General features: G+C 43.1%; 84 protein-coding genes and 2 pseudogenes (1 of these 86 running past the window's edge). 52 read left to right on the forward strand and 34 right to left on the reverse strand.

Annotated features, from left to right (window positions below):
* On the forward strand, positions 1-170 hold the 3' end of the coding sequence (locus tag FTU00_RS01920) for a CHAP domain-containing protein (RefSeq protein ID WP_179992412.1). It extends 376 nt beyond the left edge of the window; the window shows 170 of its 546 coding nt (coding positions 377-546); its start codon lies off the left edge, out of view; it ends in the stop codon at positions 168-170.
* 49 nt (positions 171-219) lie between these two features.
* Here the strand turns inward: FTU00_RS01920 and FTU00_RS01925 are convergent, their stop codons facing one another.
* The 3 genes from FTU00_RS01925 to lgt all read right to left on the reverse strand — a co-directional run bounded on the left by FTU00_RS01925 (position 220) and on the right by lgt (position 1893).
* Positions 220-606 (reverse strand): hypothetical protein, encoded by a 387-nt coding sequence (locus tag FTU00_RS01925; protein WP_180178969.1) that lies wholly within the window; start codon positions 604-606, stop codon positions 220-222.
* Positions 599-991: a hypothetical protein gene (locus FTU00_RS01930; RefSeq protein ID WP_034169880.1), complete on the reverse strand. Its 393-nt coding sequence runs from the start codon at positions 989-991 to the stop codon at positions 599-601. The genes FTU00_RS01925 and FTU00_RS01930 overlap by 8 nt, the downstream gene beginning before the upstream one ends.
* Positions 992-1080: 89 nt before the next feature.
* The gene (gene lgt / locus FTU00_RS01935) at positions 1081-1893 is read right to left on the reverse strand and encodes a prolipoprotein diacylglyceryl transferase (protein ID WP_180033533.1); all 813 of its coding nucleotides are present in this window, start codon (positions 1891-1893) and stop codon (positions 1081-1083) included.
* 93 nt (positions 1894-1986) lie between these two features.
* On the opposite strand from lgt, the gene FTU00_RS01940 reads away from it, so the two are divergent.
* Together FTU00_RS01940 and FTU00_RS01945 are read left to right on the forward strand one after the other, a co-directional pair.
* Entirely contained in the window at positions 1987-2769 is a 783-nt protein-coding gene (locus FTU00_RS01940) for an NRDE family protein (protein WP_166136282.1), read from the forward strand.
* A 113-nt stretch (positions 2770-2882) separates the two neighbouring features.
* Positions 2883-3764 (forward strand): permease, encoded by an 882-nt coding sequence (locus FTU00_RS01945; protein ID WP_180178970.1) that lies wholly within the window; start codon positions 2883-2885, stop codon positions 3762-3764.
* A gap of 166 nt (positions 3765-3930) precedes the next feature.
* Here the strand turns inward: FTU00_RS01945 and rdgB are convergent, their stop codons facing one another.
* The 10 genes from rdgB to FTU00_RS01995 form a co-directional block, all read right to left on the reverse strand.
* Positions 3931-4557 carry an RdgB/HAM1 family non-canonical purine NTP pyrophosphatase gene (rdgB, locus tag FTU00_RS01950; protein ID WP_179992405.1) on the reverse strand — a complete coding sequence of 209 codons (627 nt, stop codon included), beginning with the start codon at positions 4555-4557 and terminating at the stop codon, positions 3931-3933.
* 103 nt (positions 4558-4660) lie between these two features.
* Positions 4661-5251: a tetratricopeptide repeat protein gene (locus tag FTU00_RS01955; protein WP_166136288.1), complete on the reverse strand. Its 591-nt coding sequence runs from the start codon at positions 5249-5251 to the stop codon at positions 4661-4663.
* The gene (metW, locus tag FTU00_RS01960) at positions 5248-5841 is read right to left on the reverse strand and encodes a methionine biosynthesis protein MetW (RefSeq protein ID WP_004781976.1); all 594 of its coding nucleotides are present in this window, start codon (positions 5839-5841) and stop codon (positions 5248-5250) included. The genes FTU00_RS01955 and metW overlap by 4 nt, the downstream gene beginning before the upstream one ends.
* Positions 5841-7001, reverse strand: coding sequence for a homoserine O-acetyltransferase (locus FTU00_RS01965; protein WP_034704397.1), 1161 nt, complete (start codon positions 6999-7001; stop codon positions 5841-5843). The genes metW and FTU00_RS01965 overlap by 1 nt, the downstream gene beginning before the upstream one ends.
* Before the next feature lie 112 nt (positions 7002-7113).
* Entirely contained in the window at positions 7114-8811 is a 1698-nt protein-coding gene (leuA, locus tag FTU00_RS01970) for a 2-isopropylmalate synthase (protein ID WP_034704399.1), read from the reverse strand.
* Positions 8812-9275: 464 nt separating this feature from the next.
* Positions 9276-11594, reverse strand: a complete 2319-nt coding sequence (locus tag FTU00_RS01975; protein WP_180178971.1) for a TonB-dependent siderophore receptor — start codon at positions 11592-11594, stop codon at positions 9276-9278.
* Between the two features lie 316 nt (positions 11595-11910).
* Entirely contained in the window at positions 11911-13017 is a 1107-nt protein-coding gene (locus tag FTU00_RS01980) for an alpha-hydroxy acid oxidase (protein ID WP_180054006.1), read from the reverse strand.
* Positions 13017-13700 carry a Fe2+-dependent dioxygenase gene (locus FTU00_RS01985; protein WP_034704407.1) on the reverse strand — a complete coding sequence of 228 codons (684 nt, stop codon included), beginning with the start codon at positions 13698-13700 and terminating at the stop codon, positions 13017-13019. The genes FTU00_RS01980 and FTU00_RS01985 overlap by 1 nt, the downstream gene beginning before the upstream one ends.
* A 79-nt stretch (positions 13701-13779) precedes the next feature.
* On the reverse strand, positions 13780-16035 hold the full coding sequence (locus tag FTU00_RS01990) for a catecholate siderophore receptor Fiu (RefSeq protein ID WP_179992401.1): 2256 nt from the start codon (positions 16033-16035) through the stop codon (positions 13780-13782).
* A gap of 412 nt (positions 16036-16447) precedes the next feature.
* Positions 16448-18685 carry a TonB-dependent siderophore receptor gene (locus FTU00_RS01995; RefSeq protein WP_180104543.1) on the reverse strand — a complete coding sequence of 746 codons (2238 nt, stop codon included), beginning with the start codon at positions 18683-18685 and terminating at the stop codon, positions 16448-16450.
* A 502-nt stretch (positions 18686-19187) separates the two neighbouring features.
* Between FTU00_RS01995 and tig the strand changes: the two genes are divergently transcribed.
* The 4 genes from tig to FTU00_RS02015 all read left to right on the forward strand — a co-directional run bounded on the left by tig (position 19188) and on the right by FTU00_RS02015 (position 23539).
* Positions 19188-20519 carry a trigger factor gene (tig, locus tag FTU00_RS02000; RefSeq protein ID WP_004781984.1) on the forward strand — a complete coding sequence of 444 codons (1332 nt, stop codon included), beginning with the start codon at positions 19188-19190 and terminating at the stop codon, positions 20517-20519.
* A gap of 190 nt (positions 20520-20709) precedes the next feature.
* Positions 20710-21315, forward strand: a complete 606-nt coding sequence (gene clpP / locus FTU00_RS02005; RefSeq protein ID WP_004781985.1) for an ATP-dependent Clp endopeptidase proteolytic subunit ClpP — start codon at positions 20710-20712, stop codon at positions 21313-21315.
* Between the two features lie 29 nt (positions 21316-21344).
* Positions 21345-22655, forward strand: coding sequence for an ATP-dependent protease ATP-binding subunit ClpX (clpX, locus tag FTU00_RS02010; protein WP_180178972.1), 1311 nt, complete (start codon positions 21345-21347; stop codon positions 22653-22655).
* A gap of 167 nt (positions 22656-22822) precedes the next feature.
* On the forward strand, positions 22823-23539 hold the full coding sequence (locus FTU00_RS02015) for a DUF2846 domain-containing protein (RefSeq protein ID WP_004781989.1): 717 nt from the start codon (positions 22823-22825) through the stop codon (positions 23537-23539).
* Between the two features lie 60 nt (positions 23540-23599).
* Here FTU00_RS02015 and FTU00_RS02020 read toward each other — a convergent pair whose 3' ends face one another.
* Entirely contained in the window at positions 23600-25126 is a 1527-nt protein-coding gene (locus FTU00_RS02020; protein WP_005232211.1) for a fumarate hydratase, read from the reverse strand.
* 729 nt (positions 25127-25855) lie between these two features.
* Here FTU00_RS02020 and FTU00_RS02025 point away from each other — a divergent pair.
* Positions 25856-26095 carry a DUF2171 domain-containing protein gene (locus FTU00_RS02025; protein ID WP_166136309.1) on the forward strand — a complete coding sequence of 80 codons (240 nt, stop codon included), beginning with the start codon at positions 25856-25858 and terminating at the stop codon, positions 26093-26095.
* 306 nt (positions 26096-26401) lie between these two features.
* On the opposite strand, the gene pta is transcribed toward FTU00_RS02025, so the two are convergent.
* The 3 genes from pta to FTU00_RS02040 form a co-directional block, all read right to left on the reverse strand.
* The gene (pta, locus tag FTU00_RS02030) at positions 26402-28540 is read right to left on the reverse strand and encodes a phosphate acetyltransferase (protein WP_180025108.1); all 2139 of its coding nucleotides are present in this window, start codon (positions 28538-28540) and stop codon (positions 26402-26404) included.
* A 53-nt stretch (positions 28541-28593) separates the two neighbouring features.
* Positions 28594-29817, reverse strand: a complete 1224-nt coding sequence (locus FTU00_RS02035; RefSeq protein WP_180178973.1) for an acetate kinase — start codon at positions 29815-29817, stop codon at positions 28594-28596.
* Positions 29818-30223: 406 nt separating this feature from the next.
* The gene (locus FTU00_RS02040; protein WP_180178974.1) at positions 30224-31489 is read right to left on the reverse strand and encodes a glutamate-5-semialdehyde dehydrogenase; all 1266 of its coding nucleotides are present in this window, start codon (positions 31487-31489) and stop codon (positions 30224-30226) included.
* 324 nt (positions 31490-31813) lie between these two features.
* On the opposite strand from FTU00_RS02040, the gene FTU00_RS02045 reads away from it, so the two are divergent.
* Positions 31814-33151 (forward strand): alpha/beta fold hydrolase, encoded by a 1338-nt coding sequence (locus FTU00_RS02045; protein WP_180178975.1) that lies wholly within the window; start codon positions 31814-31816, stop codon positions 33149-33151.
* 28 nt (positions 33152-33179) lie between these two features.
* Here FTU00_RS02045 and FTU00_RS02050 read toward each other — a convergent pair whose 3' ends face one another.
* Together FTU00_RS02050 and nagZ are read right to left on the reverse strand one after the other, a co-directional pair.
* Positions 33180-34043, reverse strand: a complete 864-nt coding sequence (locus FTU00_RS02050) for a class I SAM-dependent methyltransferase (RefSeq protein ID WP_180178976.1) — start codon at positions 34041-34043, stop codon at positions 33180-33182.
* 123 nt (positions 34044-34166) lie between these two features.
* Positions 34167-35189 carry a beta-N-acetylhexosaminidase gene (gene nagZ, locus FTU00_RS02055; protein WP_180178977.1) on the reverse strand — a complete coding sequence of 341 codons (1023 nt, stop codon included), beginning with the start codon at positions 35187-35189 and terminating at the stop codon, positions 34167-34169.
* A 199-nt stretch (positions 35190-35388) separates the two neighbouring features.
* Between nagZ and FTU00_RS02060 the strand changes: the two genes are divergently transcribed.
* The 8 genes from FTU00_RS02060 (at position 35389) to FTU00_RS02095 (ending at position 46218) form a co-directional block, all read left to right on the forward strand.
* A complete protein-coding gene (locus FTU00_RS02060; RefSeq protein ID WP_166136328.1) occupies positions 35389-37578 on the forward strand; it encodes a carboxy terminal-processing peptidase in 2190 nt (729 codons plus the stop codon).
* Positions 37579-38004: 426 nt separating this feature from the next.
* Entirely contained in the window at positions 38005-40062 is a 2058-nt protein-coding gene (locus FTU00_RS02065) for an EAL domain-containing protein (RefSeq protein WP_159124225.1), read from the forward strand.
* A gap of 287 nt (positions 40063-40349) precedes the next feature.
* Positions 40350-41942 carry a peptide chain release factor 3 gene (locus FTU00_RS02070; RefSeq protein WP_180010879.1) on the forward strand — a complete coding sequence of 531 codons (1593 nt, stop codon included), beginning with the start codon at positions 40350-40352 and terminating at the stop codon, positions 41940-41942.
* Positions 41943-42037: 95 nt separating this feature from the next.
* The gene (locus FTU00_RS02075; protein ID WP_180031500.1) at positions 42038-42865 is read left to right on the forward strand and encodes a hypothetical protein; all 828 of its coding nucleotides are present in this window, start codon (positions 42038-42040) and stop codon (positions 42863-42865) included.
* 49 nt (positions 42866-42914) lie between these two features.
* Positions 42915-43877, forward strand: a complete 963-nt coding sequence (locus FTU00_RS02080; protein WP_180017199.1) for an RsiV family protein — start codon at positions 42915-42917, stop codon at positions 43875-43877.
* A complete protein-coding gene (locus FTU00_RS02085; protein WP_180017238.1) occupies positions 43874-44695 on the forward strand; it encodes a TatD family hydrolase in 822 nt (273 codons plus the stop codon). Before FTU00_RS02080 ends, FTU00_RS02085 begins: the two co-directional genes overlap by 4 nt.
* A 128-nt stretch (positions 44696-44823) precedes the next feature.
* Positions 44824-45630 carry an enoyl-ACP reductase gene (locus FTU00_RS02090; protein ID WP_004782067.1) on the forward strand — a complete coding sequence of 269 codons (807 nt, stop codon included), beginning with the start codon at positions 44824-44826 and terminating at the stop codon, positions 45628-45630.
* Positions 45631-45819: 189 nt separating this feature from the next.
* Positions 45820-46218, forward strand: a complete 399-nt coding sequence (locus tag FTU00_RS02095) for a cytochrome b562 (RefSeq protein ID WP_180138106.1) — start codon at positions 45820-45822, stop codon at positions 46216-46218.
* A 51-nt stretch (positions 46219-46269) separates the two neighbouring features.
* Here the strand turns inward: FTU00_RS02095 and secB are convergent, their stop codons facing one another.
* From secB to rsgA, 4 genes are all read right to left on the reverse strand, one after another.
* The gene (secB, locus tag FTU00_RS02100) at positions 46270-46728 is read right to left on the reverse strand and encodes a protein-export chaperone SecB (protein WP_004782070.1); all 459 of its coding nucleotides are present in this window, start codon (positions 46726-46728) and stop codon (positions 46270-46272) included.
* A 35-nt stretch (positions 46729-46763) separates the two neighbouring features.
* Entirely contained in the window at positions 46764-47018 is a 255-nt protein-coding gene (gene grxC, locus FTU00_RS02105) for a glutaredoxin 3 (RefSeq protein ID WP_004782071.1), read from the reverse strand.
* Between the two features lie 21 nt (positions 47019-47039).
* Positions 47040-47447 carry a rhodanese-like domain-containing protein gene (locus FTU00_RS02110; RefSeq protein WP_005232169.1) on the reverse strand — a complete coding sequence of 136 codons (408 nt, stop codon included), beginning with the start codon at positions 47445-47447 and terminating at the stop codon, positions 47040-47042.
* 93 nt (positions 47448-47540) lie between these two features.
* Positions 47541-48599, reverse strand: a complete 1059-nt coding sequence (gene rsgA / locus FTU00_RS02115) for a small ribosomal subunit biogenesis GTPase RsgA (RefSeq protein WP_180178978.1) — start codon at positions 48597-48599, stop codon at positions 47541-47543.
* A 124-nt stretch (positions 48600-48723) separates the two neighbouring features.
* Between rsgA and orn the strand changes: the two genes are divergently transcribed.
* Positions 48724-49278 carry an oligoribonuclease gene (orn, locus tag FTU00_RS02120; RefSeq protein ID WP_004782074.1) on the forward strand — a complete coding sequence of 185 codons (555 nt, stop codon included), beginning with the start codon at positions 48724-48726 and terminating at the stop codon, positions 49276-49278.
* Positions 49279-49313: 35 nt separating this feature from the next.
* Here the strand turns inward: orn and FTU00_RS02125 are convergent, their stop codons facing one another.
* Positions 49314-49562: a hypothetical protein gene (locus FTU00_RS02125; protein ID WP_180178979.1), complete on the reverse strand. Its 249-nt coding sequence runs from the start codon at positions 49560-49562 to the stop codon at positions 49314-49316.
* Positions 49563-49760: 198 nt separating this feature from the next.
* Here FTU00_RS02125 and FTU00_RS02130 point away from each other — a divergent pair, with 198 nt between their 5' ends.
* Complete coding sequence (locus FTU00_RS02130; RefSeq protein WP_004782076.1) at positions 49761-50531, forward strand: ThiF family adenylyltransferase; 771 nt, start codon at positions 49761-49763, stop codon at positions 50529-50531.
* A gap of 102 nt (positions 50532-50633) precedes the next feature.
* Positions 50634-52448, forward strand: coding sequence for a tetratricopeptide repeat protein (locus tag FTU00_RS02135; protein ID WP_180178980.1), 1815 nt, complete (start codon positions 50634-50636; stop codon positions 52446-52448).
* Between the two features lie 54 nt (positions 52449-52502).
* On the opposite strand, the gene FTU00_RS02140 is transcribed toward FTU00_RS02135, so the two are convergent.
* From FTU00_RS02140 to FTU00_RS02150, 3 genes are read right to left on the reverse strand one after another with little or no spacing between them, the layout of a single operon-like run.
* Positions 52503-53915, reverse strand: a complete 1413-nt coding sequence (locus FTU00_RS02140; protein WP_180178981.1) for an efflux transporter outer membrane subunit — start codon at positions 53913-53915, stop codon at positions 52503-52505.
* A 10-nt stretch (positions 53916-53925) separates the two neighbouring features.
* Positions 53926-55902, reverse strand: a complete 1977-nt coding sequence (locus FTU00_RS02145) for a MacB family efflux pump subunit (RefSeq protein ID WP_180017189.1) — start codon at positions 55900-55902, stop codon at positions 53926-53928.
* Positions 55903-55904: 2 nt separating this feature from the next.
* Positions 55905-57278, reverse strand: coding sequence for a MacA family efflux pump subunit (locus tag FTU00_RS02150; protein ID WP_166136352.1), 1374 nt, complete (start codon positions 57276-57278; stop codon positions 55905-55907).
* Between the two features lie 602 nt (positions 57279-57880).
* On the opposite strand from FTU00_RS02150, the pseudogene FTU00_RS02155 reads away from it, so the two are divergent.
* A pseudogene (locus FTU00_RS02155) lies at positions 57881-58330 on the forward strand (bacteriohemerythrin).
* Here FTU00_RS02155 and holA read toward each other — a convergent pair.
* From holA to FTU00_RS02175, 4 genes are all read right to left on the reverse strand, one after another.
* Positions 58327-59325, reverse strand: coding sequence for a DNA polymerase III subunit delta (gene holA / locus FTU00_RS02160; protein WP_180178982.1), 999 nt, complete (start codon positions 59323-59325; stop codon positions 58327-58329). The pseudogene FTU00_RS02155 and the gene holA sit on opposite strands and share 4 nt — an antisense overlap.
* Before the next feature lie 9 nt (positions 59326-59334).
* Positions 59335-59868 (reverse strand): hypothetical protein, encoded by a 534-nt coding sequence (locus FTU00_RS02165; protein ID WP_004782084.1) that lies wholly within the window; start codon positions 59866-59868, stop codon positions 59335-59337.
* A gap of 201 nt (positions 59869-60069) precedes the next feature.
* Entirely contained in the window at positions 60070-62691 is a 2622-nt protein-coding gene (gene leuS / locus FTU00_RS02170; RefSeq protein WP_180178983.1) for a leucine--tRNA ligase, read from the reverse strand.
* Between the two features lie 121 nt (positions 62692-62812).
* The gene (locus FTU00_RS02175) at positions 62813-63163 is read right to left on the reverse strand and encodes a DUF4124 domain-containing protein (RefSeq protein ID WP_180178984.1); all 351 of its coding nucleotides are present in this window, start codon (positions 63161-63163) and stop codon (positions 62813-62815) included.
* A 681-nt stretch (positions 63164-63844) separates the two neighbouring features.
* Here FTU00_RS02175 and FTU00_RS02180 point away from each other — a divergent pair.
* From FTU00_RS02180 to der, 14 genes are all read left to right on the forward strand, one after another.
* Complete coding sequence (locus FTU00_RS02180) at positions 63845-65572, forward strand: acetolactate synthase 3 large subunit (RefSeq protein ID WP_004782089.1); 1728 nt, start codon at positions 63845-63847, stop codon at positions 65570-65572.
* Positions 65569-66060 carry an acetolactate synthase small subunit gene (ilvN, locus tag FTU00_RS02185; protein WP_004782091.1) on the forward strand — a complete coding sequence of 164 codons (492 nt, stop codon included), beginning with the start codon at positions 65569-65571 and terminating at the stop codon, positions 66058-66060. Before FTU00_RS02180 ends, ilvN begins: the two co-directional genes overlap by 4 nt.
* Before the next feature lie 106 nt (positions 66061-66166).
* On the forward strand, positions 66167-67183 hold the full coding sequence (gene ilvC / locus FTU00_RS02190; RefSeq protein WP_005232140.1) for a ketol-acid reductoisomerase: 1017 nt from the start codon (positions 66167-66169) through the stop codon (positions 67181-67183).
* Positions 67184-68345: 1162 nt separating this feature from the next.
* Complete coding sequence (locus FTU00_RS02195; protein ID WP_004782094.1) at positions 68346-68897, forward strand: phosphatase PAP2 family protein; 552 nt, start codon at positions 68346-68348, stop codon at positions 68895-68897.
* An 88-nt stretch (positions 68898-68985) separates the two neighbouring features.
* Positions 68986-69186: a Fe-S cluster assembly protein IscX gene (iscX, locus tag FTU00_RS02200; RefSeq protein ID WP_005232138.1), complete on the forward strand. Its 201-nt coding sequence runs from the start codon at positions 68986-68988 to the stop codon at positions 69184-69186.
* A gap of 110 nt (positions 69187-69296) precedes the next feature.
* Positions 69297-69728: a nucleoside-diphosphate kinase gene (gene ndk / locus FTU00_RS02205; RefSeq protein ID WP_004782097.1), complete on the forward strand. Its 432-nt coding sequence runs from the start codon at positions 69297-69299 to the stop codon at positions 69726-69728.
* Between the two features lie 121 nt (positions 69729-69849).
* The gene (rlmN, locus tag FTU00_RS02210; RefSeq protein ID WP_180178985.1) at positions 69850-71085 is read left to right on the forward strand and encodes a 23S rRNA (adenine(2503)-C(2))-methyltransferase RlmN; all 1236 of its coding nucleotides are present in this window, start codon (positions 69850-69852) and stop codon (positions 71083-71085) included.
* 41 nt (positions 71086-71126) lie between these two features.
* Entirely contained in the window at positions 71127-71900 is a 774-nt protein-coding gene (gene pilW, locus FTU00_RS02215) for a type IV pilus biogenesis/stability protein PilW (protein WP_373686152.1), read from the forward strand.
* A complete protein-coding gene (locus FTU00_RS02220; protein WP_180178987.1) occupies positions 71891-72676 on the forward strand; it encodes a helix-turn-helix domain-containing protein in 786 nt (261 codons plus the stop codon). Before pilW ends, FTU00_RS02220 begins: the two co-directional genes overlap by 10 nt.
* A gap of 23 nt (positions 72677-72699) precedes the next feature.
* Positions 72700-73821, forward strand: coding sequence for a flavodoxin-dependent (E)-4-hydroxy-3-methylbut-2-enyl-diphosphate synthase (gene ispG, locus FTU00_RS02225; protein ID WP_004782104.1), 1122 nt, complete (start codon positions 72700-72702; stop codon positions 73819-73821).
* A gap of 3 nt (positions 73822-73824) precedes the next feature.
* Positions 73825-75120, forward strand: a complete 1296-nt coding sequence (gene hisS, locus FTU00_RS02230) for a histidine--tRNA ligase (protein WP_179992373.1) — start codon at positions 73825-73827, stop codon at positions 75118-75120.
* Positions 75121-75150: 30 nt separating this feature from the next.
* Positions 75151-75849, forward strand: a complete 699-nt coding sequence (locus FTU00_RS02235; protein WP_005232125.1) for a tetratricopeptide repeat protein — start codon at positions 75151-75153, stop codon at positions 75847-75849.
* Complete coding sequence (gene bamB / locus FTU00_RS02240; protein WP_180002361.1) at positions 75846-76994, forward strand: outer membrane protein assembly factor BamB; 1149 nt, start codon at positions 75846-75848, stop codon at positions 76992-76994. Before FTU00_RS02235 ends, bamB begins: the two co-directional genes overlap by 4 nt.
* A 176-nt stretch (positions 76995-77170) precedes the next feature.
* Positions 77171-78583, forward strand: a complete 1413-nt coding sequence (der, locus tag FTU00_RS02245) for a ribosome biogenesis GTPase Der (protein ID WP_004782108.1) — start codon at positions 77171-77173, stop codon at positions 78581-78583.
* Between the two features lie 56 nt (positions 78584-78639).
* Here der and FTU00_RS02250 read toward each other — a convergent pair whose 3' ends face one another.
* Positions 78640-79209 (reverse strand): hypothetical protein, encoded by a 570-nt coding sequence (locus tag FTU00_RS02250; protein WP_159124108.1) that lies wholly within the window; start codon positions 79207-79209, stop codon positions 78640-78642.
* A gap of 262 nt (positions 79210-79471) precedes the next feature.
* Between FTU00_RS02250 and FTU00_RS02255 the strand changes: the two genes are divergently transcribed.
* Entirely contained in the window at positions 79472-80092 is a 621-nt protein-coding gene (locus FTU00_RS02255) for a 4'-phosphopantetheinyl transferase superfamily protein (RefSeq protein ID WP_373686153.1), read from the forward strand.
* A gap of 25 nt (positions 80093-80117) precedes the next feature.
* On the opposite strand, the gene FTU00_RS02260 is transcribed toward FTU00_RS02255, so the two are convergent.
* Positions 80118-80888 carry an SDR family oxidoreductase gene (locus FTU00_RS02260; RefSeq protein ID WP_180178989.1) on the reverse strand — a complete coding sequence of 257 codons (771 nt, stop codon included), beginning with the start codon at positions 80886-80888 and terminating at the stop codon, positions 80118-80120.
* Between the two features lie 89 nt (positions 80889-80977).
* On the opposite strand from FTU00_RS02260, the gene mazG reads away from it, so the two are divergent.
* The 16 genes from mazG (at position 80978) to FTU00_RS02340 (ending at position 97115) form a co-directional block, all read left to right on the forward strand.
* Positions 80978-81790 carry a nucleoside triphosphate pyrophosphohydrolase gene (gene mazG, locus FTU00_RS02265; RefSeq protein WP_180178990.1) on the forward strand — a complete coding sequence of 271 codons (813 nt, stop codon included), beginning with the start codon at positions 80978-80980 and terminating at the stop codon, positions 81788-81790.
* Positions 81750-82178: a ComEA family DNA-binding protein gene (locus FTU00_RS02270; protein ID WP_180178991.1), complete on the forward strand. Its 429-nt coding sequence runs from the start codon at positions 81750-81752 to the stop codon at positions 82176-82178. The genes mazG and FTU00_RS02270 overlap by 41 nt, the downstream gene beginning before the upstream one ends.
* Positions 82179-82314: 136 nt before the next feature.
* A complete protein-coding gene (gene pcnB / locus FTU00_RS02275; protein WP_180178992.1) occupies positions 82315-83790 on the forward strand; it encodes a polynucleotide adenylyltransferase PcnB in 1476 nt (491 codons plus the stop codon).
* Entirely contained in the window at positions 83787-84272 is a 486-nt protein-coding gene (gene folK / locus FTU00_RS02280; RefSeq protein ID WP_179992366.1) for a 2-amino-4-hydroxy-6-hydroxymethyldihydropteridine diphosphokinase, read from the forward strand. Before pcnB ends, folK begins: the two co-directional genes overlap by 4 nt.
* A 52-nt stretch (positions 84273-84324) precedes the next feature.
* Positions 84325-85134, forward strand: coding sequence for a 3-methyl-2-oxobutanoate hydroxymethyltransferase (panB, locus tag FTU00_RS02285; protein WP_004782128.1), 810 nt, complete (start codon positions 84325-84327; stop codon positions 85132-85134).
* Position 85135: 1 nt separating this feature from the next.
* Complete coding sequence (gene panC / locus FTU00_RS02290; protein WP_034703490.1) at positions 85136-85984, forward strand: pantoate--beta-alanine ligase; 849 nt, start codon at positions 85136-85138, stop codon at positions 85982-85984.
* 18 nt (positions 85985-86002) lie between these two features.
* The gene (gene rapZ, locus FTU00_RS02295; RefSeq protein ID WP_180178993.1) at positions 86003-86854 is read left to right on the forward strand and encodes an RNase adapter RapZ; all 852 of its coding nucleotides are present in this window, start codon (positions 86003-86005) and stop codon (positions 86852-86854) included.
* Positions 86851-87120, forward strand: a complete 270-nt coding sequence (locus tag FTU00_RS02300; protein WP_180025134.1) for an HPr family phosphocarrier protein — start codon at positions 86851-86853, stop codon at positions 87118-87120. The genes rapZ and FTU00_RS02300 overlap by 4 nt, the downstream gene beginning before the upstream one ends.
* A 2-nt stretch (positions 87121-87122) precedes the next feature.
* Positions 87123-87656: a ribosome biogenesis factor YjgA gene (gene yjgA / locus FTU00_RS02305; protein ID WP_005232100.1), complete on the forward strand. Its 534-nt coding sequence runs from the start codon at positions 87123-87125 to the stop codon at positions 87654-87656.
* Positions 87657-88304: 648 nt separating this feature from the next.
* Positions 88305-89573, forward strand: a complete 1269-nt coding sequence (locus tag FTU00_RS02310) for a sensor histidine kinase KdpD (protein ID WP_180178994.1) — start codon at positions 88305-88307, stop codon at positions 89571-89573.
* 86 nt (positions 89574-89659) lie between these two features.
* On the forward strand, positions 89660-92410 hold the full coding sequence (glnE, locus tag FTU00_RS02315; protein ID WP_180179004.1) for a bifunctional [glutamate--ammonia ligase]-adenylyl-L-tyrosine phosphorylase/[glutamate--ammonia-ligase] adenylyltransferase: 2751 nt from the start codon (positions 89660-89662) through the stop codon (positions 92408-92410).
* 24 nt (positions 92411-92434) lie between these two features.
* Positions 92435-93361, forward strand: coding sequence for a branched-chain amino acid transaminase (locus tag FTU00_RS02320; protein WP_180002350.1), 927 nt, complete (start codon positions 92435-92437; stop codon positions 93359-93361).
* A gap of 394 nt (positions 93362-93755) precedes the next feature.
* Positions 93756-94526 carry a glycosyltransferase gene (locus FTU00_RS02325; protein ID WP_180178995.1) on the forward strand — a complete coding sequence of 257 codons (771 nt, stop codon included), beginning with the start codon at positions 93756-93758 and terminating at the stop codon, positions 94524-94526.
* A gap of 41 nt (positions 94527-94567) precedes the next feature.
* Positions 94568-95542 carry a Stealth CR1 domain-containing protein gene (locus FTU00_RS02330; protein WP_166139023.1) on the forward strand — a complete coding sequence of 325 codons (975 nt, stop codon included), beginning with the start codon at positions 94568-94570 and terminating at the stop codon, positions 95540-95542.
* 9 nt (positions 95543-95551) lie between these two features.
* Positions 95552-96325, forward strand: coding sequence for a glycosyltransferase family 25 protein (locus FTU00_RS02335; protein WP_180002347.1), 774 nt, complete (start codon positions 95552-95554; stop codon positions 96323-96325).
* Between the two features lies 1 nt (position 96326).
* Positions 96327-97115, forward strand: a complete 789-nt coding sequence (locus FTU00_RS02340; RefSeq protein ID WP_180002346.1) for a glycosyltransferase family 25 protein — start codon at positions 96327-96329, stop codon at positions 97113-97115.
* A 37-nt stretch (positions 97116-97152) separates the two neighbouring features.
* On the opposite strand, the pseudogene FTU00_RS02345 reads toward FTU00_RS02340, so the two are convergent.
* Positions 97153-97260: pseudogene (locus tag FTU00_RS02345) on the reverse strand (IS5/IS1182 family transposase); the annotation flags it as partial.

The following is a 97260-nucleotide window of genomic DNA, read 5'->3' on the forward strand; positions in this document are numbered from 1 at the left end:
CGAAAAAAGGTGATATCTACATTATCGACCGGACTTCACAGCATCAGTATGGTCATATTGCAGCGTATTCTGGTTCTGCTTGGGTTTCTGATTTTAAACAGAATGGCTATGCGGTCTATCGTAATTCCGATGTGAAATACACATATTACCGTCTGGATTCATATCTTTAAATCAGACGCTGAAAATTTCAGAACTTAAAAATGAAAGTCGCGAAATGGTTCAATCTTCGAAGCGTTTCGCACGTTTATTATAAATCGACACGATAAACAGTCCAATCGCCACAAAACCCAAGCATTGTAGACCTAGCGCTACAGTTTTCCAGATCTCATCCGTTTTGGGTAAATAACCGATCAGGCTAATTACTGCCACAATCGGAATCGCCATCGTTAAAGCACGAAAACCTTCGGCATAAGGATTTTCAGGAGAAAGCTTTAATCTGAATTCACGCAAGACGTGTATCAGCATTCCAATCGCCAGACTGATTCCAACAAATATCGGACCCAGTTTCGCTACAGTCGATGCTATGTAAATTACGATACATACCGCAATAATAATGATGAGCTTGAGCTGACGGTTGCAGCGTTCGGAGTACCAGAACTCAAGCATGTGGGGAACCTGAATCCGACTTGTTCTGATTAAGCAAAGACAGAGGCGAAAACAGGCAGATCGTCAAAGCCATAAAGGCAATTCCCTGAGCGCCCGGTAGCAGAATTTCACCCTGTTTCATGTTCATAAAAATCAGGCTGATTAATAAGGCAATCGGAATCCAGGTCAGGACACGATAGAACAGGCCAGTCGGATTTTTTGCTGCGAAATGAATTTTGCAGTAACGACAAATCAGAAAAATAATTCCGGTACCGGCAAACATCAGGATGGCATCTAAAGGCAAAGGTTCCATCCAGTACAGACCTACGGCAATTGCAGCAATCACAACAAAGAACAGCAGTTTTTTCAGGAGCGACACCTGCGGATTGAACCAGAACTCAAGCATGATGATGTATGAACAGAAAAGATAAAAAGCACTTTAGCATATTTTAAATATAAAAAAGCGAGGCAGATGCCTCGCAATATTTAGGAAAATTATCCGTTATTTTTCTGTGGACCCCAGTCATAAACTTTCTTCTGATAGGCATACCAAAGCATCCACAGACCAACCAGGATCATTGGCAGGCTCAGGAATTGTCCTTTACTCATCCAACCAATAAATAGCTGACCATTATCCGGTTCACGGAAGAACTCGACGATAAAACGGGCTAGACCATAGCCGGTCAGGAATACCGCAGAAACTGCCATACGTGGACGTGGCTTGCTACTAAACCACCACAGTACGATAAACAGAATCAAGCCTTCACAGAGCGCCTGATACAGTTGTGAGGGATGACGTACCAGCTGCAGCGGATCGGTTGGGAAAATCATGCCCAAGGCAAAATTTGGATCAGTGACTTGACGACCATAGAGTTCACCACCAATAAAGTTACCAATTCGGCCAAACATCAGGCCTGTCGGAACGCAGGGCGCAATAAAGTCCAGTGTCTGGAACCAGGCCATCTTATATTTCTTGCACCACCATAACATGGCCAGGATTACGCCGAGGAAACCGCCGTGGAAACTCATGCCACCGGTCCAGATCTGGAACAGCCAGAGTGGGTTTTCCAAAAACTGAGAAAAACCGTAGAATAAAACGTAACCGACCCGGCCACCGATAATCACACCCAAAGCCCCAAAGAAAATCAGATCCGAGACCATATCTGGTGTCCAGCCGCGTTGTTTAGCGCGATAAGTCGCCAGTCCCCAGGCAAATAAAAAAGCCAAGAGATACATCAGTCCATACCAGTGGACTTGCAAAGGCCCGAGCGAAATTGCAACGGGATCTATGTTTGGATAGGTGAGCATTCCTGTTCCTTGTGATTCTGTTTTGCACAGATTTTAGCTGAAAGCGAAGAAAATTGTTGTACATTCAATGTGTAAAGATCGAGAGCATCAATTATGTGTATTGTGGCACTGGCTTGGCGAGTTCTGGATGAAACGCCTTTATGTCTGATTTCAAATCGTGATGAGTTCTATCAACGTCCAACACAGGCATTATATGAATGGGAGAACAGTCCGATTATTGCCGGGCAGGATCTGCAGTCTGGTGGTACCTGGATGGGTATAACTGCTTCAGGACGATGGGCAGTGATTACCAATTTCAGGGATGGTAATGACAAGAATAACTACCCAACTTCACGTGGACATATCATTCAGCATTTTCTGGAATCTGAATTGAAACCTATCCGGTTTGCTCAAGAGTTGGAAAAACGTCAATGTGATTATGCGGGCTTTAACCTGTTTGTCGGTGATCGTGATCAAGCCGTCTATATGAGTAATCGTGGTGAGGCGCCACAAGTACTGGCACATGGGGTATATGTAGTCTCAAATGGCCTGATGAGCGAAGACTGGCAAAAGACCAGGCATTTGCGCAAGCGCTTTACTCAGGAGCTTCTGCCGATGCTTCAACAGAACAGCATTCCACAAGCAGACATTTATCATGCTGCCTGGGATATTCTGGAAGATGAACGTAAAGTGATTCCGGCACTATTGCCCAAAACCGGAATTAACGAGGAGATGGAAGAACTCCTATCATCTACATTTATTCAGAGTCCGGTCTACGGCACACGTTGTTCCAATTTTCTAAGATTGCATCAGCAGCATTGGCAATGGCTGGAAAAGTCCCAGCAGGGAGATAGTGCAGGACAGATCGTAGAAAAAGTCATTCAGATCATTGTATAAATAATAGTATTCATGATGATCTTGATAAAAAGCTTAGTTTAAACAGTGAACTCTGAATGTAGATAGGTGTGCTAGGATAAAGCCCATCTATCTACGCAATTTTCAGCTCTCCTATGGCACTGCTCCTTCCGCTTATTTCATTTCTGATTGGATTCTGGGGCGTCCATTATTTAAAGTCGATCCGTCCATTTATGGCGGCCTTGCTGGCACGTCTTTTGATTCCCTTGATTGTCATTTACAACATGGTGTTTTATAAGCCGGGCAGTCTTTGGTTGATCGGTTTTAGTATCTTTAGCTCGCTGTTTCTGTTTGGCCTGTTCTTTCTTTTCTCCAAAAATAAATTGCGGGCATTATGTTTTAGTTATTTAAATGGGGTCTGGCTTGGCTTTCCTTTTGCCTTAGCTGTATTTGGTCCGGATGCCTTAAATACTATTGTTGCTCTTTATATTGGCGGTTCTTTATTTGGCAATGTCAGTGCAGTAGTGGCAGTCAGTGCTGAAAAACAGGCTCCTCAATTCATTATTAAAAATATGTTGAAATCCCCGCCAGTGATTGCGCTTTCTATTGCAGCGATTTTGTCCTTCTGGGATTTTACTACCTATGAAGCGCATCCGCTGATTCAATGGGGCTATGCCACGAACAAGTTTCTAGTGACTTTTGCCGGTATGTGTATTCTGGGAATGTGGTTGAGTAAAGTCAGGATTCAACTGAGTGATTTAAAACGTAGTTTGATCTTGATCAGCGGTCGTTTTGTGCTGGCTCTAGGTCTGGCAGCAGGGGCTTATTTCTTATTACCGATTCCACATCAAGCCCTGATCTATGCTGTGATGATGATGTATTTCCTGCTTCCACCCGCCGCGAATATTGTGGCGCTGGAAACCCATTATCAGGGCACAGGTTATTCAGCGAAATATATTGCCTCAGGAACGATTGCGAGTGCAATTTTGATTGGGGTGTATGGGATGGTGGTACATGCGGTGGTGCCGGGTTTATAAATCTAAAAGTTCTCTCTCCCTCTGGGAGAGAGTTAGAGAGGATGTAAAAGCTTTAGAAGGATGATTTTCCCTCTCCTTTAAGGAGAGGGTTAGGGAGAGGTGTATTTTAAAAAATCCCTCACCCCAGCCCTCTCCCAACGGGAGAGGGAGCAATGAGAGATGAAACTTACTTTTCCAAACTCGCCTTAAACAGTTTCATCGCCTGACCACGATGGCTGATTTTATTTTTTTCTTCCTTGCTCATTTCCGCACTCGCAATACCCAGTTCAGGTAACCAGAACAGCGGATCATAGCCAAAGCCATTTTCACCACGGGCTGCTTCCAAGATCTCACCTTTCCAGATGCCCTGGAAGATTTGTGGTAATGGGTCTTCGGCATGTTGAACCAAGGCCAGTACACACACAAACATGCCTTCAATCGGTTCACCGTCTTTACGCAGTGGTTTCAGGTCAGCCAGTAATTTTTCGTTGTTCGCTGCATCATCACCATGTTCACCCGCATAACGTGCAGAGTAAATTCCAGGTGCACCGCCCAGAACTGGTACACAAATCCCTGAATCATCAGCAATCGCAGGTTTGCCAGAAATACGTGAGGCATGACGTGCCTTGATAATGGCATTTTCAACAAAGCTCAAACCATCTTCAATTGCGTCTTCAATATTCAGCTTACCTTGAGGAATAACTTCAACCGGAAGTTTGAGTTCTGCAAACATCTTTTCAAATTCTGCAATCTTGCCTTTATTATTACTTGCCAGTACCAGTGTGCCTTGGGATAACCAGTCAGTTGAAGCCATATCAATTACTCATCTTTCAAATTACATATATGTAGTGTAGCAACTTGCTGCAGTTTTTAGGCCATAAAAAAAGCACCCGAAGGCGCTCTTTTGCAGATCCAGCTTATTGTGCCTGAATCCAACGGTCTGCACGATCACGTGCTTGACGGATCTGTTCCTGGGTCAAGTTGGCTGCCAATGCAGTTTTTTTGCCTTCAGATAAAGTAATCACTTTATTGTCCAGCATGCCGTCACGGGTAGAGAGTTCATACCACTGATAAGCACCCATATAGTTTTTCTTTTTCTCTTCCATCATCGCCAGGTTAAAGCTGGCACGATTATCACCGCGGCTGGCTGCTTTTTCAAAGTACTGGCGAGCCAGTGTTTCATCTTTCTTGGTGCCAATACCATCTGCCAGCATACGGCCTACATTCAATTGAGCCACTGCCAGACCTTGATCTGCTGCTGCTTTATACCAGGCAAAAGCCTGACGTTCATCTTTCTGAATGTCTTTACCATACTGGTATTTTGTTGCTAAATAAAATTGTGCACCAGGCTGACCTGCTTTAGCCGCTTTAGTCAGACTATGAATGTCCATTACTGAATATTGCGCTGCTTGGCTGGCCACAGAAGGCGTTGGTGCAACGTAATCGGCATGGGCCTGCATGCCAAAAAGTCCAGCCAGTAGCGTCGTACTTAATAATAATTTTTTCATAGAGCGCTCACTCGATAAATTGCGACTTCACCAAACAGATTTGGGAGATGTTTGCTCAGCAAACTATCTTCTTGATTCCCATTCACAGCGAGTCGATTAATAATTTTTATGTTGTTTTCCGCGCATAATGCTTCAAAGTCACGGAAGGTACATAGGTGAATGTTCGGGGTGTTATACCACATATAGGGTAAGGCTTCCGAAACCGGCATTTTCCCTTTTAATGCCAAGAAAGAACGAGTCTTCCAGTGCGCAAAGTTTGGAAAGGTAATAATGGCCTGTTTCCCTACACGCACCATGTCACGCAATAATACGTCTGGTGCATCTACAGCTTGCAAAGCCTGTGCCATCACCACATAGTCAAAAGACTGGTCAGCAAAACGGCTTAAACCGAGGTTTAAGTCCTGCTGGATGATATTTAACCCGCGACTGATCGCAATTGCAATCTTTTCTTGATCAATTTCTAATCCATATGCACGAATATTGTGCTTTTTGCTCATATGGGCCAGCAGTTCGCCATCACCACAACCGAGGTCGAGGATACGTGAACCGGGCTTGATCCATTTCTCAGCAAGTTGTTGGTCAATACGCATTACACAGCCTCCTTCGGTGTTGATCGCAGATGTTCTTCACCGCCCAGGAAGGCGCGCAAGGATTTTACATACAGGGGAATCGGGAACAGGAAGGAGTCATGGCCTTGTTCAGCATCAATATCGACATAGCTGACAGGCTTATGATTGGTAATGAGGGCATCCACGATTTCAACAGAACGTGAAGGCGAGAAACGCCAATCGGTCGTGAAAGAAACTACCAGGAACTTACATTTGGTTTGTGCCATCGCTTTGACCAATGACTGCTGATATTCACGTGAAGGATCAAAGTAGTCCAGTGCCTTGGTCATGATCAGGTAAGTGTTGGCATCAAAGTTACGGCTAAACTGTTCACCCTGATAACGTAGATAGCTTTCGACCTGGAATTCTACATCGAAGCCATACATGAATTTGCCAGATTTTAAATCACGGCCAAATTTCTGCTTCATGGCTTCTTCAGACAGATAGGTAATATGACCGACCATACGTGCCAGAATCAGGCCACGTTTTGGATAGCTGTCATTTTCCAGATAACGGCCATGATGGAAGTCTGGATCAGACAGAATGGACTGACGCGCGACTTCGTTAAAGGCAATATTTTGTGCAGACAGTTTCGGTGCACTAGCAATAATCACGCATTTTTGCAGACGGTCCGGATAATCTACGGACCATTGCAAGGCCTGCATGCCCCCGAGTGAGCCGCCAATGATGGAATACCATACATCGATTCCCAGACGGTCAGACAGCATTGCCTGAGTTTTCACCCAGTCACGCACAGTGACCAGCGGAAAGTCTGGACCGTATGGACGGTTATCATTTTCGGGATTAGGAGAGGTAGGACCAGTAGAACCATTACAACCGCCGATATTATTCAGCGCCACCACAAAGAATTTATTGGTATCGATTGCCTTGCCCGGGCCAATACAGGCATCCCACCAGCCTGGTTTTTTGTCATCTTCATGATGATAACCGGCAGCATGGTGATGGCCAGACAGGGCATGGCAGATCAAAATGGCATTGGACTTATCGGCATTCAGTTCGCCATAAGTTTCTACCATCAGTTCAAAACGTGGGAGGATGCGACCGCATTCAAGCTCTAACGGCTGTTCGAATTGGAACTTTTGTGGGACAACAAGGCCCACTGAGTCAGCTGGAAAAGACACGGGAATGATTCGCCTTAAATCTTTAGTATGAATAAATAAAAGGATACCATTTGCAGGTATCCTTCTAAAGTCTTTTTAATGCTATGAATTATTGCTAATTCAAATACCGGATTTAGACGGCAGCAGCAATCACCTGTTCAGTGCTTAACACATCCTGATCGATCAGACGGTTGGTACATGCAATAATTGCTTCAATCGAAGAGGTCACGATGTTGTCATGCACGCCCGCACCAAAGGCAGATTTACCTGTGCCTTTTACTTGAAGTTCAACCAATGCCAAGGCTTTGGCATGTGCACCTGAACTGATGCTACGTTCTTCATAGTTCAAGACATCAATCGGCAATTGTAATGCATCCAAGATCGCAGAGATCGGACCGTTACCTTCACCACGCAAGTGCTGAGTTTCACCATTGACTTCAATATCCAACTCAATCACCTGATTGCCATTTTCATCTGACAATTTGTAGTTTTTGGCAGAGTAATGAGCATCTTTCGCGGCAACATACGTCTCTTTGAACAAGCTCCAGATCGCTTGTGCGGAAATCTCAGTACCATCTTCATCGGTTTTTTGCTGTACGATTTGCGAGAATTCGATCTGTAAACGACGTGGCAAGGTCACGTTGTAGTTCGATTCTAACAAGTAAGCGATACCACCTTTACCAGACTGTGAGTTCACGCGAATGACAGCGTCATAGTCACGGCCCAAGTCTTTCGGATCGATCGGCAAGTACGGCATATCCCAGATTTCTTCGTTTTTCTGGAATTCGAAACCTTTTTTGATGGCATCCTGGTGTGAACCAGAGAATGCTGTGAACACCAAGTCACCCGCATATGGATGACGTGGGTGGACTGGCAAGCCCGTACATTCTTCAACAGTCGCAATGATTTCGTTGATATTCGAGAAATCCAAGTTTGGTGCAACACCCTGGGTATACATGTTCAAGGCAATTGCCGCTACGTCCACGTTACCGGTACGCTCACCATTACCGAATACACAACCTTCAACACGGTCAGCACCGGCCATAATTGCTAATTCAGACGCTGCGATCCCACAGCCACGGTCATTATGGCAGTGAACTGAAATGATCACGCCGTCACGACGCTCGATGTTACGGTGCATCCATTCCACCTGATCGGCATATACGTTTGGTGTAGAGACTTCGACAGTGGCTGGCAAGTTCAAGATCACTTTGTTTTCTGGAGATGCTTCCCAGATTTCAGTCACAGCGTCGCAGACATCTTTGGCAACTTCTAATTCAGTTGCAGAGAAACATTCAGGACTGTACTGGAAGACAAATTCAGTTTCAGGCTGTTTTGCTGCGTATTCTTTCACTTTTTGCGCTGCATTTATCGCTAACTGTTTTGCACCTTCAACGTCTACGTTCAACACTTTTTGACGGAAGGTTGGAGAGTTAGAGTTGTAGATATGCACGATTGCGCGTTTCGCACCTTGTAAAGATTCAAAAGTACGTGCAATTAAATGGTCACGTGCCTGAACCAATACTTCGATGTAGACGTCATCCGGAATATGACCTTCTTCAATCAATTTACGAGTGAAGTCGAAATCAATTTGAGAGGCAGACGGGAAGCCGATTTCAATATGTTTGAAACCGATTTTTACCAACATCTGGAACATTTTGAACTTCTGCTCGATGTTCATTGGCTCGAAGATCGCCTGGTTACCATCACGCAGGTCAGTACTCATCCAGATTGGCGCTTTAGTAATTTCATTATTTGGCCATTGACGGTCTGGTAAGTCCACACGTTGATACATGCGACGGTATTTTTTACTTGGATCAGCCAACATCATGAGAGAGCTCCTTAGGTAGCCTGGCATACTCGCTTGGTGTAGCAGTTGCTCGGTCTACAGCATAGATTTTGTCTATATATTCGTTTACAGGCAGGTGAGGATAAATTAGATCAATCCTGTATTTTTTAAGTTTTGATCATCAGGATCAACCAGACACCTGCATGGTGAACCTATAATTAAATTTTAGTCCAGAAAACGTGAAAAGTTTTTGCTTTTTCTATGGATTTTAGTCGTATCTTAAAAAAGATTTTCTTATAAAGTTATTAATTGGAGAAATATTTCTATAATCTATTTTAATCTTGTTGGATTTTCCTGTAATTAAGCGATAAGGCTAAAATATTTCTTTATATAATAGCTTTGTTGGAAGTTCTTAAGCAATGCGTACATGAAATCTTTCATATCGAAAAATAAAGGCTAGTTTGATGAATCCAGACTAGCCCTTAATATCATGAAGATTGCTCAGATCAGTATTTAAAATGCAGGCCTAAAACGGCACTAATGCCTTCTGCTTCAGTGGCATAGTGGGAAGAATAGGCTTTGCTAAAATAACGCGTATCGGACAGGTTATTGATATTCAGCTGTAAATCTACATTGGAGTTCACCTGATAACGTGCCATGGCATCGTAACGCACATAACCGGGAACAAATTTGGTATTGGCGGCATTGCCATAGACTTTATCCATTGCCACAGCACCGGCACCCAATGTCAGTTGAGGCATGACCTGATAGGTCATCCATAGAGTTGCACTGTTTTCTGCTACGTTCTGAACCTGATTGCCATTGTTTGTGCTTGGAACATAAACCGGTTCGGCCGTGGTTCCAATATTTTCAAAGCCACCATCAATCAGTTCACTATCCAAATAGGTATAGCCTGCGGAAATTGCCCATTTCTCAGTAATATTTCCATTGATACCCAGCTCAATCCCATCGACACGGGTCTCACCGATATTACGGGTACTGCCATCAGCATCGGTGGAGCGGGTATTGGTTTTTTCAGTACGGAAAATGGCTGCCGTCAGATTCAGTTTATCTTCCAGAAGATCCCATTTAGTTCCCAGTTCCATGGTGCGGACTTTTTCAGCTTTTAGATTTTCAATAGCTGCGCTAATACTTTCAGAGCCATCACCACCATCGATACCGACCGGATTCGAGGAAGTGGCATAGCTGATATAAATACTGCCATTTTCTCTTGGCTTAAAGACCAGACCCGCCTGATAATTAAAAAAGTCTTCTTCATTTTCGAGGGTCAGCTGATCACCTGGAACGGCGGTAATCGGTGTATTGTTTGCACCTGTCACCGCATTATTGAATCGTCCATAGGTCAAGGTTTGCTGAGTTTTGTAATCATCCCAACGTATACCCAGATCCAGAATCCATTGCGGATGCAATTCGATACTGTCCAGTAAGTAGATCGATTTTGATTTGGTCTCGATATCATAACGGTCCGCACCATCTGTATTAAGTGTCCCCGTCCACGCACCCCGGTCTGGATTGTCTACAGAAGTACACCAGCCTAAGGCCACATTGGCAGGAGTACCACAGGCCGCAAAAGAGCTTCCAGTAGCATTCAGACCATTAATAATATATTGGGTACGTTCGGTATCCTGATCTGAATATTCTGCACCCAGGTTAAAGCTGTGTTGAATAGCACCAGTATCAAATTTGCCTGTTAAAGCCAGTAGGTCAGTAAAGGTATCGGTATTTGCGATACGTGAATTGGCCCGTGCCCAGACATTGCCATTCAAAATGAAGTTCCCGCGTGAATCATCGGGGTTGGTCCAGAGGTAGTCATTTTTAGAGCGGTTAAAGACCGCCGTATTACTCAGGGTTAGATTGTCATTCAAATCATGTTCTAATTTTAAAGTACCAATCTGGTTTTCCTGTTTCTGGAAATCACGATCTTTCCAGCCATAGTATTGACCAGCTTTGACATCAATTGGTTTCCCATTACCATTTAAAGCGACATTGGCATTGGTGGCTCCAAATGGATTATTATAGGGAACGCCGGAGTCTGGAATATCATCAGTTTTCAAATAGTAATAACTTAAAGTTCCACGCGTTGCGCTGTCCAGGCCAAAACTGAAGCTGGGTGCAATACCAGCACGTTTATATTCAGCACCGTCATGTTGACCCGCTTTTTCATTCTGGTGGCCCATGACCGCGATACGAGCCGCCATGCCATTGCCGAAGTCCTTGTTAGCATCCAGAGTGATACGTGCATACATATCTGTACCACCCGCAACAGAGCCTTCCAGTGCATCTCCCTTTTTCGCTACTTTGGAGATCATATTAATACTGCCACCCGTAGTGCCCGCACCGCCCATGGCAGAAGCAGAACCTTTGGTAACTTCGACCTGCTCAATGGCAAACATTTCCCGGTTTTGTGAAGTCGAATTTCGCACGCCATCGACGTACATCGAACTTTCCGAGTTATAGCCTCGAATAAAAGGCCGGTCCCCATTCGGATTGCCGCCTTCACCTGCGCCTAAAGTAATACCTGGTACGGTACGCAAAGCATCAGCCAGCGTAGTGACCTGCGTATCTTCAATCAGTTGTTGGGGAATCACGACCACAGATTTTGGCGTGTCCAGGAGTGGCGCAACAAACTTGCTATTGGCTGACTGATCGACTTTTAGACCCGGCACGGGTTCAGCTTGTACTTCCTGATGAATGGTCTCAAGCTGCACCACATTTTCCTGTGCAATCGTGTGTGCAGATGCAAAAGAAAGGGAAGAAACGATGGCTGAAGAAACTATTTTTTTACGAGATTTTATATAACTCATAATCATTCTTTTTTATTTTTAAGTTTGGATTCGCAAATAATAATTATTATTGTTATCGTTGCTATCCTTCTTGCATTGATATTGGCAATGAACAAAATTTAATCAATTTAAAAAATAGATAGACTAGAGTGCGAACTGAGAATTAAAACCATGTTTTTAATATAGATTGATTAAATATGGATCTTATTTGGTTTTTATTGATAATAGCTATTGATAGATAAAGCTATGTTGAATTGCCTTTAAAGACGCTTCAAGGAGTTAAGGGTAAGATATTTAACTAATTTATTTTTCATTTTTATTTTCAATTAAATCCTAATTAATCAATTCCCCTAAATAGACAGCTCGGTTGAATATCTGCCACGGTCGCTGTTCCCATTAAGGCCATGGTAATCTCAAATTCTTCTTTCAGGATTTTGATCACATGCGCTACGCCCAAAGCTCCGGCAGTCGCCAGACCATAAATATAAGGACGGCCAATCAGGACAGCAGAAGCACCTAAGGCAATAGCCTTGAATACATCCGATCCACGACGGATGCCACCATCATAGAGCAGAGGAAAATCTGCTGGCACCACCTTTTTAATCAGTTGCAAGGCAATGAGAGGAGAAATGCAGGTATCCAGCACACGACCGCCATGATTGGAAATAATCAGACCTTTTACCCCATGCTGAATCGCCTGCTGGGCATCCTGAGGATGTACGATTCCTTTTAGAATCACGGGTAAATGGGTTTGCTGTACGATCCAGACTATGTCTTCCCAAGTTGGGGCAATTTTCATTAGTCCGTTAAAGACAGGATGATCACCTTCCTTTAATTCTGGTAGGGGAATATGGGTAGGTGTATGCGGATGTTGCATGCCTTCCGGTAAATGGAAAAAAGCACGACGTTCACGATCGCGGATGCCAGTATGCGGTGAATCTACCGTAATCACTAGCGCCGTATAATTATGCGCTTCAGCCATTTTGATCAAAGCTAAAGATTTTTCCCGATCCCCTTGCCAATACAGCTGAAACCATTTGCGTGGATTGTCCTGTTTCAATGCGCGCATATCGGTATTGGTAAACGTACTGAGAATCATATTGCTGCCCATCACTTCTGCGGCGAGGGCAGAAGCGGCTTCGGCTTCAGGATGAAACTGCTGCTGATGTCCAATCGGTGCCAAAAAAATCGGATGCGGAAATTTCTGTCCGAACATTTCAAGTTCAGTACTGCCTTGGGTCAGATCTTTCAGCATACGTGGCAGAAGCTGAATATCCTGAAACTGCTGTAAATTATCCTGGACACTGATTTCATCCATGGAGCCACCTTGCAGATAGTTCCAGACCATACTGGAGAGATGTTTTTCTGCTTCGACCTCATAATCGGCGATGGTTTGTAGGTAGGCCGGGATCTGGGTTAATGGCGCCATTGGTTCACGTGACATTATAAATCACCCCATTGACGAATCAGGTTGTGATAATGATGGGTCAGTTGTAGGACTTCTTCAGTATCGCCAATCTGCTGGCGTAGTTTGATAATGGTCATGTCCAGATCAAACAACATACTGCGTTTAGCATCTTCACGGATCATACTTTGAATCCAGGTTACGGCAGCAATACGTTTGCCTTGAGTTACTGGTTCAACCCGATGCAGGCTGGTCGATGGATAAACAATCACATCACCCGCATCCAGCTTGACTTCATGGCAGCCATACTGGTCTTCAACGACCAGCTCACCACCTTCATATTCATCGATTTCAGATAAGAATAAAGTTAGTGACACATCGGTACGAATGGCCTGTCCGAGTAGAGGAGAGTAATGAATGGCATTATCGACATGATTGCCATAGGTACCAGAATCCTGATAGCAGTTAAACAGGGGCGGCAGGATATGTTTCGGTAGGGCAGCAGAGGTAATTAAATGATGACTTTTAAGCGCTTGTAAAATGATAGGGCTAATCTGCTGATACAGGACAGAAGAAGAATCCAGCTGCAGGTTCTTTTTGATTTTCTGTGCCTGACTCCCGGCGCTGAGTTGCCCATTCATCCAGTGTTCTGAACGATCTAGTTGTTGTCTCAGTTCGGCAACTTGTGCTTTGCTTAATACTGCCGGGATATGTAACATCATTTTAAAAGCATTCCTGCAATTGAAAATATCGTGCATTCAAGAGAATACACGATATTGATAGATAGAGATAAAAGCTGAATTAAAATTTATAGTTCAGGGTTAAAGCTGCTGAACGTGGTTGGCCTAAGATCACACGGCCACCTCCATTATTCAGCGTGCTGATGTACTCTTTATCTGCCAGATTATAAACATTCAGGTTTAAGGAAGTTTGGTCATTAAAGGTATAACCGGCCATAGCATCAAATACCACATAGCTTGGAATACTTGGCATATTCGCTGCTGCAGTACTATCGGTAATCACACGTTTTTGCTCATCCACATAACGTGCGCCCAAGCCCAGTTTTAAACCAGCAATGTTATAGGTCGTCCATAAAGAAGCGGTCCATTCAGGTGACCAACGTACACTATTGGTCTGGGTCACTACACCCGTGTTGGAGTTGACACTGAACTGGTCTTTTTGCTCGGTTTTCATATGGGCAACACCTGCTGAAATATTCCAGGCATCAGTAATTTTACCGACAGCACCCAATTCGATTCCTTTAACTGTAGTTTTACCTTCCTGAACAGACTCGCGGGTAATTGGATCTTGGGTAAACTGGTTTTCATTTTCGGTGTAGTATGCCGCAGCATTTAAAGCCAGATCACCCTCTAGCAGATCCCATTTGGTGCCAATTTCATAATGATGAGTTTCTTGAGGGTCTGCGGCTGAGCTGTTTATTCCTGTGGATGAAAGGCTAAAGTTACTGCTACCCGGCGGTGTCAGGGATTTGGCATAAGATGCATAGACACTGCTGTAGGCGGTTGGCTTATATAAACCACCGAGCTTCCAGCTGAATAAAGTGTCATGGGCTTTTAAATCTGTTTTGGTTTCAGTCACTGCTAGTGTCGTACTGTCGGTTGAGTAACCCAGCGCATCGTAATTAGTATCGTAATAATCGACACGGACGCCACCATTAAGTTGAAAACGTTCGCCAAACTTGAGCGTATCGAAAAGATAAGCAGCCGCCGTTTGGGTTTCACCATCCGAATAAGCGCCCGTATACACAGGATCAGGCAGATTCTGGTGACGGTCAGGATGATATAGATTCGCGGGTGGTGTGGTGTTGCTTGGCTGTCCCGGCATTTGTGTGGCCAGTGTTCTGGAATGTTGCTGCTCTTTTAATAGTTCTACACCAGCGACCAGATCATGCTCCACTGAACCGGTTTTGACATTCCAGTTCACCGTGCTCTGATTAGCCAGAATTTTATTTTCCTGATCGACACCCTGGCGTGAACGGCTTACTGTCCAGTCTTGAGGATTGGTAGAGTCATTTCTTGAAAGGCTATTAATCCCCGTCAAAGTACGCTGCATATGGGTATTACCCAGACGGGTAATATTGGTAAATTTCAGATTTTCAGCCCAGTCACTTTCGATTTTTGCTGTATACATGTCAGCATCAACATCTTCATGGTCATCGGTATGGCCATAATAATTTTCACGGTCTACTTTAGGTGCACTGGCAATCAGTGGGTCAGCATTCCAGAAACCTTTCATGCCAATCGTTGGAATACCGCCATCCGGAATGTTACGTTGGCGGATATGCTGGGAATAAAGATACAGGCGAGTATCACTATCCAGACCAAAGGCGATAGAAGGGGCAACAGCCCAGCCTTGATTCTGGATAAAGTCGCGGCCTTCTACACCGCCATCTTGACCCATTGCATTTAAACGGACAGCAACGCTGTCATTGATCGCCTGATTAATGTCAGTGGCAAGACGCGTATGTTCAGCCGTATTGTAGGTGGCAGAGACTTCACGACTGTTTTCCAAATGAGGCAATTTGCTGACCAGATTCACATAACCAGACGCCGTACCACGCCCACCTTCGGCACCCGCAGGGCCTTTTACGACTTCCACCTGTTCCAGGTTAAACACATCACGACTTACAGCGCCGAGGTCACGAATGCCATCCAGATAGGTGGAGCTTTGAGTTGAAAAGCCGCGCATCTGGAAGGCATCGCCAGCACTGGTATTCCCATTCTCACCGAGTTGTAGGGTAATTCCTGGCGTATTACGTAAGGCTTCAACCAGGGTGGTTGCACCTTGTTCTTTTAATAAGTTTTTGTTGATAATCGAAACAGTCTGAGGCGTATCTACTAAAGCTTGGCTAGATTTAGCAGAACTCAATTGATCTACTTTATATTCATTTGCAGTTTTATTCTTAACTGTAATTTCTGGAAGCTGAATAACGCCTTCATTGGTGATGTTATCTGCATGAGTGATCAGTGGCAAAGTTGCAGCAAGTGCGACCAATGAAGTCTTGTAATGATGTTTTCGGCTTTTGATATGCGCCATGTGACAGAATTCCTGAATTGAATAATATTTCCCTTACCACCTTGATATGCTCGAGTTCATCAAATAGCAGCAATTATGGAGTTATTGTTATGGCCTTTAACAATTTTGCGAATTGTAGTGATAATAATTATCATTAACAATATTTAATTAAATCATTCTTATGAATTTATGGATGAAATTACTGTTTAATATTCAAACTTTAATCTGGGATTTCTATTAAGAAAAATTTCAAAATAAACTTATTTTTCAGTTTTTTACCTAAGATTAAAAAATGTAATTATTTTCTATTTAAAGCTTTTTATCAAAAGGTTTATAAATACAACTAAATCTAGATTTAAAGTTTTATATCTTTCAGAAAATAAAAATAGCCTCACGAATGAGGCTATTTTTTGATGAGGGAAGAAGCTAAAACTTAGTATTTAAAGTTCAGAGAAAGAACTGCGTTACGGCCTTCTGCTTCAGTTGCATAGTGAGATGCATAAGCTTTAGTGAAATAACGTTCATCAGATAAGTTATTTACATTTAACTGCAGGTCAACATTTTGATTTACGTTATAACGTGCCATGGCATCATAGCGTACATAACCTGGAACATATTTAGTATTCGCTAGGTCACCATACACTTTGTCCATCGCAACTGCACCCGCACCGATTGTTAACGCAGGGGTTAGATCATAAGTCGTCCAAAGTGTGGCTGAGTTTTTCGCAACGTTAGGCATTTTATTTCCATTGTATGGACTATCTTCATTTGTACATACAGTTGGTCGACCGCTACATTTTTTTCCATTATCAACAGCTTCACTGTCTAGGTATGTATAGCCCGCAGAGACTGCCCATTTATCAGTAAGATTACCGTTTAAACCAAGCTCAAAGCCATCTACCTTACTTTCACCAACGTTAGCATAAGTAGTCGGTGTTAACTGAACTCGAGCATTCTGTTTTTCAGTACGGAAAATTGCAGCAGTCAAATTCAATTTGTCATTAAATAGATCCCATTTCGTACCAATTTCAAATGTGCGGCTTTCTTCAGGATCGAGATTGCTATAATTTTCTGCAATACCTTCTGAACCATCACCTGAGTCAACACCTACAGGGTTGGCTGAAGTAGCGAAGCTTGTGTAAATAGATCCATTTTCACGCGGTTTAAAAGTAAGACCTGCCTGGTAAGTGAAGAAATCAGCGTCACTTGAAATGGTTTCACCTGAAGCATTGGTTTTTTGCTTGGTATCAAAGTCATCCCAACGCAATCCTAAGTCCAATAACCATTGCGGATTGAGTTCAATGTTATCCAGTAAATAAATAGAAGCTGTTTCTGTGGTAGTGGTCGTGGTAGCTCTGTTGGCTGTACGAGCACCTAACCATTGATCACGTGAGTTTGGATTGGTTAAAGAAGTACACCATGCATCATTATTTGCACAATCACTGTTAAATCCACCTGTCGTGCTATCAGGGTAGCCAGGGTAGGTGGTTGAATAGTTACCTTTATCAGATTCTTGTTTAGAGTATTCAACACCTGTATTAAAGCTATGCTTTAGAGCACCGGTATTAAACTTACCTGCTAAAGAAAGTTGATCGCTAAAGGTTTCTGTATCTGTAATCCGTGAGTTAATACGACGCCATACTTTATCATTGAGTACGTTACCTTTTGAGTCATCAGGCTGCGTCCATAGATAATCATTTTTTGACTTGCTATAAATAGCAGTATTACTCAAAGTCAAATCATCAGTCAGATCATGTTCTAATTTAAGTGTACCAATCTGATTTTCTTGTTTCTGGAAATCACGATTTAATAAACCATAGTAGATGCCTTGTTTAACATCGATAGGTTTACCGACAGTCGCTTTTTTATCTTTGTCATAATTATATGGAACACCAGCATCAGGCGTATCATCAGATTTTAAGTAGTAATAGCTTAAAGTCCCACGAGTAGGAGTATCCAGGCCAAAACTGATACTTGGTGCAATACCTACACGTTTATATTCAGCGCCGTCTTTCTGACCTGCTTTTTCATTTTGATGACCCATCATAGCAATACGCGCTGCAATGCCATTACCGAAATCTTTGTTGCCATCTAAAGTGATGCGCTGGTAATTATCGGTACCTTGTGCAATGGAACCTTCTAAAGAATCACCAGCTTTAGCAACCTTAGAGATCATGTTGATGCTACCGCCAGTCGTACCGGCACCGCCCATTGCAGAAGAAGAGCCTTTGGTCACTTCAACCTGTTCGACCGCAAACATTTCACGGTTTTGTGAAGTCGCGCTACGAACTCCATCTACATACATTGAGCTTTCAGAGTTATAACCACGAATAAATGGACGATCGCCATTCGGGTTGCCACCTTCACCCGCACCCAAAGTAATACCAGGTACAGTACGTAAAGCATCAGAAAGTGTAGTGACTTGAGTGTCTTCAATCAGTTGCTTAGAAATGACTGATACAGATTTAGGTGTATCCAGTAAAGGTGCAACAAATTTCTTATTTGCGGAATTATCTACTTTTAAACTTGGTGTCTGTTCAGCTTTAACTTCTTGATGAATAGTTTCGAGCTTGACCACATTTTCATCAGCCACAGCATTTACGGTTACAATCGAGAGGGAAGAGGCAATCGCCGATGAAACGAGTTTTTTACGTGATTTGATAAACGACATGTGGGAACCCGAAAAAAGCATAAAATTTATGTATGCGAATAATAATAATTCTTATTTAAATTAAGAATTACTTGACGATAGGAAATGACGATTTTAAGGATTGTATTAATTGGTTTGATCAATGTGATAGTGTATCAAAATGTTTCTAAGTTAATGTATTTAAAATAGATCTGATTAATAGATTATTATCGTTACTTTTATTGAGATTATTAGAGTTTAAAAATTTTGAAGAAAAGATAAAGAAAAGTTTACTAAAAGTCCTATAAAAATCCATAAATGCCGATGAATGAGATGATCCGTCCAGTTTGAGTAATCAATATATCTACTCTTATTTGAGGGAAGGGATATTTAATCAAAGAAAAATGAATTTGACTGAATAAATTTGATTATTACAGCATCAATAAAGACGATTCAAGTATTGTGTTTTGTATATCTGCAAATGTTGTCATATAATGTGGCACATTTTTATAAACCTGTTATTACCAAATATATAGAGGAAGCCATGCAAGTAACTTCTGAAGCGGTTTCGGGCGTTGCCCGTCGTTTAAATGTTTCTGTACCGACGAGCCGTATTAATGAGCAATTTGAAGCTCGTTTAAAACGCACTGCTAAAACTGCGAAGATCAACGGCTTCCGTCCAGGTAAAGTACCTGTAAACGTAGTTCGTCGTGAATACGGCGCTGGTATCTACCAAGAAGTTGTCAACGACATCATTCGCGACACAGTTTTCGAAGCAATCCAACAAGAAAAAATCAACGCTGTTGGTATGCCAAACATCGAAAAAACTGAAATGAAAGATGATGCTTTAGTTTATGAAGCGACTGTTGAAGTTTATCCAGAAGTTGAAGTGAAATTCGAAGGTCTGGAAGTTGAACGTAAAGCGTCTGAAGTAAATGATAAAGACGTTGAGAAGATGATTGAAAATCTTCAAAAACAACGCGCTTCTTGGGCTGAAACTAAAGGCATGGCTAAAAAAGACATGCAAGTAACTTTCGACTTCGAAGGTACTGTTGATGGCGAAAAATTTGAAGGCGGCGCTGCGCAAGACTTTAAACTTGTTTTAGGTTCTGGTCGTATGATCCCTGGCTTCGAAGATGGCATCATCGGTATGAAGAAAGGCGAAGAGAAAGTGATCGATGTTACTTTCCCTGAAGATTACCAAGCTGAAAACCTTGCTGGTAAACAAGCTCAATTCAAAATCAATGTGAAACTTGTTGAAAAACAAAAACTTCCAGAAATTGATGCTGAATTCCTGAAAATCTTCGGTATTTCTGAAGAAGATGGCGTTGAAAAACTGAAAGCTGACGTTCGTAAAAACATGGAACGTGAAGTGAAAAACGGCCTGCGTAACCAGGTTAAAGGCGCAACTTTCGATGCACTTGTAGCTGCAAACGAAGTTGAACTTCCATCTGCAATGGTTGCTCAAGAAATTGACCGTCAACGTCAACAAATGATCCAGCAGTTCACTCAACAGTTCGGTGCTCAAGGCGCGAAAGCATTTGATTCAAGCATGCTTCCAGATGACCTGTTCAAAGAACAAGCTGAGAAATCAGTTAAACTTGGCGTATTGGTAAGCCGCATTCTTGCTGATGCGAAAATCGAAGTAGATCAAGCGCGCGTTGAAGCTTATATCGAAGACATGGCTTCTTCTTACGAAGATCCAAACGAAGTGATTGAATACTTCAAAAATGACAAGCAACAACGTGCTCAAATCGAAGCAGTTGTACTTGAAGATCAAGTTGTTGATCACATTCTGTCATCTGCTAAAGTGACTGATGCGACTGTAAGCTATGAAGACTTATTGAAAGAGCAACAAGCTCGTCAACAAGGCTAATTCAAGCTTTCCATAAAAAGGCGCTTCGTGCGCCTTTTTTCATATTAGTAATTTCTTGACATATCTGATTTTCACAAAACTAATGCAAAAAATATGATGGAATTATTCGCGATTATTTTGCAATTTCATTGATTATCCCTCATATTGTGATTATGGATTAAGTCACAAAAATTTAGGAATAAATAAACCTATGTATGTTCCAACGATTGAAAACGCTTTAGTGCCAATGGTGGTAGAACAATCCTCTCGTGGTGAGCGTTCTTTTGATATTTATTCACGCCTTTTACGTGAGCGGGTAATTTTTCTGACAGGTGAAGTTGAAGACAATATGGCCAACCTGATCGTTGCGCAAATGTTGTTTTTAGAAGCTGAGAACCCAGATAAAGATATTCATTTATATATCAACTCACCGGGTGGTTCGGTGACTGCTGGCATGGCGATCTACGATACCATGCAGTTTATTAAACCGGATGTTGTGACTTACTGTATGGGTCAGGCAGCATCAATGGGTGCATTCCTGCTCAATGCAGGAACTAAAGGCAAACGTTACTGCCTTGAAAATGCACGTGTCATGATTCACCAGCCTTTGGGTGGTTTCAAAGGCCAGGCATCAGATATTGAAATTCACGCACGTGAAATTCTGTTCATTAAAGAACGTTTAAACCGTTTAATGGCTGAACATAGCGGTCAGGACTATGAAAAAGTGGCACGCGATACAGACCGTGACAACTTCATGACTGCTCAGCAAGCGAAAGAATACGGTCTTGTGGATGAAGTTCTAACGAAACGTCCATAAGTTTTAGAGATTGAGATATTGGAGTAAATATGTCCGAACATCCTCAAGGACAAAAGCATTGTTCATTTTGCGGTAAAACGCAGTCTGAAGTCGGAAAGCTGATTGCAGGCGAGGACGCATACATTTGTAATGAATGTGTGGACGTATGCTTAGATTTGGTTCAAACCAGTCAACAGGTCGAAACCAATGACTGGGCGAACCGTCCTTTACCGAAACCGCATGAAATCCGTGCGGCGCTCGATCAATATGTGATTGGTCAGGACGTAGCGAAAAAGACATTATCTGTGGCCGTATACAACCATTACAAACGTCTGAAAGTACAGACCAATGGTAAGAAAGCAGATGATTCCGTTGAAATTGCCAAAAGTAATATCCTGCTGGTCGGTCCGACCGGTTCAGGTAAAACCTTGCTGGCACAAACCCTTGCCCGTCTTCTGGACGTTCCATTTGCCATGGCAGATGCAACAACCCTAACTGAAGCGGGTTATGTGGGTGAAGATGTTGAAAACATTGTACAAAAGCTTTTGCAAAAAGCTGATTACGATGTCGAAAAAGCGCAAAAGGGCATTATCTATATCGATGAAATCGACAAGATTACCCGTAAATCTGAAAACCCATCCATTACTCGTGATGTATCAGGTGAAGGCGTACAGCAAGCCTTGCTGAAAATGATCGAAGGTACGGTTGCTTCAATTCCACCACAAGGTGGTCGTAAGCATCCGCAGCAGGAATTCATTCAGGTTGATACCTCGAATATCCTGTTCATCTGTGGCGGTGCATTCTCAGGTCTTGAGAAAATCGTACAGCAGCGTCAGGAGAAAGGTGGTATTGGCTTTACTGCAGAAGTCCGTAATAAAGACGAAAGCAAAAAGTTGTCTGAATTGTTCCGTCAGGTCGAAGCGACTGACTTAGTGAAATTTGGTCTGATTCCAGAATTCATTGGTCGTTTACCCGTGATTGCGACTTTGGATGAGCTCGATGAAGAAGCTTTAATGCAGATTCTGACTGAGCCGAAGAATGCATTAACTCGTCAATATAAACATTTGTTTGAGATGGAAAATGTGGACTTGGTCTTTGAAGATTCAGCACTACGTGCCGTTGCGAAAAAAGCACTGGAACGTAATACTGGTGCGCGTGGCCTGCGTTCGATTCTGGAAAATTCATTGCTAGAAACCATGTATGACCTGCCGAGTCGTAGCGATGTAGGCACCGTGGTGGTGAATGAAGCTGTCATTAATGGTGAAGCTGCACCAGAATTTCGTGCTGAACGTCAACCACATGATGAGCCAGAAACAGCGGCAAAAGTTGATTTAAAGGTGGTGAATAGCAAATCTGCTTGATTGCTATTCGTCAGAAACGTGCGAAAACCCCGTGTTTTCGCACGTTTTTTATTTCCAAAAGATAAAAGCAGATGCTAATCTCAACATCTAGGCGTGGACGCCGAAAGCTATAAAAATATATCGCAAAGCACTTGCATACAAGAATAAAGACGCAGTGAGGGATAAGCATGCGTGGAGTCGCAATGGTGCTCATCGGCAGTTTGGCGCTGATGGGTTGTCACGGTAAAAAAGCCGTAGTTGAGCCTACACAGCCACTCAGCACTTTAAAAAATATTGATCTTGAAAAAAAACCAGGCTTCGTCGAACAGCATCGGGTGGGGATGTTTACAATTGGCGGCTGGGTCAACCAGAAACAGGGCAATCATTTTCAGGCAGTTAAACCTCAGCATGAGGATGCAGCAATTGTTTATTTATACCGCCCGGATTCCAAATGGAACCGTCAGGAAATTGTCGCTGCCAGCCTATTTATCAATCAGCATCGTATTCCGAGTTTATTGCATAATCATCATTACTGGATTGAGTTACCTGCAGGCACTTATCGCTTGAGTACCAGCCGTCCTTTAGGTGCTTTGCACTTCCAGAAACCTAAATATCTGGACTTTACCGTAGAAGCGGGTCAATCCTATTTTATTAAGTATGATGAAGAAAATCTAAGCACCCGTCGTAGTGTTCCGGGACCTCTGATGCTGATGCCGAGCAGTGTGGGCCTCAATGAAATTGCTTTTACCCAGTTAAAATCGGACAGTTTTAACTTTTTTGCACAGGATCAGGAAACTGGGAAAATCCGCAAGAAAGCCCAGAAAATTAAGGCAACTGAATATGATCCATCTACAGATGTACAGTTAACCACACCGTTTAAACTCTGGGATCCAAGAACCTGGTAATTAATTTTAAAATTCCAATAAAAAAGCACCCATTAAGGGTGCTTTTTTATATAGCTTAAATTAACCCGCAGCAGCGTCAACTACTGGAATTTTGCCAATTTTCGCTTGCCAGATTTTTGGAGCAGTCGCGTGTACAGATGTACCATTTACGTCAACTGCTACAGATACAGGCATATCTTTCACTACAAACTTGTAGATCGCTTCCATGCCCAAATCAGCAAATGCAACCACTTCAGCTTCACGGATTGCTTTAGATACGAGGTATGCAGCACCACCTACAGCCATGAGGTAAGTCGCTTTGTTGTCTTTAATTGCTTCAACAGCAGCAGGACCACGGTCCGCTTTACCAATCATGCCGTAAAGACCAGTTGCTTCTAATACCTGGCGAGTGAATTTATCCATACGAGTTGCAGTTGTTGGACCTGCAGGACCTACAACTTCATCACCTACTGGATCAACAGGACCTACGTAGTAGATAAATTTGCCTTTCAGATCAACAGGAAGTTCTTCACCGTTGTTCAGCATATCTACCATACGTTTGTGTGCAGCATCACGGCCAGTATAGATTGTACCGTTTAGAAGCAGCGTATCACCTGGTTTCCAAGAGTTCATTTCTTCTTGAGTGATGTTGTCTAGGTCAACACGTTTAGAAGATGAAGAATCCCAAGTGACTGATGGGTAGTCTTCAAGGCTTGGTGCTTGAATATGCGCAACGCCTGAACCATCAAGTGTGAAGTGTGCGTGACGGGTTGCAGCACAGTTCGGGATCATGCCGACTGGTTTGCCCGCAGCGTGACAAGGGTAATCTTTGATCTTGATGTCTAGAACAGTGGTTAAACCACCAAGACCTTGAGCACCAATGCCCAATGCGTTTACTTTCTCGAAGATTTCGATACGAAGTTCTTCAAGTTTGTTTTGTGGGCCACGACGAAGCAATTCGTCCATGTTGATCTCTTCCATCAATGCTTCTTTTGCAAGCATCATGGCTTTTTCAGCAGTACCACCAATACCGATACCCAGCATACCAGGAGGACACCAGCCTGCACCCATAGTTGGAACAGTTTTTAATACCCAGTCTACGATTGAATCGGATGGGTTCAACATTGCCAGTTTAGATTTGTTTTCTGAACCGCCACCCTTAGCAGCAACAGTGATGTCTACTTTGTTACCTGGAACAAGTTTGTGATAGATCACAGCAGGCGTGTTGTCTTTGGTGTTCTTACGGCCAAAAGCAGGGTCAGCCAGTACAGATGCACGAAGTACGTTAGAGTTTTCAAGATAACCTTGACGTACACCTTCGTTGATCGCATCGTCCAGGCTCATGGTTAAATCAAATTTAACGTCCATGCCCACTTCAACAAATACGTTGACGATACCAGTATCCTGGCAGATAGGGCGGTGGCCTTCTGCACACATGCGTGAGTTAATTAAGATTTGCGCGATCGCATCTTTCGCAGCTTTGTTCTCTTCACGGTCGTACGCACGGCTCATCGCTTGGATGAAGTCTTGTGGATGATAGTAAGAAATGAACTGAAGCGCATCTTTAACCGATGTGATCAAGTCATCTTGCTTGATAATAGTTGTCATACAAATATCTCTTGAGCGGGCTGTTAGCTAGCGGGCTAAATTATAAGACAAATGAATCCGGTTGTGGGCGTTTTGCAGGGACATTGGCCAAAAGTTTATAGTTTAAGCAATAAGGAAAATTACTTTGGCTGAAAGATTGGTTAAAAATGACAGGTTTTTGTCATATTTACTGTCATATTTCAGCTTAAAATTTATTGGAATATAATTAAATATATTCTAAATATATGATTTTTATTAATTAATTAAAATTATGAAAATTTCATCATTGTCATATAACTGTCATAAAACTTTTACATAATGCGCTTATCAAATGAATGATGAGTTTTCTTTATGACCCTGACTAGTGTATTGATGGTAATTGCTTTTAGTCTTTATATCGCTGCTACTTGGTTCTACGGCCAGAAAGAAGATCAAGCTTAAGCTTTATCTTCTTTTTTACATTTTAAGAGCTAAAAAATTAGCCTATCTTCAAATCTTCAAATCTTCAAATCTTCAAATCTTCAAATCTTCAAATCTTCAAATCTTCAAATCTTCAAATCTTCAAATTACCTTAATAAAAAAACAATATTTCAATCATCTTGGCCTTGCCACAACACGCCTGTGACACAGTTATTTTTCTTCATTACATTATTAACCCAGAAAAACCCAAAGCCTGAAAACCCTTACACACAGCCAATTTTTTAGGGCTTAGACTGAGGTCTCTCAACTTCTATAAATAGGGCAATTGGAATGAGTAACTTTAATACAAATGACATCAAAGAACATGCTTCAGTAATTGCTTCAGATGGTACTCAAGTTGGTAAAGTGGATCATTTAGAAGGTCAGGACAAGATTAAATTGACAAGAAGTGATGACGAGAATAATGAGCATCATCTGATTCCGGTCAGCTGGGTAAGCGAAGTGAAAGATGACAGCGTGATCTTGAATAAAACAGCAGAAGATGTGCACAAAGAATGGACCACGGTATAAGCATGATCGTTGCCTGACTTGTTCTGGTTTGGCTTAAATAGTCAAACTGGATGCAAGCTTAAATAGGCACTCTGATCTGTTAAAGTGGTAAATGCCAGCCTGTTCGGCTGGCATTTCTTTTGTGTCATCAATCTGTTTATTTTAGTTTTATTTACTCATAGAGCAGATTAAGAACCTGCATAATTTTTTGAGCTAGATAATCTGTAGATGATAGAACGCCTAATGATTACTGAGAAAACTTATAAATAGATCAATAAAAAAACCACCCGATCTTTTGACCGGATGGTTGTGGAGTGTTAAAGAAAATTAACTAGCTTGCTGATCTGCCTGAATCGCAGTTAAGGCTATAGTAAATACAATGTCATCGACCAGCGCACCACGTGACAGGTCATTCACCGGCTTGTTCAAGCCTTGCAGCATCGGACCGACACTCACGACATTTGCCGCACGTTGTACCGCTTTATAAGTGGTGTTACCAGTATTTAGATCAGGGAAGATAAACACATTGGCACGACCAGCGACTTGTGAATCTGGTGCTTTCTGACGCCCTACACTTTCAACTGAAGCGGCATCGTATTGCAGTGGACCATCAATCAACAGATCAGGACGACGCTGTTTCGCAATCTCAGTCGCTTTCGCCACTTTTTCTACGTCTGCACCTGTGCCTGAAGTCCCGGTAGAGTAAGAAATCATGGCAATACGTGGATCAATGCCAAAGGCTTTTGCAGAGTCAGCAGACTGAATTGCAATTTCAGCCAGTTGTTCAGCATCCGGATCTGGATTAATCGCACAGTCACCATAAACATAGACCTCATCTGGCAGCAGCATAAAGAATACTGAGGAAACCAGTGAATATTCAGGCGCTGTCTTGATCAACTGGAAAGCAGGACGAACGGTATTGGCAGTCGTATGTACTGCACCAGAAACCAGACCATCCACTTGATCAAGTGCCAGCATCATGGTGCCGAGTACGACAGTATCCTGTAGCTGTTCACGCGCCTGCAATTCATTGATTTTGCCTTTACGCAGTTCAACCATTTTTTCCACATAATTCTCGCGAATCAGGTCTGGATCAATAATTTCAAGATCGTGCGGTAATTCAATATTGCGTGCTTTAGCAACTTCAACCACTTCTTCCGGTTTTGCCAGCAAGATACAGTGCGCAATCCCACGAGATTGACAGATCGCAGCCGCCTGAATGGTACGTGGCTCATCACCTTCCGGAAGCACAATACGTTTTTTCGCAGTAATCGATTTTTGTACCAGTTCATGACGGAATGCAGAAGGAGACAGACGTGGCTTATAAGAACCATTGATTAGCTGTGCAATCCATTCTTCATTTAAATGACTGGACACAAAACGAGTGACCTGTTCAGCACGTTCAGTATCATCACATGGAATTTCATTGCTTAAATTGGCCAGACTTTGGGCAGTTTCAAAAGTGCTAAGTGGCGTATGCAGAATAGGCAGACCATGTTTAATCGCTGTCTGGCAGAACTCCAGTACAGCCGAATTTGGCTCATAATGTTCAGTCAGTACCAGACCTGCCAATGGAATGCCATTGCTGCTCGCCAAGCTACTTGCCAGCAAGACATCAATACGGTCTGATGCACTAATAATCAGTTCGCCAGCTACAAATTTATGCAATTCATGTTCAATGTTGGACGCAATTAAACTGCTGTGTAAGACACGGCGCTGTTTTGCTTCACCCAAGTTCACCCAGTCTGCTGAAATATGCGCTGCCAGGTCAGAAATACGTGGCACACTTAAAGTATTACTGAATGGAACCAGACCAATGACTGGAAGCTTTTCAGACCCAATATGGGCATGAGTTTTCTGAATAGCTGCTATAAATTTGTTGGTATCACTAATCAGGCGTAAACCAGGATCAATAGTCACCGGGATATGGGCAGAATCTTCAGGTAAGCCTTTGGTGCGCATAAATAATACGCCAGCCATACGGGTAGAAGAGGACCCACCCAGATAACGTAATTGGCTTTCAATTTTTTCAGCTGCCACTTCAGGCTGGTTGATATCAGCATTGCTGACAATGATGACTTTGGCATCGAGTGCCTGCGCCAAGGCTGCATTAAAGCTTGGCGCAAAGGTATCGCGGCTATTGGGCACCAAACCTTCAACAATAATCAGGTCGTGATTTTTGGCAATCTCACGATGCAGGCGTACTGCATCTTCAAGCAATTCATCTGTTTCACCAAGATTAAAGCGCTGAATCAGACTTTCATAAGCAATCGGTTCAACGGTTTCACTTTGGGATAAATGACGATAGAGTGCTGTAGTGCGATCTGTATCCTGACTTTTTTCCTGTGAAAAAGGTTTCACAAAGCCTGCCTTTACCCCTTGGCATTCTAAAGCATATACCAAACCTAAACAGGCTGAAGTTAAGCCAACGCCTTCCCCGGTCGGCACCAATAAAATCGTTTTCATAGTAATATCAGTCGCGCAATAATAGAAATTAGGTAAAAGGGAACCGGGCTTGCTTATGCAAGCGCAGCTTCAGGTTCAGACTTTTTTGCAGTGGCTTGCTCCACTTCATTCTCTACCACAGAATGAGTTTCTTTCGCGATTCGGCCTTCTTCATCAGTCGGAACTACCCAGATTTGTGGGCCTGTACCGTTATCGATCCGACCTTCTGTACCGCGTTTCAAACTGCTATTAGCGTCTTTATCCAGGTTGAAACCGAAATGTGGTAAATAAGCCATGGTTTTTTCACGGATATACGCCGAGTTTTCACCAATACCACCGGTAAAGAACAGACCATCAATACGTGGCAGACCACAGCTTAAAGCAGCTAAAGATTTCGCCAGACGGTAGCAGAATACTTCAATCGCAAGAGTCGCATCTTCACTACCTTGTTCTGAGGCTTCAATCAGGGTACGCATGTCATTAGACAGGTTGTCAGACAAACCAAGCAAGCCACTTTCTTTGTTGAGCATCTTGTCAATTTTATATACATCCCAGCCTAGGTTTGCAGCCAGGAAGCTATGCAAACTTGGATCGACATCACCACTACGGGTCCCCATCACCACACCTTCAAGTGGCGTCAGACCCATTGAGGTATCTACACTTTGGCCATTCCATACCGCACAGGTCGAACTACCATTACCGAGATGTGCTGTTAACCAGCCACCTTGCTTAAAGCTACCAGCCAGTTCAGAACCGCGATCGGACACATAAGCATGGCTGGTACCATGGAAACCATAACGACGTACGCCATATTCAGTATAAAGGAATTTAGGCAGCGCATAACGGTAAGCATGTGCCGGCATGGTTTGATGGAAAGCAGTATCGAATACTGCGACTTGTGGCAAGTCTGGGAATAAACGTTTAGTTGCTTCGATCCCGATCAGGTGAGCCGGATTGTGTAAAGGCGCAAGTGGAGTTGCTTCGCGAATTTTTTCAATAATCTCGTCAGTAATCAGTTCTGCCTTGGTCAGGCTGCCGCCATGTACCACACGGTGACCAATCGCATCCGGCTTATAGTTCGCCAGACGCTCTAAACCTACTTCTAGCGCTTTCTTATGATCTGCGAAAGGAATGTGAATATCGACTGGTTCATTACCGACAGTCACACCTTTAATACGGGCATTTTCTGTGCCTAAGTTCTCAGCTAAGCCGTGAATACGGAAATTCTTTTCTTCAAGCAATAGGGCAAACTTGATTGAAGAAGAGCCACAATTAATAACTAATACTGATTTAGACACGATTGTTTACCCGATTCTAATTAAAATTCTCATCCATTTTGTTGACCTGTCTGCTGGCAAAAGCGACACAAGATAGATCTGTGATCATGTTTTAACATGGGTTTTTTTACTGTCCTAGATAGACTTTAGCCGATTAGACTTAAGCATTATCGACCACAGCGACAATAATAATTAAAATTTATCAGTTCATAGTTTTCATTTATAAATAAAATACTGTTAAAAAATGATCTATTAAACTGTAGCTTATATTTCTTAAAAATAATGTTTATTTATTCTATCTTTTAGGTATGGATATGAAGAAATTATATGCAATTTTATAAAGGCTTCGTATTTACTTGAACATGTCTTTTATTCATCTAATGCATAAAAAATCAGCCTTGCGAACAAGGCTGATTTTATTATCTATTTACTGGCGAATCTGACCATCGCCGAAGACTACCCATTTCTGGGAAGTCAGGCCTTCTAAACCAACCGGGCCACGGGCATGAATCTTATCCGTCGAAATACCGATTTCCGCTCCTAGGCCATATTCGAAGCCGTCAGCAAAGCGGGTAGAGGCATTGATCATGACTGAACTCGAATCTACACCAGCTAAAAATTCACGAGCGATGCTGTAATTCTCAGTGATGATTGAATCGGTATGATGTGAGCCATATTTATTGATATGTTCAATGGCTTCCTCAACACCCGATACGATTTTAACTGCCAGAATCGGACCCAGATACTCGGTGTACCAGTCTTCTTCTGTTGCGGCACCTACCTGATTGCCCAAGATACGCTGGGTTTCACGACAACCGCGAAGCTCTACCTGTTTTTCCTGATACAATTCAGCAATTCGAGGTAGGAAATCTTCAGCCACTTTCTCATCAACCAGCAAAGTTTCCATGGCATTACATACGCCATAACGATGGGTTTTGGCATTTAAAGCAATGGGCAGTGCTTTGAGCAGATCAGCCTGTGCTTCAACATAAACATGACAATTCCCGTCCAAATGTTTAATCACAGGCACACGCGCCTCTTCAGTAATGCGTTCAATTAAGCCTTTGCCACCACGCGGTACGATCACATCGACATATTCAGTCAGGGTAATCAGCTGACCAACCGCAGCACGATCAGTCGTATTAATCACCTGAACTGATGCTTCAGGTAAACCTGCCACTTTTAAGCCATGCTGGATGGCAGTTGCAATGGCCTGGTTAGATTCCAGAGCTTCTGAACCGCCACGCAGAATAATCGCATTTCCAGATTTTAATGCCAGTGAAGCAGCTTCCAGAGTTACATTCGGACGTGATTCATAAATCATGCCCACTACGCCCAAAGGCACACGCATCTTGCCAAGCTGAATCCCTGTAGGACGGTAAGCCATATCAGTGATTTCACCAATTGGATCTTTCAGGCTGATCACATCTTTCAGGCCCTGTAACATACCTTTAAAGCGTGCGGGGTTGAGTTCTAAGCGATCAAGCAGGGCACTATCCAGATTGTTCTGGTGAGCTTTATTCATATCAATCTGGTTAGCAGCCAGAATAGCAGCTTGACTGTTTTCTAAAGCGGTATAAATTGCTGACAATGCGCTGTTTTTAGTTTGGGTAGACGCACGAGCCAAAATGCGAGAAGCCTGGCGTGCCTGCTGTCCTACCGTTTGCATATATTGTTCAATAGACTCTTGCATAGCGGTTCAATCACTTAGAAATTTCACTTTGATATTAACAGTCTGATGCCGGACAATGAAGCCCAACACTTAAAAATCATAAGCTTTTCACTGTTTCTAAACATTTTGAAATTGTTTTATCTTTAAAAGCAGATAAGTGGTTGTCGAATCAGTTGCTTGTGAAAAGCCGCTCTGTATAGAATGAAATGTAGCGACATAGATGTCATTGATATAATTACTACAGCGCAGGATGCGTGTTCAGGATAATCGGAATAATCCTGAAGCATAAGATCTGTAAATAATGACTTGCACAATAAAAATAAGGCAAGGACGGAGGAAAGGAATATGAATTCCATTATCCAGATGGATGCCCAGGCATTGGACCAACATAGCCATTACGGTTTTTTTGATCTTTATGATAAGCACAGTTTCAAGCAACCAGCACGTACGACATGGATCGATGGCTGGAAAATCGAGTATATGGCCATTGCGCGTCCTGATACTTTGCATATGCGCCCAATGGTGATTATTGGGGGAGCTTTTCAGAACTTTAATTCTTACAAATATTGTGTAGAACAGTTATTTGATGCGGGACCTATTATTTTAATTGATTTACCTTCCATGGGGGCCAACCAGCAAATTACTAACGTTGATACCGGCTTATCTGCAGGAACACTTGAACTGGAAGATCTGGCAGCGATGCTAGGCCAATGGCTGGAGCAGATGCAACTGCCTAAGGTGGCTATTCTAGGGATGTCTTTAGGTTCAGTGGTGGCTTCCTGCCTGGCAGATCAGCGTCCTGAACTGGTAGACCGTATGATTTTGATGGGTGTAATGCAGAAAACCCGCAAAAGCTGGCGCATGCTGCTGGAAGAATCTTTGCATTTAATGAAAGAACAGCGCATGGACGAATTTGGCCAAGCGGTGATTCTGTACTTGGTCAATCATGCACGTTTAAAAGAAACCCGCATGTCACCAACAGCAAAACGGCTGTTCTTTAAGCAGATGTCCGAGTTTACAGCGACAGAACAGGACCGCTATGACATCAACTGTAACCGTCTTTTAAGACTGACCAATGTACCGATTCCTCAATGCAAAGTTTTGGTGGCTTGCGGGCAGTATGACAGCTTTACCTTGCCGCATGAAAATGCCAATTTTGCCCTGCAATGTCCAAATATGCAGTATGTGCAGATTGCTTCTGCAGATCATGTACCTCAGTTACAGCGCCGTAAAGAAACCATGCATCTATTTGCAACTTTCCTGCGTGATGAGCCGGTTGATCAACTCGAAGGTATTATCCCGTTCACCCGTGAACAGATGCAGCAGATCGAACGACGTGGGGAAGAGCGGATTACGGTTCAGGATCCACAGCGTTATTTAAGTCATCGTCATTCTGATCTGGTATTCAAGGCAGAAATTATCGATATGAATTTCTTTGGGGTGTTGCTGGAATTAGAACCTGGATTAACTGATCAGGCAGCCGCGTATCCACGTGATCTGGCTTTACATCTGGAAGATGAAGAAGGCGAGTTCAAGATCGAATGTCTGATCTTCGAACATGATGACACTCAGTTACGTGCCTTGTTCAAGCATGGCAGTTTTGATGTAGCAGAGCGTTTATTACGCTTTGTCCAGAAAGAGAAAGCACTTCAACAGGCTGAAGTATTCGATGCAGTCATCTAAACAATAGAATTCATAAAAAACAGCGTAATTAAACGCTGTTTTTTTTCATTGCATGAATCATCCAGACTAAATCTCCCAAATGTTCATCCTGTTCATAATGAGGATTCTGCTGTCGAGGTTCTGCAAAATAACGTTGTGGCTGTTCGACCTCCACCTGCATAAACCCAGCTTGCTGAAAAAACTGCTGTAGTTCTTGAGGTGATTTAAAATGAAAGGTAAATGCACTGCGTGACATGAATTTTAGCAGACGGCTACAAGCCCAGATAAAGCTTGCCAGTTTATTTTTGACCGGTTCAGGATAAATATCACTGAGATAATGCACTTCACTGAAACCTTGACCATATTCGTTAATACCTTTGAGCAAGGTAAACAGCATTTTTTGATCAAAGTAATTGATCAGGCCTTCACTAATAATGACTAAAGGCTGCTGCGGGTCAAAGACTTTAAAAATATTCGCCAGTTCTGCACTAAAAATATCGCCGCTCAATACTTCCGGGGCATCCTGATCAATCTGCTGCAAAGCATTAGTTTTGATCTTGGCCATATCGGGCAGATCCAGCTCCCGATAATTAATCCCGGGAAATTTCTGTCTAAAGTTCCAGCTGCGTGGAGAAAGACCGCTGGCAATTTCCAGTACCTGTAATTGAGGATATTTACTAATTAACTGACTTAAGTGTTCATCAATCATTTGATGACGCTGTTTCAGGGTGGTACGCATACTGCCACCGACATGACGCTCAGCCCATGACTCCAGTGGATGAACCAGTTTGGCAAGAAATTTACCTTTAGAGGTGGCAAATACCGGATGTGAAATCCCCATTTTGTACCAGATATAGCCGGTATAATGTGCGGTAAAAGAAATATGGCGGTGTTGCGAAAGAGATTCTGTCATGTCGTCCTGACCTTATTGTTGTTTTAATTCAATGCTGCTCATTAATATAGCAGTCTTTTCAACATGATAATAAAAAAGGAACACCTTGTCGTGTTCCTTTGTCGTATTCAGATCATTTAAAAATTACAGAACCTGATCTCTAAACTGGCTGATTTCATCACGGATCTGGCGCCACTCATCTCCAAGATCCAGTTCAGTGCCGATCTGAATCTCTGGAATTTTTCCGCGCATGCGTTCCAGACGCTGCTGATTTGGCAGCGGTAGCTCCTGAATGCCTTCAAGTGCGATACACTGTGCTGCGCGATCATTGCAGACTAACCCCATATCACAACCTGCTTTCAATGCCGCCTGAATACGGGCATCGGCACCACCAGCCACACAGGCAGCCTGCATGCTTAAATCATCCGAGAACAGTACGCCGTCGAATCCAAGTTCTTGACGTAACACCTTCTGAATCCAGAATTCTGAAAAACCGGCTGGATTTGGATCAACCTGACTATAGATAACATGGGCAGGCATAAGCGCATCCAGTTGGGATTGTAACTGGATAAAAGTCTGCATATCCTTTTGCTGGATTTCTTCATAGCTGCGCATATCAATGGCAGCGGCCACATGCGAATCGGCCTTAACCGAACCATGTCCCGGGAAATGCTTACCGGTCGAAGCCATGCCAGCACGTTTCATACCTTTCAGAAAAGCACCAGCTAGTGGAATAATATCTTGAATATTTTTGGCGAAACTACGGTCACCAATCACATCGCTAATATCATTTAAATCCAGCACAGGCGCAAAACTGAAGTCAATTCCAACTGCCAGTACTTCGGTGGCCATCAACCAGCCACATTTCTCGGTCAGTTCCAGCGCTTTTTCACGATTAGTCTGGTAAAGCTCACCAAATTTACCCATGGCAGGCAGTAGGGTAAAGCCCTGTTTCAAGCGCTGTACACGGCCACCTTCCTGATCCGCCGCAATCAGAATATCTGGACGGACCTGACGCATATGATCAGTCAAAGCGCGGACTTGGGCAGGAGATTCAATATTGCGACCGAATAAAATTACACCACCGACTTGTGGTGCACCCAAGAGTTCAATATCTTCTTGAGTAAGGGTAGTGCCTGCGATGTCGAGCATCAATGCGCCAATCATATGCGGAATCCATTTTAGAATTTTCGGGGAAAACAATACCTGAATTCTGCAATGATTTGCTACACTTTGTCAGCACAGAATATGATAAAACTACACGACATAAACATATTAAGTTGTTTAAGATGCTGAATACTTTAAGTTCTGCTCGAAAAGCAACACGGTCAAATTGGTCTTGAGGCCAAGGAAGTACGAATTATTTATGAAATTTCAAACAATAGCTTGTGCAGTTGCGATTGCGACAGGCGGATTATTTTTTACCCATGTGGTGAATGATGCAATTGCAGCTGATGGTAAAGAAGTAGTCAGCAAAGCAGTGCTTCAACCTTCTCAAGAACAGGCATTGGTATCCCGACAACTGGCAACTCTCGTTGATCGCCAACATTATTTGAATATGCGTCTGGATGCTCAGACTTCACAGCGTATCTTTGATTTTTATATTGATAGTCTGGATGCAGATCACAGTCTTTTTCTGGCATCTGAAATAGAAGATTATAAAAAACGCTATGGCGCTACTTTTGGTGCCAATCTGAAAGCTGGTAATTTGTCTGGCCCTTATGAAATTCATGCGCAGTATCGTGAGCGTTTAGCCCAGTTCTATACCTTTATGCTGGAAGAACTGAAAAAACCGCAAAATCTGAACCAGAAGAATGTATATATCGAAACGGATCGCGAAAAAGCGCCATTCTTTAAAACTCAGGCTGAACAACGTGCTCACTGGTCAAAAATGCTGGTCTCTCAGCTGATTAATCTGACGATTAGTAAAGAGGAAGAGCAGGCCAAGCAGAATGCACTCAAAGCCAATCCGGAACTGGCGAATGGTCAGGATCTGACTGGGCCGGAAGATTTAACGCCTGCTCAAACCCTGACTAAGCGTTATACCCGTCAGTTAGAACGTCTCAGCCGGATCAAGAGCGATGATGTACTGGACAAAACCCTGAATGCGATGATGCTGACTTATGATCCGCACAGTAATTATTTCCCGCCTGTAGATGCGATGGAGCTGAACCGTCAGACCACTTTGCAGCTGGAAGGGATTGGGGTGTCGATTCGTCCGGAACGTGGTAATGAAGATTACACCAAGATTGAAACCATTGTAGAAGGTGGGCCTGCCAGCAAATCAGGACAGGTAAAATCAGGTGACCGTATTGTTGGCGTTGCTCAAGACGGCGAACAGATGGTTGATGTAATCGGCTGGCCGAGCAATGAAATTGTTGGCCTGATTCGTGGTAAGCGCGGCACTAAAGTAACGCTGAAGTTATTAGGCCCGGGTGCGACCATGGGACAGGCGCGTAATGTTAGTCTTGTACGTGATGTGATTCAGGAAGAAGATGCCGGGGTTAGAACCCGTACCGTTGAAATCCAGCGTGATGGTAAAAAATATCAATATGGTGTGATTGAAATTCCATCTTTCTATCTGAACTATCGTGCCCGTCGTGCGGGTACCGACTACCGTTCCGTATCAGAAGATACCAATAAGGCCCTGAAAGAGCTGGCTGCGAAGAATGTTGCCGGTATTATTGTAGACTTGCGCAATAACCCGGGTGGTTCACTTGAAGAAGTGGCACGTATGCTGGGACAGGTGATCAAGTCAGGTCCTGTGGTTCAGATTCGTGATGGTAACGGTAATGTCAGCGTCTTTGAAGATGATGATGGTGGTGCACAAACCTATGCCGGTCCATTGGCAGTAATGGTGAACCTGGCTTCTGCATCTGCAAGTGAAATTTATTCAGCAGCAATTCAGGATTATGAACGTGGCATCGTGATTGGTAGTACCACAACAGGTAAAGGAACTGCGCAGGTTCAGCTGGATAGCTTGGCACATGGTCAGGCAACACTGACTCAGCGTAAGTTCTACCGTGTGACGGGGGGTAGTACCCAAAACAAGGGCGTGATTCCGGATATCAAGCTGGTCGATATCTATAACGAAGAGTTTGGTGAACGTAAGGCTAAAAATGCCCTAGAGTGGGATACGATTCCAACTGCGCCATTTAAACGTGAAGGTGTGGTCCAGAAATATGTACCGGAACTGGCCAAGTTATCTCAACAGCGTGTCGCTCAGAATCCTCAATTCAAGTATCTGGAACAGCGTACAGCGGCTATGAAAAAAGTCGAAGACCAAAAACGTGTAGTTCTGGATCTGGAACAGCGTAAAGCTGAGTTGCTGGATATCGAGCGTAAAGCTTTAGAAGCTGAAAATGCCCGCCGTGCTGCAACCGGCCTGAAACCTTATCCAAACTGGGAAAGTTATCAGGCATCTCTGGATGCCATGGTTGAAGCCCGGGCGAAAATGAAAGCCAAAGAACGTCCGGCATTACCGGAAGAAGAAGCTTTTGTGCTGGAAGCCGCACATGTCTTGGCTGACTATGCTCAAGTACAGTCAAAACAGTAACTTTAACATAAAGTAATATAAGTTCTAAAAACAGCCTATTTCGATAGGCTGTTTTTTTGTGCAAATAAAATGCAATATCAATTAAATATAAAGTGCTATGTAACTAAATAAAAAAGAAAAATTTGTGATTTATGTCGAATAAAAAAGCTGGAATATTAAATTTAATCAATTGATAAAATCTCAAAGACTTCTAATATATAAGCTGAATTTTTATTTTATCGATTCAGGGCAATTTTAAACTTCACTCCAGCTACTGAAGAGATAAAAATATTGCAATAAATTTTGTATATAGCTTCAAGTTTGAAGCAGTCGGGATGAACTCTGAAAAGAGTATTTTATTTTTTATAGGGCGTAAATTTAGCGGGGAATCGTGCGAATACAGCTGCGCAATAAAATAAAAATGATCGACCAGATGGAACATTTTATATGATTCATGCTCATCATGATGTCAGTCTGCTCATTGGATCGATGGCTGTGGCATTTATTGCCTGCTATTTGACGCTTACGCTTGAGCAGATGCTATTTCGTAATGTATCGCTAAGGTTGAAAACCCTTATTTTACTGTTCAGCGGTGGCTTGCTGGGGCTAGCAATCTGGGGAATGCATTATGTCGGCATGACGGCAGCTCATTTTCCTGATGCTTATGATATCGATACTGCACTCACCTTAAGTTCTTATGTGATTGGCTTTGTGGGAGCAACCTTTGCCATCTGGCTCACCACCCGTAAAACTTTGCCTTGTGCCCGTCTGATTCTAGGGGCTGTCCTGATGGGGCTGGGTATGTCAGGAATGCACTATGTGGGCATGCTGGGCCTGAATGTTAAAAATCATGTGACTGCCTATCACCCTTTATTAATGATCTGTTCGATTCTGATTGCGACAAGTGGGGCGGGACTCAGTTTCTGGGTGGCATTCAAATATCGACAGGCTGTGCAAAGTACGATCCGGATGAAGCTCGTGGTCGCAAGTATGCTCACGTTGACCATTGTCGGGATGCATTATACGGGAATGGCGGCACTCAGTTTTTATGAAAATGCCCATCCATTGAGCCAGATCAGTCATTCCCACTATGACTTGCTATTTTCAGTCATCCTGATTAGTTGTCTGGTACTGGTGACTGCATTTGGCGTAGCCATGCTGGAGTTACGCTTTGAATCACGTAACCGTCAGCTGATGCTGGCCAATAAAGAGCTGGCGAATCAGGCGATTCAGGATAATCTCACCAAACTGCCAAACCGTTTATATCTGGTCAAATATGCACAATTGCTGTTTTCTGGCCGGCAGCAAGATGCTCAGCATGAAATCGCTTTTTTATATATTGATTTGGATCGCTTTAAAGCCGTGAATGATGTGTTTGGCCATCACGTTGGGGATCAGCTACTGATTCAGCTGGCTTATCGTATTCATCAAATTCTGGGAGATGATTCCAAACTGCTGCGTATCGGTGGCGATGAATTTCTGCTGGTGCTGGAAAATACTACAGTAGAGCAGGCCTCGAAAATATCAGAAAAGATTCTGGAACTGATTCAGGAAAGTTTCCAGATCAGTGGCAAGACCATCAATATCTCGGGCAGTATCGGGATCGCCATGTATCCGAAGCATGGCCAGAATCTGCAGGATCTGCTGATCAATGCAGATGCCGCCATGTTGACTTCCAAGTATCAGGGACGGAATACCTATTCTGTTTTTAATTTCTCGACCGATCAGCATGAAAGCAAAAGCCAGAGTAAACTGATCAATGATCTGTATAAGGCAGTAGAAGAACAGCAATTTATCTTGGTTTATCAGCCAAAATTTACCCATGATGAGCAGATCTGTGGTGTAGAAGCGCTAATCCGCTGGAAGCACCCATTGCATGGTTTGCTGGGTCCGAATATGTTTATTCCCGGAGCAGAAAAAACCGGTTTGATTATTCCGATGGGCTACTGGGCTCTAGAGCAGGCCTGCAAACAGATTCAGCTCTGGGAAGCTGATCATGCTGATTTTTTCCCAATCGGCGTCAATTTATCTGCGGTTCAGTTTGAGCATAAGCATCTGATCAGCACACTGGAACAACTTCTGAATCAATATAAAATTGATCCTCAACATTTGATGATCGAGATTACCGAATCGACTGCCATGCATCATATTGATTCGAGTATCCGGACTTTGCAGCAGTTGCGTCAAATGGGCATCCAGTTGGCGATTGATGATTTTGGTACCGGGCATTCTAGCTTCCTGTATTTAAAAAACCTGCCTGTCGATGAGCTGAAAATTGACAAGGAATTTATTCAGGGTCTGAGTGCAGGTTCCAAGGAAGAAATGATTCTGGAAAGTATTATTCAGCTGGCCATTAAACTCGGTTTAAAAGTGACAGCTGAAGGAATTGAAACTGTGCAGCAGGCAGAAATTTTAACCCGTTTGGGCTGTCAGCAGATGCAGGGCTATCTGCTGGGTAAACCGATGGATGTCGAGCAACTTGAAGCTAGGGCCTTTGTTTCTTAAATTCAGTAAATCCCTATTTAGAATTTTTTATGATTAAACTAATCAATTGTAAATTATAAAATTTATGTGGTTATCGATTTATAATTTCTAGATTGGGTAGTGAATTAAATCCGTTAAATCGACGAGCCAAAAAAATATCAGTTCAACCAGAAAAGAGAATGGGAAACTGCGATTTCTCCAGTTTATAGGGCTGCTTATTGGCTCTAGAAATCTGCTACAATATCGTCAATTTTTCATATTGATCGTATTTGATCTTGAGCACTGCGGTTCTGCAGTAGGTATTTTCCATGAGTTTTAAAGATGAGTTAGCGGCACAGGTCGCTCAGCGACGTACATTCGCCATTATTTCCCACCCCGATGCCGGTAAAACCACCATGACAGAAAAACTGCTGTTATGGGGTCAGGCCATTCAGGTTGCAGGTATGGTGAAAAGCCGTAAATCGGATCGTGCAGCCACTTCTGACTGGATGGAAATGGAAAAAGAGCGTGGGATTTCGATCACCACGTCCGTCATGCAGTTCCCGTTCAAGGACAAGATGATTAACCTGCTGGATACCCCGGGACATGAAGATTTCTCGGAAGATACTTACCGTACCCTCACTGCGGTAGACTCAGCGCTGATGGTGATTGACGGTGCAAAAGGTGTCGAGGAACGTACCATTAAATTGATGGAAGTGTGTCGTATGCGTGACACCCCCATCATTTCTTTCGTCAACAAAATGGACCGTGAAATCCGTGAGCCTTTAGAGCTGCTGGATGAAATTGAAAATGTCCTGAAAATTAAATGTGTGCCGATTACCTGGCCACTCGGTACAGGACGTGACTTTGCAGGTGTCTATAACCTGCTCGAAGAAAAGTTCTATGTCTATAAAGCCGGTTTTGGTTCAGTGATTACTGATATCGAAGTTCGTGATGGCTATGATCATGCAGACTTACGTGAAAAAGTCGGAGAGCTGGCTTGGGCTGCGTTTGAAGAATCGTTGGAACTGGTACAAATGGCCAATGAGCCATTAGATCGTGAAGAATTCCTGGCAGGCCGTCAAACTCCAGTGCTGTTCGGTACTGCTTTGGGGAACTTCGGTGTCGACCATGTTCTGGATACATTTAGCGAATATGCACCGCCTCCAAAAGCGCATCCAACTCAAGACCGTAAAGTAGAGGCAGATGAAGAAGGTTTCACAGGCTTTATTTTCAAGATTCAGGCCAATATGGACCCGAAACACCGTGACCGTATTGCTTTCATGCGAATCTGTTCAGGTAAGTATGAAAAAGGCATGAAAATGAAGCATGTGCGTATCGATAAAGATATCCGCATTAGCGACGCCTTGACCTTCCTGGCCGGTGACCGTCAGCATCTGGAAGAAGCATGGCCGGGTGATATTATCGGTCTGCATAACCACGGTACCATCCAGATCGGTGATACCTTCACTTCCGGTGAAAAACTGCAATTTACCGGTATTCCGCACTTTGCGCCGGAAATGTTCCGCCGTGTCCGTCTCAAAGATCCATTGAAGTCAAAACAGCTGCAAAAAGGTCTGAAAGAGCTGTCTGAAGAAGGTGCGACTCAGGTATTCATGCCACAAAACAGCAATGACCTGATTGTTGGTGCTGTGGGTGTGCTGCAGTTCGAAGTGGTAGCATATCGTCTGAAAGAAGAGTACAAGGTGGACTGTATTTATGAGCCAGTGAGCATCAATACAGTACGTTGGGTGTCTTGTGCAGATGAGAAGAAATTCAACGAATTCAAGAAAAAAGCCCATGACCAATTATCTGTAGATGGTGGTGGTCACTTGACTTATCTTGCACCAAGCCGGGTGAATTTACAGCTGATGCAAGAACGTTATCCAGATATCGTATTCCGTAATACACGCGAACACTAAGCCTTCAGGCTTGGAAAATGTTAAACAGCTTCTCCGGAAGCTGTTTTATTTTGTGCTACATTTAAACGACTCATTACTTATATCTCTAAAAAATCATGAAGTTTAGTAAGGAAATCCTGCTCGGCTCAGTCATTGGCTGTAGTTTGTTACTTGGAGCATGTGATAAAAATGAAAAAAAACAGCCAGCTACAGAACAAAAAAAATCTGCAGCAGTCACCCCTGAAGAAAAAGCCAAATTTTTGCCTTACCTGAATATTCAGGAGAAATCGGCCGATATTGCCTTGCCATTTTGTGAGACCAAAAACTGTATTAATCTGGATATTCAGACCTTAAAGACAGCCGATTCCTGGCTAAACCAGTCTATTGAAAAGCAGCAGGCGAAAGTGATTCAGGATCAAATTGGCCTAAAGCAGGATATGAGCCTGCAGCAGGCGGTTAATGCCTATGTAAAAAAATCAGATGCCTGGCAAGCCCAGCTCAAACTGAACAAGGCCTATGAGTTATCGCTGTATACCCGCATTCCTTATCAGCGTAATCAATTTGTGTTAATGCAAATTGGGGTAGACAGCACACAGGAAAATATCCGCGTTAATGAACGCTATTATTTTTTTGTGGCTGACCGGCTGCAGCAAAAAATACTCAGTCCTCTGGATATTATCAATCCTGAACAGCAGTTGCAGATGGACCAAATTGTGCAGCAGGCTTACCAAAAATGGTTAAAGGACAATAATGCGGAAGTCCAGCAGAAAGCTCCAAAAAAACTGTATTGGGGGCAGGCGGACTGGTTCTTTGATCAGGAAGGAATTGGTCTACATTATCGGAGTCAGGAAATTAGCAAAGATGCCAAACAACTGGACATCTATTTAACCAAAGAACAAACACAACAAGTCTTGAAAGTGGATATTTATCAGAATATGTTCTAACAGGTAGGTCCTGCAAGGATAAATGATGATGTTGAATAAAGGTTAATGCATGTCAAATTATAAGAATGTTTTATGTCTGTCAGTATTGGCATCAGCAGTTTTGCTGAGTGCCTGCCAGCCTAAGGAAAGAGAGCCGAAAGAACCTGCTGCACCTGAAGTGGTACAGGCTCAGCCTGAAGTGCTGAAGCTGAGCGGTGATACTGAGAAGCTGAAACTGGCCTTGCCTGAATGTGAAGGAAAAAACTGTCCTGAGATTTCTATTGAGCGATTGAAAAGCAATCAGTCATTTATTGATGAATGGATAGATCAGCAGATTCTGCAGCAGCTACAGGGTATTTTGTCTATTGATGCGATCGAACCGGCGAAAGCATCGGCTGCCAGTGAAGCTGAAGCCGCTGCTTCCGAACCGCAAACTGCATTAGCCAATGTCCAAACTCCGAAACAGCAGCTTGAACAGCAGATTCAGCCGCATATGCAGACTTTCCTGAATCTGGATAAGGAGTTGAAAGCACTCAGTGCCAGCCATAGTATCAGCCTGATGATCAAACCGAGAATTCTGCAGTCTGGTGATCCACTCGCGACTGTGGTCTTAAACAGTACCCATTATCTGGGTGGTGCGCATGGCGCTTCTGCTCAAACCTACTACAATTTTGATCTTGAGCAGAAAAAGCTGATTAAGCTGGACGATATCATTCTGCCTAAACAAAAGGCTCAGCTCGAAGCCAAAGCTTATGAGGCTTTTAAAACCTGGGTGATGGAATCTAAACTGGCCAATGATGTAGCCGAATATGAACAGGCCTGGAAATTCAAACTGACTGATAATTTCTATCTGTCTAAACAGGGATTGGCACTGCAATATGCCGAATATGAGATTGGACCTTATGTGGTCGGTTTGCCACGTCTGGTCATTCCTTATGAACAGTTGAATGGCATTTTGAAACCTGAATATCTGCCTCAAACAGAGAACGCTGCTTCAGAAGCCGAGCCTGCAACTCCTGCCAAAGCACGCTGATGGTTTCGTTATTTGATACCCATACCCATTTTGATGTTCCCGATTTTGATCATGATCGGGAACAGCTGGCTTATGCATCCAAAGCAGCAGGGGTGGAGCATCTGGTCTTAATTGGTTTTTTACAGAGCCGGTTTAAGGATTTATTGCAGACGCATCATTTTATTAATGAGTTGGCCAATGCACCACAAAGCCATCTGGCACCCGGCCTGCATCCATTCTATATTGAGCAGCATCAACTAGAGCATTTACAGGATCTGGAGCAGTTATTAAACACAGAGCCTTGTATTGCGATTGGTGAAATTGGCTTGGATACTTTTGATAAGCGGCATAAACAGCCGGAACTTTTTCAGAAACAGAAGGATTTTTTTGCTGCACAGCTGGAACTGGCGCAGCAGTTTGATAAACCTGTGTTACTGCATATCCGTAAATCCCATGCCGATGTTTTACAGATTCTAAAACAGCATCGGTTTAAGCAAGGTGGTATTGCCCATGCCTTTGGTGGCGGGATTGAAGAGGCGAAAGCCTTTATTAAACTGGGCTTTAAGCTTGGAATAACAGGGCAAATTACCAATCCGAATGCCAAAAAACTGCATCAGGTGGTACAGCAGGTAGGACCGGAACATCTGGTACTTGAAACCGATTGTCCGGACATGACGCCCTTATGTTGCCAGCATTCGACAGAACAGCGGACTCGCAATACGCCTGCCAATCTGCCTTATGTTTTGCAAGGCTTGGCCAAGAGTCTGCATATGGATCAGGATGAACTGGCACAGCAGCTCTGGAAAAACACCCATCAGGCTTTACATCTGGCGATCTAAGATAAAACCCTACATCGGTCGGAAAGCGTATTTCAATGTATGATCCAGTGAAAAAAGGTGCATTATGCAATTTCTAAAATGCTTTAGACTTGGCATCATGCATATAAATTATTTTGAGTGAGATTCACATGGCACAAGGACTATTGGCGGGTAAGCGCTTCTTGATCGCAGGTATTGCAAGTAAATTATCAATTGCTTTTGGTATTGCTCAGGCATTACATCGTGAAGGTGCAGAACTCGCTTTTACTTATCCAAATGAAAAGCTGAAAAAACGTGTAGATGATTTTGCTGCACAATTCGGTTCTGAATTGGTTTTTCCTTGTGATGTGGCCGTAGATGCAGAAATTGACAATGCATTTGCAGAACTGGCAAAACACTGGGATGGTCTGGATGGCGTCGTACATTCAATCGGTTTCGCACCAGCACATACTTTAGATGGTGATTTCACTGACGTGACGGATCGCGAAGGCTTTAAGATTGCCCATGACATCAGTGCTTACAGCTTTATCGCGATGGCACGCGCTGCGAAGCCATTACTGGCTGCACGTCAAGGCTGCCTGTTAACGCTGACTTATCAAGGTTCTGAGCGTGTGATGCCAAACTACAATGTGATGGGTCTGGCGAAAGCTTCTTTAGAGGCAGGTGTACGTTACCTGGCATCTAGCCTGGGTGCAGAAGGTATTCGTGTCAATGCGATCTCAGCTGGTCCAATCCGTACATTGGCAGCATCTGGCATTAAATCATTCCGTAAAATGCTGGATCTGAATGAAAAAGTGGCTCCACTAAAACGCAATGTGACCATTGAAGATGTCGGTAATGCAGCATTGTTCCTGTGCTCACCATGGGCGAACGGGATTACTGGTGAAATCATGTATGTCGATGCTGGTTATAATACAGTGGGCATGAGTGCTGAACTGATGCTGGATGCAGAATAAGTCTCTTTAAGAGATTAATTCTCAGCAGAGAAAAACCCTCAAGTTTTTGAGGGTTTTTTATTTTTAACTCTAATTGTTAATGATGTAAGTCTGATGACAAGTGATACAAGAATTTGGATCAAAATAATTTATCTTTCAGGACTTTCCCACTAAGATGTTTAACATAAAAACAAATACAGGATAATAACGATGCTTAAGACACTTCTAATCAGCATGATTTTTGTGATGGGAACTGTGGGGATCACCACGTCGGGCATGGCAGCAGACAATCACTATCATGACAATATGCATGAACTTGACCATCATTTAAAAAATTTCAAATCTGCCAAGGATAGCAAAGAGGCGCGGGCAGCATTGCAAGGCATGCAAAAATCTGTGGAAGTCTGCCAGAAAAATTTACCCTCAGGTCTACAAAAGCTAAAATCCAAAGATGCAAAAATTACGGCTTATCAGGGATTGTTAACTGACTTATTGAAAGAGATTAAACAAGCTGAGCAACTTGTTGCAGCCAATCAGCTAGCCAAAGCACAAACATTGACAGAGAAAATGGATCAGATTAAAAAGCAGGGGCATCAAGCCTTTAAATAAGCCATAAAAAAGACCGCAATTGCGGTCTTTTTTAATTTCAAGATCAAGTGATTAAGCTTGACCTTCAACAGCAGCAGCTTGCGCACGTTGCATGTTCGCTTCGAATTCAGCATCGAAGTTGATTGGTGTAAGCAGCAATTGCGGGAAGCTACCTTTAGTGACCATATCATTCACCGCTTCACGAAGGAATGGGAACAGAATATTCGGGCAGTAAGCACCAAGAATGTATGGCAGACGCTCTTCTTCCACGCCATCAATCAGGAAAATCCCTGCTTGAGTCACGTCAACGATAAACGCTGTATCACCTTCATTGGTTGCTTGAACCACAACTTTTAAAGCCACTTCAAAATGAGTCGGATCAATTTTTTCTGCAGAAGAAGAAAGGTTGATGTTTAACTCAGGTTGCCATTGCTTGGTAAAAACTTGTGCCCCAGGAACTTCAAAAGAAATATCTTTAGTGTAAATACGCTCTAATGCCAATTGTGGTTGAGCTTGTTGTTCTTCACTCATTCTTTAATCCTTGATATGAGGTAGGTTTTAGTAAATTAAGCCAGTAATTCGTCTAGTTTTCCTTCACGCTCTAGGGCATAAAGTTGATCAAAACCGCCGATGAATTGTTCATTAATAAAAATCTGTGGCACGGTACGATGATTGGTGCGTTGCATCAATTCAAGACGCACTTCAGGGGCTTCATTCGATAAATTAATTTCTTTGAATGCAACACCTTTGCGCTCAAGGAGCTGTTTTGCACGGATACAATACGGACATACTGTCGTCGAATAGATAGTAACTTCAGCCATGATCAATCTCCTGTTCGCAGATTATTTGCTTTTCACCAAAGGTAAACCTTGAGCTTTCCAGTTTGTAATGCCGCCATCCAGACGGTAGGCATCTGCATGACCTACCTGTTGAAGCGCAGAACCTGCAACTTGCCCAAGATTACAAATGAACACCAACGGGCGATCAGATGCTTTTAACTCATCAACGTGTTTTGTAATTTGGCTATATGGAATGTTACGGCTACCACTGATGTGACCTTCACGGAAGTCTTTGGCATCACGTAAATCAATCAGCATGGCATTTTTTGCTTTAACTAAAATTCCCAGCGATTGCGGAGAGATTTTGCGACCATTACGTTGACCTTCGATGATGAAGAAGACAACCACGAGTACCGCGAGTGTTCCAAACAAGAAGGGGTGATTCCCCATAAACTCGAACCAACGTTCCACAATTCACCTAATTACAATTTTAAAATTGCCAAGAGTATAGCTCATAAATATGGTGATCAAAATCACCGCTTCAAGGGCTAAGCCTTAAGAAAATTAATTTTTTTGCTGCGCTTCGTTAATTTCGTCAATTAAACGTAAATAGCTGTCCAGTCGGCGCGGCAAAATTTCCCCTGTTGATGCGGCCTGACGTAAGGCACACTGCTTTTCATGCTTATGGGTACAGTTACGGAACTGGCAGTGACCGAGCAGGTTTTCAATTTCCGGAAAACCACTTTGAACTTTGTCCAAGGTCAGATGCCAGAGACCAAATTCACGAATCCCTGGTGAGTCGATGAGAGCAGCGCCATCGCCAAAGGAAATTAGACGTGTGGAGGTCGTCGTATGCTGACCCAGTGCCGAGTTTTCGGAAATGACATTGGTTTTCTGTGCAGCATCCGGGACGATCGCATTAATCAGCGTGCTTTTACCTACACCAGACTGACCGACAAACGCTACAGTTTCCTCATTCAGACGAGCGGATAGTTCTGTCAGATCACCATCGGACTGGGTTTGCATCACTTCATAACCCAAATCTTTATATTCTTTAAGCAGATCCAGAATTGGATCATTTTCCTTAAGCAAATCTGATTTATTCAGAACTAAAAGTGCTGGAATCTCTGCATCTGCGCAAGCCACCAGATAACGGTCAATCAAACCCGGTGCTGGTTCAGGCAATGGCGCGAACACAATCACAATCAGGGAAATATTGGCGGCAACCGGTTTAATCTTGTGGTAACGGTCAGGACGGGTCAGCAAAGAAGTGCGCGGATGAATCGCTGTAATAATGCCGAGTCCGGTATTGGGATCAGCCTGCCATTTGACCCGGTCACCTGTTACCAGCAATTCCAGGTTAGTTCGGGTATGGCAGCGCCAGACACTCCCTAGTTCAATCGGCTTCCAGAATGGCTCAGGTTCACCTTCAGCCACGACCGGTTTTTCAGGATGCTGTTCAGGTACAGACAAGGCCTGGACTTCAAGCTGGCGGCCATAATGCTGCACGACCAGTCCTTCCAGGTCTTGAGAGGTATCGATCTCTTCCTGACGCGTTTTGTGCTGTTTTTGAATACGACGTTGTTGTTGTTCAGTTAAACGACGTTTACGTATTAAAGCCATTCAAATCCTAAAAAACCATGGGAGCGAGATGGCAAAAATAGCATGAAGCGGGGTGTCAGTTACAGCATCGACGTAATAAATTTGCTACTATAAATGTTTTATAGCCTAATAAGATTGCACATTTATGAGCAGCACCCCGGATAGCCGCCTGATTTGGATTGACCTGGAAATGACAGGTCTGGATACAGATAATGACCAGATTATTGAAGTTGCCACGATTGTAACGGACGATAACCTGAATATTCTTGCCGAAGGGCCCGTGCTAGCTGTGCATCAATCTGACCGTATCCTGAATGCGATGGACGAGTGGAATACTCGCCAGCATGGTCAGTCTGGCCTGATTGAGCGTGTACGCCGCAGTAAATTGACTGCTCAGGATGCAGAACGTGAAACGATTGAATTCCTGAAAAAATGGGTCAATCCAAAAGTATCGCCGATGTGTGGTAACTCGATCTGTCAGGACCGTCGCTTTCTGCACCGTTTAATGCCTGAACTGGAACAGTATTTCCATTACCGTAATCTAGACGTATCTTCAGTAAAAGAGCTGGCAAAACGCTGGCGCCCTGAAATCATGAGTGGTCTGAAGAAAAATGCTTCGCATCTAGCGATGGATGATATCCGTGATTCGATTGCTGAACTGAAATATTATCGTGAATATTTCTTCATTATGAATAAATAATCCGAGCAAATAAAAAAGAGGCGAAAGCTTCTTTTTTATTGCTTGGCAGAAAGTTTCTTGTGATAAAAGTTTTCACTGCTTTCAAACAGTACCCAGGTCAGAAGCACCAGAGCAAGATGGGTTTGGGTTTCATATTGATCCAAGATCATCAAAGCAAATAATCCCAAAGTCAGGATACGGATCATGATACTGAGATAATAATTTTTCTGCTTTTTAAAGGTTAAACCGTAAAGATAGAGCAGGAACAGGAAAACCATCAGGGCAAAAAGGGCGTTAAATAGCATGCTGATCTGGCTCCCTTTAGGACAATAATAATTGAAATATTGTGAAGTTTATGATGGTTGTAATTTGATCGATTTTACGTGTGTTAACGATGGCACAAGAAAGCTTTTTTGACTGATTTTGTATCTGAATTTTAGTGGCAGTAAAGTGTCCATGATTTTGCTAAAATGCTCTGGTGTTTTTCTTGCTATTGATGACCTATGACTGATCTGCTTCAAGATGATGAGTATGACCGCCGTTTTGCGGGTGTAGCCAAAATTTATGGTGACGATAGCTTTCATCATTATGAAAACAGTCACGTGATGGTGATCGGAATTGGCGGTGTTGGTTCATGGGCAGTCGAAGCATTGGCACGTACCGGGATTGGTGAGCTCACACTGGTCGATATGGATGTGGTCGCAGCATCGAATATTAACCGTCAGTTACCAGCTATGACGGCGACACTAGGATGTGAAAAAATCGAAATCATGGCAGAACGCTGCCGTTCGATTAATCCACGCATCAAGATCAATCTGATTGACGATTATCTGACGCCAGAAAATGTGAAAGAAATTCTGTCAGGAAATCCTGACATCATTCTGGACTGTATCGATGACGTCAAAGCGAAATTTGCCTTGATGCTGCATTGCCGTTTTAACAAGGTTCCATTGATTGTATCCGGTGGAGCAGGCGGTAAACTGGATCCCTTAAAAATCCGTGTTGCCGATTTATCCAGAACCGAACAGGATCCAATGCTGGCAAAATTACGTGCGCAATTACGTGCTAAAGGCATCTGTAAAAAGCCAAAAGAAAAATTTGGCATCACTTGTGTCTACTCTATCGATAACCCATTCTCGAGTGCAGATGTTTGTGCAAGCGCAGGCTTACGCTGTGGTGGTTATGGGTCTGCAGTGGTAGTGACATCTAGCTTCGCCATGGTTGCGGTATCGGAAGTATTGAAAAAGCTCGATAGTAAAAGACTTAAAGCCTGATTGAGTCAAAAAAAAGCACACGATCTGTGCTTTTTTTTATGCTAAGTTTAAAATGAATTTTTATACATATAACAAAAACAATCTTTTGGTTTTGGAGCAGCTATGTGGTTTTTGCTAGTGCTGGTTTTGGGGATTGGGGCTTTAGCAATCTGGATGTGGAAACGTCCTGATCCGGTGAAACGTGATCAGGCCAAAGCCGTGCATCATGATCTATGGATTGAACAGATTGATGCTCAATTGAAGTATGCAACCCGTCTAAGTACGGATCCGCATCACCCGGACTATGGACGTGCCTATCAAATTTATCAGGGGCTGGCCCAGCAGCAGGAATTGCCGCAGGCTTATGTGGGCATGGCCCTAATGCACTTAAACGGACAGGGCTGTGAGCAGAGCACAGAAAAAGCGATTAGTTTTCTTGAAAAAGCTTATAGTTTAGGTGGTGAGGATGCGGCCTATCATTTAGGCCAGATCTATGATGGTCATCAATACCAATTAAATGATCCTGAAAAAGCCTTGTACTGGTATCGGCATGCGGTCGCGCGTGGTCATCTGGATGCGCAGTATCGCATCACTGAGCTGGCTGAATCTGACCATGACACTGCAGAACAGCAACGTCTGCAACTGTTAATTCAAAATGCCGAGCAGGGACATGCCAATTCACAGTATCAGTTAGCCCAATATTATTTGGCAGATGGTGCAGCGCAAGATTTAAGTCTGGGTATTCACTATCTGTTTCTGGCAGCACAGCAGGACCACTTGGCGGCCAATCAGGATATTGCCGAAGCCTATGCAAATGACAAAATCTTGCCCAAAGATCAACAGCAGGCTTTGAGTTTCATTAAACGCTGTATTCATCTCGGTGATCAGAGTGGTTTATATGATTACTATGCCGGCGTGTTACTCGGTACTATTGATCCTGATCAACGTCAACGGGTGTTTAAGCATCTATTACAGCAGTCCAAAGAACATAAAGATGCACAGGCCAAAACTTTGATCGGGCTGGCTTATTTTCATGGCTGGTATGTACAAAAAAATGAAACCATGGCATTTCGCTACTGGTCTGAAGCAGCACAAACCCAGCATCCACAGGCCTTGAGTCTGATTGCCGCACTATATTTTGAATCCTATCTGGTCGCACATGAACCGCAGAAAGCATTTGAACTCTATCAACATGCCTTGCAAAGCGATCCTGATCATCGCTTGAGTCAGATGGGCCTGGCACTCTGCTATTTAAACGGAGTAGGTGTAGCAAAAGATACGGCTAAAGCTACCCAAATGATTCAGGAAATTGCACAGCAAGAGCAACTTGCAGCACAGTCTGAAGCTGATCTGATTTATATAGTGGGACGTTTTTATGGCTTGCCTGAATATCCACTACCGACACGAGAAAAAGCAATTCAATATTTGAATCAGGCGGTGGCGAAAGGTTCAAGTAAGGCTGCCTGGTATTTGTATCAGGCTTATAGTGGTCTTTATCCAGTCTTTGCAGTGAATGAGGAACAGGCCAAACGTTATCTGCATCAGGCAGCTCAATTGGGAAATGCACAAGCACAGGCCGAATTGGGCATGATGTATTTAAAGGGCAAGAAGGTGGAGCAAGATACGGCTTTAGGACTAAAATATCTGGAACAGGCTTCGAGCCAGCATAATGGTCTCGCACTAAATGCTTTAGGTGAAGCTTTGGAACAAGGAATTGGTATTGAAGCCAATTTGGATCAGGCAATCCAGTGCTACCATAAAGCGGCTGCGCAGGTGAATGCCGATGCTTATAGTCATCTGGGGCGCTTATATACCAAAGGTATTGGTGTAGAACGTGATATTGCAATTGCCCGTGAATGGCTGGAAAAAGGCAGTCTATTAGGACATGAGCCTTCTATTGAACAGCTTAACAATGTAAATGCTTATCTGCATATGTAAACTTCAAAAATAAAAAACCGCTGTTAGTTAGCGGTTTTTTATTGAGCTAAATACTTAAGGCAGTTGTTTGATCGGGCTACCACCCAAAGCTTGCATTAGGGTCACATAAGCATTGTATTGGCTTTGGCGGGTTTGCACTAAAGACAGACGGGCATTCCGCGTGGTTTCCTGTGCATCCAGCAGATTTTTCAATGCTACTGCACCATTACGATAACGCACTTCGGTCAAACGTTCAGTACGTTCAGCCAGTTCAACGTTACGCTGTTGTAACGCAACCTGTTTGGTGAGTTCAGTACGATTAGACAAGGCATTCTCTACATCAGCAAAAGCTTCGTACATGGTTTGACGATACTGGATAATCGCTTTTTCATATTCCAGCTCATTCACCTGTAAATCACGTTTCATATCATTCCATTGTAGGAATGGCAGGCTGAGTCCTGCGCCTAAGGTTGCCACCGGATTTTTAAGTACATCTGACAATGATGAACTGGTAGCCACACCGGTACTTAGGCTGCCAGTCAGGCTGATCGAAGGATAATAACTGGCTTTATTGGCATCCTTGTTGGCCAAGGCTTTACGCAAACGCAGTTCAGTGGCTCTCAAGTCAGGACGACGGGAGAGAAGGCTAGCAGGTAAGCCGGCTTCAATCGACGGTAAAGTAATATTCGGTAAACGTTTAGGTTCCTGAATCGAAAGCTGTTGCACAGGCATATTCATGAGTACTGCCAGCGCCGTACGCGTTTCCACACGTTGCTGTTCAATCTGACTTAAGGTCGCTTGCTGGCTTTGGATCGCCTGTTCAGCTTGAGTCAGATCGAGACCAGATACTGCCCCGGCGCGATACTGGACATTGACCAGATCATACGTACGCTGTGCAGTCGCCAGGTTTTGTTGAACTACGCTATAACGTTCATTTAGATAACCCAGTTGCCAGTACAGTTGAGCAGTCGTACCAATCAGACTTTGTGCAGTCGCCTGCAAGTCCTCTTCAGATGCCAGGGCTTCCCAGCGTGCTGCTTCAGTCTGATTGGCCAATTTACCGAACAGATCCAGTTCATAGCTTAAGCCAGGGAAATTAACCCCAAAACCGGATGAACTGCTGCCATCTTCCAGATCAAAGCTTCTACGCGTGGTTAATCCCGCATCACTGATGCGTACACCTTGCTGACTTTGTGTCTGTCTGGCCTGAATACGGGCTTGCTGCAAATTGATCCCGGCAACGGCCAGATCACTATTGGCTGCCAGTACGTCATTTACCAGACTATTCAATTGCGGATCTTTAAATAGAGTCCACCATTGATCTGCCAGAATATCAGCATGGATTTGCTGGCTTACAGCTTTACTGTTTTGAAAGTTGTTAGGCACCTGTACAGCAGGCTGTTCATACGGCGTTTTCACTACGGCCGCACAGCCAACCAATGAACTCCCTAGAATCAGGGCACTGGCAAGTTTGGTAAGAGTATGCATATCAGATTCCTTATTCTCGAGAAAGTGCATCGACCGGATTCAAACGGGCTGCATTACGTGCCGGGATAAAGCCGAACACAATACCGATCAGGCTTGAGCAGACAAAGGCCGCGACAATCGATGTGGTCGAGTATGCCATCTGGAAGGTTCCTCCAGCAAAATGGGTAATCAGCTGACCGATACCGAGTGACAGCAATACGCCTAAAATACCGCCCAGAATACAAACTAGAACAGCTTCAATCAGGAACTGCTGCAGAATGTCACTTTGGCGCGCACCCACAGCCATCCGTACCCCGATTTCCTGAGTACGTTCAGTCACGGAAACCAGCATAATATTCATTACACCAATACCACCGACGACCAGAGAAATCACCGCAATCGCAGAGATCAGCAAGGTCATGGTTTGAGTCGTTTGCTGAATCGTTTCACGGATACTGTCTGCATTTTGCGTAAACACATCCTGCGCACCGTGACGTTGGACCAGTAAATTCAAAATGGCATTTTCCGCGGCTGCGCTTGGATATTCATCCTTAATACGCACAATGATCTGACGCACATTCGGTTGACCCAGCATACGGCTCATGACGGTAGAATAGGGCAGATACACATTCAGGCTATCATTATTCCCCATCATGCCTTTTTGCGCATCAATGACGCCAATGACCCGGCTCGGTACACTGCCTAAGAGCAGTACCTGACCGACAGGATTGGTGCCATCCGCAAAGAAAGTATTTTGGGTGTTGGTATCAATCACCACATCCTGCGCCTGCTCAGTGATACTTTCCTTATCAAATGGCTGACCTGATTTAAAGGTCATACCTTTGACATAGAAGAAGTCTTCACTAACGCCGTTGACAGTGGTCGATGCTTCGATCTCTTTGAAGCGTCCAGTGACACTGCTGTTGACCGATGGGCTGACCCCATCCACATAAGGCTGTTCTGCCAGTGCATCGGCATCAGCGGGAATTAGCGTCTTAGATTGGGAGGATCGTGAATTATCCCCGAAGCCCCGGCCCTGGAACACGGTAATGGTATTGGTCCCGAGACTGCTGATATTTTCCAGAATCTGCTTTTGTGAACCGTTACCCAGCGCAACGACTGAAACAACCGACGCGATCCCGATAATAATCCCGAGCATGGTCAGGAAGGTTCGCATCCGGTGCGCATTCATGGCCAATAAGGCCATACGGAAAGCTTCACCGAGACGGTCTACTGCAGAACGCCAGCTCGAGATTTTCTTCTGTTCATTTCGGACCAGATTTTTTTTCTCGAAACCATCATCAACTTCAGGCATATTCGGTTTATCTGAAATGATATTCCCGTCTGAAATCTCGATAATACGCGTCGCATTTTTTGCCACGTTATGATCATGTGTGACCAGAATAATGGTATGTCCTTTGGCATTCAGCTCACGCAGAATCCGCATCACTTCAATACCGCTATTCTTATCCAGTGCACCGGTTGGTTCGTCGGCAAGAATCACGTCACCGCCATTCATCAGGGCACGGGCAATCGAAACACGCTGCTGCTGACCACCAGACAATTGACTCGGACGGTTCTGGGTTTTTTCACCCAAGCCCAAATCAGTCAGTAATTTGACAGCACGTTCGTGACGGGTATCTGAATCTGCACCGGCATAAATTGCAGGAACTTCGACGTTACCTGCCGCACTTAAATCACTGAGCAGATGATAACGCTGGAAAATAAAGCCGAAATATTCACGACGTAACTGCGCTAGTTCATCAGCTTCAAGTTCGCGGGTTTCACGGCCTTTAACTTTATAGCTGCCCTTGGTCGGCTTATCCAGACAGCCCAGAATATTCATCAGGGTGGATTTACCCGAACCGGACTGACCGACAATGGCGACCAGTTCGCCCGGATAAATCTCCAGATTGACCCCTTTTAAAATCTGGACCGTGCTTTCACCCGCAGGGAATTCACGAACCAGATTCTTGACCTCGAGTAGAGGTTGCTGTTGTTGATTCATGCTTACATTCTCATTGGGCCGGCGCCACCAGGACCACGGCCACTGCCGCCACGTTTAGCACCGTCATTAGAAGTATCAGAGCCATCTGCAATCACAACTTGATCACCACGTTTCAAGCCTTTGATCACTTGTGCAGTAACACGGTTATTCAGACCAATCAGGACAGGGGTTGGTTTTGCTGTACCGTCTGCCTGCAATACACGAACCATGGCACGCTGAGCTTTGCCTTGTTCAATCAGGGCACGTTCAGCATCAGAAAGTTCTAAGCGAGGAGGACGGTCACCTTCCAGACGTTTACTATCGCCACGGGCTTGATCCTGACCTTCGCCACGTGCAGATGGGTCACCGGCGCCGCGAGAGCCTTCACCACGATTCGGACGTTGTGGACGGTTTGAACCTTGAATGGCAGCCGCTGGAACAGTCAGTACATTACGTGCTTCATCAAGAACAATATAGACTTGCGCCGTCATATCAATGCGCAGCTTGCCATCTTCATTCGGTACATCAAACAGGGCGTTGTAATACACTGCAGAGCCTGAAGTCGAGCTTGAAGTATTGGTTTCGGTATTAATTGAATTTGGTGCAGGTTCAACCTGACGAAGTTTCGCGTAAATTTTCTTGTCAGTATTCCCTAAAGTAGTGAAATACACTGTCTGGCCTTCCTGAACTTTCATGACATCGGCTTCAGAAATTTCAGCCTTAATCGTCATGGTATCCAGCTGCGCCAGTTTCACAATCGTTGGTGCACTTTGATTGGCGTTTACAGTCTGACCTTCTTCAGTCACGATCGCTACGATGGTTCCATCCATGGGTGCCACAATTTGGGTATAACCGAGATCTTCTTTCGCAGTGGCTAAAGTTAAACGTGACTGTTCGATCTGTGCATTAATCGCAGTAATATCTGCCTGAGCGGTTTTGTAGCTGGCTAATGCAGATTCCAGTTCTGAACGCGAGGTTGCATCTTGGGCATACATGGCTTGCTGACGCTTATACTCGGCTTCCACCTTGGCAAGGTTGGCCTGTTTCACGGCAAGCTGTGCCATCTGGTTTTTAATGCTGGCTTCAGCAGTCTTTAAATCATTTTCCTGACGAACAGAGTCAATTCGGGCAATTAACTGGCCTTGTTTGACCTGATCGCCGAGTTGCACATACATTTTTTTAACCTGACCCGAAACCTGGGCACCGACACTGACCATTTTGGTGGCTTCAAGTACACCAGTTGCCAGTACCGAATTTTCAATATCCCCTTGGGTCACTTCAGCTGTAATGTATTGTGGCTGCTGCTCTTTTGGTTTCAGAAAATACCAGGCAGTGACTGCCATCAGGATGGCAATTACAATCGCCATAATGAGTTTCGTAGGTTTTATTTTTGGCATATGGATTCAGATTCGGGTCGTAGGATAACAGTTGATTATAAAAGCGAAATTAGGATAAAACGTGAATTTTTTTTATTTAAAATGAGAACTATTTTCCACTGCCTGGTTTAAAAAAGCATATAAGATAAAACCTGATTTTATATAAGGGATTCATTGAACTATTCCTATTAGAATTATCTTTTTTTAGGTGAAATTTTATACGATTTAGCTATCCAAAAAATATTGATCATATGATGAATCAATTAAATCTTCATGGGAGTATAAAGTACTTCTCAGATAGACTGCATGCAAAAAGCTGGCCACTAAACTGCTGATAAAAATACGCCATAGTGCTGCTCAATATCATGGAAGTTTTTAATGATATTTGTTGTAAAAATAATTCTGCGCTAAAGCCAACCTCTTTTATTTTTTAATCTAATTTTTCGAATGATGTGTTCTATTAAAATTTAAAAAATCTATGTTTTACATATAGATTTAAGCAAATAAAGTTTGTAATATTTAATTCCATAAAAAAAATATGGGTTTATTCATTAAGAGAATATGCTTATTTAATGAGCGAAAAAATAATACGACTTTACTAAGTAAATTGATGAGGTTCATAGATGGAATGGAATGAAAGTTACAATATTGGAATTGAGGTGATTGATCATCAACATCGCCAGATTCTGGACTATATAAATGCTTTAGAGTAGGTCAAAAGTACCGGAGATCGCGATAAAATCCGGGAGGTTTTAGATGATTTGATCGACTATACCCAGTCACATTTCAGCTTTGAGGAAAACCTGCTGGAACAGGTGAGTTATCAATATTTGCCCTCACATCGCGGCATACATGAATTATTTGTCAAAAAATTGAATGATTATCGTCTGAAGTTTGAGCAAGGTCAGTCCATTGAAAAAGATTTGTATCTTCTTCTGTCCAAATGGCTCATCAACCATATTCAGCACGATGATCAGGATTATGTCGAAGCAGTACGGGACAATATGCTGAGCTACCTGCGAACGCAGGAGAAGAAAAAAGGCAAAGGCTGGTTCGCGCGTTTCTTTAGTTAGGCACTCGAGGATGCAAACAAGCTTTGACCGCACATTTCAGCAATGGCCTGCAAGATCAGATGTTCAGGGTTCTCTCTGGACATCCCTTTGATTGCAGCATCGATCCGGATCAAAAGCTGAGGCCAGCTTAAAAAGCGCTGTGGACTTAAACGACGCAAGGCTTGCTGATATAAGCTCACTTTAGTTTTCCAGATACCGATTTGTAAGGCATTTTGTGGCTGTTCAAATAATTGCATCAATAGACGCATTTCTTTACTGATACTCCACAAAATCAGACTCATCGGTTCACCAGACGCAACTAGATACTGAAAGATCTTAATTGATTGCGCCAGATTCCCATTCAGCAAGGCATCACTCAGATCATAGGTGCTGTAACGGGACTGATCCTGCAAGCAGGCATATAGATGGTCAATCTGGATGATATCCACTTCAGCAAAGGTGTCTGCTACGCGCATCAGGCTATTTTTGGCTGCCAGCAAATTGTGCTCATGATGCTGCTCTAGCCATTGCCAGGCGTCATTGGCCAGCTTAATTCCCAGTTTTTCCGCTTCAATCCCGAGGATCTGTTGACGATCTTTTGGGTAGTTCGCTACCAGTGATACATTTACGCCATTGGCATCAATGGTCTGAAAAAAACTGGATTTCAGGCTGCTGGCATCCTGCTTCGGCATGACCACCAAGAGCAGATTATCACTGTCCTGCTGCAGATAGCTTTTTAATAGTTTGAGACCGCTGGCATCCGGTTTGATATTGCCATGCACTTCAATTGCCAGTTGGCTAGAAAATAATGACAGGCTGTTTAAAGCATTAAAGACATTTTTCCAGTCAGAGGCAGAGCTAATATCATAACGCTGGCGTTCAACTTCACGGTTTTGCCAGCTGCTACGGAAAGCATCTACCAGATTCTGTTCCAGTAAAGGCTCCTGACCATGCAACACCCAGGCACCGCGAGCTTCATTGACACGTTTTAATGCCTGGAGGTAGTCAAGTTTCATTGGGTCGTCTTATTGGGCTGGTTGAGTCGAAGTTTCTGGTTTTGCCAATGGCAAACGATTCGATGAAATTTGACGGGCAATCTGCTGGGCCACATCATCAATCAGGACCTGATTTAAGAATTTTTGTTCCTGGTCATCCGTATTCACGGTTTCAATATCATATTGATAGGTACGGGTCGCGATTACGGTACGAGGTTCAGTCACCGGATTGCCTTGTGCATCTTCGATTCGGAAAGTCACATTCAGACGCAATAAGGTTTCCACCAGTTTGCCATTCAATTCTAGACGGCGAGGGGTGTAATCTAGGACACGTAAGACATAAGCATCAGGTGCATTACTCAGCTGTACTCCAGCAGCACCCAGATAAACAGCCAGTTTTTCCTGAAGATCTTCAGTATTGTCAGGCAGGGCCAGACTCATGACTGAGTAAGCTACAGGTGCGGAACTCGGATTGGTTCCTTTTAAATGAAAGCCGCAGCCAACGAGGCCTGCACTTAGACCACAAGTTAAAACAATTGCTGCTAAACGTTTGCCTAAATGCATGAGTATCCTCTTTTTCCCTCAGGGAAATATTTGAAATCCTGAACCGGATTGTAAAGTCAAAGCCCGTTGGCTGGCAACGGGCTTTGTTTGGAATTGTTTTTTAATCCCTCCCTACCTCCCTTTAAAAAAGGGAGGAGACCTCATTTTCTTATTTGAGTTGGGAAGTCCCCCTTTTATAAAGGGGGATTTAGGGGGATTAAATTAAACCACCAAGTTCACTAACTTATTCGGCACCACAATTTCTTTCTTGGTTGGACCAGTCAAGAATTGCTGAACTTCAGGCAAGGCTTTGGCTTGAGCAAGAATGTCATCTTTAGATGCATCTACAGACACTTCAAGTTTGCCACGAAGTTTACCGTTCACCTGAACCACGATGGTTTGTGTATTACGAGTCAATGCAGATTCATCCACTTGTGGGAACTGCGCTTGAGTTAACTCAATCCCAAACTGAGCCAATAAAGTCTGGCTTAAGTGCGGTGCAAATGGTGCCAATAAAGTAAGAAGCGTAGTGATTGATTCACGTGCTACAGCAACGTCATTATCATCTTTCGCTTCAAACTTGTTGTTCGCATTTAACAGTTCCATCATTGCTGCAATCGCAGTGTTGAATGCGTGACGACGTTCGATGTCATCACCCACTTTCTGGATGGTTTCGTGAGTCTTACGACGTAAATCTTGCGCAGCTGTAGAAAGAGCGGCTTTATCGAATTCAGTCGCAGCATTGCCTTTTTCAAGGAAACCGGTTGCCAAACGCCATACACGTTTCAGGAAGCGGTTTGCACCTTCAACGCCGGCATCAGACCATTCAAGTGATTGATCAGGTGGGGCTGCGAACATCATGAACACACGTGCAGTGTCTGCGCCGTATTGGTCAATAATCGCTTGCGGATCGATACCGTTGTTTTTCGATTTCGACATTTTTTCCTGACCGCCAACAATGACGTCCTGACCATCACCTTTGTATTTCGCAGAAGTGATACGGCCTTTTTCATCGCGTTCAAGTTCGATGTCGGCAGGGTTAAACCATGTTTTCTTGCCTGATTCAGATTCGCGGTAATAGGTATCCGCAAGCACCATACCTTGAGTGAGCAAGTTAGTGAACGGCTCGTTACCTTGTACCACGCCTTCGTCACGCATCAATTTGTGGAAGAAACGTGCATAGAGCAAGTGCAGAATCGCGTGTTCAACACCACCGATGTATTGGTTTACAGGAAGCCAAGTTTGACCTGCTTCAGGTTTTACCATGCCATCTGTAAAGTCTGGAGATGCATAACGTGCATAGTACCAAGATGATTCTACAAATGTATCTAATGTATCTGTTTCACGATGCGCATCGCCACCACAGCAAGGACAAGTGGTTTCGTAGAATTCAGGCATCTTGTTTAGTGGATTACCTGAACCGTCTGGAACAACGTCAGTCGGAAGTACCACAGGAAGTTGATCTTCAGGTACCGGCACTTGACCGCACTTGTCACAGTTGATCATTGGAATTGGACAACCCCAATAACGCTGACGAGATACACCCCAGTCACGTAGACGGAATTGAACTTTTACATTCGCAAGACCTTGTGGTTCAAGTTTCGCCAAGAATGCATCAAATGCGCCTTGGAAGTCTAAACCGTCAAATTCGCCTGAATTAACCAGTTTACCGTCTTTAGAGCCGTACCATTCTTGCCATTGAGTTGCGTCAAAGTCTGTATTTTCTGCACCTTTGGCATCAATCACTTGCTTGATGGTTAAGCCATATTTATTGGCAAATTCGAAGTCACGTTCATCATGTGAAGGCACCGCCATCACCGCACCTGAACCGTAAGACATAAGCACGTAGTTTGCGATCCAAACAGGAACTTCTTCACCTGTTACAGGGTGTTTCACAGAAAGACCTGTTGCCATGCCTTTCTTCTCAGCAGTCGCAAGATCCGCTTCTGCCACAGAACCCATACGGCATTCTTCGATGAATGCTTGAAGCTCAGGATTATTTTCCGCAGCTTTTAACGCCATTGGGTGTTCTGCTGCAACTGCAACATAAGTTACACCCATCAATGTGTCGGCACGCGTGGTAAATACAGTTAAACCGTCTGCATAGACTTCCGGATTCGCTGAAGGGAAGGTGATTTCCATACCTTGTGAGCGACCAATCCAGTTGCGTTGCATAGTCAGGACTTGTTGTGGCCAGCCGTCTTTCAGTGTTTCAAGATCGTCCAGTAATTCTTGCGCATAATCAGTGATGCGGAAGTAGTACATTGGAATATCACGTTTTTCAACCAATGCACCTGAACGCCAGCCGCGACCATTTTCAACCTGTTCATTGGCAAGAACTGTTTGGTCTACTGGGTCCCAGTTGACTGTAGAAAGTTTACGGTAGATCAGGCCTTTTTTATAAAGCTGAACGAATAGCCATTGTTCCCAGCGATAGTATTCTGGTGTGCAGGTTGCGAATTCACGATCCCAATCTACAGACAGGCCAAGTTTCTTCAACTGATTACGCATGTAATCAATATTTTCGAAAGTCCATTTTGCAGGAGCGACCTGGTGTGCAATGGCAGCGTTTTCCGCAGGAAGACCGAAAGCATCCCAACCCATGGGTTGTAATACAGTTTCGCCTTTTAGACGGTGAAAGCGGCTGATCACGTCACCAATCGTATAGTTACGCACATGACCCATATGCAGTTTGCCACTTGGGTAAGGGAACATCGAGAGGATATAACGACGTGGACCTTCTACAGTGTCGGCAACTTTAAAGGCTTTGCGAGATTCCCAGTCCTGTTGGACTTGAGGCTCAATCGCACTGGCTTGATATTCTGAGTCAATGTGAGTAGTCATATACGTAATACAAGAGAACGGTTAAAAAAATATAAGGCACAGCATAGCGCAAAATGCACCTAAAAGTGAATTTTGCGGATGGTATTCTGCAGGAAAAATCTAAATTGGCAGACGAGTATGATTAGAAGGCTACACGCTCAGACTGACCACGTTGTAAAGCTTCATTGGCTTCACGCTGTTGCTGCTCATTTTCAGAAACGACAGGCACAGCTGCAGATGAGTTTGAGTTACCCGTTTCGGTCTGGTTCTCATTTTCGGTTGTTCTTGCTGGGGTAGGGGCGGAATTGTTCCAGCCATAGGTTTCTACTTTGCTTTTGTGCTTGGCATTTTTAGGAGGCGGGGTTTTAGTGTAGTGAGTCACGCCTTTGGCATCGACCCATTTATAATATTCAATCGCTAAAGCAGAGCTGCTTGCTACACCTAAAACAAGCGTAGTGGCAAAACTTAATGCGGTCAGGAAAGATCTTTTCATGAGTAAAAGTCCTGAAAATTTCAAGCGGTTAAATAGAGTTGTTATTGTAGAGAATTTTTTGCCATAAGATGATTTTTAATTCAATTAATTTTGTGATCAATAGCGGTCTTATGTTTCAAGCTAATGCTAAAAAAGAGTAATTTTATATAAAAAGAAATTTATTTATAAACAGTTGCATTGAATTTCTTAAAAATTCATTCAATTTTTTTATATAAGACATATTAAAAATTTATAAAATTAAAGTTTTAAGTATATGAAATTTATTAATTTAAATTAAAATTTTAAAGCTAAAAATCATAGTTAAAGTCGAAATTGTCTGTAAAAGCAGCAAATTTCAGACGTATAAACAATAATAGCCTGTTTTTTAAACTTGACTTTAAAGGCTGAAAACACAAGAATGCAGCAATAGTTTTATATGCCTTAGATCGATCACCCTTCGAATAAGTGTCATGTCATGCAATGGGCAATTTTTCTAGCCGAAAAATTGAACAAAGCGAACAAAATATGTTTACCCCAACATGTTTTAGATCTTGTATTGCTCGAACAGCAGGTAGATCGGATTTTTTATTCCTATTGCTTTGAAAACTATGAAATTTGTGTGCTATAACAGTGCAGACAGTTAATGAATGAACACTGCAAATGTCTCCCATTTGTGCAGTGAATAATATAGGGTGAATCACGTTGGAACTTCTATCTGGTGGTGAAATGCTCGTTCGCGCATTAGCGGATGAAGGCGTTGAACATGTTTTTGGATATCCAGGCGGCGCAGTACTGCATATTTATGATGCGCTATTTCAACAAGACAAAATTAATCATTACCTCGTACGTCACGAACAAGCTGCCGGTCACATGGCGGATGCTTACTCACGCGTAACAGGTAAAACTGGTGTTGTGCTGGTCACTTCTGGCCCAGGTGCGACCAATACTGTTACACCAATTGCAACGGCTTATATGGATTCCATTCCAATGGTGATCCTGTCTGGTCAGGTTGCAAGCCATTTAATCGGTGAGGATGCGTTCCAAGAAACTGATATGGTCGGTATTTCTCGCCCAATCGTGAAGCACAGCTTCCAGGTTCGCCATGCCAGCGAAATTCCTTCAATTATCAAAAAAGCATTCTATATCGCGTCATCTGGCCGTCCAGGTCCAGTTGTAGTTGATATTCCTAAAGATGCAACCAACCCAGCAGAGAAATTTGCTTACGAATATCCTGAAAAAGTGAAGATGCGTTCGTATCAACCACCATATCGTGGTCACTCAGGTCAAATCCGTAAAGCGATTGATGAACTGATTCATGCGAAACGCCCAGTCATTTACTCAGGCGGCGGTGTGGTTCAGGGCAATGCTTCAGCACAATTAACTGAGCTTGCACATCTATTGGGTTACCCAGTTACGAATACCCTGATGGGTCTTGGCGCATTCCCGGGCGATGATCCACAGTTCATCGGCATGTTGGGTATGCACGGAACTTACGAAGCAAACATGACCATGCACAATGCAGACGTAATTCTGTGTGTAGGCGCGCGTTTTGATGACCGTGTAACCAATAACCCGGCGAAATTCTGTCCGAATGCCAAAGTCATTCACATTGACATCGATCCGGCGACCATTTCTAAAACCATCATGGCGCACATTCCAATCGTGGGTGCAGTAGAACCTGTGCTGAACGAAATGCTGAACCAGTTGAAGCAAATGAATGTGTCCAAGCCAAATCCTGAAGCGATTGCGGCATGGTGGAAACAGATTGATGAATGGCGTCAGGTTCATGGCTTGAAGTTTGATGTACCAACTGATGGTTCTATGAAGCCACAGCAAGTGGTTCGTGCTCTAGACAAAGTCACCAATGGTGAAGCGATCATCACGTCTGACGTTGGTCAGCACCAGATGTTCGGCGCATTGCACTATCGCTACAAGCGTCCTCGTCAATGGATCAACTCTGGTGGTCTAGGTACGATGGGTGTAGGTCTGCCATATGCGATGGCGGCTAAGCTTGCATTCCCGGATCAGCAAGTAGTTTGTATTACTGGTGAAGCGTCTATTCAGATGTGTATTCAGGAACTTTCTACCTGTAAGCAATATGGCTTGAACGTGAAAATCCTGTGCCTGAACAACCGTGCCTTAGGTATGGTGAAACAGTGGCAGGACATGAACTACGAAGGTCGTCACTCTAGCTCTTATGTAGAGTCTTTACCTGACTTTGCAAAATTGATGGAAGCTTATGGTCATGTAGGTATTCAGATTGACCATGCGGACGAGCTTGAGTCTAAGCTTGAAGAAGCGATGGCAATCAATGATAAGTGCGTATTTATTAACGTAATGGTTGACCGTACAGAACACGTATATCCAATGCTGGTTGCGGGTCAATCGATGCAGGATATGTGGTTAGCAAAAGGGGAGCGCACGAAATGAGACATATTATCTCTGTACTCGTAGAAAACGAAGCAGGCGCGCTTTCTCGCTTGGTGGGTTTATTCTCACAACGCGGCTACAACATTGAAACATTGAACGTTGCGCCAACTGAAGACCCAACACTTTCACGTCTGACTTTGACGACTTATGGTGATGATCACAAGATCGAACAGATCACTAAACAGCTGAACAAGCTGGTAGAAGTGGTTAAAGTGGTGGATCTGTCTGAAGGTGCACACATTGAACGTGAGTTGATGCTGATCAAAGTGAAAGCTTTAGGTGCAACCCGTGATGAAATCAAACGTACGACCGATATTTTCCGTGGTCAGGTGGTTGACGTAACGCCAACAACTTACACGATTCAAATCGCGGGTACGACTGAAAAAATCGACGGTTTTATTGATGCATTAGCAGAAAACACGATTTTGGAAGTGGTGCGTTCAGGCGTGTCGGGTATCGCACGCGGTGAAAAAGTACTAACCATCTAAATTTTTTAAATTATTTCCTCATCCTAATAAGAAGGGGCTTCAGGCAATGTGATCAAGGATCATTGCCTGATGAAACGGACACACAAGCATTTAAGCGGAGACAGCAATGCAAATTTTTTACGATAAAGACTGCGACTTATCTATTATCCAATCTAAGAAAGTAGCAATCATTGGTTATGGTTCACAAGGTCACGCACACGCGCTTAACCTTAAAGATTCTGGCGTTGACGTAACTGTTGGTCTACGCGCGAATTCTACTTCTTGGAAAAAAGCTGAAAACGCTGGTCTTAAAGTTGCTGAAGTTCCTGCTGCTGTAGCTCAAGCTGACGTAGTCATGATCTTGACTCCAGATGAGTTCCAAGCTCAACTTTACCGCGACGTGATCGAGCCAAACATCAAAGAAGGCGCGACTCTAGCATTTGCTCACGGTTTCTCTGTTCTTTACAACCAAGTTGTTCCACGTAAAGACCTAGACGTAATCATGGTTGCGCCTAAAGCTCCTGGTCACACTGTACGTTCTGAATACCAACGTGGTTCAGGGGTTCCTGACTTAATCGCGATCCACCAAGATGCTTCTGGTAATGCACGTAACGTTGCGCTTTCTTACGCTTCAGGCGTAGGTGGTGGCCGTACTGGTATCATCGAAACTTCTTTCCGTGAAGAAACTGAAACTGACTTGTTCGGTGAGCAAGCGGTTCTTTGTGGTGGTGCTGTTGAACTGGTTAAAATGGGCTTCGAAACTCTGGTTGAAGCTGGTTATGCGCCTGAAATGGCTTACTTCGAATGTCTACACGAACTTAAATTGATCGTTGACTTGATGTTCGAAGGCGGTATCGCTGACATGAACTACTCAGTATCTAACAATGCTGAATACGGCGAATACGTAACTGGCGTTGAAGTCATCAACGAACAGTCTCGTGAAGCAATGCGTAATGCGCTTAAACGTATCCAATCTGGTGAATATGCGAAGATGTTTATCCAGGAAGGTGCGTTGAACTACCCATCTATGACTGCTCGTCGTCGTCAAAACGCTGCACACGGTATTGAACAAACTGGTGCTAAATTGCGTGCAATGATGCCATGGATTCAAGCAAACAAAATCGTTGATAAAGAGAAAAACTAATTTCTTGAATCATTTGATTTGAATGCGAAAACCCACTCACTAGAGTGGGTTTTTTTTATATAGTCGAATAATAATTTAAATAAATATAAAAAGATAAGATGAAAGATCGAACTGAATTTTTAATATAGAAAATCATATCTATGCTTGGACTGAAGTAGGAGTAGGTGATCAAGAGTTTGAGCAATATGCATTCGAATTAAAAAATACCAAAACTTCATGGCAGCAAATCCAAACAATTATTTATCGTGATGTATTGTGGGGTAGTTGGCTTTCATTAAGTTTGTGGTTAGCTGTTTTAATTTTATTGCTTAGAGCAGCTTTGTTGGTTGACTGGGGATTTGAAGATAAAAGGTTATCTCAAAAAATAAATCATATTCAAAAATGGCAACTATTTTACAAGTTGAATTCATTGGCATGGATCAGGTATTTAATCGGTTATTAGTTGAGCATAAGTATAGTAAAGAAATTGAAAAGGTAGATGGAACAGACATAAAGCATCAGCAAGTTTGATAATGTAAGAAATGCTAAGCTCCCATAAATCAATTCATAAAACAGTCACACCTTAATTTCATACTTGATCAAAAGTATGGATAGTTATATCTCATTAACTTTTAAATGCCTGGGAATAACCAAATTTTGATTAAGACCAAGGCAGAAAGTGGCTCATAGATACATTTTCACCAAAGTCTTGGGTGTTATAACTGCATTATACTCGAAGCACAATCGATCCTTCTCAGGTTTTGTTAAAGGCTAGATAATTATTCCTAAAGAATGAATTGAATGTGGTGATCCAAACTTATTTCAATAAATATCAGTACACATAAATCATCTATTAACAGTTCAGGGATAGGTCGGATTGAAAGGTTAAAAATATAGTGCAGGAGGCGATGGCCAGCGGTAGAGCAGTGATCGCTAATGATCATGGATGTACTATTTACAGGTGCAACATGATCGGACAGGTTGGCTGAGTAGGGTGGGATAGTGGCAAGAATTCATCTGTTAGATGTCTGAATTAAGCGATTTATAACGATTACAGAAGGATGCGGACATTAACAAACTAAAAAGGTGAATGGCGATTATCTTATGCGTCAATTTGAACAAGCTCTATTTTTCAGTCGTACCAAACCTGAAATACAGGGCATAAAACAATAAGAGCTCTACAATGAAATTTCAGAATGCAAAATTAAAATTTTTAGAAATTGATTTAAAAGGCTGCATTTATCTTAATCATTTTTCACATTCAGAACGCATTGCAGCTTTTTTTAAGATCATTAGCCGGTTGGGCAATGGCGTATTCTGGTATTTGATGCTGATTGCCGTCTGGCTGATTCAGGGTTTGATGTATACCTTGCAGATTGTTTATCTGGTGTTTGGTAGTATGGTCGGAACCTTGATCTATAAACTGCTAAAAACCAAAACAGTACGGCCACGTCCTTATCAGGTGCATCAGGTGATTCGGCTCTGTGAGCATCCGCTGGATCATTTTAGTTTTCCTTCGGGACATACCTTGCATGCAGTGATGGTGACCATCGTGCTGGGTTATATCGTGCCTTTCTTGCTGTTTTTAATGTTGCCATTTGCCATTCTAGTTGCGATCTCTCGAATGGTTTTAGGCTTGCATTATCCAAGTGATGTGGCGGTAGGAGCCATATTAGGCGCACTGGTAGCCACCATGATTGTATTTACGGCACCTTTTTTTAATATCATGTTGTAAAAAATCACGAGATGATCTGGCAAAGGCTCGCAGAATTTTGCAAATTTGCTAAAGTACTACATCACAGTAAATAGGCTTAGGAATAGATATGGGTTTACGTTGGACAGATACCCTCGATATCGCGATTGAATTGTATGAAGCGCATCCAGACGTGGATCCGCAATGGGTTCGCTTTACCGACCTGCATGCCTGGGTATGTGCACTTCCTGATTTTGAAGACGATCCAACCAAATCAACCGAAGGGCTTCTGGAAGCCATTCAAATGGCATGGATTGACGAAGCACGTTAATTGCCAGTTTGAAAAAAGCAATTTTTTTACAGTTTAAAGGCAGAAAAAAGTCCATTATTCGGTATAATGCGGCAAATTTTCATGTCAACAATTGACTTAAGGAGCCAATCATGGCTATTGAACGTACATTATCTATCGTAAAACCAGACGCAGTTGCTAAAAACCACATCGGTGACATCTTTGCTCGTTTCGAAAAAGCAGGTCTTAAAATCGTTGCGACTAAAATGAAACACCTGACTCAAGCTGAAGCTGAAGGCTTCTACGCTGAGCACAAAGAACGTGGTTTCTTCGGTGACCTAGTTGCATTCATGACTTCTGGTCCAGTTGTTGTTTCAGTTCTTGAAGGCGAAAACGCTGTTCTTGCTCACCGTGACATCCTTGGCGCGACTAACCCTAAAGAAGCTGCTCCTGGTACAATCCGTGCAGACTTCGCTGTAAGCATCGACGAAAACGCTGCTCACGGTTCTGACTCTGTAGCATCTGCTGACCGCGAAATTAACTACTTCTTCGCGCAAACTGAGATTGCTCCACGTACTCGTTAATACGCAGTATTCAAACCAGATAAGTGTTATTATACTTATCTGGTTTTTTTATTCTCTGAATAATTCTTTGCTCAGATATTGAGCTTCTCCTTTCATCTTTAGACATGGTTTAGGTATACACATGAGTACTGAAGTGGTCGCTACATCAGCAGTTTCTGATGCACAGCAACAATCTCCGTCCACTCCTGCACAGCAAAATTCTGTGGAAAAAGTGAACTTACTAGGCATGTCACGTCCGCAAATGGAAAAATTCTTCGAAGATATGGGCGAGAAGAAGTTCCGTGCCGGTCAGGTGATGAAATGGATTCATCAGTATTTCGTGACTGATTTTGCCGAGATGACCAATATCTCGGGCAAGCTGCGTGAAAAACTGGAAAAGATTTGTGAAATTAAATCGCCAGAAGTGGTGCATAAAAACTATTCCAAAGACGGTACGCGTAAATGGGTGTTTCGTGTCGGTGATGGTGACGGTTCTCTGGTTGAAACCGTGTTGATTCCGGCAGAAGACAAAACCGGCTCACGTAAGACCCTGTGCATTTCTTCACAAGTGGGCTGTGCCCTAGACTGTTCATTCTGTTCAACCGGTAAGCAAGGTTTCCAGCGTGACTTGTCTCAAGCTGAAATCATTGGTCAGTTATGGATGGCCAACTACTCCTATATGGAAGAAGTGCCTGTGGCTGAGCGTGAGCGTTCAGTGACCAATGTGGTGATGATGGGTATGGGCGAGCCACTGCTGAACTATGACGCTGTATTAAATTCTATGCGCATCATGCTGGACGATTTTGCTTATGGCATGTCTAAACGCCGCGTAACGCTTTCAACGTCTGGTGTCGTACCGAAGATTGACCAATTGGCGCAAGATATTGATGTGGCTTTGGCGATTTCATTACACGCAACCAATGACGAGCTGCGTAATGAACTGGTGCCAATCAACAAAAAATATCCGCTAGAGCAGCTTATTGCCGCTTGTCAGCGCTACATCACTAAAGATGGTAATGAAAGTGCGCGTAAGCACGTGACTATCGAATACGTAATGCTGGATGGCGTAAATGACAAACCTGAACATGCCCAGCAGATGATCAAGCTGCTCAAAGATCTGCCAAGCAAGATTAACCTGATTCCATTTAACCCGTTCCCGCATGCGCCATATGGCCGTTCAAGCCGTAACCGGATTATTTCTTTCCAAAAAACTTTGTCTGATGCCGGTTTTGTGTGTACGATTCGTCAGACACGTGGTGATGATATCGACGCTGCGTGTGGACAACTGGTAGGACAAGTTGCTGACCGTACCCGTCGTGCGGAACAGTGGAAAAAGAAAATTGCGCAGTCCAATGAGATTATGCGCTCACAAGGATAACAAGAGGTCGCCAATTGAGTAGTCTGACATCTAAACTTGCTTTGGTTTCAGTAGTATGTGGGTCTTTGGTTTTAACTGCGTGTCAAACGCCAGATCTAGGTCAGAAGGATCCGGAAAAAGCCACCAAGGTTCGTACTCAGTTGGCGGTTGAATATCTTAAAAACGGTGATCTGGATTCAGCCAAACGTGCGCTGGATCAGGCACTGGAAACTAATCCGCGTGATTCGCAAGCCAATATGATGATGGGGGTGCTGCTTCAGCAGGAAGGCAGTAAACCTAATCTTGAAAAAGCCGAAGGTTATTTCAAGCGTGCAATTTCGGCAGATCCAAAGAATGCCCAGGCACGAAATAACTACGGCACCTATTTATATCAGCTTGAGCGCTATAAAGATGCGATTGAGCAGTTCGAAATTGCTGGCGCAACTTTAGGTTATGACCAGCGATTTCGTGCCCTTGAAAATATGGGGCGGATTTACCTGAAACAGGATGATCTGGTGAATGCTGAAAAAGCCTTCAAACAGGCACTACAGGCTAATCGCGCTTCGTATATATCAATGTTAGAGTTGGCAGAAATTTTTTATCTGAACCAGCAGTTCCCGGCCGCGACTCAAATGTATGAACAGTTTGTACGTGGCGTGGGGCAGAAAAACCAGAGTGCCCGTGCGCTCTGGATTGGCATTCGCACTGCGCGTGCCAGTGGCGATCAGTTAGGCATGCAGGTATTGGTGAATCAATTACGTGCATTGTTCCCTGAAAGCCCGGAATACCAACGTTATTTGCAATTACAGTACAGTACTGAGGCCGTATGGAAGTAAATCCTAATTCAGATTCGAATAATTCGAGCGTAGCTCCAAACGCGTTAGGAAATGTTCAGCGTCCAGGCGAGTACTTACGCAAGATTCGTATTAATCAGCAACGTGAGCTTGAAGACGTTGCCAGAGAACTCAATATTCCGGTAAAAACCCTGAATGCCTTGGAAAAGGATGATTATAAATCCTTGCCTGAAGCGACTTTTATTAAGGGTTATTACCGCACCTATGCCAAATATCTCGGTGTCGATGCTTCTAGCCTGATTCAGCGTTTTGATGAAATTTATGCCAATGATACCGGTATGGTTGCAACGCATGCTCTGAAAGATTCTCCAATCAAGATCATGGGTAAATTGCCAGGATCAAAGCGTGATCGTAACCGCAAATGGTTAAAACGCGGTCTGATTGCGCTGGTCGTAGTACTGATCTTGGGTGCACTGGTCGCCATGATCCAGAACTGGTCAGAAAGCAGTTCAAATAATGCTGAAGTTGCTGACACTTCTTCTGATGTTGAGATTTTGAATCTGGATGCCGGTGCTGCCATGTCCGGTGATCAGCTTAAGCTTGATTTTAGCCGTCCAACCTCTGTGCATATTGTAGATGCAGGCGGTAACGTGCTGGCCACTGGCCGTCAAGCGTCTACTATAGAGCTGAGCGGTGAAGCGCCATTCCAGATCCGGCTGGATGATGCGACAGCAGTATCACTCAGTTTAAATAATGAAAGTATTGCATTGTCACCTTATACGGTTAACGGAAAAGCAGATTTCCGTTTATCACGTTAATGGTGAGCAGATAGGGCGAAATCATGATCGTAAATCCAATTCAGCGCCGTCCAACACGTAAAATCCGTGTCGGTTCTGTCTATGTCGGTGGTGATGCACCGATCACTGTTCAGTCAATGACCAATACTGAAACCTGCGATGTCGCAGCAACTGTTGCACAAATTCAGCGTTGTGTAGATGCAGGTGCGGATATCATGCGTGTCTCTGTCCCAAGTATGGAGGCAGCGGCTGCATTTGGTGAAATCCGTAAGCAAGTCGACGTACCACTGGTTGCAGATATTCACTTCGACTATAAGATTGCGCTGGCTGTTGCTGATCTGGGTGCAGACTGTTTGCGTATTAACCCGGGTAATATCGGTTCAGAAGCCAAGATTCGTGAAGTCGTGGCGGCTGCACGTCATAACGACATTTCCATGCGTATTGGCGTGAATGCCGGTTCACTGGAAAAAGATATTCAAAAGAAATATGGCGAGCCAACAGGTGAAGCATTGCTGGAATCTGCGATGCGTCATATCGACATTCTGGATCGTCTGAATTTCCATGAATTTAAAGTATCGGTCAAAGCATCAAACGTGTTTTTGACGATGGATGCCTATCGTCTGCTATCTAAACAGATTGATAATCCATTGCACTTGGGTGTGACTGAGGCAGGTGTGTATCGTACCGGTTCAGTGAAATCAGCGATTGCTCTTGGTGGTCTACTGATGGAAGGCATTGGCGATACCATGCGTATTTCTCTGGCAGCTGAGCCTGAAGAAGAAATCAAGATTGGTTTTGATATCCTGAAATCGCTGGGTCTTCGTTCTAACGGAATTAATTTCATTGCCTGCCCAAGCTGTTCACGTCAGGAATTTAACGTGATTAAAGTGATGCAGACCCTTGAAGAACGTTTGGAAGATGTCCGTGTTCCGATGGATGTGTCTGTAATTGGCTGTAAAGTGAATGGTCCGGGCGAAGCCAAAGAAGCCGATATCGGTGTAGTAGGTGCAAGTCCGCGCTCACTGGTGTATCGTAATGGTGAAAAGAGCCATTTAATCGATACCAATCAACTGGTTGATGAAATCGAATCAATGGTTCGTCAACGTGTTTCCGAGCTTGAAGAAGCCAAATCAAAAGAAATTATTCGCACAAGTTTTTCTGAGTAGATCATGAGTTCAATCGTCGCAATCAAAGGTTTTAATGACATTCTCCCAACGCAAACCCCAGCTTGGAGACGTCTTGAACAGCATCTGTCAGGTCTGATGGATGCCTATGGCTATCAACAGATCCGTTTGCCGATAGTTGAACAGACTAATCTGTTTAAACGTTCGATTGGTGATGCCACAGATATCGTTGAAAAAGAAATGTACACCTTCCTAGACAAAGGTAATCCGCCTGAGTCTCTGACTTTACGTCCTGAAGGAACAGCGGGCTGTGTACGTGCGATGCTGGAACATAACCTGCTTCGTGGTGCGACCCCGAAAGTCTGGTATATCGGACCGATGTTCCGTTATGAAAAACCGCAAAAAGGCCGTTATCGTCAGTTCCACCAGTTTGGCGTGGAAACATTTGGTGTGGCAACGCCTGATCAAGATGCAGAACTGATCCTGATGACAGCACGTCTTTGGAAACGTATGGGCGTTGCTGACAAAGTTCAACTCGAACTGAATACATTGGGCGAGTCTGATGAACGTGCAGCGTATCGTGCGGCACTGGTAGAGTTCCTGCAAGCGCATAAAGCGGATCTGGATGAAGATTCTCAGCGCCGTCTGACGACTAATCCACTGCGTATTTTGGATTCGAAAGATGCCAAAACTCAAAGTATCCTAGAAAATGCGCCAAAACTTCATGACTTTATGGGTGAAGAAACACTGGCACACTTTAACCAGTTGCAACAGTATTTGTCAGATGCCGGTATCAGCTTTGTCATCAATCAGAAACTGGTACGTGGTCTGGACTACTACAACAAAACCGTATTTGAATGGACTACGACTCATTTAGGTTCACAAGGTACTGTGTGTGCCGGTGGTCGTTATGATGGCTTAGTCGGTCAATTGAAAGGCAAAGCGGATCAATCTGTGCCTGCAGTTGGTTTCGCGATGGGGATGGAGCGTTTATTGCTTCTACTGGAACAGGTTGAAGATAATACGCCAGTACGTGATTGCGAAGTATTCCTGGTTGCCGATCCTGCTTCTCAAGGTAAAGCACTGGTATTGGCCGAACAGATTCGTGATCAATTGGAAGCTGCAGGCAGTAATATTCGTCTGAAAGTCGGCTCACAAGGTTCAATGAAGTCGCAAATGAAAAAAGCCGATCAAGCCGGTGCTTTATATGCGGCCATTATCGGTGAGCGTGAACTTGAAGCACAAAGCTTTACGGTGAAAGAGCTGGCGACTGCAGAGCAATCTACTGTGCCATTTGCAGACTTTGTCGCATTTTTCAGTACTAAAATTTCTTCAAAATAATCGATAAAACATTAGGAAAAAGGTAATCGCATGAGCGCAATGACTGATGATGAACAACTTGAAAGTTTAAAATCCTTCACGAAGAAGTATGGTTCTTCGATCATTATCGGGATTCTGGTTGCGCTGATTGCCTTTTTCGGATGGGAATATTGGCAGAAGAAAAACCTGGCGGAATCGCAAATGCAGACTGCCAAGGTTCAGCAACTGATGGATGAAGCACAGGCTGCAGATGGTGATGCTTTTGCCAAGCTATCTGAAACTGCAGACAAGATTGTCAAAGAAGCGCCAGATTCAGCTCAAGCGATTCAAACCCAGTTGGTCATGGCGAAACTGGCTTATGACAAGCAGGATTACGCTGCCGCTGAGAAAGCATTACAAAAAGTTGAAAACTCTAAAGTTGATGATAAAGGCTTGGTTCAGGTCGTTAAATTGCGTCTGGCTTATGCACAATTAGCACAGAAAAAATATGATGCAGCCCTGAAAACTTTGGATGCAGTGACTGAACCTGCATTTAAAGCAACCGCCGATGAAGCACGTGGCGATATCTATGTTGCCAAAAATGATATTGAAAATGCCAAAAAAGTATATCAAAGTGCATGGGATGCTTTGATTGAACGTAAAGAAGAACGTCAAATTTTACAAATTAAGCTCGAAAGCGTAGGCGTGTTGGTCGATGACCCGGAAATCGAACGCCCAATTATAGAAACACAAGTGGAAGAAGCTGAATGAACAGAACATATAAAATCACCTGTGCTTTAACTGTTTTAACTCTTGCACTCGCTGGCTGTGCGGGTAAGACCAATAAAGTACCAGAAGTAAAACCGAATCCACTTCCAAAAATCAGTCAGACTAAAACACTTGTTCCTGTATTTTCGACCAGTGTTTCTTCAACAGAGAAGGCTGATCCGCTACGTTTACGTCTGGATGCGGATAACGGAGTCGTATTTGCGATCGACCCTAAAGGTGAAGTCACTGCTTTTAATGGCAAGCAGCGCCTGTGGCAGAAAAAAGTCAGCAAAGATACGTTAAGCTCTGGCGTTGAAGCCGCTGATGGGATCGTGGTGGTTGGCAGCAACAAAGGCCAACTGATCGCACTGGATCAGCAGACTGGCGAACAACGCTGGACTGCACAATTGACTGGTGCCATCTTGGCGCCTTCTTTGATTCATGCAGGTCGCGTAATTACTGTCACTAATGACGGTACTGTATATGCTCACGAAGTGGCCTCAGGCGCTCAGGTCTGGACCTATGATTTACCGAATGTCCAGTTTAGCCTGCGTGGCATGGCGGCTCCGGTGCCTTTAGATGCGCGTAATGTATTGATTGCGACTTCAAATGCTTATATTTATGCAATCGATGCCTTAAGTGGTGTGCCTAAATTGCAGCGCCGTGTTGCAATCTCGGATGGTCGTTCGGACATTCAGCGTTTGATCGATATTGACGGTGATCCTGTCGTAGCAGGTCAGTTTATTGTGACCACCAGCTATCAAGGTCAGGTGACTGTATTTGATCTGGCTTCACAACAGGTGATCTGGAGCGAAGATGCCAGCAGTATCCAGCGTCCGGAAGTGGTGGGCAATGGCGTCTTCGTTGCCCAAACTGATGGTAAAATCAGTGCTTATGAAATTACCACTGGTCAGCCTTTATGGGAAAATGATCAGTTGTTGAATCGTCAGCTGAGCAATCCGGTAATGCTCGGAACTGAGCTTGTCGTAGGTGATCTGGACGGAGTATTGCACCTGCTGGATCCATCAACAGGGCAGATTATTGGCCGTGCTAAAACTTCTGGTGAAGTGCGTCATTTACGTGTAATTGACAACCAGCTCTATGTTTCGACTCGCAAGGGTGCATTAAGCATCTGGCAGAATCGTTAATTTTTGTTTGGCTTATGCTAAAATAAGCCAACCGTATTTTTTACGCGGGGTGATTGAATGTTCAATGCCCCGTGTTTTTATTTATTTTAGGCTTTAATCCTATTCCCTTTTTCTTCCAAAACTTTCTGATGTTCAGGCCATTTTTAGACAGCCTGATATTGAATAAAGGTTAATCTATGAAACCCGTAATTGCGCTCATTGGTCGTCCGAACGTCGGAAAATCAACTCTGTTTAACCAGATAACCAAGAGCCGTGACGCATTGGTGGCAGACTTTGCTGGTCTGACACGCGACCGTAAATATGGTGATGCGATCTATCAAAACAAATCTTTCATTGTCGTGGATACTGGTGGTATCGGTGAAAATGAAGGCGGTATTGACTCCTACATGGCTGAGCAGTCTAAAACTGCGATCCATGAAGCCGACATGATCATTTTTGTGGTCGATGCACGTGCCGGACTACTGGCATCTGATGAACAGATCGCTCGTGAACTGCGTACTTTGGGCAAGAAAGTTTTTCTTGTAGCTAACAAAGTTGATGGTGTGCATGCTGAAGCTGCTCTGGTTGAGTTTTATAAGCTCGGTATGGGCGAGCCTATGCAAGTGGCTGCTAGCCATGGCCGTGGCGTACAGCAAATGCTGGAAGAAGTACTTGAAGATGTGCCTGAAGATGAAAGCCCGGAAGAGCATGACAAGAATACTGGTCTACGTCTTGCAATTATTGGTCGTCCAAACGTAGGTAAATCGACACTGGTAAACCGTTTATTGGGTGAAGAGCGTGTTGTGGCTTTTGACCAGCCAGGTACAACGCGTGACTCAATTTATATTCCTTTTGAGCGTGATGGTCGTCAATACACCCTGATTGATACCGCTGGGGTACGCCGTAAAGGTAAGGTTGATGAAATGATTGAGAAATTCTCAATCGTGAAAACCTTGCAGGCGATGAAAGATGCGCACGTAGTGGTGATCGTGGTGGATGCCCGTGAAGGCATTGTAGAGCAGGATTTGCACCTGATCGGTTATGCATTGGAAGCTGGCCGTGCCATGGTGATTGCGATCAATAAATGGGACAACATGTCCGAATATGATCGTAAACAATGTAAGCTCGATGTAGAGCGTCGTTTTGACTTTATTCCTTGGGCGAAAATCCACCTGATTTCTGCGCTACATGGTACAGGTGTGGGTGAGATGTATCCATCGATTCACCGTGCTTATGATTCTTCACATCTGAAAGTATCACCAGCGAAGCTAACCCAGATTCTAAATGATGCCACTGAAGCGCACCAACCACCTACTGTACAAGGTCGTCGCATCAAGATGCGTTATGCGCATATGGGCGGACAGAATCCACCGACTATCGTGGTTCATGGTAATAAGGTAGATAAGACACCTGCAGATTATCGCCGTTACCTGGAAAACGTATTCCGTAAAGTTTACAAACTTGAAGGTACACCAGTAAAAATTGAATTTAAAACCTCAGAAAACCCATTTGAAGGTCGCAAGTCACAGCTGGATGAACGTACTGCTGCGCGTCGCCGTCGTTATGTACAGAAATTCAAGAAAGCCGAGAAAAAATTTAAACGTGGTTAATTGCCATAGTTAAATAAAAAAGCCTGCGAAAGCAGGCTTTTTTATTTATTCATTTTTTAGATTGAGCATTTTTTTGCTTTTTGATAAATACGGATATTTTCAAGATTAGCTAAAGCTACGTCAGCATCGGCTTGAGACGCGGCAATATTATTTTGATTATTATTGCCAGTAAAAGCATTGGTAATTTCAGTTGCGCGCGCAACTGTTTGTGATTGACCTGCAAAAGCAGATAGCGCACCACTTGCAATACCTGCTAATTTAGAAACAGGATTATTGGCTTGAGCATTCGCTTGGTTTAGTGCATTTTGACTTGCTTCTAAGGTGCGTTCAAAGCTGCGCGCTTCTACTGCCAAATCTGTACAATCTAAACCTTTTAAGTATGTTGTTGAGTAGACACCGTTATTTTGATTTGAAGCATTATTATAATTAGAAGCATAAGCACGATCTGCACGTGCAACAGCAGCATTCGCCTGTGCGCGGCTACGCTCCATATTTGCTTCAGCTTGATCCATGATTGCACCGTTTCTAGCTCCCATAACTGCAGTAGCAGCTTCTAGCCAGGAGCCAGCTTGTGTTGAAAATGATAGTGCAGCAATTGTCGTACTGAATATGATTCGCTTAAACATATGACCCTCTGTTTTTCTATGTATAAAATTGTGGTTGGATTGTAACTATTTTTTATTCGATTAAAAATAGTTTGAAAGCTCAATTATTTATTTTGATTTACAGTATATTTTATTGTTTTATTTAAGTTTTATTAAAATATATTTTAAGATATTACCTATAGTTTGTCAGAGAGGCAATCAGGTTGATTTATACTGAAGGCCCTAAAAGTAACATTTTTTATAAGGGCGACTATTTTTGAAGTCTATTATTCATATTGATTGGATCGCGCTGGCACCACGACTTAGACATTTACAAGACTTAGATCGGAAAACCTATATTCAGCAGCGTAAACAATTAATTTATAACTATCGTAATCAGTTGCTAGCTGCACATTTAGGTTGTGTTATTGACCAGCAGGACTTTACTACAACCGAATACGGCAAACCTTATCTTTCAGCCCATCCTGACTTTGGCTTTAATCATACGCATAGCCAGAATTTTTATGCATTAGCAACAAGCAAAAATATTCAGAATTTGGGAATTGATATCGAAGAACTTAATCGAAATGTACGTTTTGAAGGCTTAGCCCAACACGCTTTTCATCCTGAAGAGCTGAAACAGTGGCAGGCATTAAATTATAATCCTGAATACTGGTTTAAAGTCTGGACCACTAAAGAGGCGGTCCTAAAAGCCTCAGGACTCGGAATCCGGATAAACCTGAATGAGCTGAATACCCAAATCCATTCACATCAGGATGGGGGACGTTGTGAACATCCAAAAATTGGAATTTATGCCTATCAAAACTATATCTTAGCGGGCTGCATGCTCACTGTGGCCTGGCAAAGTGAGCATTCCTGTAAAGGTCTAAGATTTCCAACGATTCAGATTCATCAAGCTTTTTGAAAGTGAAGTAAACCCAAAATATTTCTTATTGTTTGGCAATCATTAAATTACTCAGGCGATTAACGAACTGCGGACTCATTCGAGATAAGTGAAATAAAAATTTGCTCTTGAATCCGACTGGATGATGCGTCACTTGCCAGATCGAATCTTTTAGCTGTGCCAATTTGAAAATATCTTGTGCAACATCCTCAGCTTTTAAATGCACGCCCATTTTTTTGATACTTTCAGCCTGCATATCTTTCACCATTGCAGTGCTAACAAAAAGCGGCATCACATCGAATACCCGAATGCCATATTTTTGCCATTCGATATCTAGTCCTTCAGTCAAACCACGAACCGCAAATTTGGTGGTTGCATAGGAAGCCAAATCCGCTTGGCCATAAATCGCTGAGGCTGAAGACAGGTTAATGACCCGGGCAAAGGAAGCCTGCTTTAAGTAGGGCAAAGCAGCATGACAGCCATTCAGGACGCCTTTGATATTCACGTCAAGGGTGCGATGGTGATCGGTAATATTGGTTTCTTCAAAAGGACCGGAATATAAAATCCCGGCATTATTTACCAGAATATTGATTTCACCGGCCCAAGATGCGAATTCAGATAGAGCAGTCTCCCATGACGCATAATCGGTTACATCCAGAAAGCCGGCTTTGGCATGTTCACCGAGTTGCTGGGCCAATTGTTCTGCCTGTTCAAGATTAATATCATAAATTCCGACTTTATAACTTTGCTGGTAAAATAGCCTGGCTGTCGCGGCACCAATTCCTTGTGCTGCACCACTAATCAATATACTGTGCATGTGCTTGATCTCCTTATTGTCTTTTTTTCTTGAGCATAGCAAGAAACAGGCAAAATAATGCGGCTATTTGGTAAAGAAGAGGTTTTACAGTGGAACAATTACTCCAAGTCATGCGTGAGTTACGTGAAAAATGTCCATGGGATCAGCAGCAGACTCCCGAATCTCTGACCAAATATGCGATTGAGGAAGCCTATGAAGTTGAAGCAGCGGTGCGTTCTGGCCAAACCAATGAAGTGCGGGATGAACTGGGTGATTTGCTCTTACAGGTCGTATTTCAGTCACAAATGTATAGCGAGCAGGGCGCTTTTGATTTTCAGGATGTGGTGCAGGCGATTACCGATAAACTGATCCGTCGTCATCCGCATGTGTTTCAGGCTGAACAGTTTGCACAGCTGAGCCCTGAAGATGTCTCGGTACTCTGGAAAGAAATCAAGCAGAAAGAGAAACAAGGTAAACCACGTTCACGTTTGGATGAGATCAAGCATGCACCTGCACTGCAACAGGCGGATGAGATCCAGAAAAATGTCGCCAAAATCGGCTTTGATTTTCCAGATGTCGCGGGTGCCTATGGCAAGCTGGAAGAAGAACTGGCTGAACTCAAAGAAGCCGTTGCTGGACAAAATTCCGATGAAATACTCGAAGAATTTGGAGACTGCTTATTTTCACTGGTGAATGTTGGTCGTAAACTTGGTGTCTCAAGCGAGATGGCATTATTGGGCACGATCCATAAATTCCGGACCCGCTTTGCCCTGATGGAAGATCGGGCAGAACAACAGCAACTCAACCTGGAAAGCCTGTCATTGGCTGAATTGGATCAGCTCTGGGAACAGGCCAAATTAGAATTAAAACGAAGAGCCGCTCATGAACAAAGTACAACATCGCATAGGTCCAGCATGGATTAATACTGTCCTGCTAGGCATTTGGCTGGCCTATACTTCAATTGAAACAGTACATGCAACTGCAACCGATTATGCAGAATGGAAAGTACGTCAGCAGCAGCATGATGCACGCCTGAAGAAGAAAATTGCTGCTGCTACCCCCGTTTCTGAAAACAATCATTATCTGGCTAAACCTGCATTATCCGCCTCTTCAGCTACTGATAAAATCAGTCTGAATCAGGCCAGTATCGAGCAGTTACAGCAGTTAAATGGCATCGGGCAGAAGAAAGCGGAAGCGATTATTGAATACCGGCAGAAAAACGGTAAATTTAAAACAATTGAAGATATTCAACAGGTCAAAGGCATCGGGCCGGCCTTATTTGCCAAAAACAAGGATAAACTGGCTTTGTAACCCTGCTGAATTTATTGTAAATAAGCCATCCATCTGAACCATGAGAATGACATAATCAAATTGCCCTTTAGCGGTGTAAGCGATATGATTAGCGTCATCTTAGAATTTTACGTTCAGACGTAGGAGACAGCGTCTTTTGCAAACTTTGCGCGCGTCAAAATGTGGTTTATCAACCGCTCAATTACCTTCTTATATTCTCGATGTGATTGATGCCTTAACCAAGGCAGGCTATGAAGCTTATATCGTAGGTGGTGGTGTCCGGGATCTGATGCTGGGTTTAAATCCCAAAGATTTCGATGCAGTGACCAATGCTACACCAGCTCAGGTTAAAGAAGTGTTCGGACGGCGTTGTCGGATTATCGGACGACGTTTCGAGCTGGCGCATGTCTATTCGGGCCGTGAACTGGTTGAAGTGGCAACTTTCCGTGCGCCTCCTAAAAAAGCGGTGACCTCTGCAGCAGGGATGATTCTGCGCGATAATAACTGGGGCACCATTGAGCAGGATTTTGCTCGTCGAGATTTTTCGATCAATGCCATGTATTACCAGCCACGCAAAGGTATCGTGCTGGATTTTTGTAATGCAGTAGATGATATTAAACACAAAACGCTGCGTTTACTGGGTGATCCGACTCTAAGATTTGAGGAGGATCCAGTCCGGATGCTGCGAACTTTACGTTTTGCAGCCAAACTCAATTTCAGTATTGATGAAGCCATTCTGGATATTTTCACTCCGGAAATGACCCAGCTTCTACGTGATGTGTCTCCGCACCGTCTCTATGATGAATCGCAAAAGCTGTTCACTATGGGACATCTGAATCGTGTGTTGCCAATGCTGATCGATTTTGGCATCTGGCGTCAGCTGTTTGCCGATATCAAGCCAAACATTACTGCATTTATTGAACTGGCAGCGAAAAATACCGATCAGCGTATTTCGATTGGCAAGACCATCAATCCGGCTTTCTTCTATGCGGTATTGTTGTGGCAACCGTTCCTAGAGCGCTGTGATTTTTATCTGTCTAAAGGGGCCGTGCCTGCAGAAGCACGTGCACAGGCAGGACTGGATGTACTGAAACGTCAGGCTACCCGTACTGTGATTCCACGCTTTGCGGAAACTTTCATTCGTGAAGTCTGGGAAATGCAAACCCGCTTGCTCAATCCAAAACCACAGCAAATTGAAGCATTATCAGGTCATGCACGTTTCCGTGCCGGCTTTGACTTTTTGTTGCTGCGTGAAAAATCAGGCGATGAAACTGCACAGGGTATGGGAAGCTGGTGGGAAGCTTATCAGCAAATGGGCAGCGATGAAAAAGAGCGTGCCATTGCTCAATATAATCGTCAGCGTGCCAAGAGCCGTCGTAAGGCTTCTCAGGAAGAACACTTGGAACAGCGCCTGGCTGCACAAGATGTAGCAACCGAGATTGAACCTCTGGTGAATGAGCCGGAACCACGTAGCCGTCGTGCGCGTAAAGCCAAATTTGAGAATGAGCGTAGCAAACCGATTTCTCATGTGGCGGCCAGTGCCAGCGGCGACATTGGTGCAGACCATCCAATTACCAAGCGTAAACGGGTGCAGCGTGATTTAAGCCAGGTTATTTTTGGGCCCACACAATGACAGTGACCTATATCGGTTTAGGAAGTAACCTGGGCGATTCACGTCAGATTCTGGCTGAAGCCGTGCAAAAGCTGGCAAGTTTGGGGCAGGTAAAAACCTCACACTTGTACCAAAGCCCACCTATGGGGCCACAAGATCAGCCGAATTATTTTAATGCTGTCGTACAGTTAATTACGGATCTGGCACCGCTGGATCTGCTGGATCGTTTGCAAGCCTTCGAACAGGAGGCTGGGCGTGTACGTCTACGCCATTGGGGTGAACGTACCTTGGATCTGGATCTGCTTATTTATGGTGATGAACAGATTCAAAATGAACGGTTAACCGTACCGCATGTGGGCGTGCTGGAACGTGACTTTGTATTGGTGCCATTACTGGATATTGATGCCAACTTGCAGCTGAATGGAAACACATTAAAAGACCTGGACATCGTCAAGCAATCAACCTTAACGGTTTTTGACCGCACGAATTGGGCAAATATTTAATTTTTAATTATTGGCATGTTCGAGAGAACTTCAATAATAGAGGAACATCTTCATGATCAGTCTCAGTGATTTAAGACGATATAAAGCGGAAGGACGCAAATTTTCTTGCCTGACTTGCTATGACGCCAGTATGGCCAAAGCCATGGAAATTGCTGAAGTTGACAGTATTCTGATAGGCGACTCTTTGGGTATGTCGATTCAAGGTCGTGATTCAACCTTGCCTGTGACTGTAGAAGATATGGCTTACCATACCGCAGCGGTACGCCGTGGCAATCAGCATGCACTGATTATGACTGATCTGCCATTTATGAGTTATGCCACTCTGAATGATGCATTACAAAGCTCAAAAACGGTGATGCAGGCCGGTGCACAAATGGTCAAGATGGAAGGTGGTGCCTGGTTGGCGGAAACCGTTCAGGTTCTAACCCGTAACGGGATCCCAGTCTGTGTTCACTTGGGTCTCACACCGCAGTCGGTGCATGTCTTTGGTGGCTATAAGCTACAGGCCCGTACCCGTGAAGCGGCCGATCAACTGATTGCTGACTGTAAGGCAGTGGTTGAAGCCGGTGCAGCAGTGCTGTTGCTGGAATGCGTGCCTGCACAATTGGGTCAGGAAATTACTGAACTTTTCCCACATATTCCAGTGATTGGTATTGGAGCAGGGGCAGCCACTGATGGCCAGGTATTGGTCGTTCAAGACATGCTTGGTCTAACCTTTGGCCATACCGCGAAATTTGTACGTAACTTTATGAAAGAACAGTCTGGTGCGACTGCAATTCTGGATGCATTTAAAGCCTATCATGCGGCTGTTTTAGATGGTTCATTCCCAGCACCTGAACAAACATTCCAAGTCGAGTTGTAACATGAAAACAGAAACAACCATCCAAGGATTATCTGCTTCGCTCAATCCTGCACGTTCTGCGCGTAAAATTATTGGTTTTGTCCCGACCATGGGCAACCTGCATCAGGGTCACCTGAATCTGGTGCGTGAGGCGCGTAAACTGTGTGATGTCGTTGTTGTGAGTATTTTTGTTAATCCGATCCAGTTCGGACCAAATGAAGATTTTGATAATTATCCACGTACATTGGAACAGGACCAGCAGTTACTGGCAGATGTAGGTTGTGACATTGTCTTTGCCCCAACTGTAGAGCAGATGTATGGTAACAAGCCACGTCTGACCAATATCAGTGTATCTGGTATCACCAATGATCTATGTGGCTTACAGCGTCCAGGTCATTTTGATGGTGTAGCGGTCGTGGTGACCAAATTATTTAATATTGTTCAGCCTAACTATGCTTTCTTTGGTCAGAAAGATTATCAGCAACTGGCTGTGATTCGTCAGTTTGTTCAAGACCTGAATATTCCACTGGAAGTGATTGGTGTGCCGATTGCTCGTGCTGAAGATGGTCTGGCACTTAGTTCGCGTAATGGCTATCTAAGCGAGCAGGAACGTGCAACAGCACCAGTCATTTTCCAGAGTCTGAAAACTGCTGAGCAGCAGTTACATGCAGGTAAAACTTTGGAGGAAGCACTGGCAGGTATCCGTCAAACTTTGACAGATGCAGGTCTGGTAGTGGACTATATAGAAGTCCGTACACCGGAATTGCAGAAAATTGATGAATTTAATCAGGATGTCGTGATTCTGATCGCGGCGAAATTAGGAAAAACTCGTCTGATTGATAATCTGCAGATCAAATACGCAGCTGGATAAGTAAAAGGATCGTAAGGCATGAAGCGCATTTTAATTGTGACAGGACAATCTGGCTCAGGTAAATCTTCTGCATTGCAGGTACTTGAAGACTTGGGTTATTACTGTATTGATAATCTGCCTTTGGCCTTACTTCCTGAAATTGTGGCGAAGCTGGACTGTGAAAATAATCTGGAACAGTTGGCGCTTGGGGTGGATGTACGTAGTACCCGTGCAGATTTGCAGGAATTCGACCATGTGTTTGAACAGCTGCAACAGCATGGTACGGTGGATGTCATCTATCTGACCACGCAGGATCAGGAGCTGATTGCCCGTTTTAGTGCGTCACGCCGTCCGCATCCTTTGGCTGCCCGTTTCAAGAGCCTGCATCAGTGTATTCAGGAAGAAAAAGTCCTGCTGATGCCAATCCAGCTCCGCTCTACAGTGCATATCGATACCACCGATAAAAGCGTGCATGATCTAAAACATACCTTGCTGTACAAGCTGGGGCAGACCGATAACCTGATTGTGATTCTGCAATCTTTTGGCTATAAGCATGGCATTCCTTTAGATGCTGACTATGTTTTTGATGTCCGTCATTTGCCGAATCCGCATTGGGAACTGGAACTGCGTAAATATTCAGGCCTTGATCAGCCGGTACAGGAATTCCTGGAAAAAAGTGATCAGGTCGAAGACATGTTCCAGGATATTTATCACTTTTTAGACAAATGGCTGCCGACCTTTGCTGAGGGTCATCGTCATTATATGACCATCTCAATTGGTTGTACTGGCGGCCAGCATCGTTCTGTTTATATTGTGGATAGACTAAAAAAAGCGCTTGAGGCAAAATGGTCTATTCAAGTCCTCCACCGAGAAATGAAGCACCGGTCATGATTGATACGACTGTTGACGTAATTAATAAACTAGGTTTACATGCGCGTGCATCAGGTAAACTCATTGAAGTTACCACCAAATTTCGTTCCAATATCCAGATTGGCAAATCGGACAAATTGGTTGATGCCAAAAATATTATGTCCTTGCTGATGCTTGGTGCGGGCAAAGGAACAACTTTACGCTTGGTGATTGAAGGTGCAGATGAGGAAAAGGCCTTATCTGAAATTCAGGCACTGTTTGCGGCAAAATTTTATGAGGCAGATTAATCGTGGCACGTCGACCGAGCAGTTTAACTGAAGAAGACTTTGAATCTTTAGAGGGACGCGCAAGTAAAACCGAACAGAAAAAAGCAGTTCAGCGTATGGCTGCTTTAGGCGCACAGTTGGCAGAACTGAGTGCGAAACAAATTAAAAATTTACCCGTTGAAGAACGTCTGATTGAAGCTTTGCTGGATGTCCAGCAAATCAGTTCACATGAAGCACGCCGTCGTCAATTTTCACGTATTGGTAAATTACTTCGTAATGAAAATGAAACCGTGATTCTGTCTTATCTGACTCCGAAACAGGGTTTGAAAAAGACAGCACAATTGCAGCGTTGGGTTGACCGTATCGTGAAAGATGGTGATCCTGCAATTAATGAATTTACCAAAACCTATAATGCGACAGAGCGTCATACCTTACGTCAGCATTATTTACGTGTGCATCGTGATCTAAAAAATCAGGCACCGGAAGAAGAAGTGGCAGCCTCAAAGCAAAAGCTGTTTAACTATGTGCAGCAAGTTGCCCTGATTTCAGATAACTGATTATAATGAATAAAAAAGCGACATTTTGTCGCTTTTTTATTCACTCTAATTAATTTTTATTTTCCATGAAAATTCAAGAATGTTCCTATAAGTCATTGTTAACTGTAAAAAAATGTAAACTTTTAATATTTTTGATTACGTAAAAAATTGGTTTTAGTGCATAAATAAACTATTTAAATCACTCAATATTTTATGATTATTAAGAATATTTAAAAAATAGAAATAAATTTAGGGCAAATTAATATTATTAGCGATCTATTTTTTCAGAAGGTGACAATAAGTATTTTCTATATATTTGAAAATTCAAAAGCTTTTATTTACCTAAAGATCAGAAGAAAAATGAGCTGTTTTTATCTTCCTCAGATTTCAGAACTCAGATGATATTGAAACAATTTGAAATGAATTCAGGAATTTCAAATAATTATATGTAATTTTTTATAAGAGGAATATTTTCTCAAGTAATTCTTAATATTTAAATATCAAGGTATTGAAGCTATCAATGTATCTTTAGAGAAATAAGTTAACAAATCCTTTGGTCGATAAATGAGATTTTAACGTTGAGTAAATATAGAATCTTTGTTATTGATTGTATTAATTTAGTCGGTTGTAATTTTTATTCTATATTCCATAACATCCAGAGAGGCAGACATGGAACTAAAACTGCTAGAGATCGGTCAGAATACGGAGCAGTTAAGCTCGTGCCGTATATCTCTCATTTTAGGTGTCTATACCTCTGACAATTTATTAGACACCTTCTGTAAGGTCGCCCGTAAAGTACTCGGCGTTAAGACCTGTATCATCGGATTCCATATGGAACCCTATATCTGGTACAGCTGTCCGCTCGGTTTTCGCGGTTTGCACGTACCACAGAATGTGGACATCCCTAAATATCTACAAGAAATGGATGTGATCGATCAAAATCATCCTGCATATGTAGAACTATCAGATCATGTGAACAGCCTTGGCGTAGTCCATCAGCGGCTCGTAGCATTCAATTTGAAACCAGCCCAAGGACAGTCTTTGGGGCAGGTGGTTTTCTTTGACGATCAGACTGAAGTATTTGATCAGGAAGCTATTATTATCGTCCAGCAATTTGCTGAATCTTTAGTCAAGCGAGTCAAACTGAATGAAGAGCATACTCAACTGAAAGAGTTATACGAACAGCAATGTGCACAAAACTTCAGTAAAACCAAATTCTTCCAAATTATTGCTCATGACCTGCGTGCACCTTTCCATGGCTTGTTAGGCTTCTCGGAAGTGCTGGCACAGGAACGTGACACTCTGGATGAATCCAGTATCCAGAGTATTTCTGATTATTTATATGATACGGCTCAATCGACGTATAACTTGTTAGAAAGCCTGTTGACCTGGGCGATGGCCGAGGGTGGACGTTTCGTTTATCATCCGATTAACTATGAATTAAAACAGTCTACTAAAATTGTCTGTGATGTACTGAAAAGTCTGGCGTTGAAAAAGAATATTGAGCTGATTGACCAGGTTCCTGAAGATATCAAGGTGCATGCTGATATCAACATGATTACTTCGGTCTTGCAGAACCTGGTATCGAATGCGCTGAAATTTACTCCAGTTGATCAGGGTGGCCAGGTGATTCTGGCTGCTGAAATGGAAGGTGAGCAAGTCAAGATTACTGTTCAGGATACTGGTCTCGGTATGACTGAAGAGCAAATGGAAAATCTGTTTAGACCTAATCTCACAGTGAGCTTAAAAGGCACAGACAATGAGAAAGGCGCAGGTCTGGGTCTGGTACTGTGTAAGCGTTTTGTAGACCTGAACCATGGACAGATTGTCGTAGATTCTAAAGAAGGCGCTGGAACCACCTTTACTGTGCATTTACCTAAAGTGACCAATGATCATCAGGCATTGGTACTTGAAGACCTGCATACTGAAAAGTCCTGAAAATCATAAATTTCTATTAAAACCGTTCCCACTCGGCCTGAACTCCTGCTATAACTAAATAAAAGTTTTGAGGGAATCACCGAGTGATGGACGCGGTACAATTGCAGAAAACCTTAAGAGCCAGTCAGTATGCAGAACAGGTATTGGCCAATCATCAAGATCTATTGAATCAGGATTATGCAATTGATCAGTTTCAGGGATCACTCGGCACTGAACAGATTCAAGACTTAATCTATTCCAATCTATTAAATATCAGCGATGAAACCATGTGGATGCGTAGTTTACGTATTCTGCGTGCTCGCCTGATGTTCCGCTGGATCTGGCAGGATGCCAATCAAATCACCGATGTCATCACACTGACCCGCGAGCTGTCTGATTTCGCTGATGCCTGTATCTGTGTTGCCAAAGAGTTTGCCCGTATTCCTCTAGTCGCCAAATATGGCCAGCCAATTGGCTATAACGGTAAAGTTCAGGATCTCATTATTATTGCAATGGGCAAGCTGGGCGCTCAGGAACTCAACCTTTCCAGTGATATTGACCTGATTTTTGCCTTTGATGAACAGGGTGAAACGGATGGGCGCAAATGCATTGATGTTCAGCAGTTCTGCATTCTATGGGGGCAAAAGTTAATCTATCTGCTAGACCATATCACTGCTGAAGGTTTTGTATTCCGTGTTGATATGCGTCTGCGACCTTGGGGTGATGGTTCTGCTTTAGCCATCAGTCATGCCGCACTAGAAAAATATCTCAGCCAGCATGGGCGTGAATGGGAACGCTATGCCTGGATCAAAGCCCGCATCGTCAATCCGAGCCCAGAAGGTGATGAACTGCTGGACATGACCCGTCCTTTTGTATTCCGTAAATATGTCGATTACAGCGCTTTTGAAGCCATGCGCGAAATGAAGGCGATGATTGAGCGTGAAGTACAGCGCCGTAATATTGAAGATGATATCAAGCTTGGCGCAGGCGGGATTCGTGAAGTTGAATTTATAGTGCAGGTTTTTCAGCTAATTTATGGCGGAGCCAAGTTAGAGCTGCAAGACCGGCAATGTCTGGTCAGCCTGAATCATCTGGATGAGGCTGAACTGCTGGATGAACAGGCGGTGACTGACCTCGAAGATGCCTATTTATTCCTTCGTCGGGTAGAGCATGCTATTCAGGCGCTGCATGATCAACAAACCCAATGTTTGCCGACTGAGCCAGATTTACGTCAACGTATTGTGGATACTTTGGGCTTTTCAGACTGGTCCGCCTTTATGGAAGTGCTGGATCAAAAACGCGCTAAAGTGATTTACCAGTTTGAGCACTTGATCAAGGAAAATGGACCAGAGCCTCAAGGCAAAAGTTTTTCTCAGTTGGAACAACAGCTGAATGAAGTCTTGGATGATCATGCAAAAAATCTGGTGCATGAATTCTGGCATGGTCATGCCTTAAAAAAATTGCCAGCTAAAGCCATTCAACGTTTAAAAACGTTTTGGCCTTATCTGATAGAGGCGATTCTAGAATCAGATAAACCGCAAGTTGCACTGGTTCGCCTGATGCCATTGGTTGAATCAGTCATGCGTCGTACGGTGTATCTGGTGATGCTGATTGAAAGCAAAGGCGCTTTACAGCGTTTGGTCAAGATGGCGACTGTCAGCCCCTGGATCTGTGAGGAGCTTACTCATTATCCGGTATTGCTGGATGAGTTCCTGTCGATGGATTTTGAATTGCCTAAGCGGCAGGATCTGGAAGATAGCCTGCGTCAGCAATTGCTCAGAATCGAAATTGATCAGGTTGAAGATCAGATGCGGGTGCTGCGCCTGTTTAAAAAATCCAATGTCCTTGCGGTAGCTGCCAGTGATGTGTTGGCAGAAAGTCCTTTAATGAAAGTCTCGGATGCCTTAACGGATATTGCAGAAGTCTCAGTGAATGCTGCGCTGCATCTGGCTTATCAGATTGTGGCTAAACGACATGGTTTTCCGCTGGATGCAGAAGGGCAGCGCTGCTCGATAGAACATACGGCTTTTGCCGTCATTGGCTATGGCAAAGTCGGTGGCATTGAGTTGGGCTATGGTTCAGATCTGGATCTGGTCTTCATTCATTATATGGGTGAGCAGGCAGATACGGACGGTCTCAAGCCGATTAGCGGTTTTGAGTTTGCCATGCGTGTGGCACAGAAGTTTATGTCGCTCATGACCACACAAACACTGGATGGACGTGTCTATGAAGTCGATACTCGTCTACGTCCTTCTGGAGAAGCAGGGCTGCTGGTCACTAGCCTGAAAGCATTTGAGCAATATCAGTTGAAAAATGCATGGCTATGGGAGCATCAAGCCTTGGTACGCGCACGTTCCATTGCCGGAGAAGATAGCCTGAGAGAGACATTTGAAGCACTACGCTGTAAAATTCTTACCCAGAAACGCGATATCTGTCATGTACGTAGTGAAGTTCTGAAAATGCGTCAGAAAATGAAAGATCATCTGGGTTCTTCCAAAGAGCAAAAAAAAGATGGGATTTTTCATTTAAAACAAGATGCAGGTGGTATCGTTGATATCGAATTTATGGCACAGTATGCGGTGTTAGCTTGGAGTGGGACGAATAAAGATCTCGCCCATTACTCCGACAATGTAAGAATCCTTGAGGATGCCGCAAAATCAGGTTGCTTATCCAGCGACGATGCGACTGCTCTGATTCAAGCTTATCTCCGTGAACGCGCCGAGAGCCATCGCTTAGCCCTTGCAAATCAATCCATGCAAGTGTCTGCAAGCGACTGGCACGATACCCGAAAGACCGTTTGCAAGTTATGGCAAAGACTGATTGATCCAAGTGCAGTATTTGCACTGGATAGTGAATAATTGTGAAAAATTGGAGTTTGTGGCATGAATTTGGCTGATCGTGATGGTTTCATTTGGCAAGATGGACAACTAGTAGACTGGCGTGAGGCGAAAACTCACGTATTAACACATACTTTGCATTACAGCATGGGTGTGTTTGAAGGTGTCCGTGCTTATGAAACCCCGAATGGAACGGCTATTTTCCGTCTGAAAGAACACACCAAACGTTTGCTCAATTCTGCAAAAATTTATCAAATGAAAGTTCCATTTGATCATGCAACATTAGAACAAGCTCAAATTGATGTGGTTCGTGAAAATAAATTGGCATCTTGCTATTTACGTCCAATTATTTTTATTGGCTCTGAAAAATTGGGTATTGCTGCTACTGACAATACTATTCATGCTGTAGTTGCAGCGTGGAGCTGGGGTGCTTACCTTGGTGATGATGCGATGGCGAAAGGTATTCGTGTAAAAACTTCATCATTCACACACCATCATCCAAACGTGACGATGTGTAAAGCCAAAGCATCTGGTAACTACACATTATCGATTCTTGCTCACCAAGAAGTGGCACATTCTGGTTATGACGAAGCAATGCTGCTTGATCCGCAAGGCTATGTATGCCAAGGTTCAGGCGAAAACGTATTCCTGGTACGTGATGGCGTAATTCATACTCCAGACATCGCTGGTGGCGCATTAGACGGTATTACACGTCAATCGATTATTACCATTGCTAAAGATCTTGGTTATGAAGTGGTAGAACGCCGTATTACCCGTGACGAGTTCTATATTGCAGATGAAGCATTCTTTACTGGTACTGCAGCTGAAGTCACACCAATCCGTGAATATGATGACCGTCAAATTGGTGAAGGGGTACGTGGTCCAATTACGACTCAAATCCAGAAAGCCTACTTTGATGCGGTTCAGGGTAAAGACCCTAAATATGCACACTGGTTAACTTATGTAAAATAAGTTAAATCTATGAAAAAGGGACTCATTTGAGTCCTTTTTTTATTTTAGTGACTCTTTCTCAAAATATTAAACTATTAGGTTGTTAGGTAGAGAAGCCAATAAATTGCAGAAAAAATGACGACTCTCATATTTTGGAAAGTTATATATTCACTATAAAAATAAACGAATAAGCGTAACGAACAACTAAAATTAGTGTTGCTCTATACTTATCATTCAAATATGAACTTTATTTTGATATAAGTTGCTGGAAAAATATTCAATTCTTGTGATGAAAAAATGAAGATTATATTTCTTCATGAGATTTGCGGTAAACTGTGCAGAAATGAAAAGCAATAGGTTCGGTAAGTACCAGTAATGGTATGATACTGATATTGCATAGGTGGATGATGGGTGCATGAACGCAAAGCAAAATGACCTTAAGACTCAGAGTGAACAGTCACTTGAACAAAATATTGTGATCTGTATGAAATGGGGCACAAAATATGGGTCTGAATATGTCAATCGTCTTTACAATATGGTGAAGCGGCACACAACCGTTGATTTTCAAATGGTGTGTTTAACTGACCGTACTGAAGGGATTGATCCAAATGTGCAATGCTTTTCTATTCCACCGTTGGCTTTGCCAGAAGGGGCGCCAGAACGTGGCTGGAATAAGCTGTCTACCTTTGAACCTGATCTCTATGGTTTAAAAGGAAATGCTTTATTTTTAGATCTGGATGTGGTGATTGTCGATAATATTGATGAATTCTTTACACATCCGGGTGACTTTCTGATTATCCATGACTGGAAACGACCATGGCGTATTACGGGTAATAGTTCAGTTTATCGCTTTAAGCTCGGGGCTTTTCCAGGCCTTTTGCCATATTTCCGCGAACACTTTGATGAAATCCGTCAAAAATTCCGTAATGAACAGGCTTATCTATCTTGGTATGTAGACCAGGAGAAGAAACTCAGCTATTGGCCAGATAGCTGGTGCAAGAGTTATAAATATCATTGTCTGCAAAAAATTCCAATGGCTTATTTCAAGCCACCAGTAAAGCCTGAGGGCGTAAAAATTATTATTTTCCATGGGGAGATTAACCCACCTGATGCCATTAATGGTGGTGGTGGTAAATGGTATCGCTATGTGTTGCCATCCCAATGGATCAAGGATGCTTGGCAGTAAGTCCTAAGACTTACATAATCTGATTATTGATTAGAAAAATTATGGAAAAAATAGATTTTGTTATTACTTGGGTTGATGGTAAGGATGAAAAACATCGACTTAAAAGACAACAGTTTCAGCCTGCTAATATTGCCAAAGGTGCTGCCGAGGAAACTCGATTTGCCAGTAATAATGAAATCTACTTTTCAATTGCTTCAATTCTTAAGTATGTTCCTTATTGTGGAACAATTTATATTATTACTGATGAACAACAACCAGCAAATATTTATGATTTCGTCGAACAGGGGTTATGTAATCCGGATCAGATAAAAATAATTGATCATCGAACAATATTTACTGGGTATGAGCAATACTTGCCTACATTTAACTCTTTAAGTATTGAAACTATGCTTTGGAATATTCCAAGCTTATCTCGCTATTTTATTTATTTAAATGATGATTTCTTCTTCAATGCACCTTCTGAATTTGAGGATTTTTTAGCGAATGATCAAATTAAAATTTATGGGCATTGGGAACGCAGTTCGTTAGTTAAAGCAAAATTTAATCTGCGTAAAGGCCTTAATAAATATTTTGGTAAGTCTTTACAGCCTAAATATACAATTGCCCAAATGCTTAGTGCTGACCTTTGTGGATTAAATCAATATTATGAAATTCATCACCGTCCCCATATACTAGATCGTGAATTTTTGAAAGAGTATTTTACAAAGTATCCTGAAATATTACATCAACAGATTAAATACCGTTTTAGAAGTGCTTTACAGTTTTTACCGGTTGGATTAAATAATCATTTAAAAATTCAAGCTAGTAAAGCGATATTATGTGATGATATAAATATTGCTTATCTTAAAAATGAAGCCTCATTATCTTCATTTCTATCTGACTTGAATGACACAACTATTAAATTTGGCTGTGTACAAAGTTTAGATCAATTAAATCCTGAACAATCGTTAAAGATAACCTCTGCTTTAATAACTAAATTTAAAGATTATTTGCCTTTATTTATTCATCATTACTAAGAGCTAGCCATGAAAGTTATAACTTATTTAATTAATTTAGACGGAAGTGATAAACGGCTGGCTGATGCAACTCTACAACTTAATAGTGTCGGTTGGGAATTCGAACGTTTTGCTGCATACGATGGGCGAGGTCAAGCTCTCTCTGAATTTGCACATTATAATGATGATGAAGCGAACCAGATATTAGGTCGTAGTCTAATGAGTTCGGAGTTAGGATGTTATCTAAGTCATTATGGTTGTGCAGAAAAGTTTCTTGCTACTGATGCGGATTATCTTATCGTACTTGAAGATGATATGAAGATTGAACCAGATTTTAAAATAAAACTTGATTGCCTGATTGAGTATCTAGACCAGCATAAAAACTTAGATTGGTATTTAGTGAATATTGCAGCTAAAAAGAAAAAGCTGGCAAAAAATATTACTCAAATTGAGAATATGAGTATATGGCATGCTTATTATTTTCCAATTCGTGGCTTGGGATTGATTTGGTCTCGTCAGGGAGCACAGGCTTTCGTTAACGCTGGAAAAACTATAAATATGCCAGTAGATATTTTCTTTCAAACTTGGTTAAGTAAAAATGGTAAAGGATTAGGAGTTTGGCCACCATTAGTGAAGCCAGCGGGGGTAGATAGTGATATTTTGGGGACAGTTGCAGCTCAAGGGGTGTCACGTAAAGAGAAAGAAAATCGTGATCTATCGTATGGTTTAAAAAAACAGAAACGTATGTGGCGTGATCGTTATTATGCGGTTAAGCATTTATTAAAATCAAAAAAAGTTATGTGATATGAAAAATTTTGTTATTAGCCTAAAAACTGCTACTAAACGTCGAGAACACATTTGTAAGGAATTTGGCGAAAAAAATATTGATTTTGAATTTTTTGATGCTATTACTCCTGATCAGAATCAATATTATGCTGAAAAATTTGGATTAAATTTGAATTTTTTTGATTTGAAACCTACAGAAATTTCTTGCTTTTTAAGTCATATTTATTTGTGGTTTTATGCGGAAGAAAATAATTTAGAATATATAGCTATTTTTGAAGATGATATTTATTTAGGTGAAAATGCTAATTTATTTTTAAATAACTTCAATTGGATACCTAAAAATACTGATATTTTAAAATTAGAAGCTTTTGATGATTATATAGAAGTAAATAAAAGTACTCTTTTAAAGACTGTAGATGGGAGGGAAATCTATCACTTAGTCTCTAAGCATATTGGAGGTGCTGGATATATTATGTCTCATAGAATAGTTAATAAAATTTTGGTTAGATTGAGACATGAACAAAAAATTAAACCTTTAGATCATTACCTTTTTGAAGATTTAATTCTTGATAAGGATATTAATATTGTTCAGATTTTACCTGCATTATGTATTCAAGATTTTATCAAAAATAATGCCTATGAAAATTTTTCTAGTTCTTTAGAGGAAGAAAGACGTAAGCGATTTAATAGTCTAAAAATTAAGTTATCGATTCCTCAAAAAATTAAAAGAGAAATTTTGAGATTATTTTCCCAATTTAAAGGTATCTTCAGAAAAATTATGTACCGGAAGAAAGTTATATTTAGATAGTAAAATTCTATGTTATTCAATAGACCTCTTTCATAAATCATTTTTTGCTCAGTTCCAAGTTGTAGATTCCAGCGATTAAATTGAATCTCAAACCAAGCCTTTTACCTCTATTTCGATAACGCTCAGCAAGGATTTTGAAGGTTTT

It is taken from the genome of Acinetobacter sp. YH12041 (assembly GCF_013419975.1).
GTDB lineage: Bacteria > Pseudomonadota > Gammaproteobacteria > Pseudomonadales > Moraxellaceae > Acinetobacter.

Bases quoted from the DNA above. Each gene is read 5' to 3' on its own strand.
- FTU00_RS01925 (WP_180178969.1), bottom strand. From the start codon at position 606: ATGCTTGAGTTCTGGTACTCCGAACGCTGCAACCGTCAGCTCAAGCTC.
- FTU00_RS01930 (WP_034169880.1), bottom strand. From the start codon at position 991: ATGCTTGAGTTCTGGTTCAATCCGCAGGTGTCGCTCCTGAAAAAACTG.
- lgt (WP_180033533.1), bottom strand. From the start codon at position 1,893: ATGCTCACCTATCCAAACATAGATCCCGTTGCAATTTCGCTCGGGCCT.
- FTU00_RS01940 (WP_166136282.1), top strand. From the start codon at position 1,987: ATGTGTATTGTGGCACTGGCTTGGCGAGTTCTGGATGAAACGCCTTTA.
- FTU00_RS01945 (WP_180178970.1), top strand. From the start codon at position 2,883: ATGGCACTGCTCCTTCCGCTTATTTCATTTCTGATTGGATTCTGGGGC.
- rdgB (WP_179992405.1), bottom strand. From the start codon at position 4,557: ATGGCTTCAACTGACTGGTTATCCCAAGGCACACTGGTACTGGCAAGT.
- FTU00_RS01955 (WP_166136288.1), bottom strand. From the start codon at position 5,251: ATGAAAAAATTATTATTAAGTACGACGCTACTGGCTGGACTTTTTGGC.
- metW (WP_004781976.1), bottom strand. From the start codon at position 5,841: ATGCGTATTGACCAACAACTTGCTGAGAAATGGATCAAGCCCGGTTCA.
- leuA (WP_034704399.1), bottom strand. From the start codon at position 8,811: ATGATGTTGGCTGATCCAAGTAAAAAATACCGTCGCATGTATCAACGT.
- FTU00_RS01975 (WP_180178971.1), bottom strand. From the start codon at position 11,594: ATGAGTTATATAAAATCTCGTAAAAAAATAGTTTCTTCAGCCATCGTT.
- FTU00_RS01980 (WP_180054006.1), bottom strand. From the start codon at position 13,017: ATGTCACGTGAACCAATGGCGCCATTAACCCAGATCCCGGCCTACCTA.
- FTU00_RS01985 (WP_034704407.1), bottom strand. From the start codon at position 13,700: ATGATGTTACATATCCCGGCAGTATTAAGCAAAGCACAAGTTGCCGAA.
- FTU00_RS01990 (WP_179992401.1), bottom strand. From the start codon at position 16,035: ATGGCGCATATCAAAAGCCGAAAACATCATTACAAGACTTCATTGGTC.
- FTU00_RS01995 (WP_180104543.1), bottom strand. From the start codon at position 18,685: ATGTCGTTTATCAAATCACGTAAAAAACTCGTTTCATCGGCGATTGCC.
- tig (WP_004781984.1), top strand. From the start codon at position 19,188: ATGCAAGTAACTTCTGAAGCGGTTTCGGGCGTTGCCCGTCGTTTAAAT.
- clpP (WP_004781985.1), top strand. From the start codon at position 20,710: ATGTATGTTCCAACGATTGAAAACGCTTTAGTGCCAATGGTGGTAGAA.
- clpX (WP_180178972.1), top strand. From the start codon at position 21,345: ATGTCCGAACATCCTCAAGGACAAAAGCATTGTTCATTTTGCGGTAAA.
- FTU00_RS02015 (WP_004781989.1), top strand. From the start codon at position 22,823: ATGCGTGGAGTCGCAATGGTGCTCATCGGCAGTTTGGCGCTGATGGGT.
- FTU00_RS02020 (WP_005232211.1), bottom strand. From the start codon at position 25,126: ATGACAACTATTATCAAGCAAGATGACTTGATCACATCGGTTAAAGAT.
- FTU00_RS02025 (WP_166136309.1), top strand. From the start codon at position 25,856: ATGAGTAACTTTAATACAAATGACATCAAAGAACATGCTTCAGTAATT.
- pta (WP_180025108.1), bottom strand. From the start codon at position 28,540: ATGAAAACGATTTTATTGGTGCCGACCGGGGAAGGCGTTGGCTTAACT.
- FTU00_RS02040 (WP_180178974.1), bottom strand. From the start codon at position 31,489: ATGCAAGAGTCTATTGAACAATATATGCAAACGGTAGGACAGCAGGCA.
- FTU00_RS02045 (WP_180178975.1), top strand. From the start codon at position 31,814: ATGAATTCCATTATCCAGATGGATGCCCAGGCATTGGACCAACATAGC.
- FTU00_RS02050 (WP_180178976.1), bottom strand. From the start codon at position 34,043: ATGACAGAATCTCTTTCGCAACACCGCCATATTTCTTTTACCGCACAT.
- nagZ (WP_180178977.1), bottom strand. From the start codon at position 35,189: ATGATTGGCGCATTGATGCTCGACATCGCAGGCACTACCCTTACTCAA.
- FTU00_RS02060 (WP_166136328.1), top strand. From the start codon at position 35,389: ATGAAATTTCAAACAATAGCTTGTGCAGTTGCGATTGCGACAGGCGGA.
- FTU00_RS02065 (WP_159124225.1), top strand. From the start codon at position 38,005: ATGATTCATGCTCATCATGATGTCAGTCTGCTCATTGGATCGATGGCT.
- FTU00_RS02070 (WP_180010879.1), top strand. From the start codon at position 40,350: ATGAGTTTTAAAGATGAGTTAGCGGCACAGGTCGCTCAGCGACGTACA.
- FTU00_RS02075 (WP_180031500.1), top strand. From the start codon at position 42,038: ATGAAGTTTAGTAAGGAAATCCTGCTCGGCTCAGTCATTGGCTGTAGT.
- FTU00_RS02080 (WP_180017199.1), top strand. From the start codon at position 42,915: ATGTCAAATTATAAGAATGTTTTATGTCTGTCAGTATTGGCATCAGCA.
- FTU00_RS02090 (WP_004782067.1), top strand. From the start codon at position 44,824: ATGGCACAAGGACTATTGGCGGGTAAGCGCTTCTTGATCGCAGGTATT.
- FTU00_RS02095 (WP_180138106.1), top strand. From the start codon at position 45,820: ATGCTTAAGACACTTCTAATCAGCATGATTTTTGTGATGGGAACTGTG.
- secB (WP_004782070.1), bottom strand. From the start codon at position 46,728: ATGAGTGAAGAACAACAAGCTCAACCACAATTGGCATTAGAGCGTATT.
- grxC (WP_004782071.1), bottom strand. From the start codon at position 47,018: ATGGCTGAAGTTACTATCTATTCGACGACAGTATGTCCGTATTGTATC.
- rsgA (WP_180178978.1), bottom strand. From the start codon at position 48,599: ATGGCTTTAATACGTAAACGTCGTTTAACTGAACAACAACAACGTCGT.
- orn (WP_004782074.1), top strand. From the start codon at position 48,724: ATGAGCAGCACCCCGGATAGCCGCCTGATTTGGATTGACCTGGAAATG.
- FTU00_RS02125 (WP_180178979.1), bottom strand. From the start codon at position 49,562: ATGCTATTTAACGCCCTTTTTGCCCTGATGGTTTTCCTGTTCCTGCTC.
- FTU00_RS02130 (WP_004782076.1), top strand. From the start codon at position 49,761: ATGACTGATCTGCTTCAAGATGATGAGTATGACCGCCGTTTTGCGGGT.
- FTU00_RS02135 (WP_180178980.1), top strand. From the start codon at position 50,634: ATGTGGTTTTTGCTAGTGCTGGTTTTGGGGATTGGGGCTTTAGCAATC.
- FTU00_RS02140 (WP_180178981.1), bottom strand. From the start codon at position 53,915: ATGCATACTCTTACCAAACTTGCCAGTGCCCTGATTCTAGGGAGTTCA.
- FTU00_RS02145 (WP_180017189.1), bottom strand. From the start codon at position 55,902: ATGAATCAACAACAGCAACCTCTACTCGAGGTCAAGAATCTGGTTCGT.
- FTU00_RS02150 (WP_166136352.1), bottom strand. From the start codon at position 57,278: ATGCCAAAAATAAAACCTACGAAACTCATTATGGCGATTGTAATTGCC.
- holA (WP_180178982.1), bottom strand. From the start codon at position 59,325: ATGAAACTTGACTACCTCCAGGCATTAAAACGTGTCAATGAAGCTCGC.
- FTU00_RS02165 (WP_004782084.1), bottom strand. From the start codon at position 59,868: ATGCATTTAGGCAAACGTTTAGCAGCAATTGTTTTAACTTGTGGTCTA.
- leuS (WP_180178983.1), bottom strand. From the start codon at position 62,691: ATGACTACTCACATTGACTCAGAATATCAAGCCAGTGCGATTGAGCCT.
- FTU00_RS02175 (WP_180178984.1), bottom strand. From the start codon at position 63,163: ATGAAAAGATCTTTCCTGACCGCATTAAGTTTTGCCACTACGCTTGTT.
- ilvN (WP_004782091.1), top strand. From the start codon at position 65,569: ATGAGACATATTATCTCTGTACTCGTAGAAAACGAAGCAGGCGCGCTT.
- ilvC (WP_005232140.1), top strand. From the start codon at position 66,167: ATGCAAATTTTTTACGATAAAGACTGCGACTTATCTATTATCCAATCT.
- FTU00_RS02195 (WP_004782094.1), top strand. From the start codon at position 68,346: ATGAAATTTCAGAATGCAAAATTAAAATTTTTAGAAATTGATTTAAAA.
- iscX (WP_005232138.1), top strand. From the start codon at position 68,986: ATGGGTTTACGTTGGACAGATACCCTCGATATCGCGATTGAATTGTAT.
- ndk (WP_004782097.1), top strand. From the start codon at position 69,297: ATGGCTATTGAACGTACATTATCTATCGTAAAACCAGACGCAGTTGCT.
- rlmN (WP_180178985.1), top strand. From the start codon at position 69,850: ATGAGTACTGAAGTGGTCGCTACATCAGCAGTTTCTGATGCACAGCAA.
- FTU00_RS02220 (WP_180178987.1), top strand. From the start codon at position 71,891: ATGGAAGTAAATCCTAATTCAGATTCGAATAATTCGAGCGTAGCTCCA.
- ispG (WP_004782104.1), top strand. From the start codon at position 72,700: ATGATCGTAAATCCAATTCAGCGCCGTCCAACACGTAAAATCCGTGTC.
- hisS (WP_179992373.1), top strand. From the start codon at position 73,825: ATGAGTTCAATCGTCGCAATCAAAGGTTTTAATGACATTCTCCCAACG.
- FTU00_RS02235 (WP_005232125.1), top strand. From the start codon at position 75,151: ATGAGCGCAATGACTGATGATGAACAACTTGAAAGTTTAAAATCCTTC.
- bamB (WP_180002361.1), top strand. From the start codon at position 75,846: ATGAACAGAACATATAAAATCACCTGTGCTTTAACTGTTTTAACTCTT.
- der (WP_004782108.1), top strand. From the start codon at position 77,171: ATGAAACCCGTAATTGCGCTCATTGGTCGTCCGAACGTCGGAAAATCA.
- FTU00_RS02250 (WP_159124108.1), bottom strand. From the start codon at position 79,209: ATGTTTAAGCGAATCATATTCAGTACGACAATTGCTGCACTATCATTT.
- FTU00_RS02260 (WP_180178989.1), bottom strand. From the start codon at position 80,888: ATGCACAGTATATTGATTAGTGGTGCAGCACAAGGAATTGGTGCCGCG.
- FTU00_RS02270 (WP_180178991.1), top strand. From the start codon at position 81,750: ATGAACAAAGTACAACATCGCATAGGTCCAGCATGGATTAATACTGTC.
- folK (WP_179992366.1), top strand. From the start codon at position 83,787: ATGACAGTGACCTATATCGGTTTAGGAAGTAACCTGGGCGATTCACGT.
- panB (WP_004782128.1), top strand. From the start codon at position 84,325: ATGATCAGTCTCAGTGATTTAAGACGATATAAAGCGGAAGGACGCAAA.
- panC (WP_034703490.1), top strand. From the start codon at position 85,136: ATGAAAACAGAAACAACCATCCAAGGATTATCTGCTTCGCTCAATCCT.
- rapZ (WP_180178993.1), top strand. From the start codon at position 86,003: ATGAAGCGCATTTTAATTGTGACAGGACAATCTGGCTCAGGTAAATCT.
- FTU00_RS02300 (WP_180025134.1), top strand. From the start codon at position 86,851: ATGATTGATACGACTGTTGACGTAATTAATAAACTAGGTTTACATGCG.
- FTU00_RS02310 (WP_180178994.1), top strand. From the start codon at position 88,305: ATGGAACTAAAACTGCTAGAGATCGGTCAGAATACGGAGCAGTTAAGC.
- glnE (WP_180179004.1), top strand. From the start codon at position 89,660: ATGGACGCGGTACAATTGCAGAAAACCTTAAGAGCCAGTCAGTATGCA.
- FTU00_RS02320 (WP_180002350.1), top strand. From the start codon at position 92,435: ATGAATTTGGCTGATCGTGATGGTTTCATTTGGCAAGATGGACAACTA.
- FTU00_RS02325 (WP_180178995.1), top strand. From the start codon at position 93,756: ATGAACGCAAAGCAAAATGACCTTAAGACTCAGAGTGAACAGTCACTT.
- FTU00_RS02330 (WP_166139023.1), top strand. From the start codon at position 94,568: ATGGAAAAAATAGATTTTGTTATTACTTGGGTTGATGGTAAGGATGAA.
- FTU00_RS02335 (WP_180002347.1), top strand. From the start codon at position 95,552: ATGAAAGTTATAACTTATTTAATTAATTTAGACGGAAGTGATAAACGG.
- FTU00_RS02340 (WP_180002346.1), top strand. From the start codon at position 96,327: ATGAAAAATTTTGTTATTAGCCTAAAAACTGCTACTAAACGTCGAGAA.